A 115,343-nucleotide genomic window follows, 5' to 3' on the forward strand; every position below is an offset into this window, starting at 1 on the left:
CTTTAAACCGATCAGCTAATTCCTTCTGAGTCGATTGTTGGTCTACAATCCATGCCATAAACGTTCCTCCCTCTCGTTAAATATAAACAGAAATTCACAGGATGTTTATCCCATCTTGCCTTATTCTTTTCCTTACGCATATTGTTTTAGGGGATTACAGCCCTTTATTGCGCAATAAATAACTCTACAAATTCATTGACATTCATTTTTGCTAGCTTGTTGTAGTCATAGCTAACTTCTTCAATTTTCTTACGCTGTTTTTCCGTGTAATGTGTAGCAAGGTTTGCTGCATACTTCTCAATGATTTTAGGTATTGCTTCATCTCTACGGAACCGATGTCCTAATGGATATTCTCGCTCTACATTTTCCGTCACTGTGCCATCCGTAAAATGTACCTGCACCGCATTTGCAATCGAGCGCTTGCTCGGATTAAGATAATCCTCTGTATAGGATTTATTTTCTACAACGACCATTTTATCGCGCAACCCGTCAATAATTGGATTTGCAGCAAAATCATCCTCATAGTGCTCAGCGCGAATATCTCCTTCTAAAAGTCCAATTGCTGTAATATACTGCAAGCAGTGATCACGATCGGCCGGGTTATTGAGCGGACCCTTTTTATCAATAATCCGAATCGCTGATTCATGCGTTGTAATTGTAATTTTATCAATCTCACCTATACGATTGACTACTTCAGGATGAAGCTTTACCGCTGCTTCGGCTGCTGTTTGTGCATGGAATTCAGCTGGGAAGGAAACTTTAAACAACACATTTTCCATTACGTAACTGTCGAGCGGCTGACTAAGAACTAATTCCTGCTTGTTAAATAGTACGTCTTGGAATCCCCAGCCAGGTGCGCTTAATGCTGTCGGATAGCCCATTTCTCCTTTCATTGCCATCAGAGCTAAGCGTACTGCCCTGCTTGTCGCGTCTCCAGCAGCCCAAGACTTCCGTGAACCAGTATTCGGAGCGTGACGATACGTACGTAAGCTTGAATTATCAATCCAGGCATTTGTCAATGCATTCGTGATTTCTTCACGTCCACCACCAAGCATTTTTGTTACAACAGCTGTTGTTGCTATTTTTACATATAGAACGTGATCAAGTCCTACACGATTCAAGCTATTTTCTAACGCAAGCACACCTTGAATTTCATGTGCCTTAATCATCATTTCCAGTACATCTTCCACCTTTAGCGGCTCTTTCCCCTTCTGAATTCTAACTTGACTGAGATAATCAGCAACTGCTAAAATTCCACCTAAGTTGTCTGAGGGGTGTCCCCACTCTGCAGCAAGCCACGTATCGTTATAGTCAAGCCAGCGAATCATTGTTCCAATATTAAATGCTCCCTGAATTGGATCAAGTACATGAGATGTCCCAGGCACGCGCACACCATTTGGAACAACTGTACCAGGAACAACTGGTCCGAGCAGCTTCGTACACTCTGGATAATCAAGTGCAAGAATTCCGCATCCTAATGTATCGATTAGTACATGGTGGGCTGTTGAATATGCTTCTTCACTCGTTATATCTTTATTCAAAACGTAATCTACAATTTCCTCTATTAATGCATCTGTCTTTTTATAAGTATCCGTTTGTAACATGATAAGCATCCTTTCCCTTACATTCTTTTTTTTGTTTATCAAACATGCCGTGCGCCAGTGTAATTAACTCGCGGCCGGAACAATCGATTATTTTCATGCTGTTCAATGACATGTGCTGCCAGTCCTGCTGTTCTCGCACTAAAAAAGATTGGCGTATATAGTGGGATTGGGATTCCCAGTTTCCAATAAACTGGTGCTGCATAGTAGTCAAGATTTGGATAAAGTCCTTTTTCTTTCTCCATAACCTTTTCGCCTGCCTCACACATTTCAAGCAACAGATAATCCCCGTCTTTTTCACATAGCTGCCTTAATGCTTCTTTCGTAATCAATGCTCTTGGATCCATTTTTTTCATATATACACGATGACCGAACCCCATAATCTTTTCTTTCTTTTGTAATTTCTTCAGTAGCAGTTCTTCAAATTCTGATACGGTTTTTACTTCATTTAACATATACATCACAGCTTCGTTTGCCCCGCCATGTAAATTTCCTTTTAAAGAAGCAATTGCCCCGGTTAACGCTCCATAGATATCCGAGTTCGTGGACGCAATCACACGTGCAGCAAATGTAGAATTCGGCATTTCGTGCTCACTATACAATAGAAGCAAACGGTCAAAAATTTCTACTTCTAACTCAGAAGGCTTTTCACCAGTAATCATGTACAAAAAATTTGCGCTGTAGGATAAATCCTGAAGTGGATAAACCGATTCTTGTCCATTTATTATCCGGTGACTATTCACCGTTATCGTCGGAAGCTGACCCAGCAATTGATAAGCTCGTTTTTTATTAGCTGGCAATGTTCGATCTTCAATCGCCTCATCGAATCCTGCTAAAACAGACAAACCAGTACGCATCCCATCCATTGGATGTGTTTGCTCCGGCAATAATCGAAGTACATCCATCACATTTGAAGGCACATCATAATAATCCTTCAATATCTCTTCTAACTTCGCTTTCTCAGCTGCTGTTGGCAGTTCCCCTTCTAATAAGAGATGCACGATTTCAGCATAATCTTTACGTTTCGATAGCTCAATCAGATCATAGCCTTGAATAATGATTTGTTCCTTCTCCACATCAAGAAACGAAATGGACGTCTCTGCTGCAATTACCCCTTCCAGACCTGGCACATATTTTGCTTTTGTTTCCATGAATATCCCCCTAGCTTTTTTAAAATCTCAGAAAATACTATGACGAACAATTCGGCTCACCAAACAGACAGCGCTTTCAAACCATTTCCAATTTCATTATAATATTGAATTGAAAATTATAAAAATATATAATATTAATAATTAGCCATTGATTTTTTCTATAGCTCATAAAAGTGAGGCGATTAAGGATGAACTATCAAGATTGGGAAATGCTGGCTGCACTATATTCTACTGAAAATATTACAAAAGCAGCAGAGCATCTTTTTTTATCACAGCCCACATTAACATCAAGGATTCAAAAATTAGAAGAGCACTACGGTGTACAGCTCATTCTCCGAAAGCGCAGAGGTGTTACATTCACACCTGAAGGAGAGCATTTAGCACAGCATGCACAAAATATGCTTCGGGAACAACGGAAGATTGAAGAGAAAATTAATAACATGAAAAATCAAGTAACAGGTACGTTACGAGTTGGTGTTTCGAATTTTTTTGCATTAAATAAGATGCCGAAATTATTACGTCTTTTTAAAAAAGAATATCCAAATGTTGAGTGTCAAATGGTAACCGGGTGGAGTAGTGAAATGCATCGACTAATTTTAAACAATGAGGTGCATATTAGCTTTATTAAAGGGGACTATCCATGGAAAGAAAACAAAGAGCTTTTATACGAAGAAGAAGTATGTATTGCATCTCCATGGGATTTCAAGTGGGAGGAACTGCCACGAATGCCACGGATTGATTACCGCACTGACGAGCATATGAAAAGCATGGTGGATGAATGGTGGTTCCATAACTATTCACAAAGGGCTAATATTACCATTCAAGTTAATCAAGTAGAAACCTGTAAAGAAATGATTGTAAACGGACTAGGCTATGCGATTATCGCAAATTTAGTTGTTCGTCCTTATACAGAACTTTTTATAAAACCAATTATGCTACCATCTGGAGAGCCAATGATAAGAAAAACATGGATGTATTATCATGAAGATGCATTACAAATGAACATTGTACGAGCTTTTATTCGATTTATTCAAACGTTGGATGTGAAATCTTTATAACTCTCTTAAAGCCGAAACAAGAAATAGCTTATATCCGTGCATAAATAATATTATTAGTCAGAAACTAACGGAAGAAAATGAGCGAACACTTTATGAGAGGAATAAATACGTATGGGAAATCATGATAACATTAAATTAACGGCTCCAGAGATTTCAACTTTATGGGCTGGCTATCAAAGTAATTCAATGGCCATATGTGGTTTAAAGTATTTTTTAATGCATGTCGATAATGAAGATATCCGCAGCATAATTGAAAATGCACTCACATTATCAGAACAGCAGCTTGAAAAAACAACCGACTTTTTCAGGAAAGAGGATTATCCAGTTCCACAGGGGTTTACAGAGAAAGACGTAAATTTAAATGCACCCCGTCTATTCTCTGATAAGCTTTATCTTGCTTTTGTATTCAATATGACCGTTGTCAATTTAGCTAGTCATGTCGCCTCTTTGACGACTGCTGTCAGAAGTGATTTACTGCAATTCTACGCTGATTGTTTATCAGACTCTGAAGAACTGCACATGAAAACAAAAGAATTTTCAAAAGAGATAGGTATCCATATCCGTGCGCCACACATACCGACTCCCAGTCAAATTGACTTTGTTAAAAAGGAAAGCTTCACTGCAGGATGGCTGACAGACAGACGCCCATTATTAGGGTCCGAAATAACAAATCTAGTGTTCAATGCACGAAGAAATTCACTGGGGCAAGCTGTTATGACCGGTTTTAGTCAAGTTGCCCAGTCAAAGGATGTACGAAAGTATTTTGAAAGAGGCCGTGAAATATCCAAAAAACATATAGAAGTTTTTAACTCTATTTTAAGCAATAGCTATTTATCAGACGGTACAATCTTGCTGACTCCAGAAGTAACTGAATCTACTGACCCTCCTTTTTCAGATAAGTTCATGATGGTTTTAACATCGTCGTTAATTGCATCTGGTATTGGCCAATATGGAATGTCTATGTCCTTAAGTCCCAGACACGATATAGCGGTTCAATACAGCCGTTTAATGGTAGAAATAGCTAATTATGCAAATGACGGTGCTTCTATTATGATTGAAAATGGCTGGATGGAGCAACCACCAATGGCAGCTGATCGAAAAGGGTTAGCTAAGTAGGTTAAAAATGGAAAAAAGGGCAGATTTAAAAAGTAAAAAACTTGAAGTACTTCTGTGGAGTATTGCTTTACCAGGATTCGGTCAACTTTTAAATCGTAAATATATGAAAGGTTTCGTACTAATTGGATTAGAGTTTTTAGTTAATGTAATGGGGAATTTTAACACCATTATTGTACTTAGCTTTAATATGAAAATCGAAGAGGCCATTGCACAGACAAATTATTTATGGCTGATGTTTTACCCCTGTTTATATTTCTTTGCTATCTGGGATGCTTATAAAGATGCCGGAGGTGGTGAAAAACCTTTCGCTTACCTCCCCCTTGTATTTTCAGCCTATTTTGTTACAGTAGGCTTAATTTTTTCTCCCACACTTACAATATTTGGTGTATACATTGGACCGATGTGGCTGCCTATATTATTTCTTCCAATTGGGTTAGGTGTTGGGGCACTGATTCGAAAGGTATTGTTTAAAATTTATGTTAAAAGCTCTGGATAAATTCTTTCTGCTGCCGGTTTTAAGTATTTTATACGAAACCGGCTAATGCAAAGAAATATCCACTTTTTATTTTGTGCTATACTTTCCAGAAGTTAAGCTCTTTTTACTCCTGTTCATAAATCCACAAAGCAACCTGTAATATTAATGCATCATTAAACTTCCTCGGATCATAACCTGTCTCATTAGCAATCTTATTTATCCGATAAATTAGCGTATTACGATGCAAAAATAACGCATCAGCCGTTTTTTGGATATTCAAATCATTTGCAAAAAACGCCTCTAACGTTCCTGCTTTTGTTTTGTCCACACATTGCAATATTCTGTTAGAGAACCTTTTTCCAACAGACTTATCAATTTGATACAATAATGCCCTCACTTCTAATTGAGCAAATGAAATAATCTCTGTTTTAGGATCGCCTATCCTTAAGGCAAGCTTACAATCAGAGTAGGCTTTGTTTAATTGTTGCAATTCGTGAAACATTAAGCTATAAGACATTCTAAATTTTATTTTTAGCTTCTTTAAAAGCCGTGCAAGTGATTGGATGTTAGTCAGCAGGTCCCTCTCTTCAAGTCCCGTTGTTGCAATAAAGATTTGATTAAGACTGATAAATCCTGTTATTACATACGTTTCACCAAATACCTTCTCCAAACTCTGAATAAAATCCTGCTTGGGAATCTTAAGTTCATCTATTCGAATGACAATAGCTGTGAAAGGTGGAATAAGTTCTAATTTCAGCATACTTAGTCCTCGATTCATTACATCATAGGAAGGAGAACGTTTTAGCAGTTGTTCAATTATCATTTCTTTTGTACGTTGTTTCCATTCAAGCTGTGAAGCAATAAACTCTTGGTTAATCATAAGCTCTGTCGCCATCTTTACTAATTCTGCAATATCTCCCATTTCATCTGGATTGCCTGTTATCCCAATCACTCCGATAATTCTCTCTTTGAAAACAATTGGTAAATTAATACCCGGTTGCGCTCCTTCCCATGCTTCATCCTGATGTGAATAGATTGTAAGGGATTTCCCGTTTTTTAATACCTCAACTGCTCCTTCATGAACCGTATGTAATCTTTTTTCATCCTTTGTGGCAATAATAGTTCCATCCATATCCATAATATTAACGTTACGACCTAAACGTAAAGAAGTTTCTCTAACGATTGTCTTTGCAATTTCTTTTGTTATCATTTCCATGATTCATCATCCCCTTTAGTCGATACGTACAAAAAATGTCGGATTCACTTCCTATTTTTCATATGGTATAACCATATACATTTTTAGTCAAGATTCGTATAATTTAATCTACAGATAATGAAAACGTTTACCAGGATGTGATTGTGTGAAAATTATTATAGCACCAGACTCATTTAAAGGGAGTTTACGTGCGGTTGATGCTGCTAATTCAATCGATAGAGGAATCAAAAAGGCTTTTCCAAAAGCGGAAACAGTGATGCTACCTGTTGCAGATGGTGGCGAGGGGACATTAGAAACACTTGTCACTGCGACAAAAGGCGAGATACGAAACGTCACAGTGATCGGACCTTTAGGGGATGAAGTGAAGTCATCCTATGGTGTTTTAGGAGATAAGAAAACCTGTGTCATTGAAATGGCAACAGCATCAGGACTTACACTTCTTACGGATGAACAGCTTTCTCCTTTAAAAGCAACAACATATGGAACTGGCCAGTTGATAAAACAAGCGTTGGATGATGGATTTACTTCGTTTATCATTGCCATCGGTGGATCAGCAACCAATGATGGCGGGGCTGGAATGCTCCAAGCACTTGGATTAAAGTTATGCACTAAAGATGGTAATGAAATCGGATATGGTGGTGGTGAATTAAATAAGATCGCTTTAATAGAGGATGATTCTTTCGATTCGCGTATTAAAGCTTGCAACTTTTTAATTGCTTCTGATGTAGAAAATCCGCTTATCGGTCCAAACGGTGCCTCCTTTGTTTTTGGTCCACAAAAAGGGGCAACTCCAGAAATGGTTGAAACGCTTGACCAACATCTTACCCATTGGGCCGATCATGTTGCCAAGCTTACAGGAATCCACTTACACAACCTGCCTGGTGCAGGGGCAGCAGGAGGAATTGGAGGAGCCTTTCAAGCTTTCTTCCCATGTAAGGTTAAACGAGGAATCGATGTTGTGTTAGAGTACAGTAAATTCAGCGAATTCTTGCCAAATACAGATTTAGTTATTACCGGAGAAGGTAAAGTAGATGGACAAACCGCATCAGGCAAAACTCCGCTCGGCGTTGCGCAAGCCGCAAAAAGCCAGGATGTTCCGACAATTATTATAGCTGGTTCAATCGGAAATGGCATTGAAGCACTGCATGAATTTGGTATTGTGAGCATTCATAGCATAATCAATCAGCCAATGACCTTAAAGGAATCAATTACAAATGCAGCTGGATTATTAGAACAAAGTACCGAACAGGTTGTTCGAGCTTACTTTTATTCTAACAACCATAACAATAAAGCAAATAGCGACACTACTGCGAATGGACTTCCTGTAACATAACGATAATGGTCCAGTCTGTTAATTGATTCATTGAAGCTAATATTATAATCCTATTTTTAAAAATATCAAAAGGAGGAACGATTTGATGAACATAAAAGATACGATAGAAAAAGTACCCGGAGGACTTATGGTCGTTCCGCTTTTATTAGGAGCTTTTTTAAATACAATTGACCAAATGCATATACCTGCAGTAATGAACGTTTTAAAATTCCTCGGTGCACCCCAAACGGAGGAAGGCTATTACGAGTTTTTACAAATCGGTGGTTTCTCTCAGGAGCTGTTTAAGGATAGCGCACTTGTATTAATTGCTTTATTTCTATTTTGTGTTGGAAGCCAAATGAATTTAAAAGTTGGTGGAAAGGCATTAAAAAAAGGTGTCCTCCTAACTGGGTCGAAATATTTTGCTGGAGTTGCAGTCGGGATGACTTTGGGTTACTTTTTTGACCCGATGAGTGGTTTGTTCGGACTTTCGACGCTTGCAATTATTGCTGGAATGACAAATAGTAATAGTGGAATGTATGCAGCATTAACAGGTAAATTTGGAAACAGGTCTGATGTCGGCGGGCTTTCTATCCTTGCAATCAATGATGGACCGTTCTTCACGTTAGTTGCACTTGGTGTATTAGGTACAGCTTTCCCAATGATATCATTTATAGCTGTTTTATTACCTATCGGGATTGGTATGCTTTTAGGAAACTGGGATCCGAAAATACGAGAGTTTTTAAAACCAGGGGAATCGATTACAATCCCATTTTTTGCATTTGCACTAGGAGCAGGTATGGATTTGGCAAACTTCTTTAATCCAACAGTTCTTGCAGGTGGTTTGATACTTGCGATACTTACTTTCGTTTGCTCAGCTGGGATGGGAATTCTTATGTTTAAATTATTTAAAGAAAAAAGCTTTATTGCACCCATTTCAGAAGCTTCTACAGCAGGAAATGCGGCTGCAACACCGGCCGCCATTGCAGCCGCAGCAGCTGTAGCTGTTGGCGCAGGAGCAATGACACAAGCAGAGCTAGAAGCAATCCAAAACATTGTCCCTATTGCTACTGCTCAGATTTCGATATCCACAATCACTACTTCCTTACTCTGTCCAATAGGTGTTATATTAATGGATAAATATCAACGAAAAAGAGGAATTGATGGTACACGGGAAGATCTTGGTCTGAATAATGCTGAAAGAACTTCGGGCACCCAAGAGAGGCATGCAGTCAACGATTAACATCAAAGAAAGCGCTATCCTATATGATATTTAGTCGTATACGATTTAATACGAGTAGATCCTGTTGCCCGTCAGCACAAATAAGAAAAAAATTATTAATGAAATGAGGTATGCATCATGAAGACAGAACTGTTATATGGAAAGCATGGTATTTCATTAGAATTGCCGGACAACGCTTTCCTTATTGAGCCAACAAATTTGCCAAAACTTGAGAATGAAAAAGAAGCAATCCGACAAGCATTGCGACATCCAATTGGTTCTGGATCTTTAAAAGAGTCCGTTAAATCAACGGATACGGTATCCATTGTAATAAGTGATATTACAAGACCAACACCAAATCATATACTCGTCCCCCTGCTGATTGAGGAATTAAATCATGTCCCATTAGAAAACTTTGTCATTATTAATGGAACCGGAACCCATCGTGACCAAACAAGAGAAGAGTTTGTTCAGATGCTGGGAGATTGGGTAGTAGACAATATTCGAATCATAAATAATCAATGTCATGATAAGGATACACTTGTTAACCTTGGAAGAAGCAAATTTGGTTGTGATGTCTACCTTAATAAAGAATATGTTGAATCAGATTTTCGAATTGTAACAGGTTTTATTGAACCACATTTCTTTGCTGGGTTTTCTGGAGGTCCAAAAGGTATCATGCCAGGGATCGCGGGTATTGAAACAATTTTGACATTTCATAATGCCCGAATGATTGGTGACCCTCTTTCTACGTGGGGCAACATGGAGAATAATCCAGTCCAAGATATGACTCGTGAAATTAATAGTCTATGTAAACCAGATTTCATGTTAAACGTTACATTGAACCGAGAAAAAGAGATTACAAATGTGTTTGCAGGGGAATTGTACGAATCACATGATCTCGGGTGTGCATTTGCAAAAGAGCATGCAATGTTCCGTTGTGATGAACGCTTTGATGTTGTCATAACATCCAATTCTGGCTACCCGCTTGATCAGAATTTATATCAAGCTGTAAAAGGAATGAGTGCTGCACATAAAATTGTGAAGGAAGGCGGCTCTATTATTGTCGCATCCGAATGTTCGGATGGTTTGCCTGATCACGGCAACTATGCAAAAATATTTGACATGGCTGAAAGTCCACAAAAATTGCTGGATATGATTAATGATCCAGAATTTAAAATGTTTGATCAGTGGCAGGTTCAGAAGCAAGCCGTTATCCAAGTTTGGGCTGATGTTTACGTTTATTCTAAACTATCCGATCAACAAGTAATAAATGCAATGCTAAAGCCTACGAATAACATTGAACAAACTATAGAAGATTTGAAGAAAAAGCATGGTGACACGATGACAATTGCTGTTCTTCCACTTGGTCCACTAACAATTCCATACGTTGAAGAAAAAGTAAGTATAAAATAAGAAGGCCATCATTTCTGGTCTTCTTATTTAGTACGTCATCAATTATTGTAAAGTAATTATACCCCCTTCCCTTACTACAAATGCCTCTTTTATTCCATATCTGAATATGGTAATCTATAGTGAGGCAATTTTATAATTTTCCTACAATAAGCTAAATGAATATGGAGAAGGTGAGCTGAATTTGAAAAGGTCTTACATTTACATAGCATTTTTTGTCTTACTGATCTTTCTTGCAGGCTGCAAAGATACTACAAATGAGGAACCGAATTCATCCAAAGCAAAAGAGAATGGTTCTGGTGAGGAACAAAGCAAATCCAAAGAAACGGAAGGTCAGAAAGAACCTAAAGAAAGTCCAATAGATTATAAAGAAGATATTGGCAACCTAAAGGTTTGGATCGGGGGCGAAATGATAGTAGAGGATGATCAAATCATTGTAGAAGGTCAAAGCAACCTATTGCCAGGCTCGATTATTAGCTCTTCCGGAAATAGTACATTACCGATTGCAGCTTTTATGAAGAATGCTGAGGTACAAAAGGATGGCTCTTTCCGTTTTGAATATCCCGGCTATGAAGGAAATGCGATAATCGATTTCCGATTATCTTCTCTGGGTGAGGATACGACAAAACATTATGGTGTATACTTCAACCAAGTTACAGGACCCCAACGTTATAAAACATCACAAAGCGATCAATATGAGGTTAGGGCTAGCGTTTTATTAGATGCAAACAAGGACATCCCGTACACACTCCCAATCGAAACGCCCAAATGGAATGAACTCCCTGCGGATTATGGAGAATCGAATATATGGATGAATGTTGATGTAACTACTGATCATAAATTCATCTATATACACGGAAAAAGTAATCTACTTGAAGGAACATGGTTGGGTGGCGATTTAATGAACGCGAACGATGTTATTGTTCCATTTTCTTATGATTATACCAATGTAAATCCAGATGGTTCCTTCGCACTTAAAATACCTTATCTATCATTGCGCCCAGGCATGTATATCCCAATTCAAGTCCATGCCGATCAAAATTCTTGGGATGATGTTCTAGCAGCCTATGGTGAAGACTTTGGGAAGTTGGAAGGAGACCTTTTGCAAACCACTGATGATGGAAAACGTTATCTTGAAAAGACTATTGAATTAGATATACCAGACATGGAACCACCAGAAAAAGTGGATTTAACTGTCGCAGATGAAGAAATTAAGATGCAAGTTCCTGATGATCTGTTGTTTGATTTTGATGAAAGTACATTAAAAGATAGTTCGCAAGAGACATTAGATGGGATTCTTGCTGAATTAGAAGAATTAGAGCCTGAGACAACTGTTCATATCAATGGCCATACGGATAATCAAGGTGAGACATCGTATAATCTGAATTTATCTTTAGAACGCGCTGAATCCGTCTTTCATTATTTGGAGGAGCATGGTGATATTAGCCATTTAACAATTCATACAGAAGGATATGGCGAGACAGCTCCAATTGAATCAAATGAAGATGAAGATGGCAGAAGTAAAAATCGCCGCGTAGAGATGGTCATCAATCCAGAAGGTTAAGTATAAAGGGATTTTCCACGAACTTTTTTAGTGGGAAATCCCTTTTTCCTATCCGTTTATACATAGTAGGTATGCTTCACACTATCCCAACTATCCGTAATATTTGCGATTAAAATTGAAGAGATTTATTTATTCTATTAACGTGGATTTTCATCCATATGAGCAAATCCAGAGCTAGTATCTATCTCCCCAAAGATTTTACTCCGTTCTAGATTTTTGCCACTCAACCAGGATTCAAAATCAATTTTTACTGGCTCCTGATCTCCTCCAAGTGCAATCCATGCCTGTTTTTCTTTTGGAAAATATGCCGATGTATGTAATGTACCTGACCAGCTTTTGTAGTTGCTTACAAACACCCCTTTATCCGTATCATTCAACAGTCGAAATGCTTTATATGCATCTGTTGCTTGCGCTTTCTGGTTGTTGATTGCATTGAGTCGTTCTTGTGACTCTGCAATAAAACGACGATTTTCATGCTGGAGCACCTCAAAGTGATTCGTACAGACATTCGATTGATGTACTTGAACAGACCTTGGCGTTGCTTCAATTACATAGGTTTCTTCCTTTTCATCTAACACAATGTAACTAAACGAAGTCCGGTGTGGTATCTCCTTCACAAGCTCAATTGCTTCTTCTGTAGTCGCACACATCTCTAAAATAATTCTACCAATCATATGACAAATAAATCCATCGCCTGGATCTTTACGATGCATGAAGTTGTACCCCATTACGAGTCCTTTTTCATTCATGCCATCCATCCGACCAGTAACACGTTGAGAAGGTCCGATGACAGCATATCCACCATCGGTCGGCTGGAATAGGTTGTAGCGCCCTTCATAGGTTTTCGGATGATAATCATAATTTCGGATCATATAGTCCTTCCCTGTCAAAATCGAACAGCCACTATAGTCTGGTTGAACACGATAATTGCCGAAATCGCGAAGAATCATCGACATCGGCTGTTGAAGAGCATCTCGTAGACCAAGCAGTTCTTCCCATATTCCTGGTGCAAACCGCATAAATGCTTGTTTGGCTTCAGCTTCGTCAATCGTAAACCGTGGTCTTCTCAATCTCCAATCGCGATGTCTGTTTTTAATAATTAGAGAATTCTTCAGATGCTCACCTTGCATATAGCCATAATCGTAATGACTCCCGCGAAATTGAATAATATCACTATGAACGCTTCTCACCTGTAACCACCCTTTGTTTTTCAATTTGATAACATGAATTTCATAATTACTGACGTTTACTATATAGCTTACCATCTTTCAATGAATAAAAGTGCAGTAAAGATTCAGCTATACAATTGTCTCGTTACAAACTGCATATTACAAGCAAAGCCGTTTTATAGTATGTATTCGTACAAAGGAAATCACTTTTCACTAGCTTCAACATTCACGCGGTTGATTACTATTTAATTCCTCAATAACTTCTATTACACATTTAAATGATTAAAAGTTCTGAAATTTATTGATTAATAAAACACAACATGCTTTAATTTATATAACTTAATTGATAACGCTTACAATTAGAGGGGAGAATGAAATATGGAAGAACGTCAGCAATTAAACAAAACTTTGAAGCCACATTGGGTTTGGGCAATTGCATTTGGGTCTGCCATTGGTTGGGGAGCTTTTGTGCTTCCAGTAGACTGGCTATCCATGGCTGGGCCACTTGGGGTAATTATTGGATTTTCAATTGGTGCGATTCTTATGATTATTATCGGGGTGAGCTTTAGTTCTCTTATCGAAAAGCTGCCAGTAACTGGAGGAGGGTTCGCATACGCTTATTATGGTTTAGGTAGATATCATGCTTTTATTTGTGGATGGTTTCTAACGTTAGGATATGTTGCAATTGTTGCGCTTAATGCTTCTGCTCTAGCACTTCTAGGAAAATTCGTTTTCCCAAGGGTTGTAGAACAAGGTTACATGTATACAATTGCCGGATGGGAGGTTTACACCGGAGAAGTTATTGTAGCCTGTGCTGCATTAGCTATTTTCGCCCTTGTCAATATCCGGGGTGCAAGTTCTTCTGCATTTAGTCAGTTTGTGTTTTGCGTCTGCTTATTTGGCGGAGTTTTGTTATTAACCATCGCTATGATTATTCATCCTACAAGTTCCTTTTCCAATTTACAACCTCTCTTTCAGCCCGGAGTCGGTTCTATTGCATCGATAGCAGCAATAATTGCAATTGCACCATGGGCTTATATTGGTTTTGACAACATACCACAGGCTGCAGAAGAGTTTAACTTTTCCCCCAAAAAAGCTTTTCGTATTATCGTTATTGCCTTAGTTTTTGCAGCTCTTACTTACTCAATGACTGTCATTGCAACTGGAATTGGTCAACCATGGATGGAGGCTGTTCAAGCAGGATCGGTCTGGGGAACCGCTATGATTGTTGAAAATGCCTATGGAACAATTGGTGTTATTTTATTATCGTTTGCATTAATTATGGGTATTATGACAGGTTTGAATGGATTCTACATGTCAGCCAGCCGTTTATTGTTTGCCATGGGGAGAGCAAAAGTTATCCCTGCAGCTTTTGGAAAATTGCACCGCTCCCATAAAACCCCTCATGCTGGTATTTTATTCACACTAGCATTCACGCTTTTTGCACCTTTCTTTGGGCGAGAAGCATTATTATGGGTAGTTGATATGTCTGCACTTGGAGTCACCATCGCATACTTCTATACTTGCTTTATTGCATACCGATTATTCAAATGGTCAGATCGAAATCCAGCCGGGAACAAGCGCGCTACTGTCTCCCCCGGAAGAAAGTTTCTATGTCTATTAGGTATCCTAAGCAGTGCCGGATTCCTACTATTGTTAATCGTACCAGGTTCACCTGGATTTTTGAGCACCCCTTCATGGATTGCTTTATTTGTTTGGCTAATTCTAGGAGCCCTCTTTTTCCTAGTTAAATTTAAACATATTCGAGCAATCCCTAAGGCAGAGCTAGATCATTTGATTTTAGGAGACTTTAAGGATAAAGAAGAAGCAGCTGATATGGAAGACGATTTGGAAAATGTATCATCATAGTTCTTTCAAACCAAGCCATCCTTAAATCTAATAGCTTTAATACTTAGACCTAAAATATTCCTAACCTATAAAAACCACCGCATCAGAGAAATCTGTTACGGTGGTTTACAATTTTATTGTAATAATAAAAAGCTCGATAATGCGTTTTATCCCAACAAAGCGCCCTGTTTTTCGTATACTTTTTTTCCGTCAATTAGTGTTGCTTCCACTGAGATATCTTTGATTTCAAGTGGATCCACGATTGTTGGATCTTTATCTAATACAGCAAAGTCTGCACGTTTTCCTATTTCAATACTTCCCACAGTATCTTCACTAAAATTCATATATGCCCCATAAATGGTCATTGATTTTAATGCCGTTACGACATCGATTTTTTGTTCAGGTCCCAGCACTTCCCCTTCTTTCGTTAGGCGGTTTACAGCTGCCCAAACAGAAAATAGTGGTGAAATCGGAGTGACTGGACAATCGGAATGTAATGCAAATAAAATATCTCGTTTTACAATATCCGCTAACGGACTAATTCTTCTAGAACGTTCTGGACCAAGGAAAAGCCTCTTATGACGGTCCCCCCAGTAATAGACATGATTAATAAAAACCGAACCAGCTACACGGAGTTTCTGCATATTGTCAAGATCATCAATTGTTGCCGTTTGCACATGCTCTATCCGGTGACGATGGTCATCTCTTGGTGACTTTTCTTGAGCGAAAGCATACCCTTCTAAAATGGATCCTATTGCTCGATCTCCATTGCCATGAATGGTCACACGGAATCCTCGCTTGTGTAAGTCTAATATTTCTTCGTTAAACGCTTCCTGAAAATGAAGTAATTCTCCAACAACATCTGCATTATTATAATAAGGTTCTCTTAGAGCACCAGTTAAGCCTTGGATGGATCCATCCTGAAACATTTTTGCACTGTCCAGGCATGCTTTACCGTTAGATGCATTCATTATTTCTTCATTTAATTGTTCTGCTGTGTAATTACCAAACTTTTCTCCCTCTCGTAGAAGTGTGTGTATAATCATTAATTGTGAATGCATTGGATTAATACCTTGTCGGGCTGCTATCAGATGTGCTTCTAATTCTGATTCACCAAGGAACAAACCTACTCCGGCATCCGCATTTGTTGTAATCCCTTGGGCTAAATAATCCTTTGAGCCTTCTCCCAGTGCCGCTACCATCTCATCTACCGTGGGAACTGGAATTACTTTTTGAACATATTCCAACGCAGGTATTTCATGAAGCACACCATCTAAACGTCCGTTTTTATCACGCCCAAAAAAGCCTCCCTGGGGGTTCTTTATTTGTTCGTCAACACCAGCTAGTTCCAAAGCCTTTGAATTGACAGCTGCGAAATGACTCGAAATATGCGTAATAAATACTGGGTGATCAGGTGCAATCTGGTCTAGCTCTTCCCTTGTTGGATGTCTCTGTTCTTTTAAAAGTGTATCATCATAACCGTATCCTTCCAACCATTGTCCTTGTGGAGTAGAATTCGCTTTCACTTTAATTCGTCGTAATATATCATCAATACTTTCATTCGGTGGTGTACTGCAATTAACCTTATTTTTATTAAGTGAGTACATTAGAATGTGGTTATGTGTGTCGATGAAACCAGGAATTAATGTTTTTCCTTTTAAGTTAAGAACTTCAGTATTTGACGTTATTCGGACTGAAGCTGGTGGTTCTGATTCTTGCCATATTTCAATAATTCGACCATCAGTAATAGCTAATGAATGAGCAATACTATTTTGCTCATCAAGTGTTAGTATATTGGCATTTGTAATTAAGGTATCTATCTTATCCATTGTTTTTTTCTCCTTTTTAGAAATTTTTGCAACACAGTCAAATTTACCTTACGAACTTATGATTTTATCAACTGGTTCTTGTTCTGTAGGATCCTTCACTGCTTTTAATGAGAAGAAATAGGCAGTCACGTCTTCGTCAGCTGAATGTTTTGTTTTAAGACTAACAATGATTAATAATAGAAAAGACATGATTAAGCCTGGCAGAATTTCATGCACTCCATAAGGTGTTCCAGCCAGCTTCCATAAAGAACAAACAATAATACTGCCAACCATACTTACAATTACTCCTGTTTTTGTAGCACGTTTCCAGAACATTGCAGCCATTACAGGTGCAACAAGCGTTACAGCTGTATAGGAAAGGGCAAATTGATAGATGGTTATAATATCTGTAATATATAATGCAATAACAAGTCCCAATACAGCCATACCTAATACAGAAATCCGGGATGTTTTTAACAACTGAGCATCTTCTGCACCAGGTGAAATCCACTCTTGGTAAATATCTTTGGCAATATTAATTGCTCCACTGAGCAAGAAAGATGTTGCACCGGTTAACAGTGCTGCTAATAGTGACACCATAAATAACCCACCTAATGGTGCTGGAAATATGTCTACTAAAAATTGGGTGTACACCTGATCAGGAGGTGTACTTGTATTTAGTATTTGTACGGCCATAATTCCAATTAATATTGCTAGTAAACCAATAAAACCAGAAATGATAAAACCAGTTGTAACAGACCATTTTGCAATTTTAGTAGATTTAGCTGCTGATAAGCGTTGCCATGTTGTTTGCCAAACCATATAGAATGGTCCGAACACAAGGAACCAGTTTAATAATTCTTTACCGCCAATACTGAAAAAGTTAAACAGATGCTTCGGGGTTTCATTTGCCAATACCTCGACCCCACCTATATGGTTAAGCCCAAGGAAAAACAATAAAATAACCCCAGCTAGAATTACGATGGTTTGCACTGTATCTGTCCAAGCAACACTAAACATTCCTCCCATAAGTGTAAAAATGAGACTGATTATAAAACCGATAACAATTCCCCATGTTACGGTAAGTGCTGTAGTAGAGGCTAATATAGAACCCATTCCTACTAACTGCATCGCAAATGTAGGGGTCATATAAAGTAATCCAATAATTAATGCTGGAAGTAATGCAGACGCTTTTCCAAAACGTTTTATAAATAAATCTGGTATTGTATATAATTTAAGTTTACGTATAGTTGGAGTTAGAATAGCGACAAATAGAATAGTAAAAGAAACGAAACTAATAGAAGTAATAAAATAGGAAATACCGATTTCAAAACCTTTTCCAGCTCCACCGATAAGTGCTGCAGATCCAGTAACGGTTGCTATAACTGTTCCTGTGATAGGAAAGAACCCAAGACTAAAGTTGGCCATTAAAAAGTCATCTGAGGTTTTAATTTTTCGTGAGGAAATAATACTTATACCAAAAATTACAATTAAAAAAACTACAATCCAAACTAACCACCAATTCATACGATCTCCCCTTAGTAATTCAATTGATTGCTATTTACTGAAAATAAACTTAATATTCACACATATATAGAGGCATCAAGGGTGACATTACATAAATATCAGATAACAACTCGGTAGTATATGTAACTATTTAAAATAGATTATTTATACTTTATCATTAGGTATAAACGGAGTCAATGTATTCTAAAGAAATGAAATTATCGGATTTCACAATATAATTTATAGATGTTCTTTATAAAACTTAAAGTCTAACACCTTCTCCCAATATTGACATTCCTCATATTGAAAGTTACGTTTAAAATGATAGAAAAACAACCATCAACAAACTGAAAGATTACTAGAAGGAGCTTATGGAGATGAAGAAAAAAATTATTGTTTATGAGCGGCTTGAAAAACCCGTACTTAAAAGTCTACAAGAAAAGTACGATGTGAAGTTTTTTAAAAATATTGATACCCAAACTAACGAAGAATTTATGAACCATCTGAAAGAGGCAGAAGGTATTATTGGACTAGCTTTAGAGGTGAATAAAACATTATTAGACAATGCCCCTAATTTAAAAATCGTGAGTAATGTCTCTGTTGGTTATAATAATTTGGATATCGAAGAATTAACAAAGCGGCACATTATGGCAACAAATACACCGGACGTATTAACAGATACCGTTGCTGATACCGTGTTTGGTATTTTACTCGCAGCTGCCAGACGCATTCCAGAGCTAGACAATTTGGTTAAGTCTAAACAATGGGTAGAAGCATTAGGGCCAGACTATTATGGAGTCGATGTTCATCATAAAACGATAGGTATTATTGGAATGGGAAGAATTGGGCAAGCAATTGCACAGCGTGCTAAGTTTGGATTTGATATGAATATTTTGTATCATAGCCGGACAAGGAAACAAGACGCAGAAACAAAGTTTGATGCTACATATTGCAGTTTAGATGATTTGTTATCCAAATCTGATTTTCCTGTTTTAATTACCCCGCTTACCCCAGAAACAAAAGGTCTTATTAGTAAAAGAGAATTTCAGCTTATGAAGCCTTCAGCAATTTTTATTAATGCTTCACGTGGAAAAACAGTTGTAGAAAAGGATTTAATCGCAGCATTACAAACTGGGGAAATTGCAGCTGCAGGACTGGATGTATTTGAACAAGAACCTGTTGATCCTAACAATCCATTATTAAAAATGAAAAACGTTGTTACCCTGCCACATGTTGGATCTTCCACGTATGAAACCGAGTTAAAAATGTCGGAGTTAGCGGCCAGGAACCTTGAAGCTGGTCTAAATGGAGAAAAACCACCTACTTTAATCAATCCGAATGTTTGGAACAGTTTAACTAAATAGAGCCAATAAACTATAGAAACCTCTATACCACATATCGAGCGGTACAGAGGTTTCTTTTTAATTACATTAGTTATTATCAGAACCCCATGTCTCATAATCCAAGTGTTTATATTTATCTAGCAATCTTGTCGGCAACTGCAATGCATCTCTTCTAAATGGAGGAGCAAGTTGTGTCCCATCCACATAAATGTTTAAAACTGCTGGCTTACGCTTCTCTAATACTTCTTTCACAATAGGTCCTATGTCTTCTGGCTTTTCAATCGTATAACCTAAAGCACCCATTGATTCAGCAACCTCGGCAAACTCTGGCGCTTGGATGTTCGAACCGATAAATCGGTTATCATAATAATCTACTTGGTTTTTCTTTTCAGCGGCCCATGATTTATTATTGAATACGCAGGCGATAACCGGAATATCTTGCTCTACAGCTGTACTTACCTCATGTAAACTCATTCCCCAAGCTCCATCCCCAATAATTGCAACGACTGGTGAATCTGGCTCTGCAAGCTGAGCTCCGAGTGCTGCTGGGTATGCAAAACCAGTATTTCCAAAAGTTAATGCAGCTATATGACGTCTCGTTTGATTAAATCTTAAATAAGCATTTGCAGTAGATGAGACATTCCCAATATCAGTTGAAATGATTGTATTGTCCGGCAACACTTTTGTTAGTTCTAAGAGTGCTCGTCTCGGATTAATTGGAGATCCATCCTCCATCGCAAGGTCTACTAACTCTTTTTCCCATGCTGTTTTTTCTTTGCTTACTGCCTCTAATCGATATTGTTTTTTGTCTGGACTAGGAACTGCCTCTTTCAGTAATCTATAAATTTCGTCACTTGTTGCTTTGGCATCCCCAATAATTCCTACTTCAACCGGGTGTGTTCTAGCTATATTTCTTGGGTTAATATCCACTTGAATAATTTTTGCAGCTTTCGGGAAATAATCGATATCGTAACAAGGCAATGTGCCAAAGACTGACAGCCTCGTTCCAATCGCTAGTACTACGTCAGCATTCTTTAACGTATTCATTGCAGATTTAGCTCCCATATAACCAATTGGGCCGACTGCTAGTGGGTGATCAGCTGGAAATGCGTCATTATGCATATAAGACACTGCTACCGGAATTGTCAGGTGTTCTGCAATTTTAACAACGGTGTCCACCCCATCTGCATCAACTGCACCACGTCCTGAAATAATTACTGGATTTTTTGCGTGCTTTAAAAGCTCTACTGCTTGTTTTGTTAAGGCAGGATCTCCACTTCCTCTAGAATCTGCACGATATTGATGTGGCTGAAGGATCTGATCCTCAAGCTCCCCATAAAATAAATCTCTCGGAATATCGTAAAGGACCGGGCCACGCTCAGCATAAGCGATCCGGAAAGCTGTTCTTAAACAATCAGCTACACGACTCTTATGCGTGACGCGCACTGTTTCTTTTGTAATTGCACTGAAAATCGAAACCTGATCAGCTTCTTGGAATCCGTCCCACCCGATTGTCGGCGTGCCTGCAGAAGGCGATATAACTACCATTGGCGTATGTGCTTGGTTTGCAGCTGCTACAGACGTCACCATATTTGTAATCCCAGGACCATTTTGACCAATAACAACTCCCGCAACACCGGATACTCGTGTATAAGCATCAGCCATATGTGCTGCACTTTGTTCATGTCTTACCGGTAAGAAGCGAATACCGGCAGTTGGGAATAAATCAAGCATATCCATAAATGCGGAACCAACAATTCCATATACTTCTTTTACCCCTTCTGCGACGAGCGTTTCAACAATTGCTTCACTTGGTGTCATTTTTACTTTTTTAACGACACCCTTTTTCATTTCTGCTTGCTGTTTCACCATTAGAAATTCCTCCTTTTTTTATAACCTTTAAAATCGAGTAAGTGGATTAAATGACTTGTATGGTTTGGTCAGTTGCATTTTTTTCAATTCATTCAAAAACAAATCTGCAGTTGATTTTAAAACCTGATCTTTACGCATTGCAATATAGAAGTAACGATAGAATGCTATATTTTTAATCGGATATGATGTCAGCAACCCTAGCTTTTTCTCTTTTGAAATCGTTGCTCTAGAAATAATAGACACACCTAATCCGGCTTCAACTGCTGCTTTAACAGACTCTGTACTCCCTAATTCCATCACGATGTTTAATTCACTTTCTACTATACCAACCATCTGTAGATAGTGATTCACTACTGCCCTTGTGCCAGATCCTTTCTCTCTCATGATGAGCGGGATCGTCTTCAAGCTTTCAGCGGAAATTTTACCATCATTTTCTTTTAAAAAATCAGGAGCTGCTATCAGCAACAGTTCATCTGTTAAAAATGGCTCCAATATAATTTGTGGATCATCAATTGGGGTTTCAATTAACCCGACATCTATAGCGTGATTTTTTATACTGGAAATAATTGTATCCGAATTAGAAATATCTGCACGAATCTGCACCATTGGAAAATTGTCTTTGAAACGCTTCAAAAATATTGGAAGAATGTATTCACCAATTGTAAAACTACACCCTATCTCTAAATCCCCATGTATGTTACTGCCAATTTCCTGTATTTTCTCCTGTGCGGCATCACTCAGCTGGATAATCTCCCTAGCGTATTTTATTAAAATCAACGCAGCCTCTGTCATTTCAACCCTTTTTGTTGTTCGCTCAAATAGTTTGGTATGAAGCTCCTCTTCCAATGCTTTGATCTGCGAGGTAATGGTTGGCTGGGAAACAAATAATACTTTAGCCGCCTCGGAAAAGCTCTTCTTTTCGGCAACAGCTACAAATGTTTTCAGTCTTTCATAATTCACGTAAACTCCATCCCCTCGGATTCCCTTTCTCTCTTATAGGAACAGACTTATTTAAAGACTTCGAATTGCTGACGTTAAAGTATCAATTAAAAAATCTAAATCTTCTACAGTACTTGTTAATGGCGGCGCAACAATAATGACATTGTTTTGTTCTGGAACGGTATCTCCATTTTTACCAATGATTAATCCTTTTTCTTTACACAAACCTATTATTTTTGCCAGTTTTTCATCAGACATCGGCAGCTTAGACTGTTTATCTTCTACCATCTCAATCCCTAAAAGAAAACCAATTTGCCGAACCTCTCCCACGTTTTTGTGATCTATTAAATGATGCAGCTCCGATAATTTAGTCCCGGCAAGTGTGCGAACTCGTTCAACAATGTTCTCACGCTCTATGATATCAATATTTTTTAATGCAACTGCACATGCGGCTGGATGTCCTCCATAGGTAGATACATGACGAAAATGTGAATCCTTGCCAGCCTCTCGAAATACATCATATATTTCAGATTTAACAGCAGTAGCTCCTAATGGTAAGTACCCACTTGTCAGCCCTTTTGCCATTGTCACAATATCAGGCTGTACCCCTGCCGCATGCTTAAATCCAAACATTTTTCCGGTACGTCCATAACCGGATACTACTTCATCCATAATCAGAAGCACATTGTATTTCTTACAAATTTCCGCAACTCGTTGAATATATTTCATTGATGGAACAATAACACCGCCCCCAGAAATAAATGGCTCCATGATAAATGCTGCAACTGTTTCTTCTCCTTCCCAGTTAATCATTTCTTCCAACAGCTGTGCAGCCTTCAGATCTGACTCTTCTGGACTTCCATCAAAAATAGAACGGTAGCTGTATGGCGGATAAACATGTAGAAATCCTGGGACACCCGGATCATATTTTACTCGCCTATTTGCTTGTGCTGTTGCACTTAATGCACCTAATGTTGAACCATGATATCCACGATAACGAGAAATTACTTTATACTTCTGCGGATTACCAGTTTGATTATGGTATTGTCTCGCAATTTTAAATGCAGTTTCATTAGCTTCAGAACCACTATTAGAAAAAAATGTCTGGTATTTCCCACCGAGCAATTCACTAATCTTTTCAGCAAGTTTAATTGCAGGCTGATGGTTCATTGTTAATGGAAAATAGGAAAGGTTTTTCATTTGCTCAGCAGCGGCTTCGACTATTTCTTCCCGGCCATGACCTAGATTTAAGCACCATAATCCAGAAACCCCGTCCAAATAACGTTTACCAGATTCATCCGTAAACCAGGATCCTTCCCCTTTAACAGCGACTACTTGTTCCGCTTCTGGATTGTAACGATGCATGGCATTCCATAATAACGATGCTTCTTTCTCAACCACCTGATTCATTTCGCTTTCCGTCTTCATTCAACCTACCTCCATTCATTTAGTTAGATTCTTTATGAAGCAATACATAATCAATCGAAACCTGATTTTGAAAGATTGATTTAGATGGTATTTCATGCACATTAACACCCTGGATGGTTATCCATTAATTTCGTTTCCTACATTGGAAACCGCTTACATTTATTAGATAATATTTTTAAAAAACTTCCTAGGATCGAGAAAATATCACAATACTAAACTCATTCGTTTTAACTCATTTGAAATCTAAACAATCGTCATTCAATCCTCCTTACATGAATTTGCAAAACGATAAGTCTGACCTATCATGATGATACTGACGTCCGAACCAGTTGTGATGTGATGGTCTGCTATCAGTATAAAACAGTCCGATTTTAAATTCAATATATTATATAAATTCAGTTATTTAAAATGATAATAAGTCTTATTATGCCTGCTAATAATTTTATTCCAAATACGTGATACAACTTTTAATGAACCCTGTTAGCCAAACTTACGAGACAAGTTTATTTTAAATGTATATAGGTCATTCCGATAAAAGGCTTTTTCGAATTCAATGATTTCACGATTTCGATCTCTAATAATTCGTTCGGCAATTAACGCGTTCGTTCCATTCGGCATTTTCATAAATTCCCTATCTTCATCTAAAAAAATTCCACCGCTAATTGTCTGCTCGGCTTCTGCTAGTCTAATTCCTAAATGATTTTCCAGCAAATCATATAATGTTGCATCATTGAGGTCGTATTTAATTAATTTTACTCCTATTTCGATTGGATAATAATGTCGCTCCACACCAATTGGCATATCGTCAGCAAAGCGAATTCGTTTTATAAAGTAAGCATCTTTGAGACCAGTTTTTTCTTGAATATATGGTGTGGTTTCCGTCAAATAATGCGTAACTAACTGTGCTCCTGGCTTCTTCCCCATTTGCATAATCGTATCTGTTGTACTGCTTAGATTACCGAGCCAATCTTGAATTGGTTTTAAGGAAACAAATGTACCTTTTCCATGCTTTTTCTCTAATACTCCTTCACGAACTAAAAGGTTAATAGCTTCCCTAACCGTACTTCTACTAACATGATATTCCTCCATAAATTGCCTTTCACTTGGTATTTGCCCGGTAAATATTCCTTCTTCAATTTTCTTTTCAATAATATTCTTCAATTGAATATGCAACGCTATCGAATTATTATAATCAAGCATGTTAAAGGCTCCTTTTTGTTTTACATAAATCATAGCAGAGATTAGATTATTCGGAAAGATATAGATAAAGATGTACTCAATAATAATTTGATAACCATTTTCCAAGTTTAAAAACTTACCAAATATACTGTCTATTGGTACGCTTTACTATATAGCGGGTCTGGTACCTTATCTCAAAAATTCTCTTTGAAGAATGTATTAAAGAGTCTTTGTTTAATTGGTCATGTCCAGTGTTGGTAGATTTTGAGGAATCTTCTTTAATTAGTAGCGGAATGGTTGCCATGCTATCGTGTCTTAGAGAGTTTTGAGTAGATATTCTTGAGGTGAAAAATCTGATTAGAATATAGCATAATTTTATTCAGCGAGGCAAAAGGTTTAAATATTATATATGAGTTAAAGGGCTGACCCTTTTTTCCGTCTATTTTTTCATTTGGAGCATACAATGTTTTCGAGGTGGAAAAATTGAGAGAAGCAACCGCAGATAAATTACACATTTTTGTCATTATGTTTTTAATCAGCCTGATCATGAGTATTCAAGCACCGATTTTCACTCCTTATGCTGCAATGATTGGAGCATCCAGTGTATTGGTTGGAATTATGCTTAGTGCCGCTCAGTTCGCTAATCTAGTAGGAAATTTAATTGCAGGTCCACTTGTTGACAGGTTTGGGAAGCGAATATTTATTACGCTTCCATTGCTTGTATCGGGTAGTTTGTTTATTTTTCATGGCTTAGTGGCTAATACTGCAGAATTATTACTACTGCGGGCATTAAATGGATTTTCATTAGCCTTTTTGATTCCAGCAGCAATGGCACTACTTTCAGGATATGCAGAAAATAGCCGACAGCAAGGGAAAAACATGGCTGTGAATGGGATTCTCGGTACAATTGCAAGTATTATTGCCCCACTGATTGGTGGAAAGCTTGGAGTTATGTTCGGATACGCCAATTCTTATTTTGTTATTGGGTCAGCACTGATTATAACGGCAGTTTATACGACGTTTTTTCTAAAAGATAGACAAGCAGTCACAGTGAATAAAAGAAATCAGTCATTGAGTCTTATTCAGGTTTTGGCAAATCCTGGTTTGCATGTTGTTTTTCTGACAGGCTTTGCTGTGATGTACATTCATGGTGTGATCATCTATGAAATTCCTTATTTATCGGTGGAAAAAGGACTATCTACCGTCACAACAGGGAAAATGTTCAGTTTTATGGGTATTGGAACATTTTTTTCCTTATCTCTGTTTTTTATTAATCGATTTGCTCCTGTGAAAAGGCTGATTTTCGGTTTATTTGGGATGTGTATGACTCTGTTTGCACTTTTAAATGAGTGGACTACAGCCTTAACGCTTTTGTTATTTTTAATGGGATTCTTTTTTGGGGTGATAATGCCGGCAATGGCTACAGCAGTAACAGATGCTGTCGCAAGGGAAGGACATGGCCGTGCTTTTGGGGTGATGTCGGCGGTCTATTCATTGGGAATGATTTTCAGTTCATTTGTAACCGGGCTTATTCGTGAAGTGATTTCTCCATATTTTATTGCGTTTTTAATAGGTATGCTGGTTTTGTCTTTTGTCGGCTATATGAAACTACGGCTACCGCGATCTGCACATACAAAAGCTACTCCTTTACGGTAAGAAGGAAGGGATGACGATACCATGATTTCTGCGACTACAATCCAGAACTGATTTCCGTCCAGGGTGTAAAGAAATCCCGTGGAAAATCATTGGATAAACAGTTTGAACCGGAATACGGAAAAGATGCAGTTGCTCAAGCCATGCTCTATTTTTCACTAAAATATACGGATGAAATTGAAGCTTCGCATAAAAAAGAAATAGATGTATCCCTGCTTCTAAAATGGCATGAAGATTTTATTTTCCACCCGACATTTATAAAAGTCATCACAACCTTGCTATCTATGAAATTCAAGGCAGTCGCAATCCATGGATCGATTATCCAGTTAATCTGATGTGTATTTCTCAATAAAATGAAGAAGAGGGCTGGGAGTAAAGCGTCTAGAAAAATCCGAACATAATTCAAAAATTTTCCTATTAGATTTTGAATTCGCTCGGATTTTTCTTTTTATAACTTTTTTAATCATTCGTCGGTTCGCTCCAAATAATTACTTGCCAATTGAAATAGTGCTGCAATTCCATAAACAAAAGCCTGTTCATCCACATCGAAGCGTGAATTATGATTGGAATATGCTGTTTCAGGATTACCCCCGTTTGTCCCTAAGTTAAAGAAGACAGCTGGAATCTCATGTGAATAATAAGCGAAGTCTTCTCCACCCATGGATGGATTTTTGTATACGATAGCATCGCTTGTAAATAGCTCCGTAATCGTTTCTTCAAATAATCCACGTAAATCCTTATCAATTTTAATCGATGGCGTTACAAAACGGTAATTCACATCACATTCGCCGCCAAGCCCCTCCGTAATACTCGTTGCAATTGAACGGACTTGTTTAGCAACCGCTTCTCTTGTTACAGGGTTCAATGTCCGGACAGTTCCACTAAGTGTTACTGAATCTGGTATGATGGTTGATTTCGTCCCGCCATGGATTTGGCCAATACTAACAACTACAGAATCAAGTGGATCCGTATTTCGGCTGACGATTTGCTGAAGTGCTGTAATAACTTGCGCCGCAATTGCAACAGGATCGATTGTGCGGTGCGGATGTGCTGCATGTCCTCCCTTTCCCTTTATTTCCAGTTCAAATAGGTCCATTGCTGCACAGCTGAATTCCGTTTCTGTGATTCCAAATTGTCCTGTTTCTATGGTTGGATGTACATGCAGACCAGCCATCATATCCACTTTTGGATTTTCCAGTACACCATCTGCAATCATTGCAGCTGCACCTTCACCAATTTCCTCAGCTGGTTGAAAAACTAATTTTAACGTCCCTTTTTTCAAGCCTCGTTCCGCAAAAATCTTTGCAACGCCTAATAGAATCGATGTATGAGCATCATGCCCACATGTATGTGCAACATGATCTGTTAAACTTCGGTAATCAGCTGTAATTTCATCCATCATTGGAAGTGCATCCATATCCGCACGGAGTCCCACAACAGGTCCTTCTTTTTCACCTTTAAGGATGCCAACCACACCAGTCTTTCCAACACCTTCCGTTACCTGATAGCCCCAATCACGCAGTTTTGTTGCCACAATCTGAGCTGTACGGGTTTCTTCAAAGGCAAGCTCTGGATGCTTTCGCAAGTCTCTTCTTAATGCAATAACTTCTTTTATAATAGAATTAATCTGATTATATAAATCTGGATAAGACGTTTTTAAATTTTCAAAGGATGACAATGCTTCATATGTTTCCATGCTGAATGCTCCCTCCTAACTTATTCTTCAATATAAACATCTTTGAGCAGCAAGGTTTTACCTGGTGTCATCGATAAACCTTTAACTTCTTTACGTACACCTAATAAATATTCTGGGTGTACTAAGTAAACCATTGGTGTCTTTTCAGTTAAAAACTCCTGTGCTTCTGTATACAGAGAAAGGCGCTCTTCTTCTACTACCCTTTGTCTTGCTTTTTCTAGAGTTTCATCCAATTCATCATATCGAGTAAACATCTTGTTTCCACCTGTACCCGCATTACTGGAATGAAATAATGGGAATAAACCATTATCCGCATCTGCTGTTCCGTTATTCCATGACATCACATACATTTCATGCCCGCCATCGCTTGTTTCAGCTAAATAAGCACCCCATTCAAATACCTCTATTTCCAAATTAACTCCAATTTCAGCGAGCTGTGATTGAATGTTGGTTACAATATCAATGCGTTCACGGCTATCATTTGTCCAAACTGTGGCTGATAAACCATCTCCGAATCCGGCATCTGCCAACAATTCTTTGGCACCTTCAGGATCGTAATCAGTCGTTGAAATGGAATCATCATAGCCAAACACATTTGGTGATAACGGACTTATTGCCGGCGTCCCAATATTGTCATAAATTCCTTCTAAGATTTGTTCCTTATCAATCCCCATTGCAATCGCACGTCGAACACGTTCATCATCGAACGGCGCTTTCTCAACATTGAATCCGAGAAACTCAATTCCTAAGCTGTCCTGCCGTACGACAGTTAATTCTTCATTCCCCTCTACCTGGGCAATATCAGAAGGACTCAACGGATTTGTAACATGCGAATCCCCTGTCTCTAACTCTGCAAGTCTCGTTAAATCTTCAGGCACAACTTTAAATGTGACGGAATCAAGTTTAGCCGCTTCCTCTTCCCAATAATCTTCATTATTAACAAGGACAACATGCTGACCTGGTGCCCAATCATCAAATTTAAAATATCCCGTTCCAATTGGGTGCTGATTCACAACACTTCCGGGATCTTCTCCTGCTTCCATTGCTTCGTAGTCTTCTTTAATTTGTTCTAACGAGACGATTCCAGCACTGCCATGAGCTAAATTTGACGGCAATGGTGAGAACGGATACTCCGTTATAATTCGTATAGTGTAATCATCGACCACCTCTACTTCGGATATCATTTCAAATCTACTATAGGAAGATGAACCAACTTCCGGATCTAGCAAACGATCAATATTTGCTTTTACCACTTCTGCATTAAAAGCTGAACCATCATGGAATGTTACATTTTCACGTAATTGAAACTCCCATGTTGTCTCTTCAATCGCTTCCCAGCTGACTGCAAGCCCTGGCTCCAATTCCATTTGTTCATTCTGATTAATCAGTCGCTCAAAAATATTAAATTGTATATCACGTGATGGAACATCATTCGAACCTGCTGGATCCAGTGTTACTGCATCAGATATAGTGGCAATAACAAGATCTCCTCCAGCACCTGCCCGCTCATCTCCTGATGTCCCATTTGCGTCACCTGGTTCATCCGCACAAGCAACTAGCACGCCCATCATACAAATTACGATGAAAAGTAAAAATCCTTTTTTATAATTTCTCATTATTTCTAATTCCCCCCCAGTTACAAGTCGACAATTTTTACACTATTTCAAAGAAATGCTAATTTAAAATATAACTGATTTTCATTTCAATCACAAGTATTTTGGTTGGAATTATATAATTAATTTCGAGCATCTTAAAAAGAACCCGTAATCAATTAGACTGATTACGGGTTAAAGTTTATAAAAACCAAGCTCCCCAAAATCCGAAGAGTAGAATTCCAGGAAGAATAAGGTCATGCTTTGTTACAAAAAACTGACGGTAAAAGGTTCGATTTCGATCACCTGTAAATCCTTTTGATTCCATGGCAACAGCTGTTCTTTCCGCTTTCCGAATCGCACTCGCCAGCAACGGAATTGCAAAGCGTTTATATTTTGAAAATTTATCTTTTAATGATTTGCCTTGGCTAACACCACGAACTTGATGGGCAGCATGGATTATTTTAATTTCATCCTTCATCATTGGTAAAAATCGATATCCCGCTAAAACTCCATAAGCAATTTTAGGTGGAAGTTTTAACTGCTGGATCAAGCTTAAAATAAAATCAACCATATTGGTTGTAAAAATAAACATTAAGGATAATGCCGCAACATTTAATATTCGCAGCGAAAGAGCCAAAGCAACGAGAAATGAATCAAGTGGCAACGTTAGTCCGAGCATGTTGATAACCTTATTTGTATGCTCCGATGTATCTGCAAACGCAATTGTTGTCCAGAGCATTCCGATTGCAAAAATAAAAAAGGGAAGAAAATAGAGAACATATTTTTTCCAATTTACCTTACCGAAAATAAAGGTTGCCGCAATTGTCCAAATCAAAAATAGAAACACGGTCATCGGCTCAAATACAAATGCCAAATGTACAATTAATATACAAACTGTTAGTGCTTTTATGCTTGGATTAAGATGATTGAGCAGCATAATCACCTTCCTTTTTTAAGCAGTTCTGAATCTGAACTTGAATTGGTAATGCAAGCTGCCAATCATGCAATTTTTCTATTGGCTGCGCCCATAGTTCCGCTGGTGCGAGATCTGCAACAAGTCTGCCTTTGTGGAGAACTAGAACCCTTGTTGCATAATCATGAATCAATTCCATATCATGTGTAACCATCGCAATTGTTGCTCCCGATTTATATCTTCCTTGTAATAGTCCCATCAGCTGAGCATTGGAAGATGCATCTTGTCCGAAAGTTGGTTCATCCAGCAATAGAAATGGCTGATCATCAACAATCATTGTTGCTACACTCAAACGTCTCTTTTGTCCTTGGCTCAATGTATAGGGATGCTCATGTTGTAAGTGCAATAATCCACATGTTTCTAATACCGCCTGTACTTTCTCTTTAACTGTTGCTTCCGTTTCCATTTTTAAGCGAAGACTAAATGCAATTTCCTCAAAAACCGTGTTTGCAATAAATTGATGCTCAGGATTCTGGAAAACATAGCCGATTTCTTCCCGTAACTGCGACTCCTTCCAACTTCCAATCTTTCTATCTTTTATAGAAACGCTTCCTTTTGTAGGCCGCTGAATACCTGCTAGAATTCTAGAAAAGGAGGTTTTTCCACTGCCATTCGCCCCAACAATTGCAATAAATTCACCATGGTAAAGCGTTAGCGATATATCGTGAATAATTGGTTGCTGTTCTACCTTCCATGATATATGAGAAGCTTTTACATAGGGCAAACCTGCTTCAGAGGGAATACTTGCTGTATTCACGCTTTTACTCTCGAATAATGAAAAAGGGTTTATCTCTCCTACGGTAAGTGGTAATTCCCGCTCTGTTTGCGGTCTGTTTTTCAAGAAATATTGCGTTACTTTCGGTAGCCAAATACCTTGTTCTTCCAACTCTTCTAGCCTGCACGCAATGGCATTTCTTAAATCACCATCATAAAATATCTCACCGTTCCGATTCAATAAAAGACAGCGATTTGTTAGCTCTGTCCAGCCATCCAGCTGGTGTTCAATAATAATAAGAGAGCAATTTGTTTTTTCTTGTATCGATTGGATGGTCTGAATCACATCCTTTGTTGCAATCGGGTCTAGATTAGCTGTTGGTTCATCTAAAATTAATAAAGAAGGCTCTAATGCAAGAATACATGCAAGTGCTAATCTTTGCTTCTGCCCTCCTGAAAGTGAGCTTATTGCAGACTTTTTAAACGCAAGCAACTGTACTAATTCTAGAACATGGTTAATTTTTTCTTCCATATATTCATGCGGAATGCCGATATTCTCTAATCCAAAGGCAACTTCATCTTCAACAGTCAGCATACAAAATTGTGTCTCTGGATCCTGAAAAACAACTCCGACTTGCTGACTAATTTCGCCCGGACGATATGCTGTCGCTGTTTTTCCATTAATGACAATTTCTCCATGTACTTCTCCATCTAATTCGCGAGGATATAGTCCGTTCAGACAATACGTTAATGTGCTTTTTCCGCAGCCACTAGGACCTAATAGCAATAAGCTTTCACCATGATTTAGACGAAAATTCAAATTGGACAGGGTGTCCCCCTTTGGATTCGATTCAAATTTTAAAGTGAATTGCTTTACTTCTACCATTAAACTCATGCCGCATTTTTCCTCCGATATTCTTTTCCTAAAGCAAAGCTTGATAACACACCTGTTTTAGCTAGTCCATCACTCAATGCCTTTCCTAATAATCCAGCAATCAATGCTCCGCTAATTAGTCGAATAATGAACATTGCTAGAACATAGCCTGTAGCTAAAGCAGCATAGCCACTCATGAAATAACCATAAATAAAACTGGTGATAGCTGATCCCATTCCCGCTGCCATTAATACCCAAGTCGAATAATTCTTCCATTTAGTTGCTGCAAATACAGCTTCCGCACCGATACCTTGAATCATTCCAGTAACAATGAGCATTGGTCCAACAGCATTTCCGATTAACACTTCGACCATAGCTGCTATCGTTTCAGATAAAAATGCGGCCCCAGGCTTCCGTATAATGTAGGCTGCAATAATCGAAACAATAAACCAAATACCAAAAATAAAGTCATAGCCAATTGGTCCAAAGAAACCAACTAAGACTGCTCCAACTGGCAAAAAAGCTAAATAGACGACTGCGAACACAACGGACAAGGCTGCTAATACAACTATTTCTTTAAAGCGCCAATTATTCATTTTGATTCGTTCCTGTATGGGATGGACTGTTCGCTGACATCGAAACGGTCATTACCGTATGACTTGAGCCGCCTTCAACGGTTGCTTTAAACACTTTTTCCAATCCATCAAATATTGCAATCGCTTCACCATCTAATCGTGTAGCATAATGGGCGTGACTAACATCTACGTATTGCTTCATTGCCTCAATTTGACTGTAAATTACATCCATATAATTACCGCCGCCCAATGGATACAAGGAAAATTTTGCTGCAACCCGCTGGTTTATATGTTTGACATGCTCTGCATTCAGCGGAATCTCATCTTCTGCCATATAAGCCTCCCCCATTGAATCCCCAGGACATCCTAATGAATACGTAGCTTCAAATGCAACATGTTTCCCACTTTTTGCTGCATGAGCAAATATCGCCTTTGTCACATCAAAAACATGTGTCAGCTTTCCTCTTACAGTTGTTGTTACATCATCTGTATCCATATGAACCTTCGATGTATCTGCCTCCTCTAAAGCACCTTTAATAATCTCGATAAACTGATCACTCATCGGATGAATTGAAAAACTAGCTCCTGCAATATCACTTTCCGTACAAGTTTGATGTACCATTGTAAATTCCTCCTTGTTATATATATTTCCAAACAAAAAAACTACATCCCTGGGGAATGCAGTCTACATGTATATATCGATATCAATAGAAAGATATACAGATTGACTACACTTCCCCACGCTAGTATTATCTAGTTCGGGTGCAAAGGGTCAGAACAATCCAGTTCTTCTCAGCCGCTTTCACAGCTCCCCTAGCGTAAAAATAATGATGAAGTTTTCTGTCTTCAAGATACCACAGGCTTGATTTATTGTAAAGCACTTATTATTTTTAAAATTTAGTAATTGAATACGTTACCCATTAGACTATATATCCTTTTACTAATATCTAGCCACTCCACATTTTAACTTTCTCCTAGCCTCTTTTCCCCAGCTTTTTACAGCCTCCATCGAAACACCTTCTTGTTCAGCAATTTCTTTAACAGACATGTTCTCGATAATAAAATAGGTTACCCATTTCCATTGATTTCCGGTAAGTTGTTTTTTCACATGTTCCCAAAAAATCTCATCAGTTATCGGCTTTTCAGCTATCATCATTGGATAGGAAATAACATGACTACGATAACAATTTCCATTATGGAGAAGTCTTTTCTGTTCAATATTCAAAAGTATCTGCTTTTCCTTCTCTCTATTTGTCTTACGTATTAAATCTATCAAACGGTTGCGAATTATATAGTTGAAGTATGTTGCGAATGGGCCTTTATCTGGTTGATGCTTCTCGTATGCATTCCACATCGCCACTAAACCCTCTTGAAAAAACTCCTGTTCGGTGTCTCTAATATTTAATCGATGGATATGATAGTGAATTCTTCGCTCATTTTGTTCAACAATCTCTTCAAATGTTACGTTGTTATTGGTCATTCAATCCCTCCTCGTCTAAAATACACATTGGCTTTTAGACTTTTTCGTTCGATTTACAACCCTGTTCACTTTGATGGTACAAAGATAAAACGATTAACGAATGCTAGTCCGTTATTTCTTCTTTTTCTAATCACCTTCATTATAGAACAAATGTTCCTATTAATAAAGTGTTTTCCTTTAAGTAATTAATAGAAATGTGGGAGAGTTATTATTGAAAACATGTGATTTATGCGATTCTCATTGGAGCGCTCACTGACTGGATTTTTGCAGATTAACATGTCATGCCGGCTCTTTCCTTTTCGAAAAATTTCTTAACTCGATTGTTTTTGTTTCTAAGTATCCGCGCCTCGGCTGTTTCTTCTCATCATTTCATCCAAAACGACCGTGACTGCTTTCTTATCGATAGATTCTTTTTTGCTCTTTCAACCAAATTAACCGACACACATGTCTGCTGGGAAGCTTTCCAGAGGAGGCTGAGACCGTATTCTCAAAATGCTTCCGCCCGCAGTATTTCGTGGGGGAGTTAGCTCATACCATGGAGCTTAGAACCAGGTTATTTTTATAATGACTAAAATATCTGCAAGTCGAAACTAAGCTATAAAAAAGAACCAGCTCATGATCAGAACTGGCCCTTTGATTAAAATACAATTGTTTTATTTTTATAGACAAGGATGCGGTCTTCGAGATGCCATTTTACTGCTCGAGCTAGTACACTTCGCTCAATCGATTGGCCAATTTTTTTCATATCATCTCCATTATCACGGTGATCGACTCTGCCAATATTCTGTTCGATAATTGGCCCCTCATCCAAATCATTCGTTACATAATGTGATGTCGCACCAATCATTTTCACTCCACGCTGATAAGCACGCTCATATGGTTTCGCCCCAATAAAAGCTGGTAAAAATGAATGATGGATATTAATAATACGGTTTTCATAATGCCCTACAAAATCTGGTGTCAGAATCTGCATATAACGTGCAAGCACAATTAAATCGACTTCATATTGTTCAAGCAATTGCTTCTGTTTTTCTTCCACCTGATGACGTATTTCCTTATTCGCTGGTATATAATAAAATGGAATGCCCAGCGATTCGACCATCTCACGAGCAGTCTCATGATTACTTATCACAAGTGCAATGTTTGCCATTAGATCGCCACTTTGCCATTCCCAAAGGAGCTCTAATAAGCAGTGCGGTTCATTCGAGACAAATATAGCCATGTTTTTAATATCACGAACATACATGATTTTCCATTCCATATTGAATTTCTCTGCAATTGGAAGAAACGTTGTCTCCAGTTTACTCATTTGCCCTTTTAAATCAGGACATTCGAACTCGATCCGAATAAAAAATTCCCCACCTTCAGGGTTCATCGTAAACTGATCAGATGCGACAATATTGGCATTGTGCTCATAAAGGAACTTTGAAACTGCCGCCACAATACCAGGTTGATCTGGACATTTAATTAAAAACCGAGCACGATTGTCATTTTGTTTTTGAAACGCTTGTATTTTACCTTCCGAATAACTGTTCATTCCTATTCCCCTCATTTTTCGAATATCATTTTACTTTAGGCAATTGATTGGAAACAGTCAAGTATTATCTATATTTTGCAATTCAACAAAGACATCCTACGCTTTTTAACGTAAATCTGCATCAAATACAATTTCTGCGTCTTTTCTCGCTGCCTCCAGCACTTCAACAACTGACTTTGTATAATCGAGCAACGCATAGCATTTTTCAAAATCCTTTGCAGCAAAAATTTGCTGCATCTCAGCTACCTCATAATAAAGGCGATTTTCATTTGTTTGTGTATTGAGCTTTATTTCGCGATTTTCCTTCTTAATCATAACCTCTTGACAACCATTCGCACCGTTTACTACGTTCAAATATCCTTTTTCGCCTTGAATCATTGCAAAATTCATACTCTGTGTATCTTTCGCACCGACGCACTCTGCGATAAAGTTCGGATAGGACAGTACCGCAACACCAGATGTATCAATTCCATTTCCATGTTTATTTGCTGTGTAGCTAACTTTTTCCGGTTTTCCAAACAGATTCATTACAAAGTGCAGATTATATACATTGATATCTACCAAAGCACCTCCGGAAAATTTCGGACTAAAAATGTTTGGTGTTTCTCCACTTAATAATACTTCATATCTGCTTGAGAACTGACTGTAGTTACATTGAATGAACTTAATTGCACCAAGACTAGCGATATGCTCTTTCACTAATTTATAATTTGGCATATGGATCGTGGAAATTGCTTCAAAAAGCATCCGTTGTTTTTGTTTTGCCAGTTCAATTAATTGTTCGGTTTCACGTATGGTCGATGTAAAAGGTTTTTCACAGATTACGTGCTTACCGTGTTGTAATGCAAGATATGCCTGTTCAAAATGCAGGCTATTTGGTGATGCAATATAAACAAAATCAATAGCAGAATCATGCATCATTTCATTTAAATCAGTATAAATAGCAGAAACATCAAATTTATCTGCCAGAGCTTGTGCTGATTCTTCTTTCCTTGAATACACAGCAACACATCTAGCTCCATCAACTTCACGAACAGCGGATAGAAATAATTCCACGATCCTTCCAGTTCCGATTGTAGCAATGTTCATATGTAACACTCCCTCAAAATTCTATAGTCCAACCTATTTTAGCATGGAATGTTCGATACTTGCAGTTTCTCTCGCTAAATGCAATTTTTATCCTAAAAGATATTGTTCAAAAAGTTCAGCAAGATCACATATTAAAAAGACTGCTCCTGAATTTAATCAGGAACAGTCTTTTCTTTTTACAAATATTTATTTAAGCTAAAATACTCTTTTACCGCTTGAACCGTTTCTATACCCTGGTAGAAAAACACAGACAAAGCAGTTAGAGAAAAGAACCCTAATATGACAAATCGTATCCACATCATGAACATAGCCTCCTTTTAATTAAAATCATTCATTTAATTAAAAGAAGTCTGATCACATAATTAGATTGGTAAAATACTGGAGTTAGCACTATGAGTCTTCTCATGAGCTTTATACAAAAGTAAGACAGGTATGGTAAACATACAAACAGAAATAATAAAAATTCAAACTTAACAATTGAAATCTTTTGCTTTCCATCATCTGTAGGGTGAAACCCTGTTGAAGTATTGTTACTTAAGTTCTCACCTTGCTCCATAACAAAATGATTATGCAGCTGTCCATCTATGGCAAAATAGGAATACCCAAATATCGTCGTGAGATAAATGAAAAGGACGACGTATTTTTTCATAAATACACACCCTTTAGAATTGTTTATACAATTATACACTATTAATGTCTATGTTGAAAGTAAAAATTTGTGATGCACTATTTTAACATACTACGAGATTACAGTAAAGCTCACGCCATGATGGATGGAGTATATTTAATTTCCCGCTAAGTAAAGACCTAGACTAGCAATCAACGTACTTCCTAAATATGTTCCAGTAAAAACAAACATACCTACTATCGCAATTTTCCAAGATGTTTTTCTCAGATCAACAAGCCGATTTGCTACAGAAATTCCCGCAAATGTTAAAATAGGCGTGGTTATTGAAAGAAAATCAACAGCTTGAATCGCTGTAATAAAAAAGTCAAATAAAAGGCAAAGCACTAAAGAAGTAATCGAAACCCAACCTAATACAGGGAATTCCCTCATAAATTTGACTGGTGTCTTCTGCATTAGATCTGAAATACCAATTCCAATCATAGAAAAGAGCCATAACGTACTAAGACCAAGAAAAGTCATTGATGTGACTGGCATTGAATCTGGATTTTTTAAATGTTTAATTTCTTGTGTAAAGACAATCAGGCTAACACTAAGAAGCAATATCAGGCCGTACTTTATATATTTATTCGTTAACATGTTAGCCATTATTCTTCACCTCTAACCAATAGTTTGTACATAAATTTCTGTAATGGCGCAGCTAAAAATACCATTGTAAATGTTCCAAGAAAGCTTGTTAATAATTGACTTGCAGAAGCATAGGCTAAAATCGTGCTTTCCATGTCAGGAACCTGTGCAACTAAACTTGCAGAAGATGCACTCATCATACTTCCAGATCCCACTCCTGATGCCATCGCCAGTGCTTCAACCGGAAAACCGAAACCGAGCAATACAGGTGCTAAAATACTGAAGAAAATCGTTCCGAATAATGTACCAATAATATACAAGGAAAGTACTCCTCTTCCCTCACTGGAATTAAGGGTATATTTTTCTGATATATACGCAAGCTCCCCTTCACGCCCAATTCCTAACGTTGCACCAATCGCTTCACGTCTTAATCCAAGCAGAATTGCTATTGGCAGTCCAAATACAACTGTACCAAGGTTTCCAATTTCTTGGAATAAAAATACCCATCCAACCTGAAGTATTTCTCTTATTTGCGGGGCTACATCTGCTCCGTATCGAGCCATTAATGGCAACATAATAAAAATTAAATACTTCCCGGCAAAATCAATGTTTGCTTTACTATAAACATGCCTCCAGAAACCTTTTCGAAACAGTTGCAACCCTAAAATCATCGTAATCACAATAGCAAATACTAAAGGTAATAATCCAATCGAGATACTTCCTATTGGTATACTCTGAAAACCAATCATTTCAGCTACTGTAATAATAATAAGCACAAAGATAATAAGAAATATAAAGTTTTTGTTCTTCATGTGATTGTCCTCTTCCCCAGATAGTTACTTAACAATTCCTTCAATTAATTCTATATACGATTCATAACTTCTTTTGTATAACTTAGCTTTATCAATTCGTCCGTTCATTTTTTTCAAAACGTCAGCTAAAAACCTTGGAAAAATTTCATAAATGTACTCAGGATCGATATCGATAAAGTCATCACCATGAATCGTGCCAGTAAAGCCACTATAACCAATTTGGATACATGGCATCATATAGGATAAATCACCAATGTCTCCAGCAGCACTAATAAAGTTATTATTCTTTATCGCTTCAATTTCCTCGTTTTCCTCGAATGCCTCCAGCACAAATTCTGACAGGTAACGATCTTGAACAAAAGGAAGATATCCCATTTGGGTAGTCCCTTCAACTTCTCCCTGTAAGGCATAAGCACTGCCTTTAGCAGCAGCATCTAATTTCATTGCCGCTTCTTTCATATAGTCCACCGATTTTGTACGCAAATCTGTACCTACCATAATGCGGTTTGGCACGACATTTGTAGACATGTCAGATTCCATTACAATCGGATTTATTCTGACTTGTTCTGAATCTTTTAATTGCTGACGACTTAAGCCAACAGCAACATTAAATAATGTCGACATATTGTATGCGTTTTTTGACGAAAACGGATCAAATCCAGCATGTGTTGCTTTTCCTTTGAATGTATATTTTTTATACAGAAAACCAGCTAGATCAGCATTTATTTCTGTAGACCGCTTATCAAATTCTCCACCCATTGCATGAACGCAAATGGCGAGATCAATATCATCAAATACCCCTAATCTCATTGCCTCAGGTTTACCACCATAATGTTCAATCGTTTTTTCTTTCATTAGCCCTTCGCGATAAGCTAAATCCAAGTACTCTTCTGCAGGAACAAAAACAAATGTAATTTGATAGTCTAAGTCTCTGTATGCTTCTGTCTTGAACAAATAATGATATAAGCTAAGTGCTATTGCTACCTGTGTATAGTGCCCACAGTTATGCGCTGCACCTGTCTCTTCATTTGCATGCATATGTGTAGGCGCATATACAGCATCCAATTCAGCAATAAAAGCAAGGTGCAAGTCTTTCTTTTCATTTCCTAGTGTAACTCGGAACCCTGTTGTACTAAATTCATCAATTTGGATGGTTTGATTAACTTTTTTTAAATAATCAATTATTGTTTGCTTCGTCTGATGCTCTTTATATCCTAACTCTGGATGATAATATATTTGTTCAGCAATTTTTTTGATCTCTTCATAATGTTTTTTGAAATGCACAGCCAGATCTCCTTTTGCTTAAAGTATGATAATTAATATAAAAACAGTACTGAATAATACTATCACGATTGAATTATATCGTCAATACCAAACATTTTATTATATATTTTTAATAAATGTTCGGTTTTAGCTGTTAATGGATTATTCAACAATATCCATATTGGAAAACGTCTATTTACTGCTATCACACACTTTCTATAGCCTTTTTTCTATTTTGAAATTATACTATTCTAGAAAGAATAGATAATTTTCTTTTAAGGATAAGAAATGAGACAGTTATTGGCATCATTAGTATTAGCAATTATTATTGCTTTTCACCTCAAACAGCTTTGGCAATTGAAACTGATGAGCCCGAACTCGGGGCATTTTTAGAAGATATCAGTTGGGAAGCAAAGGATTATATTGATTACCAGGAAAGTTTTCAGTAATGATTTTCCAATAATCAAAATGGAATATTTTAATAAGAAATAGGAGTAATCTAACGTTGAAATAATGGCTTCATCTTTTTGGGTAGGTTCCGTCTCGTATAACTCTTGAATGCTAGGTAAGCCACACTAACCAATTCAGAAGGGGGAATATGAAATTGGATTCAAACATGATTAAATTTCGAAGACTTATATTAGAGGATTTACCACTTTTGTATAACTGGATTAGAAATGACCACTTTGTTAACCGTTTTTGGGCTTACAACAAAAAGGAACCTTATGAGAAGGTAGCTAAGGAATTTTCTGATTATATCAAACGGGTTGAGCCAACTGATCCGTATCTAATTCTTTATGATGATACACCTATTGGTTATATACAAACATTTAATTGGAGTGATTATCCAATATTTGAAAAGTACGTTGATCTAACTAACTCAGCCAGCTTAGACCTATTTATAGGAGAAGAGGAGTATAGAAATAAAGGACTTGGCACTAAAGTTCTGTCACTTTTCCTAAGTCAGTTTGTTTTTTCAGATGAAAGTGTAGACAGGTGTATTATTAATCCAGAGGTTAACAATCGTATAGCTATCCAAGCTTATGAAAAAGTTGGATTTCAGATTATCAAAATGGTCCCAGATATCCCAGAAGAGCCTGGACCTGTTTTTTTCATGAGCTTAGATCGTCATGAGTTCCAAGGATAAATACCATACCGGAAAGAGTGAGCAGCCAAACGGAGTCCATTTTTAAAATACGATTAATCAAAATGGACTCTACTTCAAGGAACTAAATTTCAACTAATTTTATAAGGAAGCTGTATCTGACCGTGTTTCGCATTAATCACCGTAATAGACGTCAAAAAAGTCAAAATCGAGGCCACACTAAAAGATATATTTTTACTCGTTCATTATTTCGCTGGTACTATTCCTAATTCGAAGAAAAACAGTAAATATTTCCTGGGAAATATTTATCGAAATTAATGTGCTGTTGTCATCCAGGCTCGATTTTTCTGCCATTCAACATTAACAGAGGTATTAAAGAAACGAGACAGGTTTCGATCTGTTAATACATTTACACTTTTACCTTTATCAAATATTGTGCCTTGACGAAGCAACAGTGTGTTTGAGAAAATCGGCAATATCTCTTCAATATGATGTGTTACAAAAATAATGGTTGGAGCCTCTTCTTCTAATGACAATTGATTGACTGCAGCTAATAATCCTTCTCTTGAAATAAAATCTAGTCCATTTGTTGGCTCATCTAAAATAAGCAATTCCGGTGATGCCATTAATCCCCTTGCAATTAATATTTTTTGCTTTTCTCCCTGTGAACAGGTTTGATAGGTACGACCTTGTAAATAATCGCAGCCTAATTGTTCCATGATTCGATTCGCTTTTTTATAGTCTCCCGTGGTAGGGTTATCGTACAGTCCGATTGAGGCAAAACTCCCGCTTACAACGATATCTTCTGTATAATTGCTTCCTTTTATTTTTTCCTGTAGAGATGAACTGACCCAGCCAATTGATTTCCGTAATTCTCTAATATCCGTCTTTCCAAAGACTTGATTTAATACACTGACTTGTCCAGTGGTTGGCCAAATATAGCCATTAATCATGTTTAATAGTGTCGTTTTTCCTGAACCATTTAATCCTAAAATTGCCCAATGCTCACCTTTTGAAACCTGCCAATTGATATTAGAGAGAATGTGCTCTCCCTCTCTTCTCCACGTTACATCCTGCATGTGAATTACATTTCCCAACATTGCCCACCTCTTTGTACCCTATTAATTTCCGTTTTGTATTTAATAGTAATATTAATTCGATTATTATTATATTCTAACAGTTTATATTGAATTAAGGAATCATTAACATTTTTCGACAAAGATGCTTGAGGTTTCGATAATAGATCTAGATCTACTAGGTTGTCCAACGATCCACAATTATACCAACCAAGTACCAATCATCGTTCACTTCCTCAAAGGCAAGAATAAGATTTGCCCAATCCATTTCCTCATCGGTTCCAGGTACATAATAGCTTACAAACCTTGCTTCTGGATAAACTTCTCCCACATTCATCCTCATATTGCCACGCGGATCAATGTCATTTACTAGTATTTCGGTTGATTCCGTAAAATCACGAATATAGAGATAGTCATGATAATACGCATTAGGAGTTAACCGGATTGCATCTCCTGTCCCATCCTCTGTTCCCCATTCATATACTTCACTATCATTAGGGAATCCACGCACTTGTTCAGCCTCAAAAATAGGCTGCTCTTCTTCCTCTATAAATGCATATGGAGTAAATCGAATCCCTTTTTCCGGATGAACAAAAGTGGATAATTGTTCAAAATCTTTATTATCTAATGCGTCTACAATCAAATCTGCGTGTGCTCGTAATTGCTCTTTATCTGCAGCTGTTTCTTGAGCTTCTTTATTCGCATCTTGTGCATTACTCTCCTCAGTGGTCGTCTCAGAGCTGCTGCAAGAGATTAGAAACATAACACTACTAATACCCAAAATTATAATGAAACTTTTCATTGTTAGAACCGCCTTATTAGAGATTTTACAAATTAAGTTTCCCGTACCGAAGCTTTATAAACTTTTAACATCCTCTCGTACTTTCTATAGTCAATGAAGAAAAAATTCAAAATTCCATTCGATTTATTGAGGAACAAAATGATAGACTATATAGGAGTAATAAATTTCGAAGATTAAGCCAGAATTTGTCAGTAAATTATATGGAAAGGATTGATGTTATGGTAAGTAAACTAATTGCAGATAAAACAATGGAACAATGGGTGAAGCAACATCCAATTCTTGAAGAAATAGTCTATGCAGATGAAGTTTTCTGGCCAAACCCTGCATATCGAATGGAGAACTCCAAAAACACACTAACAAATGCGGATATAGATGATGCAGCAGAACGACTAAAACGTTTTGCACCCTATATAGCTAAAGTTTTCCCTGAAACTATGGAGACAGAAGGTATTATTGAGTCACCTATAAAACCAATACGTAGCATGCAGAGAGTAATGGAGCAAAAATATGATGGTGCATTTCAAAAAGACCTCCTATTAAAATGCGATAGTCATTTACCAATATCTGGATCCATTAAGGCTAGGGGTGGGATTTATGAAGTATTAAAGCATGCTGAAGAGGTTGCCTCAAAGCATCATTATATTTCTGTTGATCAAAACTATACCCAATTTGACAGCGATACATTTAGAACGTTGTTTTCAAACTATGAAATCTCAGTTGGTTCTACGGGTAATCTCGGCTTGAGCATTGGCATTATGAGCGCCCAACTTGGATTTAAAGTAACCGTACATATGTCTGCAGATGCAAAGCAATGGAAAAAAGACCTTCTGCGCAGCAAAGGTGTTCAGGTTATAGAATACGAATCTGATTATAGTAAAGCAGTGATTGAAGGGAGAAAGCAAGCCGAAAATAATCCTAGGTGTCATTTTATTGATGATGAAAACTCAAGAAATCTCTTTTTAGGCTATGCAGTTGCCGCCTCACGATTAAAAGAACAATTACATGTGATGGACATTGAAGTTAATGCAGATCAACCATTATTTGTATATCTTCCGTGTGGCGTTGGAGGCGGACCAGGCGGGGTTACTTTTGGTCTTCATGCTGAGTTTGGAGAACATGTCCATTGTTTTTTCGCAGAGCCTACAAATTCCCCATGCTTTTTACTGGGTCAGTTGACAGGGCTTCAAGACAAGATCTCTGTTCAGGACTTCGGCTTGAGTAACCAGACTGATGCAGATGGGCTTGCTGTAGGAAGGACTTCCAGTTTTGTAGGTGAAACGATTAGACATTTGCTAAGTGGCTGCTATACGATCCAAGATGCGAGACTGTATGCTTTGCTTCGTGATTTGGCTGATACAGAAGACATCTTCTTAGAACCATCTGCACTAGCTGGGTTTTATGGTCCTGTTCAGCTTATGTCACAGCAAAGTGGTCGAAACTATATCAAAAAACATAATCTGACAGATAAGATGAAACAGGCTCACCATCTAATATGGGCAACTGGTGGGAACATGGTACCGCAAGAAGTGATGCAAGGGTATTATAAAAAAGGTAAAAATATAAACATTTAGTTTTTAATATACACGCAACAGAAAACGCCTGCGGATTATTTATTGTCTCCACAGGCGTTCCTTTAATCATTTATTTATTTTCGTAAATTGTATCCTTTTTAAACCTTGAACCCTTAAATGCGTATTTCGAAATAATAATATAAGAAATACCTGCAACAATAAAGCCGATTATCCATGCTAGATCAACAAATGAGAAGGCTGCAGCTGCACCGATTAACATCGCAGTAAATGCTGCTGGGTTCGAGCCTGCAAATTGTCCACCTTTTTCATATAATTTCTTTATATCCACTTTTTGTTTTCTTAATAGGTAGTATTCAACTAATAGAATAGCAACTAAAGGTCCTAAAAATGCTGAATAAATAAGTACAAACATGTCGAGACCTTTTGCGGAAGAGTCTTGTACTAATAACCAAGGGAATGAAACCATTCCTAAAAGTCCAGTTATAATTACAGCAATTTTATAATCTAATTTTGTAAACAATTGAATTACATAGGTTGGTGATACAATATTCGCAACCATATTAACAGCAACCGATCCAAATACGATAAAAGCAGATATAAAGATCGTAATAAACGTATTATCAATTAATGCTGGTAATGCTCTTGCCGGGTTTGTGAATCCAGTTGCAGTCGCAAGCATTGCACCAACTACAATTACCGAACCATATGAAATAGCAATTGGCAAGAAGTAAAATAGCCCACGTTTTTTATCACTAATCCCTGATTTAAGTTCTCTTGAATAATCAGCAGCGCTTAAGAAAATCGCAGCATAGTTACCCATAAATACCATAATAAATCCAAAGAATGGAAGTCCCCATGATCCTTCTGCACGTACCCAGCTATCTGCGATAACAGCACTATGATCTTTCAGAAGTACTACAGCTACAAACGCTATAATTAGCATAAGCACCACAGATGCCACCGTTTCAACCCATTTAATTGCATGGAATCCAAACATAGAAAGCACAATTTGTAAAGATTGTAATATGATAAAACAAATTGCAACGTTATCGATCGAACCGCCTGAGGCAATCTTAACAATTTCATTTAAAGCCGTTGCCCCGATCCAGCTTTGAATACCATACCAGATAACTGCCGGTACTCCTCGTAGTAGTGAGGATATTATTGTACCTTTTTCACCGAAAGACATTCTAAGTTGTACAACGTAAGGTATTCCTGTTCGATAACCAAGTCTGTCATTTAATGCAAATATTATTGAAATAATTCCAATCGCTACCAAAGCTGCAGCAAAAGTTTGAACAGCATTTAATGTTGCCACACCAAGTACGATGATACTAGCACCTAGTGTCATATTACCCATGTTAACCCCGTCACCGACCCACATCGACATATAGCCAAATGGACCTAACGTCCTATCTTTTTCAGTATTCGGCTTTAATGAATCGTTTTCGTGACTCTGTAAATTCTTTTTATCATCAACAGTCAGTGTATCATTTTTTGTAGACATACTGGCTTTCAACCCCTTTTCATCAATCTATCTATTTTATAATTGTTAAGTCATCAAGTAGTTTATGATAACTCTTAAGCCCTTTTGATTATAAGCGCTTCCAGGTATAATGTCATTGTTCATAACGTACAAACTAAATCGTTTTTTATTATATAAAACCGACATAAAATATTGTGATTATGCTATTTTTGCTAATTTGTCTCTTCTTTTTATCACATTTGCACAAAATAACGACTTATTACATAAGAACCAGTTGGGTAAATAGCACTGAAAATTCGCTCTGCTAACTAATGCTTGCGTAAAAATTGATGGGTTATTCTGTATTTATTTCCCTTCATTCGGGTGCTCATCGCCCCTATGAGTTACCGTTTCCCTTTTGTTTCTCTTCATTTGGGTGCTCATCGCCCCTATGAGTTACCGTTTCTCTTTTGTTTCTCTTCATTCGGGTGCTCATCGCCACTATGAGTTACCGTTTCTCTTTTATTTCTCTTCATTTGGGTGCTCATCGCCCCTATAAGTTACCGTTTCTCTTTTATTTCTCTTCATTCGGGGGCTCATCGCCACTATGAGTTACCGTTTCTCTTTTATTTCTCTTCATTTGGGTGCTCATCGCTCCCATGAGTTACCGTTTCTCTTTTATTTCTCTTCATTCGGGTGCTCATAACCCCCATGAGTTACCGTTTCTCTTTTATTTCTCTTCATTCGGGTGCTCATCGCCCCTATGAGTTACCGTTTCTCTTTTATTTCTCTTCATTCGGGTGCTCATCATCTATATTTTGCGTATTAAACAAAAATATATTATAGGATCGATAAATTTGGTCATATTTTCGCGGAAACATTGTATTTTTAAGTAAATAAAAAAACGGAATCAGATGAGTAACCTCTGATTCCGTACAATATCTATTAATTTCATCCATGTTAGTCGACTTTATCCCATGATATTAGATTTTCTAAAATTAATGCAAGTGTAATACCAACGATTAAGCCATTACTTAATAATGGACGAATGATTTCCGGTAATGAATTAAAATAATATGCCGGCATTGTCATAATGATGATACCTACAAGTAATGGAATCGCAGAACGATAAACATTTCTTGTATTCCATTTAACAAGCCTAAAGAAGTTCCTAGATGAAATAACAATCTGCAAATAAGATACAAATAAAACCGCACTACCAATACTTAATGGAAGCGTCGAGAAAAATGCTCCAACTGCAGGAATAATACCCATCATGAAGAACAGAAATCCACCAATAAGAAATGGTATCCTTTTAATGATTCCAGTTTGGTTTAGAAAACCAATCGATGACACATACGGTGAATATGGAACAAGCCCAAACATACCAGCAAAACCTGTCACAAATCCTGTGATTGTAAACGAATTACGGTATTGTTTGTTCGTTGCTTCTTTTCCATACATACTGTCAGTTCCTTTAAGTGCACCAAATGTATTAGCCGTATTTAACAAGCCGGTTAAAACAACCGTTAAAATAATACCAATATCCCATGCTGGTGCTCCAAACGGAAATAATTCAAAACTGAATGCCTTTGCTTGGGCACCTGCTACAGATTCTGTTTTGAAAATAATTGCATATGCAATCCAACCAATAATTATTCCAATTAATAAACCATACTTTCGAATTTCTAATGAACCCTTAATACTAATAATAATAACGATAAGTGCAATTACAATTGATAGTATGGAAATAGCTGGATCAATATAAACCTCGCCCTCAACATTCCCAAAAGGAATACCTAACATTCCTTTCAGAAAGATTCCAACCAATTGACATGCAAATAAAAACATAAAAACACCCATTACACCTGGGTTAAAAAGCTTGGCAAGTATTGGCCCAACTCCAGTTATACCAATCAAAATTGTTAGAACACCGGAAATGATAATACCAACCGTTAAACTACCACCTAGTACATCTAATGGCATTCCTTGTGCTACAGCAGTATTAACAAGTGTAAGGATAACTCCCCACCATAGCCCTGACTGCCCTTCCATAATTGCACGATGGTGACCAAGCAATGCTTGAATGATACATGCGAGCCCTGTCACAATGAAGGATAATTGAAGCATTGAAACAATTGTTTCTTGCGATAATTCAAATGCAGCTCCAACTGTTATCGGTATGACAACAATATTTGTAAAAATAAAAAAGAGCCATTGTAAGCCCGATACCCAGTTACTAGATTTTAGCAACTCTTTCATATTAACACCAACCTATAATAATATATTAACGTAATATTTCCATATGGATATTCCATATGTTCGTTCTTTCAAGCCAGTTACCCGACTTCAAAACAGAAGGCAAAAACGAAAAAGCATGTTAGTCAACGAGTCCAATTTTCATCCCCAATAACACACCAATTATTGTGTCTGTTCCAGATGTATGTCCTATAGCCCTCATTTCCTCTAAAACAGCTGATAAACTTGACTCCTGTTCTGTAAGCAAAGCCGAACAAAACTGAATTAAATGGGAATGATATTTATGCTGCGCTGCATAATAGAGGTATTCATAACCTACTTGTGTTGTACGTTGCAAACCATATTGTGTCACGTACCCTTTAAGCTGTAAATGGAAGCGATTCGATGTTCCCTGCAAAACAGAAAGACTTGCACATATCCCAGTAAGAAGATCGTCACCACTTGGTGTAAGACCTAATCCTCTACCAATCCAATAATCAAAGACATTTTGAACATCCGGACCGTAACAATTCTTCACAACACAATCCAACTCATCAAACTTGCGAAACAGCGATTGATTTTCATCTGTAATTTTCCTCGATAAAAGATAATCGATAATATATTCCTTTTCTTCAACTGTCTGAGCTAATCCTGTTTGCCAAGATTCATGACGTAGTTTGGAAATTATCCAATCTAGATTGCGCTGAATACTTGTAGTATTAAACGATTGTTCAGACAGCAGATGATTTGTTCGGACCACCTGATTTAATGAAAGGAGATGTTTGTTTCCAATAATTAACTGCTTGTTAAAAGCATCCCATTGAACCGGTAGATTTCCTTTGATTTGTCTCGTTAGCAGTTGTGCATTCATGTGCTCCACCCCAATACCAAATGGGGCTACACCATTCTCTACGGAACCAATATGAATCATTCTTTCACCAAAAATCAAATTAAAGCTATTATTAAAAACGCTGTGAACGGTGCCATTTGAATGGTCATTAAGAATCTGGAAAACGATTTTACTTGTAGCGTTTGCTTCCCAGCTAGTTAACGAATTTCCACCTCGGATGGCCTTCTTATTAAAATCGTTCATGAATTAGTACCTCAAATCCTTCATTAAATTATCCGTAATTAACCGCTACCTATCTATTTTACACAAATCAATTAAAAATATCATTGTTTAAAATGACTAAAAGCCCTTTGCTTTTTTATTTACTTTAACCTTAAATAAGTATATAATTACAATGTATTTCACTTCATGGAAACAGCACGAAATAGAACAAATGCACAAGGGATGGTATTAAAGTGAAAACGTTAAATAATTTATTTATTTTAGAAGCAATGAAGGACTGTACCGTTATCGCTGGTCATCGCGGATTAACAAAAAACGTACAATCTGTCAATATTTCCGATACACCTGATGTTATTCAGTTTTTAGATAATAACCATTTATTACTTACTTCAGGATATGCCTTTAAAGACGATGCACAAGAACTCTGTAAACTAATTAGACAAATGCATGACTTAAATTGTACTGGCATCGTCATCAAGATCAATCGTTTTCTAAAGGAACTACCGGAAGAGGTTAAACTCCTAGCCAATGAATTAGCATTTCCTATCATCGACCTTCCAACAGACCTAACTTTAGGTGAATTATCCCGTCACATATTGAATTACTTAAATGATGATAAAGCAGAACAGCTTTATTATGCACTACATGTCCAAAAACAGTTTTCCGATATGATGTTTAAGGAGTATAGTTTAAATTCTCTTGTCGAGCAACTGGGGCATTTTCTAGATCGTCCTGTCATGCTATTGAATCATAGAGGAGAAAAAATCGCCCATAGTCATGATTTCCGAAAAGAATCCATGCAGACTGTGGAGGAAGAAATCGTTCATGCAATAAAAAGTGATTTACCGCGTGGACGGCAGGGGGGCACATTTAAAATCTCCACTGGTGAAGGGATATCGATTGCTACCTTTCCAGTACAGACAAAGAGGCAGCATAACAGTATGCTCGTCATGCTCGATGCATCTACTTTACCATATCCTTCATCACAAATGGCAATTGAACAAGCTGGTAATGTTATCTCATTTACGATTATAAAAGAACAAGCAATTGAGGAAAATACTCGATTATTGAAAAACAACTTTTTTGCAGACCTAATTGAAAGACGAATACACTCCAATGAGGAAATTTTAAGCCGCACACATTACTATGGCCTCGATGATAAACTGGATACGATTAGTATTATTTGTACAATTGATCCAGATGGTGATAACTATGAGGCATTGCAATTATATGAAAAAAAAATAGCTGAGCTTCATAATAGCATCTATGACCAGCTGGAAGACGAAATTGTAAATAATGATATGGATGCCATTTTATTTACAAAGGAAAAATATTTCGTCATGCTCTTACAATTTTCCAATTATAATGAAACAGAAATCAATCGCGTAACTGAATTTGTTGAAAATGTGCAAAGGAATTTACAAGATGGAAATCTCACAATTTCATTTGGCATTAGTAATTTAGTTCAATCACCCATTGATATTCCAAACGCATACTACGAAGCAGTGGATGCAATTATGAATGGCTATGATTTAAATAAGTCTGGCTTTATTAATTTTTACCGAACAAGAGAAATTGACGAATTGTTAACAACCTTGCCTCGAAAGGATTTAAAGGCTTTATACGAAAACACATTAAAAACACTCGCTTACCCAAATACGAAAGAGGAAATTGATTTAGTAAAAACCATGGAGACGTATTTGGACTGCCAATGTGAAATATCTGAAACATCCAGAAGATTATACGTTCATCGAAATACAGTGAAGTATCGGATTGAAAAGATGGAAGAGTTGCTTGGCTGTTCCTTCCGAGATCCAACAGATTCACTTCGAATTCGAGTTGCTTTACTAATCGGAACAATTTTGGAAAGCGAAGAATAGGTTAGAAAACTAGGCATTCACCAACCTTTCGGTGAATGCCTTCGTTGCATTTATGCCACATTTATGCAAATAGCTAGGTTTTTTACTTTCTTATTTTCCTAAAACAAAAGCAAGAAGGAAAGTATTCCTTCTTGCTTTTGTTTTACTTCAAAAAACTATAAAATTTGTTGTTACTTAGTTGCCAAAATAGCCTTAAAATCGAACTTACTCTTTATAAGCCAATTCGTACAGTGCACCCATTAATGCTTTTACACCCTCAGCTAAGTCTGCTGGCTCTGTATATTCAGCAGGGTTGTGACTTATTCCATCACGACTTGGAACGAAAATCATTGCAGTCGGAATCTTAGGAGCAAAGATTTGGGAATCATGACCCGCACCGCTGTGCATTAATTTATAATTTAAGCCATTTTCTTCGCATTGCTTAATCATTAGATCAACGATATTCTTATCCATTGGCACTGGATCTTCATCCATCCACATGTCAATATTTAAGCCTACTTGGTGCTCTTGTGCTAAACGATTTAGTATTTCATATACTTCTTCTGTAAACTGAACTAAAGCGTCTTTCTCCGTATGTCTGATATCTAGTGTAAACAATGTATTTCCTGGAACAACATTGACAACATTAGGTGTTACTTCAATTTTACCAACAGTTGCTACTAATGGATCCCCATGCTTTCTTGCAGTAGTAATTATTTCGGATACCATTTGACTCGTAGCGAAAACTGTATCTTTACGGTAGCCCATTGGTGTTGTACCTGCATGGTTTGCTTGGCCGCTGATTTCAATATTGAATCGACGTTGACCAACGATACTGTGAACGACACCAACTGATTTTTCTTCCGTTTCTAATACATTTCCTTGCTCATTATGAATCTCAACAAATGCTTTAAAATCTTCACGCATTCCTTTTGTATCATCTCTGAAGTCAAATCCAGCCTTATGCATCGCTTCTACAAATGGAACACCATCAAAATCCGTAATGTTTCTTACATCATCGTTTTTGGCGATTCCGACAATGTTTTTTGAACCCCAGAATGAGTAAGGGAAACGGCTTCCTTCTTCTTCAGCCATTGAGACGACCTCAATATTACGTAAAGGCTGTCCATATTTTGCTTTTAGATGTTTGATCGCTATGAAAGCTGCTACGATACCAAATTGTCCATCATAATATCCGCCGTTTCCAACAGTGTCTACGTGAGAACCTGATAGGATAGTTTCATTTGGATATTTAGACCCTTTCAATGTACCAAATAAGTTTCCGATTTCGTCAAAATGTACATCTAAGCCTTCATCCAGCATTTCTTTCTCTAAATACTTTTGTGCAGCAACCCATTCCTCTGTGTAAAGAAAGCGTGATACTCCGCCTGCAGGATCCTTGCCATGTGATCCTAGCGTTTCTAGCATATCTGTTAACTCTTTACTTAACTCAGTCATATTACATTTCCTTTCTATCACACACTATCTTTGTAAAAGATAGCGTTAAAATATAATTTCTATTAGCTCTATAACTTATTATACCTATCTCTAGCTACTGTTTCTATGCCATTTATGATAAAAAAATAAATCATTTTTATCCATATTAAACAATAACAAAATACAAATACAAAGCTTCAAAAGAAAGAAGCTGGAACGAAGTGTTTTTATCACCTTAAATTCAGACGTGATTGATGCAAACACTTCGATTTGAAAAATACCTTACGCATATTTCCTACACAAAGTTTATGCATTGTTCACAAATTAAACACCCTGGTTATGTTCCAATCTCTTTCCTTTATATGGTAGCTCGTTCAGCCTGTGTATTGAATCGATTGGGCAATGACTAATGCAATAATCGCGATTCCTGAAAAGATGAAAAACAGCGGCAAGAAGAATTTTACCCATTTTTGCCAAGCAACACCCGCAATTGCTAAAGCAGCCATAAAGTATCCTGATGTTGGATAAAGAATATGTGCAAATCCATCTCCGAGCTGGAAGGCAAGTACTGCCGTTTGTCTCGTCACACCGATAAGATCAGCTAAAGGTCCCATGATCGGCATTGTTACTAGTGCTTGTCCACTGCCAGACGGAATGATAAAGTTTATGGTTAATTGAACGAGGTACATTCCAACTGCACCGAAAACAGCAGGAAAATCGCCAACTACCGATCCTAAGCTATAGACAATTGTATCCATAATATGACCATCTTCTAGCGCGACCGAAACCCCACGAGCTAAGCCCATGATAATAGCTCCCATTAATACATCCCGGAAACCTTCTGTAAATCCTTCTGATATTTCTGTTGAGTTTAGTCCTGAAATTAAACCTACAATAATACCCATGAAGACAAATAGTCCAGCCATCTCGACCATGAACCAGCCATGATTAAGTACGCCATAGACTAAGATTCCCATAAATAGGAGCGCTGCAAAAGATGCATACTTTTGTCTCGCTGTCATTGTCCTAACTTCTAATTTATCCTGGTGTTGATATTGCTTTCTTTTCTCTACATCATCTTCATAGACAAAACTATTTAACGGATTGTTTTTAACTTTTTTAGCGTAGCGCATGATGTAAAGTGAGGCAACTGCTACCGTTAGAACAAAAATAATGATGCGAAAGCTCATCCCTGAAAACAGCGGAACACCGACAATTTGCTGTGATAATCCTACATTCACTGGATTAAGTACTCCCGCAGTAAAACCAACTACTGACCCAATTAAAGCAATAGCTGCCGCAACAATAGAGTCATATCCCAACGCAATCATCAGTGGCATGATGACAGGAATATACACAAGTGTTAATTCTGGTGTACCAATTAATGTAGCAACGATTGCAAAAACAGTTGTAAGTACAGGAATGATCAAAATACTTTTATTAGCAAAACGATTTGCTAAGCGATCAACTACTATTTCAATGATGCCTGTTTTTTTCAGCACCATGAACATTCCACCAATCATAAATGTGAAAAATATAATTTCTCCAGCTTCAATTAAGCCTCTTGGGATGATTGTCAAGAAGTCAACAATCCCTACAGGTGATGATTCAATTTGTGTAAAAGACTCTGGATTCACTGTTTCCCTTCCGTCCGGTCCTGGCACCCGCTCAAATTCACCTGCCGGTACGAAATAGGTAGCGATTGCAGCAAGTGCACTAAAAATGAATAAGATTACATAAATATGAGGCAATTGAAATTTTTTCTTTTTCTCTGTTTTCTCCATTCTTGTCCCATCCTTTATTATTAACTTGTACAGAAAACAAGTGAAACTACTGACATGCATTTATGTAAAATACCCCTTATTGCTCACACTGCCATGTGAACAATTTAGAAATCCTCTAACTATATGCTATGTTGTATCCGCTCCCAACTCTGTACTGCATTTCATTGTAAAATTAATTGAATTACATGTAAATGTCGATTACAACTAAATTTATTAAGTATATTGTTCATACTAACCAACTTATATTCATCTTTTATGTACTCTAAATAGCCAATTGTTCAATTTGTACTGCAGCTGAGAAGAATTTAATAGTGTGATTTGCGATTTGTCCAATAAGATAAGGGATCAAGCTCTTATTAAACTCAACTATTTTCTATGCAAAGATAACAATTGCCTTTTTTAATCTCTATCTATTAGGGTGATTTATTCCTCATTATTTTAAACATAATGTGCTGTCAGGATGAAGTAACTTTCAAAATATGCAATTTATACAAAAGGTGTCCTTCCTAAGAAGGACACCTTTTGTAATGCAAATCATATTAGTTATTCACAGTCATCAGCTTACCAATTGGTTCGCCTACAATGCCTTGTTCTAAATCATAAACAACATTTCCGCGTACAATCGTTTTCGTTACACGACAGTCAATGTTTCTTCCTTCATAAGCACTATGCTTATTTTTATAATAAAGGTCTTCTCTGTTTAGCGTGTAAGAGCTGTTTGGATCAACTAGAATGATATCTGCATCCTTGGAAACTGCAATTTCACCTTTATTTGGTAAATTAAAACGCTCCGCTGGAGTTGTTGCGATTAAATCCACAAATTTTTGCACGGGTAACCCGCGTTTTTTAACAGCTAGATCAAACATAATATCTACATTATTTTGTGCACCACTGATTCCGCCCCATGCATCGAAAATATTTCCTTGTTTAAGGTCTTCTGTACATGGAGAATGATCGGAGGTTAACCAATCGATATTGCCTGCCATCAGCTCATCCCATAATCTTGCTTGGTCTTTTGCTTTTCTCAATGGCGGTTGGCATTTAGCTCTTGGTCCAATTTCTTCTACATCTTCTGCAGTAAGTGCAAAATAATGTGTACATGATTCAACTGTTACATCGACACCATCTCTGCGTGCTTCACGGATTTTCTGAATTGCTTCAGAAGTACTAATGTGCACAAAATGCAGTTTGCATCCAGTTTCTTTCGCAAACAATAATGCACGCTGAACTGCTTCAACTTCCGTAAAAATTGGACGTGAATCAACATAATCCATTGCTGTTGTTCTGCCTTCACGCACCATTTCATCTGCCAGTTTCGCAGTAATCGTTGGGTTTTCAGCATGAATACATAGAATTTGATCCAATTCAGCTAATTTTTGCATGCCTTTATACAATGCATAGTCATCAACATTAACAAAGTCGCCAGGAACTTCTGCAGTTATTGCAGACATAAAGCATTTGAATGCTGGAACGCCTGCATCTACTAATTCTTCCAGCTGATCGATGTTTTCTGGAACAAGTCCACCATAGAATGCATAATCGACATAGTTCTGACTTTTAGCAGCTTCTAGCTTCAAGTCTAATGTTTCTTTATTGATGGTTGCTGGAATAGCATTAAGCGGCATTTCAACATAGCTTGTTGTTCCACCTGCTGCAAGTGCTTTAGAACCTGTTTCAAAGCCTTCCCACTCTGTACGGCCAGGTTCACTAATATGCACATGTGTATCAATCATTCCCGGCATAACATATTGACCTTTTGCATCAATTACTTCATTTGCTTGCTCTGTAATTTCCTCTGCAATGCTAGCAATTTTTCCATTTTTAATTCCGATATCCACATTATAGACACCATCACGAAGTACAACATTTCCATTTTTAATTACTGCATCAAATCCCATTTGAATACCCCTTTTCTAATTGAATGTTTATATAGTGAAGCTTCATTAAGTGGAGATTTCCTTACCTCTCCCACTTAAATTAGTTGAACAGAATCCGGAATTTACGGGCTGTTCCCTTACACTCAGAGGTGAAGGATTACAGCCAGTTAATGCTGGATAAAGATTTATTTCTCTACTATCTCTCCATTTGTAAATACAACTTCTCCATTTACTATTGTTGTTTTTACATTTCCTTTAAATGTTTTACCAACATATGGAGAATGCTTGTGACGATATTTTAAATCTTCTGCTTTCAGTACAAACTCTTCATTAAGATCAACAAGTGTTATATCCGCATCGAAACCAGCAGCAATTGTACCTTTTGTTTCTAATCCGAATAGTTCTGCTGGGTTTGTTGATGTTAATGCAACAATTTTTTCTAATGGAAGGTTACGTTTGAAATAACCTTCTGTTAGCATAATATTCAACGTAGATTGAGCTCCGGAGATTCCGCCCCATCCTTCAAAATAGTTATCCGTAATTGTTTTCATGGATGCTGGTGCTGGAGAATGGTCAGAAGCAATGACATTGATTTCTCCTGCTGCTACTGAAGCCCATAGATCTTCTACTTCATCCTCATCTCGAAGTGGTGGAGCACATTTTGCTATTGCTCCTTTTTCTTCTAAGTCTTTTACAGTTAAGGATAAATAATGTGGACATGTTTCAACTGTAATATCAACGCCTCTTTGTTTCGCATCATTGATTACTGCTACAACTTTACGGCTGCTTGCATGCACAATATGAAGCTTACATCCAGTTGCTTCTGCATAAGAAATAATTCTTCTAACCGCTTCGATTTCTGAAATAATTGGTCTTGATTCAACAAAGTCTCTGGCAGTTGTTTTTCCTTGCTCTTGTTTTTCTGCTGCTAATTGGTCACATATTACCATGCTTTCCGCGTGAACAGCTAGCAGAGAACCTAGTGATGCAATTTCTTTCATCCCTTTAAAAATGGATTCATCATCTACATTATTAAAGTCAGCAATTCCACTTGGTGACATAAACGCCTTGAATCCAATAACACCGTTTTCATGAAGATCTTTTAAATCAGCGATGTTTTCAGGAACTAATCCACCCCAGTAGTATGGATTGACAATTGATTTCTCTTCAGCTCGTTCTTTTTTCAAATCTAGGTTTGCTTTGTTAATAGTAGGCGGTGTACTGTTTAATGGCATATCAAAGAATGATGTTGCGCCTCCAGCAGCTAGGCTTCGACTTCCTGTTTCTAGTCCTTCCCACTCTGTTCTTCCGGGTTCGTTAAAATGTACATGTGAGTCAATTAAGCCAGGTAAGATATGTAATCCTTCTGCATTGATTTCTTTCACAGCAGTTCCTTCGATAGCCTTATCATTGGAAACCTCAACTATTTTTCCTTCTTTAACTGCTATATCTCCTGAAACAATTGAATCTGCCGTTACAATCTTTCCATTTCTAATAATGAGATCAAATGTTGTCATCTGATAATTCCCCTTTCCTGTTTCACTTGCTTCATGAAGTTAAACCTTTATCTAATACCAATTCTATTGGTTAGATACAATTTGTTTTAGCAGTAAAGAAATAGTTGCCTACATCTTTACTGCTTTTATATGGTAGGCCTTCCTTTATTAAATGGACGTACCAAATTGAACAACTTATTACAGTTATGCGCCTTTTTTATTTAACTCTTGAAACTGCTCTTTTTTTTTAGAAAGCTCCAATAGTATATAAATTACAATAGCAGATACAATTCCCACAAACCACGAGATATCATAAAGGGCTTTAAAGAACGGTACAAACTGACCAATCAAACTCAGAACAGCACCGATAATCGTAGCTACAATCGCATTCACATTATACCCGTTTTTATAATTATACTTACCATTTTTAGAGTATAACTCGTTTATATCAATCTTCTTCTTTGAAACAATGAAGTAGTGTGCAAGCATTACCCCAGTAATTGGTGCTAATAAACCAGCAACAATGTTTAAAAATGTAAAAATACTTGTAGAATTTTCCATTAGCTTCCACGGCATAATAAGAATTCCGAGGATTGCAGCTAACGTTGCAGCTGATTTAAAGGTAAAGAGCTTCGGAAAAAGTGATGCAATTTGGTAGCCTGCAGGAACAATATTTCCGGTTACGTTAACAGACAAAGTTGTTAAACATAGTGTTAATACAGAAATAGCAATAGCAAATGTTCCATCAAAACGAGCAACCACATCAAGTACATTCCAAATTGGTGTTCCAAATGCAATTTCTGAACCAACAATAATCGAAATACTTGCAACTGCAAAAAGCAGGTAAGTTACAACTAATCCTAAAGTTTGACCGACTGCTTGATGTTTAGGCGTTTTGGCTAATCTTGTAAAGTCAGATACACTAACCATCGGTGCAGCCCAGGCTGCAATTATTGCAGTAACAGCAGCTAAAAAGACAATAATACTATTCCCTTCAAATCCAGCATTTGTATAGGAAAGAATTGGTCCGATTCCACCAGCCAAGTTAATTGCCCAAATCGCCATTCCACCAAATACAATATAAATTAATGGGGAAAGAATATTTGTAAACTTCCCTAAGATATCCATTCCACCATAAATTAATGCTACATTAAACGCCCAAAAAATAAGGAATGAAATAAGAGCTGGCAATGTCAGTCCGAAGAAACTCCAGTCTCCGCCTAGTGTTAAATAGCCTGGCCACAGCTTGCCTATTAGTATGGATAGTGCCTGGCTTCCTGCAAATGTTTGAAAACCAAACCACATAATTGCTGCGATAACCCCCCTGATTACACCGGGAAATAGGGCTCCTTTATTTCCATATGATGAACGAATCAACATAGCAAATGGTAAACCATATTTTGAACCAGCATGGCCATTAAATACGAGCACAGCTGCTATAATAAGTGCTGCCACCATAATTGCCGAAAAAACCTGCCCAACAGATAATCCAATAGCAAAAAGACCACCTATTGCAATATAGTTTGGAATATTATGCACACTACCCATCCAAACAGTAAAGAAATTTCCTGTATTCCATGTTCTATCCTTATCTTGTGACGGTAGAACATCATCACTGAAACCAGCTGCTTTAAGCTGGTCTCGTTTCAAGCTTTCCAAAAAAAAATCTCCTTTCACGATCAACAACGAATCCACACTACTTGTCCAAGCATAGGTCTTATTGTAATCATTTTACTCGAAAATAATTACGCCAATAGTAAAAGGAGAAATAGTGCAAATTAGTAGGATGTTTCACAAATAAAGCTGAAGGTATATGTTATGTAACCTCATGTTTTGTATCTTCACATATATTACTAAGATGGAAGACGTCCACCTGATTCGCTTGAATTAAGTATATAACAGATGATTATTCAGGTCTTTATATTGAGTAAACAAAATAGTTAACTATTGTTGTATAACTTGATTCCTGAATTGTTCAAAGTAAACAACGAGTTGTTATTAATTAACATAAATACGTCAGCATAGTTTTGAAAACGGTATAGATAAAACCCTTATAAAGAACAAAAGCGCAAGCGCCCGTTTAGCGACGTACGGACTGGACTGAGCCGCAGGAGATAAAGGAAACACGGCGACCGTAGGAAGCCGATGTTGACTTATCGTACGGAGGTGAGGGAAGTCTCGCTAGTCGTTGGGCGCTGGAGCTGGACGTCGCTGTTCCGGTAACTAAGTTATCCACAGCATTCAAATTTTATAGTTTCCTGGTGTATGAAATAATGTATTCAAACACAAAAAGTCCCATTGACTATGCTACGATTGAAATACTTAACCAAGTTTACTCAATCACCCACCCGACAAGGAGGACATAGTCAATGAGACAATTTAATGGTAAACAAGGATTAAGGAGAAGTCAATTCGCAAAAGAAATTCGTGGTAGTAATTTAGAAAAAGTTTTGATTGTTCCTATCGATGTTTCAAAAGTTCTTCAGAAAGCAATGATTTTAAATTATTTTGGTGAATCAATAGAGTCCGCATTCTCTTTTATGGTCAGCCAAACAGGTATGAAAGTTCTTATTGATAATATTGAGAAAGCTAAGAGTTCTCTTCAAACAGATAAGGTATTCATCGGTATTGAAGCAACTGGCCATTACTATGAAGATATTGTACGTATTCTGATGGATCAAGGGTATTCTGTTCACATTATTAACCCAGCCTCAACCCATGAAGAAAGAAAGCAACATCTAACGTACACAAAAACAGATGATATTGACTTGTATTTAATTGCCGAAGCTTTAATTGGTAATAAAGCTACAAATTCCAAATTAAATACAGGTATTTACAAGGAACTTCAGCTAATCACAAGGGCAAGGAGAAGCGAAATAGAAAAACGTTCTCGTATTAAAGTCGAGATTCGCAGCTACCATGATCAGATTTGGAGAGAATTTCAGGGTTACAGCACACTAGTTGACGGCAAGCTGAAAACAAAAAAGATTTTTAGTGATTTTTGGGGCAAAGGAAGTGTTCATATCCTAACACATTACCCCCATGCTTCTCAGATACTAGATCTAGGAGAAATTGGTTTACGCCAATTGTCTAAAAAACATAATTTAAAGATTAGAAAGGCAACAATTGAAGCATTATTATTAGCCGCAAAAGAAAGTGTGTCAAAACCATTAGACGAACTCTCAACCGAAGTATTTCTCTTAAGACAAAAATTAAAAGATTATCAATATCACACAAGAAACATCGAAAGTTATGAAAAAGAAATAGAACGATTATTTATTCAAACCAATGGAATATTACTTCTAACTATTCCAGGGATTGGCCTAGTTACAGCTGCCGAACTCTTTTGTGAGATGGGTGACCTCTCTTACTTCACTAGTGCTAGCCAACTTATTAAAAAGGCAGGAACGAATCCTGTTATCAAACAATCTGGACCCGGAAAGGGATACGCAGGCCGCATTTCTAAGCAGGGGAATGCAAATCTAAGAAGAGCTGTTTACAATGTCGGAAAAAGTCTAACGGTTCATAATGAGGTTCTAAAGCCCTTCGCAACCAGGTTAAAAGAGAAAGGCAAAAAAGCTGGAGCCATATACATCGCCATGGGTAATAAGCTCTTAAAAATTGCGTTTCCAATGCTTACTAAAGGTGAACCTTTTAAATGGGACAACCCAGAATATAATTACAAACAAGAGGTATTTAAGAAGCTGACAATGCCGTTAGCATCATAAACAGAACAACATAAATAGGCTTCACTTTCTTGGTTCGAGTGGAGATCGGATCTAGTTTCCTGAGGCACTTTTGACCTCGATGCATAGCCTTATCCCGCTCGACCTGTAAATGCGAATTAGTACGTTATTTATCTATTTTGTACTCAATGCCAGATTGCATCAATGCAGATTGAAAAATCGAGTGATAACCCATTTCAGAATCAAGAAAATGAAGCCTGTTTCATAATAAACTTGGTTAAATGCTACTTGTAAAAAATTCAAATTACGGTAGGTGTATTAGAGTAACCCTAAAACTCGAAAAAAGTATTTGACATTGTACGCTAAGCAATAAAGAAAAAGTCACGCATTGCCTATCATTCCGATAGATGCAGTGACTTTTAAATCTATCTTTTACTTTGCAAATGGATCCTTGTTTCCATAGGAATCATTATGAACAACGTCAGACTCAAGATATTCATAAATATCATCAACAATTTCAATGCCTTTTTCCATATATGCAGCTTCTCGCTGTGCACTTCGTTGACCAGGATAAGACACCTGTTCAAACCCTGGAGCTGGTTTAATATTGTTTAAATCAGTCATTGTTGTCGTAATATGTTGCTTAAATGTTTCTAGATTTGTAAAGTATTCTGGGTTAATTACGATGTGTAATTGCCCTAGATTTCTTCCCTCACTTAAATCATGGTACATGGATGATACTTTGTTTCCAAAAGGAAGACCTAATAATATTCCAGAAAGTACATCGACCATCATCATCAAACCATACCCTTTTGGTCCTGCAATAGGCAGCAATGCGTTGACACTAAATGGATCTGTTGTTGCTTCTCCGTTTTTATCTACTGCCCATGTATCTGGAATGCTTTCATTTTTAGAACGAGCATGCAATATCTTGCCCCATGCTTGTACTGTTGTTGCCATATCAAATGTGATGATGTCGTCTTCACCTGGTGCAGCAAAAGCAATTGGGTTTGTACCATAGTAAGGTTCTGCTCCCCCAAAAGGCACTACCATTGGATCTGATTGGCAGACAGAAATTCCGATAAGGTTTTCCTTAGCTGCTTGCTGTACAAAGTAAGATAATGCGCCACTATGGCTTATTTTTCTTACTCCTACAACAGCTACCCCATTTTCTTTTGCCATTGCAATCGCTTCATCCATTGCTATTTTTGCTGCAACATGCCCTGCCCCGTTGTCGCCATCAAACAAAGCTGTAGTTGGCCCTGTCTTTTCAAACTTGAAATCAGGGTTTGTATTAATTCCACCTTTGGCAATGCGCTCTGCGTAATATTCAACACGCATCGCACCATGTGAATGAACACCTCTTGCATCCGCGTGAACTAAAACGTCAGCAACACCGTCAGCATGTTCTGCTGTTAAACCAGCCTTGTTAAGCTTGTTTTTTATTAGATTCTTCAATTCATCTCTCGTTACTCGCAAAATATCACCCCTAATGATTTATTGTAAATATAGCAACTTTTAAATGAACCACACATGTAAGGAAATAAAAACTATTCCACAGGTAATTTGTCTCATAAAATCGAGTAGGGTAAGTTTTCCCTACTGAAAACTCACCCAATCGTATGAAATAGTATAGCTATAAACTAGTATGAATCGAAACAGCAGCCTATTTATTCTGCAAATGGGTCTTGATTATCATATGCATTGTTGTGAATAACATCAGAAGCTAAATATTCATAGATATCATCGACAATTTCAATACCTTTTTCTTCGTATTCCTTTTGAATGAATTCAAGGTTTTGTCCTGGATAGAATACTTGGTCAAATCCTGGAGCAGGTTTAATCCCGTTCAAATCAGTCATTGTTTGTGCAATATTTTCTTTAAATGAATCTAAGCCAGTAAATACCGCTGGATTAATCACGATATGTAACTGCCCTAAATCTCTGCCTTCACTTAAATCATGATACATAGAAGACACTTTATTACCGAATGGCAAACCTAATAACACGCCTGAAAGTACATCTACCATCATCATGAGGCCATAGCCTTTTGGTCCGGCAACCGGCAATAACGCTCGTACCTTGTGTGGGTCTGTTGTTGGCTCACCATTTTCATCAACTGCCCATGTATCAGGAATGCTTTCATTTTTAGAACGAGCATGCAGAATTTTACCCCATGCTTGTACAGTCGTTGCCATATCAAAGCTAATTAACTTACCATCTTTTCCTGGAACTGCGAATGCAATTGGGTTTGTACCATAATAAGCTTCAGCTCCACCAAATGGTACAACCATTGGATCTGATTGACATACAGAAAGAGCGATAAGATCTTGTTTTGCAGCATACTCTGTGAAATAAGATAATGCTCCACTATGTCCCATTTTCTTAACACCTACGACAGCAACACCGCTCTCTTTCGCAATGCTGATTGCTTCATCCATTGCAAGCTTTGCTGCAACATGTCCAGCTCCATTATCGCCATGGAAAATAGCTGAACTCGGTCCGGTTTTTTCGACTTTAAAGTCTGGATTAGCAGTAATTCCGCCTTTAGCAATTCGCTCTGCATAATATTCTACACGCATTGCACCGTGAGAATGGATACCTTTTGCGTCTGCAAATACAAGTACATCTGCCACTTGTTCCGCATGTTCTTCTGATAATCCTGCTTTGTGAATTTTATTTTTAATTAAATCCGTTAATTCCTGTTTTGTTAGTCTCACTTTATACACCTCTTGGCTTTCCTATGGAATTTCCTTCACGAAAAATTGTTGCACATATACAGGCAAAGGTAAAAGGCAAAATGCCTTTTACCTTTTCAGTAATGCTTTTGAACTTATAAATCGTGTTCCGTTCTTACAGTTCTTCGTCACGATTACAATCTTTAGAATACAAGTAAACAAGTGGTTCTCTGCCTACTGCGTATGTTGCTTGCAAGCAGTATGGAGCCATGTAAATGTAATCTTCTTTTTTAACTGTTTGCCATTTATTATCCAAGTTGTATACACCTTCACCAGATAATAAATATGCACCATGCTGTTGTACATGTGTTTCAATAAATGGATGGCTACCAGCCGGATCAAATGTTAGAATATGGAAGTTCATATCAAATGCAATATCCGTTGGAAGTAAGTCTTTAAGACGCATATTGTGCATGCCATCATAATCGATCTCTTCTAAATCATTTGTGTTTCCAGAAACAACCCAAGGTTTCTTACCTTCTAAAGGTTTATGTTTTTGTTTGTAAAGAAATAGTTTAGAATCTCCGTCTTGTAAGTTCTCCAAGTACATGGTTACAGATGGAGGACAGTATAAGTAGCCACCTGATTCAAGAATAAATTCTTCATCATCGGCTTTAGCTTTTACTTTACCATCTAAAACACATACAAATGTTTCAATGTTATCTTGTCCACCGAAACCTGCTGTATTTTTACCACCTTCATGGAAAGTTAAAATATAATCAACAAAAGTTGCACCTAATTTAGGTGATCCTAAAATAGTCATGGTGCAATTTTCAAATCCAGGTACTACGTTGTTTACTCTTCCTTCTGGAGGAATTACCGCGTATTTCCCTGGTTCAATAACTGCTCTGCTTGATAAAAGATCTGTTGGATATCCCATTTAAAATCGCTCCTTTAATGAATTGATTCTTCAAGGTTGGTAAAAAGTCCGGTAAAAATGACACATCGAATTTCTTCGTTGGCTTGCTTTTCCGTTCCTTAGAAAAGGGAACCACTTTTCCTGCGTGCAAGAACGTCTGCTCACGTATTAAACCCATACGTTCCGCTACTCAAAGCCACGCCTCCTCGAACTTCGACGCACAGGACGTGCTAGTGTCGGCGTTGCAACAGGACGTTGCGAATTTAGCCGACCTCGGTCCTTTTTATCCTCCTTTTTAACCTCTTTTTTGAATAGACATTTCATTAGAATTCATATGAAATGCTTATTCCCTACTTATTTAGAAATAATCGTTCCACTTTCACCACGGATTGCTTTATCAACTTGTTCTAATGAACAGATGATAGCTGTGCCAGTAGTTTTAGCAAATTGTAATGCAGATTCAACTTTAGGTCCCATGCTTCCTGCACTGAATTGACCTTCAGCAACATAGCCATCCATCTCGTCTACTTTGATTTGACCTAATGCTTTTTGTTCCGGTGTTCCATAATTAACGTAAACATTTTCAACATCTGTTAAAATCATGAAAACATCTGCTTCCATTTCTTGAGCAAGTTTAAAGCCACTGCGATCTTTATCGATTACTGCTTCAACACCCTCAACCGTTCCGTTTTCTGCTGTTACAACCGGAATTCCACCGCCGCCACAAGCTACAACTACATTACCTGCTTCTGCAAGTGTTTTAATTGTTTGTGCTTCATGGATTTTAAGTGGTTCTGGTGAAGGTACAACACGGCGATAGCCACGGCCTGAATCTTCTACCATTTTCCAGCCTTTTTCAGCTGCAAGCTGTTTTGATTCTTCTTCTGAATAGAAGGCACCAATTGGTTTAGAAGGATTTTGGAAATCCGCATCATCACGTGAAACTTCAACACGTGTTAACAAGTTAGTTACTGGGGCATCAATACCTAGTGCTTGGAATTCATTTACTAAACATTGAACCATCATATAACCGATAAAACCTTGGGATTGACCACTTAATGCGTCTAATGGAAGTTGAGGAACGACATCTGCAGCTACTTCATTTTGACGAAGGATATTTCCAACTTGTGGACCATTACCATGTGTAATAACTAGCTTATAGCCATCTTTAATTAATTTCGCTAAAAATTTAGCACTTGTACGAACATTGTTCATCTGGTTCTCAAACGTACCTTCTTGACCAGCTTGTAAAATTGCATTCCCACCTATTGCAGCAACTATTGTTTTACTCATCTATAAACCCTCCAACTAAAAATCATAACGGCATCGTTCATTAATGGCAGGATAGGATGGTATGCCTGCATACAACAGTACATACCATCCATCCACACATCTATCCTGTTGCCATTTTATATTATTTATAAGAAATTAAACTTCTACGCCGTATTTTTCAGCAAGTGCTTCTAAAGCTTTTTCGAAACATCCAAGTGGTACACGTACTGTACCAGCACCAATTTGTCCGTTTCCTGCTACTTTATGAGCAATACCAGTGTTGATTACTGGAGTAATTCCAGTTTCAACTACTTTACGGATATCGATACCTAAACAAGCACCTTGGAAATCCCAAGTAGGGATTTGCAAGTTATTGTTGTTAGCGATACAGATTTCACGCATTTCATCACTTGTGTTAACAGCATCGTTGAATCCGCCAGTACCTACGAAGCGAACAACACCTGGTGCAGCAACCATTGCCATACCACCAACACCGTAAGCTTCGGTGATTGCACTATCTCCCATATCCGGAGTTGCATCTTCAGAGCTGTAGCCACTGAAATACAAACCATCTGGAGTATTAACTGGTGCAGTAAACCATTGATCACCTAGTCCACTAACTTTGATTCCGAACTGGTCACCATTACGAGCAAGTGCAGTAACGATACTTCCTTCTGTTTCTGTAGCAGCAGTATCCATTACAGATTTAGCAGTTGCCATCATAATGTTCAAGAAGAACTGGTCATTATCTGCTAGGAATTTTGTAACTTCCTGTAATTCTTTTTCTGAGATACCAGAAGTGATTAAGTATGGAACGATTTGTCTTAAGAATAATGCAGATGCCGCAATATTTCTTTGGTGGAATTCGTCACCCATTGTAATAGCTTTTGCAACAAGTACGTTAACGTTCATTCCGCCATCGATTTGTTTTAATGATTTAGAAAGAGCAGGTCCTAATACATCTTTCATCCAGTTTAAGCGATTGATTACTTCTTCGTTGTACGCACCGAAACGCAGTACCGCACCAATACCTTCGTTTAGGTTACAGTAAGCACGTTTTTCACTTGCTTTGTTTTCTACAACAACAACTGGCATATTTGCAGAAGTGATTCCGCCCATTGGTCCTACAGCACTTACAGAGTGAGCAGAAATAAATGTAACTTCTCCGTTTTCAAGCATTTTTTGAGCTTCTTCTTCTGTTGCAGCCCATCCTTCAAATAATGCTGCACCGATACAAGAACCTTGCATTGGATGAGGCATTTTTTCCCAAACTGTTGGAGGTCCTGAGTGTAAAAGAGCCTTTCCGTTTAATTCAGAGATAACACTTTTTGCCGGAACGACATCAAGTAAGAATGGTTCTGATGCTGTAATATGTTGAATAACCGCCTGATTTGCTTCATCAATTGTTTTATATTGCATGATAATCCTCCTAATCTTATAACTTGCTTAGTTTGTCTAAAATTGCAGCTAAACGCTTATCTCCACCTGCGATAGGTGCCCATTGGTATTGAACCACTTGACCGCCATTTTCTTGAACGGTATCAGCGAATCCAGTCAGACCAACGTTGATTACTCTTGGTTTATCTGAAATCAGCTCAGAAGCTTTTGTAAGATCTGCAACTGCTGTTTTTTCTGCTTTTGTTTCTGCTGCCTCTTCTCCTTCAAGAGAATCAATAATTGCAGCAGCAAGTTTTGTTGCTTGTGCATTGCTTTCTGTAACGATAACACCAGCAGCTTCTAATTTATCTACTTGATCCTGGTATACTTGAGGATCTTGTGCAGTACCTGTTACAGATGCAATTGCGATAACTGCTCTACCTTGTTCAGCAGCTTCTTTCTTACCTTTTTCGACAACTGGTGCGAATACGCCAGCCATATCATCATGCGCTCCATATCCAATAACGTTATCTAATAAAAGTACTGCAGTTTTAGGGTTTGCAATAGCTTCTTTAACCTTTTCCACACGGAAAGTAGGGTCGATCATTGGATGCGCGCGACCTTGCGTATAAGCGTCATCACCTAAGTCAATCACTTCATGCTCGCCATGTTGTAGCATCATTCCTTCAGGATGTGCCGCATCTGGATCAAGATTGAATGCATCTTCAAGGATCATTGCTGCTTCAAGTGCTAATGTACCACCACAATAGTATCCTTTAATGAAGCGTTGATCTTTGTTTTCTTTGATTTTCTTCAAGTCTTCGTTATCTGCTAGGATACTATCTGCAGAAGTGTTGCTTGTTTGAGCTAATTCTAAAGCTTTTAGCGCTGTATCTTCTAAAGTCCATGCATAATGTACATTATCATGTTGCTCTTTTGGCTTATCACCCATAAAGATAGAAACAACAGGCTTGCTTAAAGTCTTGAATACTTCAACAACCTTTTCACGCACTTCTGGTGCAGGTGGCTTCGAAATATAAACAATTACATCTGTTTCAGGATCTGCATCCAACACACGTAATCCTTGAATTGTTGTTAATGCGCCGATCTCTAATGCTAAGTCACGTCCACCAGTACCGATAGCATGTGACACACCGCCGCCGTTTCTTCCAATGATTGTTGTAACTTCTTGAATACCAGTACCTGAAGCACCTACAACACCAATATTTCCTTTTTCAATTACGTTTGCAAAAGCAATCGGCACACCGTTGAGGATACCTGTACCACAGTCAGGACCCATTACCATTAATCCTTTTTCCGCAGCTCTTTGTTTTAGTTGTAATTCATCTTCGATACTAACGTTATCACTAAACAGGAAAACGTTCAGATCACGGTCAAGGGCTTTATTCGCTTCAGCTGCAGCGTGTTCACCTGCAATTGAAATAAGAGCTAAATCAGCATTCGGCAGTTTGTTTCCAGCCATTTCCCATGTACGAACTGTAGAATATGCAGTTGCTTCAGATGCTGCAGATTGGTTATTTAAGAAATCCTCTAACTCCTCAATAACACGATCAACATTTTCTGTTTCAGCAACAACACAAAGATCGTTCGGGCTTGCAGCTTCTAGCTCGTCAGTGTATAAACCTGACCCCTTCATAATATCTTTGTTTGATGGTGTACCCATCATAACTGAAATTCGCTCAACACCATCCATAGCGGATAAGTGATTCGTTAATAACATCAGGCTAACGGAGTCCTGATATAAGTTCTTCTTAATCACAGTATGAAGCATGTTTCTCACTCCCAGACCAATATTTATTGTTACATCTTCGAAGCCGTTTCACTTCTCTATCCTTAGGCAAATGAAAAGTCTTCTTTATATTAATTCCATACAGAGCGTGTAAAGGGCTTGTGCGCGCTTTCACGAGTCGGCGCATTCTTAACACCTTCAAGTGATATCAGGTACCTTTCCAACATCATATTGGTTCTAATCAAAAATTCAAATGGTTTATATTTAGACATAAACACCTTTGTCTTTTAAAACATTTTATAAACCCATTTCAGTTGAAATGATTCTCTGTATGTCTTGCATTAAATCGTAAGTGGATTATTATATTGGCAAACTTTTAAATCCCATGTTCCTTTATTAAAAAAACTGAAAACTTATTCTTGTTCACACCAAATCACCAATTACGCAATATTAATATCTTTTCCTAACAGCGCAATTAGTAAATACCTCATGGTACCTATCAGATATACCACTTACCAACAATTATTATAGCCGAGTACCCTTGAAATGTAATTAGTTACTTTTGATAAAATATAGTTCAGCTTTTGTATATAGTTAACAAGAGTAAAGATCCATAATAGTATACTCCTATTGTGTACAAAAACACTAATAGGATACATTGCTTCTCACTAGACGAACAGTAAAATTATCGTTAAACTAATGAAGGCTTTTGCTAAATCGCAGGAGCTGCAACTTATAAAAAAGTGAGTGATTCATAAGATGGGTTCAACATTTGTATACAAAAATGTCGGAAATTGTGCAATCAAAGGTGACTTTTACTCAACGGAAGCATCAAACGCACCTTTGCTTGTTTATATCCATGGTGGTGGGCTAATTTGGGGAAGCCGTGATGAACTTTCCGAAGAACAAATTAATCTTTATAACAATGCTGGCTTCAACATTTGTTCCATTGACTACCGCCTAGCTCCGGAATCAAAGTTACCAGATATCATTAGCGATATTCAAGATGCGCTCAGGTGGTTAAAAGACGAAGGGGTAAACACGTATAACTTTGACCCAGAGAAAATTGGTGTAATCGGCAGCTCTGGTGGAGGATATCTTGCCTTACTTACAGGTATATTTGAAGTAAAACCAAAAGCAATTGTATCCTTCTACGGTTACGGAAATATTACGGGTGACTGGTACACAAAACCAAGTCCCTATTTTACAAAAATGGCAAAAGTGCCAGAGGCATTACCAAAAATGCTCATTCAGCCAAGCATATTGTCAGAGGCTCCAATTGAAAAACGTTATGGCATATACTTATACTGTAGACAGCAAGGTGTATGGAATGATTACGTTATCGGCAGAAATCAAACCAAAGCTGAGCTGACAAAGTATTGCCCAATTGATAATATTCATTCCGATTATCCGGCAACATTGTTATTACATGGTGATAAAGACGACGATGTTCCACACGAGGAATCCGTTAATATGAGCAGAGCTCTAGAAGATGCTGGTATTACAAATAAACTCATTACCATTCCTAATGGAAAGCATCAGTTTGACAAAGAAATGAATGATCCAAATGTAAAAGATGCATTTCACCAAGTCATTCAATTTTTGAAAGAAAACTTGGATGTTAATTAGCATGACCATATGTTAGAGGCATATAGCTGTGAGAACTTCAGCTTTTTATTTGTAAACATCAGTCAATTAACTGTGAAATTCAGCTTTTAGCATTAGAAATATTGATGCGTGCTTATAAATGAGAACAATCTTAGAAAACAAAGACATTCGCCAAGCTTATAGGCGAATGTCTTTGTTGCATTTAAGCAAGTTGGAAGGTTTTATACCTTCTTATTTGCCAAATTCATTGTTGGATTTTTTCATTACTTAGATCGCTTTGCTACCATTTCAATTTCCACCTCAGCTCCGAGTGGAAGTGCCAAGACCGCAACACAGGTCCTAGCCGGATATGGTGCTGCAAATTGTTTTTCGTACACAGCATTCATTTCCGCGAAGTTATTCATATCTGTCAAATACACATTTACTTTCACGACATCATCTGAAGTAAGACTTGCTTCCTTCATTACTTCAAATAAATTTTCAAAGCACTGCTGCGTTTGCGCAGCGATATCACCAGTCATATCCTTAGCTGTAGGTGAATTTTTTGCAGTCTGACCGGAGAAATAGATAAATTCCCCTGCATCAACCGCATGTGAATAAGGCCCTGAAGGCTCCGTGCCTTTTGCGTCATATACTTTTCTCGTCATATTAATTCTCCTTTTTCAAAATCTACTATCCAATATAGCATCTTTTTGAAAAAATACTATTCTATAATCCAAGCACCGTTGAAATAATCCAGGCTGATCCGTAGAAAATCATGAACTGAACACCAACTCCGACCCCAAGAAAACGATTCAGCATTCCGCCAACCATTGCCATCGCAAACGTAACAACAATTCCGACCAATCCACCTTCATAGAACGCCAGTAAACACACGATTCCAATAAACATCCCAATGATTGCTTCCTGATTAATTCGCTTTAAAACAAAAACAGTAGCTTTACGGGCAAAATTCATTGAAAACGGATAAGCAATCACTGATGCAATCACTAAGCCAATCAATCCATAAATCAAAAAGTCAATTGGATCCATCATCGAATGTAAATTATTTACTGGATCCGCAGTGAAAATTGGCGGTGCATTAAATAAGGCTTGTGCAGGACCGATAGCGACAGGACTTAGCGGGATTCCAAATGCAACTAATGGAATGATTGTCTCTGCAACGTATGTAGATTCTGTTACCCCATTCATCGTAGACAAGCTGGTTGTCGTTTTCTTATATTGTCCTTTGACACGAGAACCGACGATTTCCCCCATTAATGCTGTCATTCCAACAGGACTGAGCGCAAAGGTTAACGATGACAGAAAAGAAGTGCCACCAACAGCAGCAGTTTGTTTTTTCGTCAACACCTTAAATGGATTTGGAAAGTACCCAGACCATGATTTCTGTTCAGGGGCAAGCTTGTATTCATTTGGTTTCGTCCGCTGAATCATCGGGCGAGCACTATTTGATGTTGCAATAAGAATATCCGTCAACATCGGTCCAATTGCGATACCGAGAAAGAAGCTAATGGATAGACTACTCCCCAAAATCGATGTACTAACTAAATTTAACCCTTGAATAACTAAAGCTAAAGGCAAGATAAGTAAAATACTCACCCATCGTCCTTTGGAAAAATAACCTATTAATACAGCAGCACCTGTAAAAATAATCCCTGCATTTTCCTGGAAAAATGTTCCAAACTGACTTAAAAACATCGCAAATAAAAGTGAAACAGGAAGTGCAATAAAAGCACCAATAATTCCACCTGAAATCATTTTTCTGAGCGCGATGTGCGGCAGTCCAATTCTCCGCATAAAGTTAGCATGCTCCAGCATCGGAGCTGCTAGTGTGTCTCCTGGAACTCCCATTAAAGCAGTTGGGATAGCGTGTGTTAAATGCTTGGCCAAAATCGCTGACATAAAAAATGCGAAAACCGCTTCAGGTGGTGCACCTAGCAAGACAACAATTAATGTAGTTGGAACTAGAATTGCCGTTTCATCTGAACCCGAAATCAAACCAAGCAATGTAAATACTACCCCGGCCAAGATTGCTAAGAGAATAGCGATTACCAATACACTCATTTTCGCTTATCCTCCCCATCTTGTATAAACATATCGTAGATTCCCTGTTCCTTCATTTCTTTTGTCGTAACAGGATCATTCAATATAGATTCTCGTTCTTCTTCTATATCAAATTGTAGTTTTTTATAAACCTCCGCCAATTCGTCATTCGTGCTTGGCATCTCATTCAATGTCCGTTTTGGCTTAAATAATAACGTATTCGTCACTAAAGCTACCAAACTTCCTGCAATTCCAAGCAGCAATGAATAAGATTGCACCATTTCTTCTGGAGCAATCTTCGGAAAGATACTTTTTCCAATAAAAAAGCCTGCTAAGCTTAGCGTAATACTTATTGCAATAGTACTTATTAAATGTTTCCCATAAACAGTATCCCCAATTATTTCAACATAGCTGTCTGTTCTTTCATCCTTTTCATTACCCGCAGACATGTAACACTTACCTCCTCATGATTTCACTGAAACTAAAAATTACCTTCTTTCTTTACGAAACCAAGGCTTACAAATTTCAGTAATCATTATACTACAATAAACGCAAGGAGGCTTCTTTTATTTCCTCCATTCAACAAAGTTTCCTTAAGATAAACTTTGTTGAATGTTTATTCGTATCATAAACCACATGACATCTATTCTGTGAAATACAGCCACATATATTCTTTTAATGTAAAAACAATAAAAAACCATCCCATGTATGTAACGTACAAATGAGATGGTTTTAACAATAAACCCTATCCTATTGTTTTTTTATCGGCGTACAAACTGCGTATAGGCTTTCTGTTGAGTCAGATAAATTTACTTCAATGACTTTATATCCGCTATCAACTGAGTCCACATTTTTCAACTGCATGATTAAGCTTTTATCCATTGTTCCTCTTCCTTTCCTATAAATTTATCACACCGAAATCAATATATGCTGGGAGTTCGAAAGTGTGCATGCTTCATTAAAAATATTTGGCCCATTTACTTAAATTCAGGTACCACAGTAGGTTCGGTAAGGTGTTTCAGTTTTCACAGGCGGTCTTGTAAACTCAGATTGCTCGTCCGTATGTGCGTAAGGATCAGCTAGAACATGTAGTAACTTCTTCAACACATGATAATTTCCCTCTTCGACTGCGGCAGAAAGCGCTGCTTCCACTTGATGATTCCGTGGGATTACTGCAGGATTACTATCCCGCATTAATTGATGTGATGAAGCTTTTGAATCTTCCTGCCTATCTAATCTTTCCAGCCATGACTGATACCATTCCGTAAATCCCGGAGTATCAGCTAGTTCAAAATTCTTCTGCCAATTAAAAGTTAGTGCCAAAAATGTATTCGTATAATCCGCTCGGTGCTTCTGCATCATACGAAGAAGGTCTTCAACAAGAGCTACATCCTCTTGCTCTTCATTAAATATACCCAATTTTGCTCGCATTCCCTTCATCCAGTGAAAACGAAACAAATTCGAGAAACCAGATACAGCTTCCTGTGCAAGCTCCAATGCTTGTTCGTCTTCTTCATGCAGTAATGGCAGCAAACTTTCCGCAAATCGCGCGAGATTCCAGCCAGCTATTTGCGGCTGATTGCCATAAGCGTAACGCCCGTTAATATCAATAGAGCTAAAAACCGTTTTCTGATGGTACGTATCCATAAATGCACAAGGACCGTAATCAATCGTTTCACCGCTGATCGTCATATTGTCGGTGTTCATTACACCATGAATAAAACCTGCCAGTTGCCATTTGGCTACAAGAATAGCTTGACGCCTTATTACTTCCTGAAGCAGGTATAGATAACGATTCTCTCCAAAATCACCACCTGAGAAATGTCGCTCTAATGCATAATCAGCTAAAGCCCGCAGTTCCTCCGTCGATCCCCAATTTGCAGCATACTCAAAAGTTCCGACACGAAGGTGACTGTCAGCAACACGGGTTAAAATCGCACCAGGCAGTTCAGTTTCACGCATTATAAATTCCCCAGTGGTTACAACTGCCAAGCTACGAGATGTAGGGATGCCAAGTGCATGCATCGCCTCACTAATGATATATTCTCTTAACATCGGTCCAAGTGCAGCACGGCCATCACCGCCCCTAGAATACGGAGTCCTTCCCGCCCCCTTCAGCTGAATATCAAAACGTTCTTTATCAGGAGTTACCTGCTCTCCTAATAATATTGCTCTCCCATCTCCAAGCATGGTAAAATGCCCAAACTGATGTCCCGCATAGCTTTGCGCAAGCGGATTAGCTCCTTTTGGAATTCGATTACCAGCCAACAGTTCAACACCAGTTTCACTGATTAACTCCTCGATGTTTAGTCCAAGTGAAGTGCCTAACTTCTTATTAAAAATTACTAATCCTGGTAGCTGGACAGGAGTTGGATTTAGATTTGTATAAAATAAATTTGGTAAACGAGAATAGCTATTCTCTAAATTCCAGCCAGCATCATTTCCATTCTCTTTTCGCATGATAGCACCCTTCCCTTCGTAAGTTTTAAATTTGTTTATAGCGTTTTCGTTTTGCCATTTGATTATCCATTCAATTAGCAACCTAAATTTCTAACTCAACTCGAATTTCCTACAATTTATAATTCCAGGCCATACGAAATCTATCAAAATCAGCGTGCATTCGCTAAAACTTGTACATGTTTGCACTTATAATCCGACAGCTATCTAAACAGCAATGCGCTAGAATAGGATATAGCAATCTACAATTCAACTATTTTACACAACGTGATAATATTTTTTTTAAAAAAAATTGTCTCCCATTCATATTTCCCTGCAACATATACTAATAAAACAGTTTCAGCGATATTAGATTCTTGTAAAACAATGTATCCTTGGGGATTCTATATTTAAACTGGATTACATCTATTCTAAATGAAGTTATTGTTTAGCAGCAATTAATTGACAGTAGTTTCGTTTTCTCAATTAGTAAGTATAGCCAAACTAGATAAGCTGTTATTTAACGACTTCAATTATTGACCAAAATACAAAAGGGAGAGTGCAATATGGCTACTGAAAACTTCCAACACAGCTACAGTTTAACTGAGATTGCAAAACAACTCGGCCGTCCACGGACAACCGTACAAGAATGGCGAAATCAATTTAAACCATACCTTCCGACTGTTCAGGGTACTCAAGGAAGAACTACAAGATATGAAGCTAGCGCATTAGCACTTTTTCAATTAATCGCCCATCTGAAAGAAGCAAACGAACCAATTAGCATTATCGAACAAGCATTAATAGAAAACAGTGCAACCACTTCGGACAATACAACTGCAAACATTCCATCTTTTCAGCCACAAGTTTACGAAGGGTTAAAACAATTAGCTGTTGCACTGGATGAACAGCGACAGCTTAACAAAGCAATCATGAAAGAACTGCAGGAGTTACGACAGCAGCAGACCACATACTATCACGAACTAATGGAGCTGCTAGATCGACAAAACAATGTAGAGGAAAATATTCGAACCCGAGACTTTCGCTTGCTAGAAACGATGCGTGATATGCAAGATAAGAAGAAAAAAGAGAAACAGCGTGGAGGTTTTTTTTCCATTGTATTTAATAGGTGAATTAACCACTAATTGGACTAGCCAGCTCTAATCAATCTGTTGCATTCATCTTCTCTTACAACCTTTGAACCTATCTTCCGCTAACTTTTACATAAACCATCCAAGGAAGCACCACATGGATGGTTTTTTATTCTTCTCTTTTACAGGCATCAAAATATATCTTTCCCTTAATCAAATAATAGAAGTTGTTCGTTTTGCACAAAATTAAACATAATAAATAGTGCAGAATGCTTAATGATATATCATCAAATTTTTAGTACAATATTAGAATCGTTAATTAATTTAAACAATAGCTTAACATTTCATATTTTACATCCTCCATTCCACACTAGTTAGTCTAGTTAATATATCCAGTAAATTTATAAAAACTGAATCTTTTATAAATTAATCGATAAAAAGGAGAAATTCAACTATGTACACAGAACTAAACACACCAGCTAGAACGATTATGACTCCAGGACCGGTAGAAGCTGAGCCACGTGTGCTTCGGGCAATGGCTACTCCTATACTAGGTCAGTTTGATCCAGCTTTTACTGAAATCATGGATCGTGTAATGAACATGCTTCGAGAACTTTTTCAGACAAAAAATAAATGGGCTTTCCCGATTGATGGAACGTCAAGATCAGGTGCTGAAGCGCTGCTTTGCAGTATTATTGAACCAGGAGATAAAGTTTTCATTCCGATATATGGAAGATTTGGTTATTTATTAAATGAGATTTGCGAACGATACGGTGCAGAGGTTCACACGATGGAATGTGAATGGGGAGAAGTTTTTGACCCAGAAGCAGTAATCAAAGAAATGAAAAAAGTAAACCCGAAAATTACAGCAATCGTGCATGGTGAAACATCAACAGGTCAAATGCAGCCTTTAGAAGAAATTGGGAAAGCTTGCAGAGAACAAGATATACTGTTTGTTGTTGATGCTGTTGCATCCATCGGGGGTACTCCTGTAAAAGTAGATGAATGGTTTATTGATGGTATCGTTGGCGGTACACAAAAATGCTTATCTGTTCCGTCTGGGATGGCACCAATTACGTATAATGATAGAATTGAAAAAGTAATTCAAGCCAGAAAGAAAGTTGAAAAAGGGATTGAAACAGAAGATGACAGACAAAATCTTGGAAGCAATCCTTTTATAAAAAGCAATTACTTTGACGTCAGTATGCTTCAAGATTACTGGGGTCCGAGACGCTTAAATCACCATACAGAAGCAACTTCTATGATTTATGCTCTTCATGAAGGACTTCGGATTGTACTTGAAGAAGGATTAGAAGAACGTTTTGCTCGTCACAAGCATCACGAACAGGCTCTAATAGCTGGTATTGAAGCAATGGGATTAGATATATATGGGAATATTGACTCCAAACTCCCCGTAGTTACCTGTGTCACAATACCAGAAGGAATTGATGGTGAATCCGTACGGAAAATGCTGCTTGAAGAATTTACAATTGAAATTGCAAGTTCATTTGGTCCTCTACAAGGGAAAATCTGGCGAATTGGCACAATGGGTTATAGCTGCCGGAAAGAAAATGTTCTGTTTGCATTAGCAGGATTAGAAGCAGTATTGATCCGTCACGATGCTCCTATTCAGGTTGGTAAAGCGTTGCAGGCAGCATTGGATGTTTACAATAACAACTAAAAATAAGCGGAAGATGAAATAGTATAATTTTCTGCATAAAACAAAAGCATCGCTACAAAGGGCGATGCTTTTCAATATTCATTAATAGTGAAGCGGTCCACCAGGTCCAAGCGGAATTCCGAACAGGAACCATATAATTAGCATGATTGTCCAGCCAATTAAGAAGAACATAGAGTATGGTACCATAACCGATACTAATGTCCCAATCCCCATTTTCTTATCATACTTCTGGGCAAATGCAATAATTATTGCAAAGTACGTCATTAACGGTGAAATAATGTTTGTTGACGAATCTGCAATCCGGTATGCCATTTGTGTCAGTTCCGGGGAATAGCCCATCTGCATCATAATTGGCACAAAGATTGGAGCCATCATTGCCCATTTTGCAGTGGCACTTCCAATAAATATGTTTATGACCGCTGTGATGAGAATAAATGTAACAATTAATGGTATTCCAGTTAGGTTAACACTATCCAAAAATTCTGCGCCGTATACTCCGAGAACTAGTCCCATATTCGACTCGTTAAAGAATGCAACAAATTGACCTGCAGTAAAGGCCAGTACAATAAACATTCCCATGGAAGCCATCGTATCGGACATTTGCGCTGCAACATCTTTATCGTTTCGAATTGATTTCGTAACAATACCATAAACAAGTCCAGGAACAAAAAATAGAATCGCGATAATTGGAACTAATGAACTCATAAATGGTGATTGGATAATTTGTGCCATCAAATCTCCTTCTGTGCCACGCAATGGCGCATTTGGCGGCAACACAAGCAGTAATGCCAGTACTAAAGCGACAAACACCGCAACACCAGACCAGATAAGTCCTTTCTTCTCAATCGATTGAAGCCCGTCCAGTTTTTCCTTCTGATCCCCATTATATGCTCCAAGTCGAGGTTCAACAATTCGCTCGGTTACCCAAGCTCCGATAAACGTCAACACAAATACAGATGCTGCGATGAAAAACCAATTCATTGCAATATTCATGGTTTCTGCATACGCCGGGTCAATTATTGCTGCTCCAGCAATCGTCAACTCTCCAAGCAGTACGTCCGTACCTGATAATAATAGATTCGCACTAAATCCACCTGAAACACCAGCAAATGCTGCTGCAAGTCCAGCTAGCGGATGTCTGCCAAGTGCCGCAAAAATCATTGCACCAAGTGGTGGCAGTACAACATAGCCAGCATCAGAGGCTACACTTGACATGATACCGGCAAAAACTAACCCCAGTGTAATAAACCGCTTTGGTACGGATAATACAAATCCACGTAATAATGCACTTATCAAGCCTGTCCGTTCGGCAACACCGATACCAAGCATCGTTACGAGAACAACACCTAGTGGAGCGAAACCAATAAAGTTATCTGTCAAACTTGAAAATATATACTGGATGCCTTCCGCACTTAGTAAATTCTTGATTTCAACAGTTGATCCTTCTTCTCCAGGATGTTCTACACTTATTCCCAACGGTTGGAAGGCTGCTGATAACAGTAATACAATCAGAGCTAAAATAGCAAATAATGTTACTGGATGCGGAAGTTTATTTCCAGATGCTTCAACAAAATCCAAGAAACGCTGAAAAAATCCCTTCTTTCCTTTTGCCATAAAGTAATCCTCCTATTAAATTTAAATGAATAATTTTCTGAAAAATACAACCAAATTTAGTCACGACATCCATTATACATACTTATAGACTTAATTTAAACCGCTCTAAAAATAGTAATAATAATAGATCATTTCCCAATTTATATGTTATTTAAAATCTTAGATCAACTATAATATCAATTACAATTAGCCCCATGTGTTCTTTGAACACATGGGGCTAATTGTAATAATAGCAGTATTTTATTATTATACATGCAAAATAGGTTATATGGAGTGCTGATTCACAATCTCTTTTCATGGTGCCTTCATTGCTGTATTGATTATCCGTTCTGGATGTGTATATACATTCATTTTATTCCCTCTGGCAAAGCCAATCGTCGTAATGCCTAGATCAGCTGCTAGCTGCAATCCCAAATCTGTCGGTGCAGATTTAGAAAGGAGAATGCCAACACCTATTTTAGATATTTTCAGCAATACTTCCGATGAAATCCGACCACTAAAAACGATAAGTTTATCTGCCACTCTTATTTTTTCATGAATAATATGCCCATATATTTTATCCAATGCATTATGGCGTCCGATATCGGTTCTTATCGTAAGTATTCCTTCGCAAGTAGCAAGTGCTGCATTATGGACACCGCCTGTACGAATAAATTGCTCCGAATTCGTTTGCAGTTCTTTCATTAACTGAAAGCATTGATCGACTGTTATTGATAGCTTGCTCGTTATCGTTTTGGCCGTTTTTACATCACTTTTAAAATAAAACTGTCGGCTTTTCCCGCAGCAAGAACCGATAAAGCGTTTCGAGTGGTCAATTTGAGAAGGATCGATCTGTTTATACAGATCCACATAAGCAAAGCCGAGTTTCTCGTCTATTGAGATTCGCCTTATTTCATCCTTAAACCGAATTACCCCTTCTGAGGCAAGAAAGCCGATGACTAGATCACTTTGATTGGACGGTGAACATACAATCGTTGCAAATTCACTTCCATTAATCCTAATCGTGAGCGGTGCTTCGATTGCAACCTCTTCATGTAAAATGGACTGGGAATACCCATTAAATCGGATTATTTCCCAGCCATCCTCTTTCACATCAGTCATCTTAGCCCCCCTAGCTAATATCTACTTCAAGCTCTTCTACTCTTTTTTCCACATATTTTGTATCTTTTTGAGCAAAATATGTTTCCGCCTTTTCAACGATTGCGGCTGCATTATATTCTGGAATTCCCGCAAATTCTTCATAAACACCCTTTGGAATAAGCATGTTTCCTTCTGGCCAATGTGCTTCAATATTTCCTCGTTTGACCGCTACAAATTTTGCACGGCCATGGAATGTTCCATGCTGATTGTATACAACAATTGCATCGCCTTCTTTTATGCCGAGTTCCGCTCCATCTGCTTCATTCATTAAGACATCATATCGATCTGCATCATTAAACGGATCTTTTTCTCCATAGATCATCGAATTAAACTGTTTCCCACGACGAGTCGTGACATAAAAATGGCCTTCAGGCTTGCGAAGCTCTGGTAATTCTACTGTTATCAAATTTCCATTTCCATCTGGCGTCGGACATAACCCATCTTCACAAAGCCATGCCCCGCCCCATTGAAATACATCACCACGATTTTCTAAATGCTGAATCCCGTCATAGTTTGGTGCTGCCTTGGCAATTTCTGCACGTATTTCATCCGCTGTATTAAAATCAATTAAATGCTGCTGATCTGGTTTTACCCGTCTAGCAAGGTCAACATATATTTCCCATTCCATCCGCGCTTCCTCAATACGTGGTCCCTTAATTTCCGGTGAAAAATATACCATTCGTTCTGTAGAGGTAGAAGTACCACCACCAGGCTGCTCATACCTTGTCATCGCAGGCAAAACAATCACCGCTTCTCTCGCATCAGCAAATGTTGACGTATTAAAAATAATATCCTGGTGCACACGAATATCTATATTTTCCAAGCATTGCTTGACAAAATCAGGATCTGGCATTGTTTCTAAGAAATTACCACCAGATAAATAGTAAAGATCTAATTTGCGTTCATGTTCCTCAGGTAAGAGCGCATTTTCTAACGATACCCCAACGATATCCCCTTGCCACGCTGGAATATCAAAGCCCCAAACCTTTTCTACTCGTTCTCTATTTCCTTCATCCATTCCGCCACCAGGGAGAACGAACGGATCTGCCCCCATTTCTCCAGAACCTTGTACACCAGAATGACCACGGATTGGCATTAACCCGCAATGTTCTCTTCCTAAAAAGCCTCGTAGTAATGCAAGATTGGCAACTTGGGAAATGTTATCTGTGCCAAATCGATGCTGTGTTAAACCCATTGACCATACAAAGACAGCAGATTTCGATTTCGCTAGTAGTTCAGCTAATTCAATCATCTGATGCTTCTGGATACCTGATGATGTAACAAGCTGATCCCAATCATAAGCAGTCACCTTTTCTCGTAATTCTTCAAGCCCATTTACATGCTGTGAAACGAAATCATGATCGATTGCTGATCCATGCGCCATCTCTTCCATTTCAAACCAATGCTTCATGATGCCATGCATAAAGGCAATGTCACCACCAATATTCACTTGGTACACATCATCCGCTATTTTTGTCCCAAATAATGCGGACTCTGCAATCGATGGCACCCAATAATTATCCATCGCTGGCTCATGGTATGGATTAATAATAATGATTTTCGTGCCTTTGCGTTTTGCTGCATACATATACTTCGTTGAAACTGGTTGATTGTTTGCGGCAACAGATCCCCAGAAAATCAGGACATCCGTTCCAATCCAATCCTTATAATTACAAGTAGATGCGCCGACTCCGATCGAGCGATTTAGTGCCGTTTTCGAAGGAGAATGACAGATTCTCGATGCATTGTCGATATTATTTGTACCTAAGAAACGTGCAACCTTGCCAACCGTATAGTAAACTTCATTCGTAATCCCTCGTGAAGTTGTATAAAATGCATAACGTTTCGGGTCAAGCTCTTTCATTTTGGCCGCGATTTTACCCAGCGCATCATTCCAAGAAATACGACTAAACTTTCTCTCTCCTGCCTTACGAATAAGTGGATAAGGAATTCTACCGAGCTTCCGCAACTCCGTACTGCTCATTTTTCGTAAATCTTCTATATCCATATTTAATACACGCTCTTCAATCGCAGACATCGTATTTAAACGAAGGACATTTAATCGTGTTGTACATACATGCGGACCTGTTAATGTTTGATCATAAAGTCCAGAGACACCCAATGCGCAACCGTCACATACACCTTGTGTAAGAATTCTCGTAGCGTATGGTAAATTATCTTTATTCTCCCAAACAACCTTCATCGTATCACGGATATGATGTGGCTTAATTTTTCCTAAACCGAACGGAACCTTACTTGCCCATAGTGCTGGATCAGGCTTTTTCGGTAGCTTGATAGGCCCTGTGTGCTTTGTTTCTCCCAACATTTATCCCTCCAGTTTCCTTTTATTAATGTACATTCAGCTTACTTTGTTACAGCTACACCAAGCTTTTGATTTGTAGCTTGTTGTGCATTTCGTAAACGATTAATATCTGCCCGGATCCAGATAGAAATAGCAAATGCGATGATAAATAAGATACCAAAAATCATCATCGTTAAATTATAACTATTCGTAGAGTCGTAGATTAAGGATAGTAGAATTGGACCAACTACCCCAGCAACCGCCCATGCAGTTAAAATATATCCATGAATCGCTCCAAGCTGTTTGGTTCCAAAGAGATCACCAATATAAGCTGGTATTGATGCAAACCCTCCACCATAACAAGTTAATATCGTAAAAATAAGGATTTGAAAAACAATTCCATTCGACGCGAAGGGCAGCATGAAAAACGCGATAATTTGGAGGACAAAAAAAGCCGTATATACATTCGGCCTTCCAATATAATCGGATAATGATGCCCAGCCCAGTCTTCCACCACCATTAAATAACCCCATTATTCCTACCATTGCAGCTGCAGCTATCGGTGTCATCCCAGCTATATCCTGTGCCATCGGCGAAGCTACAGCAATCACCGCAATTCCACAAGTAACATTTAAGAAAAGCATGCACCAAAGCATCCAGAAACGACGTGTTTTAATTGCCTCATTTGCTGTCAGCTGTGATAGATCCGCTTTAATTTTACGCGCACCATTTTGCCCGCTTTCTTTAAATCCCTTTGGTGCCCACCCCTCTGGTGGTGGAGATAAATATTGTGCTGCAAGTATCATCACAATAAAATAAACTGCACCAAGCACATAGAAAGTATTGGAAATACCGACCATATCAATCAGAGCTGCAGCTGCTGGTCCACTTAAAAGTGCTGCAAAACCAAATCCCATAATTGCTAATCCAGTAGCGAGGCCTCGGCGATCAGGAAACCATTTTACTAATGTTGATACAGGAGCAATATAACCAATCCCTAAACCGATTCCACCAATTACACCATAAAATACATACAATAAAAATAAGGACTCAAAAGCTGTTGCTAATCCAGATCCAGCTACACCAACACTAAAAAATATCGCAGCAAGCATGGCAGACTTCTTTGGTCCTTGCTTTTCCACAAACCTTCCCATAAAGGCAGCAGAAAAACCAAGCATAAAAATAGCAATACTAAAAGCAAGCGATATTTCCGTTGTTTCCCATCCATATTGAGCCACCATAGGGTTAGTAAAAACACTCCAAGCATAGGCAGAGCCAATTGAGATGTGAACCCCTACTGCAGATGCAGCAATTAACCAGCGATTTTTAACTTTTCCCATACACATCCTCCTAAATATGATTATGATATAAGGTTGCCAATACTATAAAACAACTGCATGGAAAGGCTTACATAATATACCTTATTAGCCTGGCTAACTAAATAGAAAGCCATGATTAATTTTTAATATATTTTATTTTTTGAAATTTTAACCCAAATTTATCATGTAAGTAAATTTTAGTCAATTACTTGCCCTTGAAAATATATATGGTACGAAACTTCTTATTTAATTTACCCAATAACTTGAAAATTCTACTCTTCAACATTAATAAGTCTTTTGTTCTAAAACTATTAGTCTGTGTGATTGTATCGAACAATAGTTTAAGACTATGTAAAATAATTAAAATATTTCAATTATTATTGAAACCAATACGATTTGATGTTATATTGAACATTAGAATCAAGCGCTTTCATAGACAAGCATCTCTAATATCATTTTATAAGGAGTGGTAGTATGAGTAACAAAGCAGTTGTATATGTTAAAGCTGGAGAAGTAGAAGTGCGGGATATTGGGTATCCTGATCTAATACTTCGTGATGGCCCAGGAGTTAATCCTTTAAACGTAGGAAGAAAATGTAATCATGGGGTCATTTTAAAGGTAATTTCCACTAATATCTGCGGTAGTGACCAACATATGGTAAGAGGTCGTACTACGGCTCCAAGCGGTTTAGTTCTTGGGCATGAAATTACAGGTGAAGTTATCGAGGTTGGAAGTGATGTGGAATTTATCCAAAAAGGAGACATCGTATCTGTTCCATTTAACATTGCCTGTGGACGCTGTCAAAATTGTAAGCAGCAGGATACACATATTTGTACGAATGTTAACCCTGATCGTCCTGGTTCGGCTTATGGCTATGTTGATATGGGCGGCTGGGTCGGCGGTCAATCAGAATATGTTATGGTCCCTTATGCGGATTTCCAATTATTAAAATTCCCTGACCGCGATCAAGCATTAGAGAAGATTCTTGATTTAACGATGCTATCCGATATTTTCCCTACCGGATATCATGGTGCAGTTAGTGCAGGTGTCAAAACCGGATCAACGGTATATGTTGCCGGTGCAGGCCCTGTAGGCTTAGCCGCTGCACACTCCGCACAATTATTAGGCGCTTCGGCTGTTATCGTTGGCGATTTAAATGAAGAACGACTCGAACAAGCAAGAAGCTTCGGCTGTGAAACCGTAAACTTACGTGAGCATGATGATCTCGGTGAGCAAATCGAGCAAATTCTTGGTACGCCTGAAGTAGACTGTGCAGTTGATGCGGTAGGCTTTGAAGCGAGTGGTCACGGAAAAGACGCCGGCGAAGCTCCTGCTACTGTATTAAACTCAATTATGGGTGTAACTAGAGCTGGAGGGCGCTTAGGAATTCCAGGACTATATGTAACTGGGGATCCAGGGGCAGCTGATAACGATGCAAAAGAAGGAACATTAAAGATCCGCTTCGGACTTGGATTTGCAAAGGCACATACATTTGTAACTGGACAAACTCCAGTTATGCGATATAATCGTGATTTAATGAAAGCTATTTTAAGTGGCAGAGCACAAATTGCCAAAGCGGTTAATGCAACGGTTATTTCCATCGGTGAAGCTCCAGATGGTTATAGAGCATTTGACGGTGGTGTATCTCGTAAATTCGTTATCGACCCACATGGTATGATTAAGCAGAAATCTTATGGAGTTGCTGAGCAACAGGTTAATGGTTGATTGAGTGGTTGAGAGGAAAGTGAAAGACCTAATCTAGCATACTTTAGCCCGAAGTTGAATCTAGTTATCCAACTTCGGGCTTTTTTTCTCCATTTATTTAATAGATTTATGATCTCTTTTTCATTCACTCATGTAGAGTGCGATCTCTATTAGCAAGGAGGAAATCATACAGTTACTTATTTCAATCCACGCACTTATGTAGAGTGCGATTTCTTACAAGAGATACCTGGTGTGATTCCCATAAATTTCAATCCACGAACTCATGTAGAGTGCGATAATTTCAAAGCTTGCATTACTGAAATTCTTCAAAATTTCAATCCACGCACTCATGTAGAGTGCGATTATCCGAAGTTTATCAGTTTTCAGCTAAAGAAATATTTCAATCCACGCACTCATGTAGAGTGCGATCTTCCTGTGTCAATACAATTAAGGAGATCCAGCAGTGATTTCAATCCACGCACTCATGTAGAGTGCGATTATAAAAACGGACATTTAGCACTCCTTGATAAGATTTCAATCCACGCACTCATGTAGAGTGCGATACCACCTGCCATATTACTAAAAACTGTTCCAAATATTTCAATCCACGCACTCATGTAGAGTGCGATTGGGAAACCAGCAACAATTAACAGCAAACAAGATATTTCAATCCACGCACTCATGTAGAGTGCGATAGTAGTATCCGAAAGATTAGGTCATGGATCTATCATTTCAATCCACGCACTCATGTAGAGTGCGATCTTCGACCATTCCGAGTAATCCGTCGAGCATGTCGATTTCAATCCACGCACTCATGTAGAGTGCGATTTTCCGATAAAGGTTCCGTGCCACCGTAAGTTTGAATTTCAATCCACGCACTCATGTAGAGTGCGATTTAGCTCGCCTTCTCCGCCACTCTGCGAAGTTATCATTTCAATCCACGCACTCATGTAGAGTGCGATATAAAATACTGCATAAGATTCCGGATAACTACGATTTCAATCCACGCACTCATGTAGAGTGCGATCCATGTCTCCCCTTGGTTCCAAACTAAGTTCCACAATTTCAATCCACGCACTCATGTAGAGTGCGATAAGAAATGGCGATCTTATCTGGCATATTGTGATATTTCAATCCACGCACTCATGTAGAGTGCGATAAAAGAGTTGGGCTTGATAACTATGATTTTGAAATTTCAATCCACGCACTCATGTAGAGTGCGATGAATTGCAGTATGTGGATATTATGCGATATTTTTAATTTCAATCCACGCACTCATGTAGAGTGCGATAGGAGTGGTCATAGGTGGACTCAACACTTTATTGATTTCAATCCACGCACTCATGTAGAGTGCGATAACAGCCAGAGACGTTACACAAAAGTTTAAGCGTATTTCAATCCACGCACTCATGTAGAGTGCGATAAGTGATCCATTTGCAATGTTTGCCATGAGTGGTATTTCAATCCACGCACTCATGTAGAGTGCGATTGTGTATGAATTTAACATCTTCGTTCCCTAAATCATTTCAATCCACGCACTCATGTAGAGTGCGATCTTCTAACGTAAAATAGTTTCCATGCGCTTTCTGTATTTCAATCCACGCACTCATGTAGAGTGCGATCTTACCTCTTTCTGTATCACTGAATACTTGAGCGTTATTTCAATCCACGCACTCATGTAGAGTGCGATTTAAATCGAAAAAAGATAAATCAAGATGTTGATATTTCAATCCACGCACTCATGTAGAGTGCGATGAGACTTGATCTACAAAACTATAAGAGCCACCAAATTTCAATCCACGCACTCATGTAGAGTGCGATGGATTTATAGCAGCATAAGGGAGGTTTTTAAATTATTTCAATCCACGCACTCATGTAGAGTGCGATTGGAAATGAGTTAAAAGTTAACTCTGAAATTAGTATTTCAATCCACGCACTCATGTAGAGTGCGATAACGAATATGGTTGATGTTGTGAAAACAACAGGTATTTCAATCCACGCACTCATGTAGAGTGCGATTAGAACAATATGATAAACACAGACAAACAACAAAATTTCAATCCACGCACTCATGTAGAGTGCGATGGTTATCGACAAATATTGTCGCGGACACATCGCTAATTTCAATCCACGCACTCATGTAGAGTGCGATACAAAAGGGAAGTAAACAACATTACATGCAAAATATTTCAATCCACGCACTCATGTAGAGTGCGATATATAAACACAGCCATGACCAAAAAACCTCGTCAATTTCAATCCACGCACTCATGTAGAGTGCGATCTATTGCATATTCCGTTTGTTGATGTGTAAGGGGTATTTCAATCCACGCACTCATGTAGAGTGCGATAGCGAATTTTGCTAATAAAGAGAACCTACATTCCATAAAACGGGAAATTTTGACTAAAATCCACTATTTAATCCTATTTGAAAGTTTTATATTCCAATTCCCCTCTAATTATAGATCTAATTTTAGTGCTAACCCCACAGAGATTTCATGTGCGCTTGGGGTTAGCACCTTCAACTAAAACAATAAGGGCGCTTCTAAATCTATAGATTCTTTCACACCAATATGTTCTATCTTTGTTTTATGATTATTACCTAAGTTATAAAATCGTAAACTATCTTTTTCTGGATCAATAATTTGCTCTAATTCAATTTTTAGTAAAGTATATTGCGCTGCATCAACTATACATTCAAAGACGGAGTTCTGTACCCTTTGGCCATAATTTTGACATGCTTTAGAAACTTTTCTAAGTCTTTTTGTTCCACCATCACTCGATGTACTAACATCATACGTGATTAAAACAAGCATCAAAATTCACCTACTTCCATAAGAATGGTGGATATTCATCAAGATCACCGCGTAAATAACGGGCTAAAAGCAATGCTTGTGCATATGGAACAAGCCCCCATGCTATTTTTTCTCCTAAGAAAGGATGTGTAATTTTTTCTTGTTTTTTCACTTGCCATGCTTTCAAAAATGTCTTTCTCGCTTCATCTGTCATTAATACAGCGTCATTTTCTTTTCTATAAAAATCGTCTTTTGTAAGTTCTTTACGGTTTATTAAAGATAATACAAATTTATCCGCAAAAACCCCTCTTAATTCTTCCATCAAATCTAGAGCAAGAGATACGCGTCCCGGTCTATCTCGATGCATAAAACCAACATAAGCATCAAGTCCGACCGTTTCTAGAGCTGCAGCTGTATCATTTGCAAGAAGCGTATAGGCAAAAGAAAGCATTGCATTTACATTATCCTTTGGCGGTCTTCTCGATCGCAGGTGAAAATAGAAATCCTCTTTTTGTTGTAGAATCATAGAATCAAAGACTCTATTATAACTAATAGCCGCTTGGCCTTCCCAACCACGTAGACTATCTAATTCTTCACAGTTCTTTACTTCCTGAAGAATCGAGGTCAAGTGTTTAGATATGCCCTTAAACTTTTCTACATCAATCCGCAAAGGGTAATTTCTTGTCATTCTCTCTAGTATCCATTTATTGTTATAGATCTTACCAATAATGAAATTTCGTGCAATTTTCGCTGATACATGCTCATCATCAGATAGTCGATATTGTTTCTTCCTTAATGTGACATTTCCACGACTTTGCCCAATTACTCGAGCTAAAAATCGCCCATTCTTTGTCAAAAATGCAATTGAAATATTGCGTTCGGCACAGTATCCCATTAATGCTGGGCTTGCCCCTGTATATCCAAAACTTACAATACTTTCTAAGTTATGTAAAGGAAGCCTTCCGAGTTGTTCCTGTTCTTTTAGCAACACGATGTTATCGCCATCTAATGATAAATAAACATCTGTTTGGGTAACAAATAACGTGTTAAGCAGTTTTTTCACTCATTCAACTTCCCTTCAATATAACTCTTTACTGTACGTTTGTTCATAAGCTTAGGTAAACAAATATTCTGTAATGAACAACTTTTACAATGTGGTCCAGTTTTAACTTTAGGAGTGTATCGATTCTCGTAGTAATGATGCATTTCTTTTGCCATTTCGATTACTTTATTTTTTAATGTTTTAGTTATAGGAATTTCCACACGATGTTTAATTTCATTGTAAAAAATAAATCCTTTATCCACATCACAAAGGAGCATTTCTTCCAAACACATTGCTTGAGCAGCTAGTTGAATAACATCTTCGTCACCCTTCTTCGGCTTTCCTCGTTTATATTCAACAGGAAAAGCTAAATAAGAACCGTCTATTCCAGCTAATTCTACACCATCAGGATTTTTAATAAATTCGACAACATCACAAATTCCATTCAGTTGTAGACGTTGGGATTGTATCGGCATCGCTCTTACAATCAGCCTTTCACCACGCTTTTCACGGATGAATGGCTGATCGGCTTTCTGATGTAGAAGTTGTCCTTCAATCGTTTTCACATTCTCTTCCCATTGTTGTTCAATGTGAATCAATGCCCACTGACGACGGCAAAACTGGAAATGCTGAAGACCTGACAGCATTAAATATTGGTCTTCACTACTGCCCATCGAATACTTCCAATGCTAGTCCATCTAATTCGTGTAATTCAACGGTATAATTTTCTTCATTAAATACTTCTGGAGTATCTGTTTTTGCCTCAATTTTTAAAGAACGATGTACTTTTGCAGATGAATATTGTCCAAGCTTTGAAGAATGCTCCCACCAGTATACTTTATGAACTTCCATACTCCCATCAGGTCGTGCAGATGAACTATCATTCTCAAAAAGTGTAATTAAAGCTTGCTTCATTTTCTCTGCATCTTCGTTGGTAAAACCTGTTTTTTCTGCAAGTTGTGTATTAATACTTCCTTTGAACACATAAACTCCAAAATCTACACGGTGTTTCATTCCCATAGTATCAGAGCTTCTAGAATCACTAGTAACAGAGTTTACGCTTTTAGTAATCTGTAAACTGGTAATATCAATTGGATCGACACTTGTTGCTGTCTGAATAGATACAGGTCCACGGACACCTACAGAAAGATTAGATCCTTTGAATGCAAATACCTGTCCAAACCCTCGAACATCGATCCATTTTTCACAAGCTATTGATGCGAAATCATCACCTGAAGCTTTCTTATCTTTTAACATTTTTGCCAGAGTTTCATCAGATTCTGCTCTTTCTTTCAAACTCTTATATCCATCGTTCTTGCGATCATCCGATTGAACAAAGATTGATTCTCCCATGTCTTGTAATCTATTACGAATTTTTCGTTTAATAGCAACATCTGAGATTTCTCCATGCCCATCATAATTTTGACGTGGGCGGTTTCCATTTAATGGGTCCCCGTTTGGATTGGCTTTAGAAACAGATAAAACTACTGCAAAATCTATTTTGTGGTCAAGTGTCTTCATTCGTTTGTCTCCTCGCTTTCATTTGTTGTTTCTTTCTTCTTATAAAGTTCTCGACGTTGACTGTAAAAACCTAATAAATATTTTTCTGATAAAGGTTTATTATTAAAGTCCTCAATGTTAAATTGATCACTTATTTCATCAATCATTCTTGATAGATATGTCGCTTTTGTTCCTAGTTTTGCTTGATAAGGCTGCAAACTTTCTTGTAGTGTCTTCCATGTCCTACTTGGATTCTTTGAAAAAGAATTCATATAGCGAATTGCATTTGTTGCTCTTGTTTCTTCTTTACCAAGTGCTCCTCTTTCCAACACATCAGCTACTGCTAATAATCGACCAAACAAATAACTACGATCATTTGAAATTTTGTCTAGCGGCACATTCCATACCTCCTTTTTCTCAATTAATACTTTTCGTATAAGTGCACAAGTAATGCTTAGAGTTTTCTCCCACTCCCACCGTTCCATTGCAACCGGATTGGAGGCACGTTGAAAAGCACTTTTTACAATATCTTTTGGAACAATACGGCCATCTATGATACATGGCAGCATTCGTTCCATTAATCCTTTTACAAGTTTTTCGCTTGCTCTAGATCCATAAGCTGCAAAGGCAATGTCTTTTGTAGCAGGAGCGCCATAAAATTTAACAAATTGTTCTTCACTTCTGCGATATCGATGTTCCCAAGCGCACTGTGTATGCCAATCTTCCAAGCGATTTAGATATAGATTTTTATTCATGTTTCGATAGTAAAGAACAGCCATTCTCCCTGTTGTTGCTGAATCAAGCACAAGTATGTTAACTTCCACTTCCAACTTAAGATCATTACGATATCCAGCAATAGCCTTCTTCACTTCTTCCGCATATAGTTTGTCTGTATCAATCTCATCTTCTACCGTTTTATCCGCATGCTGCATAATATCCCATGCATCTTCAGCAAAATCAGGAACATCTTCATTGTCATTTCCCCAAATAAGGAAAACACGATTATCAATCGTCTTTCCTTGACGATGAATCAGCCATTTTAATGCATTATGGGCCTTTTGCGATACTTCGTAGCTAATGCCAGCAGCTTCTTTACTCGTCTTAAATTTTCCACGAAAAGTAAAACCGGAAGTATCATTAGCAGAAATCAACTTTGCCTTATCTGCTGCATGACGAATTTTATTGGCATGTCGCTCCGTACTTGGAACTGTTTCTCCTGTTACAAAGTCAACATCCTCATCACCTAATCTTTCATTATAGAAATCGATAAAGGATTGGTACATATCTTTATCTTTCCACACTTCAACGGTAGATGATGGTGAATAAACGTTAAATCTAATAAAAGCACTTGCCTGGTCTGTAGCACCACTCGAAAAAATTTTTGGTTTTTCTCCAATCGTTTTTTCATAATTCTTATTCCATTTATCAATTAATTGATCATTTTCATCCAAAACGAGAACATCTTTTTTTACTAGATCTTCAATTAAGGTACCTTTACTTAAATACGCATATATACTTTTTACTTTTGATGTAGCATAAGGTGAGTCAGTCCATTCCTTCAAATTTTGAATATATGCATCAAAAGGAAGATCATCTTGGTTTTTTATTTTGCCACCATATTTCACAAAATCACCGGCAACATAACTTAACTTATCATGCAATGGATATGGAGCAACCTTTGATCCTGCACGACTAGCTGATTCTTCAGTACAGGGAATAATCGTATTCTCTTTTTCAAGTTCAATTGCTTCTAAAAAATCTCCATCTTCATCCACTGTAACTTCAATATGTGCGTTCTGTGTTGTATGAGAAATTGGTAATAGTGTATACTCCCGATCATTTCGTTTTTTCACTATTTTTCCAACTTGACCTTCATTTGCATCATAGGTTTTATATAAATTAAGTAACCAACTCAACTTATTCACCTCCTAAATAACGAGATAACGTTTCCACCGATTCAACATTGTCTTCGTTAAAGAATTTTGCTTCCATCTCTTTAATTGGTCTCGTAATCTTACAATCTTCTGGTTTTAAAAATTTAATATATCCATTTTCCATTTCTGGGCGCCATAACCTAACCTCTAATTGATTCCTTCCTGTCTCATCTGGATAATTAAAACCATGTACCATTGTTCCAAGTGGATAGTTTGCATCAACCTTGTCATAGTATCCTTCTCCACTTCCAAACTCACAAGGCTCCACATAACCCTGGCATTCTCTTGTACCAAGGAATATATCCCTACGGCCACCTGCTTTTAGTGATCGTTGAAGAATGCTGAAGTGCTTTCCTTCATTACGATCGAAAGCCATATCCGGTCGGTTAAAATTAAACTCAAAGTGCGCCTTCACCTGGTAGTGTACATCCTTCAAATACGTATAATTTGCAAGTGTATTCCCACCACCATATTCAATGGGACGAATACCTTTTGATTCCATTTGAATTGGCTTCATAACACGAAGTTCATCAATAATAAACATGATCGTTGGCTTCCAGTAAATCGACTCTACTATTCCTTTAAGAGCTTGGTATGTTGGGATACTGTAAGATAGCTTCTCACCACCAATTTTGGTAAGTGGATCTGTGAAAAGCGCATAGTCGCCAAATAGCTCGAATTGGATTTCGTTTTTCATGATTTCACCTCCTTAAAAACCTTTGTAGGAATGCTCCTTGAGGAGTTTTTTAGCCAAGGAGCATTTTCCAACTATTTAGTTGTATTTATCTTTTTTAAAGTCTCAGCCATATCCTTCAAAATCTCTAAGTACAACAGTTCAATACTTTTTTTAGATAGGCTTTCTTCTAAATTAGATTTTTGAACTTTCATCTATTCCACCTCCATAATTCATAATATGAAGGTGAGTATTTATCTTGCTACATTTATTATTATTTTTGAGTTAAACTTAAGAAAAGACAGGTTCTAAAGATTGCATTTATGGCATATAATTTTTACTAATCGCATATAGCGTGGATTGAAATAAAAATAATAATAAATGAAGACCTATCTGCAACAGATAGGTTTTTATTCTAAAATGACATAAACCCCATATCACTCTCTCCCTTTAAATCAACACCATAATCCTCACTGTACCAATTCTCTCTTAGCTCATAAATAGCACCTTCCATATGAGGAACAATTGCATTTTCCTGCTTCAATTGTTTTAATGCTTGTGAGTATAAATTCACTGTATACTGTTGCGCTTGTTTAAACAGCTTTGATAAATCTTCAACTCTTTCAACGCTATTTAACTGTGTGATGATCTCCTTCCCTTCTCCATAAGGCACGATTACAGAAGTCGTTAATTGATCTATAACTTGGAAATGATCTGCTGCAGTTTTGTAGCTTCCAGTTAAAAATAAAGGCAATCCAGTTTTATATTTCTTTTTATAAGCATGAACGTAATCGCTTTCTTTTCGAGTTGCCATCAACAGCTTTGTCATTTCTTTGTCTACCTGTGGAATATAATAATTTAAATCTGCTTCCATTCTTTGAAAGTAATGTCGAAAGTACTCATCCATCGCTATTTGCGATAATAAACTTCTATCATATTCATCTGCTTTCTTACTATAGCGAGAAAGCACATTACCTGTTATTTCTTTACCAGTTTTTATTTCCTTCAATTTCGAAATATTCTCATCAGTATGATCAATCACATACACATCCCTCACAGCGTCTTCCCCATGTCTGTTGCATCTTCCCGCAGCCTGAGCAATTGAATCCAATCCAGCTGACGAACGAATTACACATTTGAAGCTTACGTCTACACCAGCTTCAATCAACTGGGTTGTTACACATATAAAAGGAACCTTATCTTTTAGTAGCTTCCTAACTTCACTTAAAATTTCTTTCCGATGTGCAGCACACATGGATGTGCTCAAATGATAAACCGGCAATGGGCCATTCTTTAATTTCTCATATAGTTCTTTGACTACAGATTTTGTGTTTAAAATGACAAGCGTACTTCCCCATGATTCTGCATTTGATTCAATCCATTCTGTTAACTGGTTGTTATTCATTGATTTGTCAGTTCGATCAATGATATCAACCCTTTTAAAAGCTTTGGAAACCTCAGATAGGTTTTGCACAATTTCTCCATCTCTGTTTTTCAAAAGAAAATGATTTACATTTTCCAATGTTGGTTGTGTTGCAGTACAAAGCAAGATGCTGGAATGAGCATCTTTTTTCAAGAAATTTACCGCTTCATTGAAAAGGGATACACATTTGGTTGGTACCTTTTGTACTTCATCAAAGACAAGTACCGAATGGCTTAAATTATGTAAACGCCGTGTATTTCTATTTCCTTTGGCATAAAATACATTCAAAAATTGAACCATTGTGGTGAAAATTATTGGGCTATCCCAATTATCACGAGCAAGCTTCAGCTTCTCTCTCATAGTAATTACACCGTCAGATAGCTCATCATTTTCCTCAATTTCATCGATAACATTAGAATGATGCTCTAATATATGGGATCCATCTTCTAAAATGGTTCGAACTTCTTGGGCGTTCTGCTCTATTATTGTGGTAAAGGGAACAACATAAATGATTCGTTGCTTATTAAATTTCTGAGCATGCTTTAATGCATAGCGAAGACTCGCAAGCGTTTTCCCACCTCCAGTAGGTATTGACAACGTGTAGATTCCAGATGGCTTCTCAGCAAACAAATCACATTGTTCCGACATTTTTTGACGTAGTCTATTTATTTGATTATTACCTTTATTATGCTTTTTAAAAGAATCAAGCTTGTTCATTAATTTTTGATAGTAGGAGGCGAATAATTCTTCATGATGCAATTCCTGTACGTTTTCCGATTGTTCTTCAAATTGTCTTGTATCCGTTCGGTCAGCATCAATTAAACAACTGAATATATACTTCGTTAGGAAAAAACTTTGTGTGGGACTCATATCCATAAATTGCTTAAGTTCATTTACTGCAATGGAAACATATTGTTTAAACTCTTCCTCTTTCATTACCCTTTGAAAGAAACGCTCAACCGCTAGTGAATATTCTTCTCCTAAGTCTTTATCTTTCACACGCCTTAAATAGTCAGATTGTATTTCAGGAGAAATATAGTCATGTAGATTACTGTGATGCGAAATAATTGTATTTCCAACTATTTCAGCTAAAAGTTTTTCATGAGCTGAACTTTCCTGGTTATGAAACATGGAAAACAATAACTTGCCTCCCGCAGTAGAATGATCAACGTCTCCACGCTTCATTTCATTACTTTCAGGATGGAAAGCTACTTGATTAATATATTTTTGAAATGTATCCGTGTACTTTCCCAGGTCATGAAGTAATCCGGCTAGTCCAGACACATGTTTTAGACCTAACTTTTCGCCAAATGTTTCAGCTAATCTTTTTACACCAAGTAAGTGCTCTTGCACTGTTTGAATTTTATTATCACTTTCTCGAACATGAGCAATATATTTCATTATTCACCCTCCTCAAACAATATATTACTATAGTACCAATTATCAGTGTATAATTCATCGTAATTTACTATTTTTTTGTATTATTTTAACATTTGGAGGATTAATTTTGAGATTATTGTTGGTATTTATTATCTTTGTTATAATAAATCATATACATTTATTAATTCTCCAATTTGTGAAAAGGTGATAAATTTCCTATTAATGTAATTACAAAACGTAATAGGAACTATCTATTACTTCAAATCATTATTCAGACTATTCAACAATAAATATTTGAAAGTATTATTACGATTTTATCAGTGCTAACCCCAAGTGCACATAAAATCATTAGGAGGTTAGCACCTCCAAATATATTAGATTTTTGTGTTTCCTATCAATTTAAGATCGTTTTTTTACATAATTTAAGAAAAATAGTGATTTACAGGCTAAATTTTAGATATTTTTTAGTTTTTTTGCCCGAAATCGCTATCGCACTCTACTTGGGTGCGTGGATTGAAATCTTGATATATGTTTGCTGCTCCTCCAACTCTTGCAATCGCACTCTACTTGGGTGCGTGGATTGAAATTGTAAATGCCCAAACCGTATTGACCAAAAGGCAATATCGCACTCTACTTGGGTGCGTGGATTGAAATCAGTATTCAAGGATTGGATTCATCGTTTATTCAATCGCACTCTACTTGGGTGCGTGGATTGAAATAAGAATTAACGCACGCCGTAACGGTAACAAACGATATCGCACTCTACTTGGGTGCGTGGATTGAAATACCATATGGTAACATTTTATTATACATCATTGCAGATCGCACTCTACTTGGGTGCGTGGATTGAAATTAATCTGTTTTGCGGTGTGGTAGAAGATATTTTGATCGCACTCTACTTGGGTGCGTGGATTGAAATACCTTTTTCACCTTGCACACCTTGCAAACCCTGTATCGCACTCTACTTGGGTGCGTGGATTGAAATTCCAACAAATGAAGTTGATGAAGGAATTCCGATCAATCGCACTCTACTTGGGTGCGTGGATTGAAATCCTCATTTTAACCCTCACATTTAATTCGGGGTACATCGCACTCTACTTGGGTGCGTGGATTGAAATACCAAACCAACTTGAGTTATTAATTGCGATTGCATCGCACTCTACTTGGGTGCGTGGATTGAAATTTCAACTAACTTTCCTTAAGATTAAATATCTCAATCGCACTCTACTTGGGTGCGTGGATTGAAATTCCAATATCCACTCAACTTAGCATCAAATTTATTATCGCACTCTACTTGGGTGCGTGGATTGAAATTGTTGCGGATTAAATACGTTGTTGCACTCTTGGAATCGCACTCTACTTGGGTGCGTGGATTGAAATGCCGCAAGAAGGACAGCTAGAGAAAATTTCATCTATCGCACTCTACTTGGGTGCGTGGATTGAAATTCGCTAGGCGGACCCATTTCCCAACCGAATGATGGATCGCACTCTACTTGGGTGCGTGGATTGAAATCGGTATATCTTTGCCTTATCAAAATATTTCGGTGATCGCACTCTACTTGGGTGCGTGGATTGAAATCCTATTTTGGTACTACGTCAGAAACGAATTATTTAATCGCACTCTACTTGGGTGCGTGGATTGAAATCGTTTGCTTTGCTAGTTCCTGCAGTTGCTTGATGATCGCACTCTACTTGGGTGCGTGGTTTGAAATCATGTTGGAACATGTTCAAGGGTTGAACAGTATATCGCACTCTACTTGGGTGCGTGGATTGAAATTCAGATGCAACACATCGAACAGTAAGTGCAATATCGCACTCTACTTGGGTGCGTGGATTGAAATGCTTTAGCAGCATCTATTCGGTTTTGCTGATCTTATCGCACTCTACTTGGGTGCGTGGATTGAAATTATGAGGCTAGGTAGTTGCTTGGCTATCCTAATTGATCGCACTCTACTTGGGTGCGTGGATTGAAATAGATGTAAAACAAGTAATCGAGGAAATGCAAAGCAATCGCACTCTACTTGGGTGCGTGGATTGAAATATCCATAAAACACCCTCCAAATAAAAAAACCGGGTATCGCACTCTACTTGGGTGCGTGGATTGAAATTAAACAATGTAACTTTATTTGTGACGTCATAAAAATCGCACTCTACTTGGGTGCGTGGATTGAAATCGGACTAACCGCGAAACTTTTTCCGAATTCCAAACATCGCACTCTACTTGGGTGCGTGGATTGAAATCGAACAGTACCGAAATATCGCTGCGGAGTTATGGATCGCACTCTACTTGGGTGCGTGGATTGAAATACGTTTATTACCGGTCCAGCAGGTGGCGGGAAAACATCGCACTCTACTTGGGTGCGTGGATTGAAATCTTTGCTTTCCAATTACGGTGCCAAATCTTTTGAATCGCACTCTACTTGGGTGCGTGGATTGAAATTCCACGGAAGAGAGGAGAGGACACTGATGTTTTTATCGCACTCTACTTGGGTGCGTGGATTGAAATCAGTAGATGAGAACGGAGATCCAACTATATGGGTATCGCACTCTACTTGGGTGCGTGGATTGAAATATCTGGTGTATTTGTTGGGTCATCCGGAAAATCGTCATCGCACTCTACTTGGGTGCGTGGATTGAAATGATAAAGACAATACGATAATGCCAGAAGAACATGGATCACACTCTACTTGGGTGCGTGGATTGAAATGATAAAGACAATACGATAATGCCAGAAGAACATGGATCACACTCTACTTGGGTGCGTGGATTGAAATTCAAACTCTGTTACTGAAACGGTAAGTTCCTTCATCGCACTCTACTTGGGTGCGTGGATTGAAATTCTACAGCCATTTACAATGGATCCCGTAATCCAGCACTCAATATGAGTACTAGATTAAAACACCAACCTATGAAAATTGGATTTCTCCACACAAAATACCTTCGATATAGTATCCATATCAATACTATGTCGAAGGTAATTTTACTGAGCTCATATTATTGTGTCTTTTCTAAAAACCCTACTCAAACCGTCCAAACAAATAAATGCACAATCGTAATAATAATCGCCCCAACAATATAAGATAACACTATAACAGGCCAAACCCATTTAATCCACTTTATCCATGGTATTTTTGCCAATGCGAGCGATGCCATTAGAACACCAGATGTAGGAGTAATTGCATTCGAAATCCCGTCACCTAATTGAAATGCCAGTACAGCAGTTTGCCTGCTTACACCTGTTAAATCAGATAATGGAGTCATAATAGGCATTGTCAATGCAGCTTGCCCGCTACCTGATGGCACAAGGAAGTTTAAAAAGCTTTGCGTTGCATACATTCCCATCGCAGAAAATGTTGTTGGCAATTGACCAATTGCACCCGATAGACTATATAAAATCGTATCAATTGTATTACTTTCCTCTAGTACGACCAGGATACCGTAAGCCATTCCGACTACTAGTGCACCTACAACAAGTTCTCGGCAGCCGTCTACAAAGGATTCAGCAATCTGGTTCACCCTTAGCTTAGCAACAAAACCTGCGATAACGCCCATCAGCAGGAACAAGGAAGCGATTTCCATGATATACCAATCAAAATAAGTTACCCCAATCGCAAGTCCAATAATCGTTAAAAATAACAGACCAATAATAATCGCATGTCTAGGAGTTAACTGCATTATTATAGGGTCATGTTCAGCATCATCCATAGTCCTTCGCTTGTCAATCTCATACATCAAACTGGTTTCCGGGTTTTTCTTAACTTTTTTGGCATAAATCATGACAAATGCAATACTAAATGCGACAAAAATAAGCCAGATAATAAAACGAATTCCCATCCCGGAAAACAGCGGTATTTCTGCAATTCCCTGAGCCACACCAACCGTAAAAGGATTCATAAATGATGCTGTAAAGCCTGCACAGGATCCTACTATAACCATTCCCGCTCCGACAAGCGAATCGAATCCCATCTTGATTGCTAATGGAACTAATATTAAGATAAATGGAATTGTTTCTTCCGACATCCCAAATGTTCCACCGCCCAGTGCGAATAATAACATAACAACCGGTATGAGATAAATTTCCTTTCCGGCCATTTTTGCTGAAACATTCGCGAGTCCGGTTTCAATTGCTTTTGTAGCATTCAGAATCCCAAAAGCTCCACCAACAATAAAAATGAAAAAGATGATTTCAGCTCCATTAACCATCCCCTTATGCACAGCTTCTAAAATCCCAAAAGGGCTAGTCGGATTTGACTCAACCTGCTGATACGTTCCGTCCACTACAACTGTTCTTCCTGCATCATTTACCTCTCGTTCGTATTCACCAGCTGGAACGATATATGTAAATAAAGCGGTAATAATGATTAAGCCAAATAACAATGCGAATACATGGGGGAATTCAAATTTCCTTTTCTTTCTTTTCAGATTTCCTTCATTAGAAATCGTATCGTCATGCATTAAAAATCTCTCCTTCTGTATATGCTCACGTGTTGTATATAAAAAAATAACAGGCAGTGAATCGCTACAAACAGCTAAGAAGCGGCAATTCACTACCTGTAACCATGTAAAAACTGAACTTATCGTTTTTCAAATTCGGTTTTTATGGCGGATAGTAAATCTTGATCCGTCATAATGTCATAACCAGTTTGTGCTAAGGAAAGCACTGCATCAGCAATTGCTGTCTCGCCATCTTTCGTAATCGTTTGATCTGCAAACTCTTTCGTATGGAATACAAGTCCAGGCTTATTCATTCCAACAAATGGATGGATCGCTGGTACCACTTGACTTACATTTCCCATATCGGCCGAACCAGTTGCAGCTACAGCTGGATAGACAGGGTGCGGACTGTGCGCTTTTAAATTTTTAGTAAATACGTCCGATAATACATTATTTGTGACCATATTGTCATAGCTCAATTCATAATTTGATATTGCAACAGATGCACCTGTCATTAATGCTGCACCATCTGCAATATTTCTTACCTTTTGTACTACCTCATCTACAACCTTGCGCTCATTTGCGCGAATATAAAATTGAGCGACAGCTTTCTCCGGCACTACGTTTGCGGCCTGTCCCCCTTCCGTAATGATGCCATGCATTCGTACATCTGACGGAACATGCTCTCGTAATGCGTTGATTCCATTAAATAATTGAATAACAGCATCCAGCGCATTAATCCCTTCTTCAGGTGAAGCAGCTGCATGGGATGCTTTTCCAGTATAATCAAATTGCAGAGCATCCATTGCCAGCATCGGTCCACTTTCAGAAGAAACATCAGCTGGATGCACCATCATCGCCACATCAATATCATCAAAAGTTCCTTGCTCAGCCATTGGTACTTTCGCTCCATTTGTTTCCTCGGCAGGAGTTCCAAGAACAACGACCTTCCCGCCTATTTCTTGTACATGCTTACTAAGAACAACTCCAGCACCAACTGCCATCGTTGCGATTAAATTATGACCACAGCCATGGCCAATTCCAGGCAGCGCGTCATATTCTGCTAGAAACGCAACTGTTGGTCCTGGCTTTTTGCTGGAAAACTCTGCCCGAAAAGCTGTCGGACGATCTACAATGCCTGTTTCCACTTCGAAATTGTGGGAACGTAAATATTCAACCAGTAGCTTCATAGATTCAAATTCTTGATCTCCAAGCTCTGGATTTTCATACAATTGATTAGTAATTTTAATAAGTTTATCTTTTATATTTTCAAAATCTTTCACGAGTGACACACTATTGCCTCCAATTCAAAATACTTCCGTTTATGGATTATACCATAATATCTTAAAAAATGTTGCATAGCAAATGAATAATTATACTCATTTCTATTTATATAAGATGTTACTCCTTAACAATCAAACTAATTTTAGTAGATTTGGATTGAGCTACTTTGTATATTCGATTAAAATAATTGTATAAAAATTAAAGGAGCGCAAATCATGATCTACGATGTTGCAATAATCGGTGCTGGTTCTATGGGGATGGCAGCCGGATATTATCTTGCCAAGAATGGCAAAACAGTAGCTTTAATTGATTCCAATAATCCGCCTCATTCTAATGGGTCTCACCATGGCGAAACTCGAATTATTCGGCATGCTTATGGGGAAGGTGATAGCTATGTTCCTTTGGCATTACGTTCACAAGAATTATGGTATGAGCTTGAACAAGCTTCAAATCGAAAACTTTTTCATCAAACAGGGGTATTAAATATTGGTTCTAAGGAATCTATTTTTTTACAAAATGTCATGCAATCTGTTGAAAAATATAAGTTATCTGCTGAGATATTAACCGCCCAAGAGATAAATAAAAGATGGCCCGGTTATCATCTGCCAGATTCTCTAATTGGTTGCTTCGAAACGAATTCAGGAGTTTTAATGAGTGAAGAAGCTATTATTGCCTACCGTGACCTTGCAATAAAACACGGTGCGAATCTATACACAAATAGTCAGGTACAGCATTTGAATGTAACGAACGATCTTACAACAATTGAGCTAGCTGATCAGCATATTGAAGCAAAACAGCTCATTATAACAGCTGGAAAGGGAACAAACCAGATTTTATCCTTACTCGGTTACGAGTTGCCATTGCAACCGGTGCGAAAAACATTCTCCTGGTTTGAGGCAAAGGAAGAAATATACCATTCGCATACATTCCCAGCTTGGTCCTATGATAATGCAAATGAAATCTACTACGGCTTTCCAAGTATTGACGGGGCTGGCATTAAAATTGGAAGACATGATGGAGGATACCCTGTCCAAACAAAAGAGACATTAAAAGCATTTGGTACATATCCGGAAGACAAGCAAGATGTCACACAATTTATCCACCAATATATGTCTGCTGACTTAAAGCACAAACAAGGAAAAGTATGCACCTATACAAACACACCAGATGGAAACTTCATAATCGATCGACTTCCAAACTATCAAAATGTCATAACTGCTTGCGGATTTTCAGGACATGGATTTAAGTTTAGCAGTGGAGTGGGAGAACTGTTAAGCCAGATGGTTATTCATGGGAAGAGCTCATTGGATATAGGTTATTTTTCGTTGGATAGGTTTTAATACTTCAATTAGATTCCAGCCGATTATTAGCTAAACAAGAATTCCCAGCAATAGAATGCTGGGAATCCTTGTTTCTTCAAAGTGCCTCATATCTATTAATTTTCTTTATGAGTCGCCCCCACGGGCTCAAGCACATAACTCGCTGCAGACTCTCCCGCTAACTTGCCAAATACAGCACCAGACATTAATCCAGATCCTCCTGGATAGTTATGATAAAATAAGCCCCCTACCATCTCACCTGCTGCAAATAACCCTGGAATTGGTGATTGATTTTTATCTAGTGCTTCTCCTTTTTCATTAACATGAATTCCCCCGAATGTGAAGGTAATTCCACATGTTACCGGATAGGCATAAAATGGTGCCTGATTAAACGGAAGCGCCCAATTACTCTTTGATGGCGTAATGCCTTTCGTTCCCTTTCCATCTTTGATGGCTGGGTTATACTCCCCTTGTTGAACCGCTTGATTATATTCCACTATCGTTTCTATGAATCTAGCTTTATCAATATTCATTTTATCAGCAAGTTCTTCAATTGTGTTCGCCTTGATACACGTTGCTTCTTCTAAATTATATTCTGCTCGCAGCAAAGGACGAACCTGCGCATCAAACAATTGAAATGCTTTTTGTTCTGGCTGGCGCAGCGTCTCTTTTCCATACTTTGCGTACGTATAATTCCGAAAATCTGCTCCCTCATCCACGAAGCGTTCTCCTTTGATATTGACAATTAGTCCGAGTGGATAAGAAGATTTTTTATAAATATCTCCTGGTTTACCATAATCCCCGACTTGTGGAGCTTGAAAATCGGTCGTATGCGCATGGCAGCCTGACCAGTCTCCATATGGCTGCGCTCCAGCTTCTATCGCCATATCTAAACCATCACCTGTATTGTATTCGCTCCCTCTTACCTTAGCCTTCTCCCATTCTCCCCCTAAATATTTGGCCCGTTTTTCTTTGTTTGCTTCAAAGCCTCCACATGCCAGCACAACTGATTTTGCAGGAATTTGCTTTTCCTCACCATTTTCCACCACGGTGATACCGCTTACCTTTTGGTTAGTTGTCTGTAACCCGATAGCTCTCGTATTATAGCGAATTTCTATACTTAAATCTTCAGCCTTATTAATAAGTGCTTCAATAAGCCCGATACCTTTGCGATTTGTTTTTACTGGGAGACCTCCCCAAAATTGCTGCACTCCATTATTGTTAAAGGATTGATTCTCGTTTAACTCAAATTGCACACCTTGGCTCTTCATCCACTGAATCGTATCGTACGACTTGTCAACAAGCTGTCGCGCTAAGTTAGGGTCGCTCTTTCCTTCCGTCACATTCATAATATCATTATAGTAATCTTCCGTATCATAATCTGGCATAACCGTATTTTGAAAGTCTTTGGGGGATAGTTGATTCAATATGGGCTCTAGTTCACCTTTGTTTTGATAGGCAAAACGAATAGCCCCATCTGTGAAAAAGGAATTTCCACCACGTTTTTCTTTTGGTCCACGTTCTAAAATAAGTACATTGGCACCATTCTCTTTTGCTGCGATTGCTGAGCAAAGTGCTGCATTTCCTGTTCCCACAACAATTACATCGTAAGCTTTTTTTTGGTTACTCATGCTTAATCCTCCCTAGTAAAATTTATCTTCTACGCTCAGTATAGGGCTGCTTTTAACATAAATAAAATACTGTTTTTTTAGCGTATTCAATAAATTTATTTTATAACTAGAGAATTCTATTTAAAACCTCAGCAGTGAACCCTTGGGTACCTTTATCTCCACCTAAATCTTTCGTTTTAATTCCATCCAATAGTGTTCGGTGCAAGCTTTCTTCAATTTTATTACCTACTATCTCTAACCTGCTGTCCCCAAACCTTTCACTCATCCATTCGAATAATAGAGCCGTAGATAGCATCATCCCAATTGGATTAGCAAGGTCTTTTCCAGCAATATCTGGTGCTGATCCGTGAGCTGCTTGTGCCATAGCGATCTCTTGATTTGTATTTATCGAAGGTGCAAGTCCCAAACTGCCAATCAACTCTCCCGTTAAATCGGACAGTATATCTCCGAACATATTCTCTGTAACGATAACATCAAAATCCTGAATTCGCCGAACCACATGTGCACACATTGCATCCACATGGTAATCGTCAACCTCGACCTCTGGATACTCCCTTGAGATTTCTTTACAAATATCTAAAAACATGCCCGACCCTATCCGAATGACATTTGCTTTATGCACGATTGTTACTTTCTTCTTACGCTGCATAGCTTTTTGAAAGGCTGCATGGGCTATCCGTTCAATGGCCTGTCTTGTAAAAACACCTGTTGTAATTGCAACATCCTTTGTAATCTGAAATTCTCCGACACCACGGTACATATTGCGATCAACATAGAATCCTTCTGTATTTTCCCGATAGATTACGAGATCTGCTCCCTCTACAACACCCTTGATACTTGGAATGCTTTTAGCCGGACGAATATTCGCATATAAATCAAAGTGATGGCGCAGCTCACCACTCGGATTACGGATCGATTTAAATTCTTCAGGATAAGAAGCTGAATCATGCGGTCCAAGCAGCCAAGCATGACAATTCTCCAACGCTTTTTTCGTTTCCTCTGGCAATGGATGGTTGGTTTCTGCTATGCCTTTCCAGCCAACTAAAAGTGGAACCCACTCTACTTTTACATCATGCTTTTCCATAATTGCTTCGACAAGCTTAATTGTTGCTTGGACAATCTCCGGCCCAATTCCGTCTCCTTCTAGTACCCCAAGCTTATATAATGCCATACTTTCTTCTCCCCTTTTATATCAGCAGTTGCCTATACATTAATCAAAAATTACATTCGTGTCTAATACTTTTTTTCTCATTATTCCGATAAGAAAATCTAATCTTTCCCATTCCATTCTCTCAAATGATTGACAAACCGGTCCACTACGGTTAGATTTTCAAAGGATTGATTATACATCAGCCACGTTTCCCTTGTCACAGGGCTTCCATCTTTGAAACATATTTCCTGCTGGTACAAACCATCATCCTTCTTCAGGCAAATACCCGGTACAACTGCAAATCCGAAGTCATTTTTAACCATTTCCTTACACGTCTCCAGCCGATCAACCTCCATTTCTATATTTGCTGGTTCCGAAAATTGATCTGCCCACCAAGCGGTTATGCTATCCTTCAATGAACTGTCCGTACTGTAATTAATCAATCGATACTCCGGCAACAGGTCCATATTCAATTTCTTTTTGGATATGAGATAGAGCGGTTCTTTTCTTAACAACATCTTTTCCCCTTGCCATCCGCGATCGCTTCTTAAAATCCCTACATGCACACTTGAATTATTCAGAAGATCAATCACCTGTGTACTCCATCCGGTTTTTACATTGAATCGTACATTCGGGTAATTTTTAGAGAAGTTTTTTAGAACTTTCGGAAGTAAGTATTGTGCAAAATTACTAGATACTCCTATGCGTAAGATACCTGATACCTCTTCCTCCATATTGCTCATTGTATCCTTCATCAATTGAAGCTGTTTTAACATTTCTTTGGAATACTGGACTAAATATTCACCTTCTGAAGTAAAGCCTATTCCTTGTTTCGTTTTAAAAAATAACGGCACCCCAAATTCCTCTTCTAAGTTTTTCAACCGATAGCTCAGAGAAGGCTGTGATACATATAATTTGGCAGCGGTACGTGTCATATTCCTTTGTTCGTAAAGCGTTTTCATTAAAATCCAATCTTTTTGATCCATGCTCTCCCTCCATTTACTTTATGTTAATTCCATTATGGAAGAAGTCCCCTTTCGTTATCAAGTTTTTTTATGAAGATAAATAAAATATCATTATTTTACTTATACACTGAAAGCGTTTACTATATTGACTAAGATAATTCGGAAGGAGATGAATATTTTGAAGATACGTTCTATTCCTGTACTAACGCTCATCATATGTTTTTTTCTTATGGGCTGCAATACACTGCAGGCAACAGGAAGTAATCAGGAAAATGGGGGTAACAATTCTTACCATGGACAGACCATTTCCTTTGTTGTACCTTTTCAAGCTGGTGGCGGTACCGATGTTTTCGCCAGGTTTATGACACCTTACTTTGCAAAGCACCTTGAAGGTAAACCTAGAGTTCAAGTTGAAAATATCCCTGGGGGAGCAAGCATTACCGGAACAAATGAATATGCTAATTCACGTATGCCAAATGGCTTAAACATTCTTACTTCAAGCGCTTCTTCCCATGTTCCATTTATGTTAGAGCAGTCTTCTGTAGACTATGATTTGAGTAATTTCACACCGTTAATCGGGGCACCATCTGGTGGTGTTGTTTACACAAAACCAGAACTGGCCAAGGGTGGAATGGAAGATTTAATGTCATTAGAAGACGAATTGTTTTATGCCGGTATTTCCCCAACAGGCTTAGATTTAGTAACACTGCTATCATTCGAAGTTCTAAAGATGGATGTAAAAGCTGTTCTTGGGTATGAAGGGCGTGGACCTTCCCGCGTTGCATTTGAGCAAGGAGAAAGTAACATCGATTACCAAACAACAACTGCCTATAAGAACAGTGTTGAAGCACTTGTAGAAGAAGACAGAGCAGTACCTTTGTATAGCTTAGGACAGATTGATGCTAATGGGGATCTCATCCGGGATCCACAATTCCCTGATCTTCCAACCATTGAAGAAATCTACGTAGACATCTATGGAGAGGAGCCAAGTGGAGATGTATGGGATGCGTACAAACAAACGGTAGGTGCTTCTTATACATTGAATAAAGTAATTTGGGTGCACAATGACGCGCCAGGTAACTACCAGGACTTACTGAAAAAAGGGATGGAAGCTCTAATTAATGACGAAGAATTTGCGACCCATTCTGAAGAAATCTTAGAGGGATATAACACGTATGTAGGTGAGGAATTGAACGCGCAGATTAAACAATCCTTCTCTATATCGCAAGAAACCAAGCAATGGATTATCGAGTATTTACGAACTAATTTTGACATTGATATTAAAAAGCTTTAGAGGGGAGGTAGTTTCATGATCGAAAGTGCAATTGAAGCGCTATTTATTGTATTAGATCCCTCAAGACTTGTCTATATGTTTATAGGTATCGGTATTGGGGTTGTTGTTGGATTACTGCCTGGTTTAAGCGGCACAGTAGGCATGTCTTTAATGCTTCCATTTGTTTTTGGTCTTGATCCATATGTAGGAATGGCTCTTTTAATTGGAATGATTGCTGTTATTCATACTGGTGACACCTTTCCATCAATTCTTTTAGGGATACCTGGAACATCTGGCTCACAGGCAACCATCATGGATGGATTTCCTTTAGCCAAAAGAGGAGAAGCTTCCAGGGCAATGGGGGCCGCCTTCTTTTGTTCCATGATAGGAGGAGTCATTGGTGGGATTGCGCTTTATTTAACAATCCCTTTTGCCAGACCATTAATTACGTCTTTTAGTTCACCTGAATTATTTATGCTAACCATGCTGGGGCTTAGCATGGCTGGTTTACTAGCTGGTAAATCGCCTTTGAAGGGTATCATTTCTGGAATCCTTGGCTTACTAATCGGCTCTGTCGGCAGTGCACCAGCTGTTCCTGAATATCGGTACACATTCGACACGTTATATTTGACGCAAGGCGTTTCTTTACCAGTAGTCGCAATGGCTATATTCGCCTTTCCTATCATCATCACCATGCTGACAAATAAAGGCAGTGTAGCAAATCATGCAACACTACAAAGCGGCATTTTAAAAGGCGTTATGGATGCATTAAAAAATAAATTCCTTGTTTTCCGAAGTGCTGTAATCGGAGTTTTAATTGGATTCATCCCTGGATTAGGCGGCAGTGTTGTTGATTGGATTGCCTATGGGGCTGGCCAAAAGACAGTGAAAAATAACCATTTTGGAAAAGGAGATATTCGTGGAGTTATCGCTCCAGAAAGTGCAAACAATGCAAAAGAAGGGGGTTCCTTAGTACCGACATTGCTTTTCGGGATACCTGGCAGTGGTACAACGGCGATTTTACTGGGTGGGCTAACGCTCATGGGATTAGAAGCTGGTCCGAAAATGCTCACTACTGATTTATCCATAACTTTATCGATTGTGTGGACATTGGTTTTTGCTAATGTTTTTGGAGCACTGCTATGTATGATTTTAGTTCGGCCGATTTCGAAGATCAGTTTTGTACCTGGAGAAAAAATCGTTCCTTTCCTTCTCGTTTTACTTGTAATCGGTGCCTATCAAAGTACGATGTCTTGGGGAGATCTGATTATCTTTGTCATGATTGGTTTGCTTGGCTATGTTATGACCATCTTGGACTGGCCAAGGCCACCACTGCTGATCGGTTTTGTCCTTGCCCTGCCTGCTGAACGGTATTATTGGATTTCTATTGAAAGATATGGCTGGGAATGGATTACAAATCCAATCGTTATTTTCCTTGCTGTTATTATCGTCGTACTTCTTTCAGGAGGAGCAATAATGAAACGATTCAGTAAGGATTACGAACAAGGAGGAATCAATTAAGATGAACAAAGATTACCTTAATCTTATATTCAGTGGTTTTCTTTTTATCCTGTTTACGCTAGCAATTATAGAAGCCTTAACGTTTAGTAAATTAGCGCAGTTTTTCCCTTTATATATATCCATTGCAGGTTCTGTGTTGACATTAATCTATTTAATTACAGAGGTTTACAAGCTCTATAAACAAAAGGTTAAGGAAGGAGAACAAATTAAAATCTCTTTACTTGCACCACTTCGATATATAGGCTGGATTCTCGGCTATTTAGTACTCATTTATATTGGAGGATTAATGCTTGCAACTGCAATCTTCTTAATTCTGTTTTTAATACTTGAATCCAGGATGAATTTTATACACACCGGTATATCTATTATTGCTGTACTTATTGGTATTTCATTATTGAGCTCGGCCCTCGATATATACTGGCCAACAAATTTACTTGGTCTTTAAGACAAGGAGGATGAAACATGCGAGATTATGAAAAAATCCGCTCTGCCATCATACGTGGCGGAACAAGCAAAGGAGTTTTCATATTAAAGAATGACTTGCCGTCAAATCCCATGACTAGGGACAAGGTAATTTTATCGATATATGGCGGGACAGATGAAAGACAGATTGACGGTCTCGGGGGAGCCGATTCCCTTACGAGCAAATTAGCGATTGTCAGCGTTTCCCCTCGACCTGACGCTGATATCGATTATACGTTTGGACAGGTTGGAGTAGGCACAGGAAAAGTAGATTATAACTCCAATTGCGGAAATATTTTAAGCGGTGTGGGCCCTTTTGCAATCGATGAAGGTTTAGTTGCTGCCCAGGAACCTTACACCACCGTTAGGATTTTTAATACGAACACGAATGGAATTATCGAAGCTAAAGTTCCTGTGGAGTCTGGCAAAGCTCGTTCAACTGGTGATTACACGATTGACGGTGTACCAGGAGTAGGGGCAAAAATCATGTTAAACTTCTTAAATGCATCTGGGGCTAAAACGGGCGAGCTTTTCCCTACAGGAAAGCGAAAAGAAATACTTTTAACAGAAGCAGGAGAAGTTGAAGTCAGCGTTGTTGACGTAACCGCACCTGTTGTATTCGTTCATGCAAATCAGTTAGGTTTAACTGGTACAGAACAGCCGACAGACCTTACGAAAGAACATTTAAGCATGCTGGAAAAAATACGCTCAACAGCTGCTGAAAAACTTGGTTTCGTAAGCGATGCGCATGACGCAACAAAAGAAACGCCATCCAGTCCTAAAGTAATCATGGTTTCTCCTAGTCAAACCTATTCAACGGTACACGGCGAGTTCGTTAAACGAGATCATATTCATTTAACCGCTCGAGCAATGTCCATGCAAAAAATGCACAAAACATTTCCCGTTACTGGCGGACTATGTACTGCGGCAGCTGCTAAACTGAAGGGAACAGTCGTTTATGAGTGCTGCAATAATCCTGATGCTGATGAGATCATCATCGGTCACCCGTCTGGTTCCATGGATTTCCTTATTACATTTATAGATAATGGTCAATATGTTCAATTCGAAAAAACCGCTGTTGCAAGAACCTCTCGACGTTTAATGGAAGGATACGCATATGTTCCTAAGGAATTATTTTGGAATGAAACGGAGTCGATTCGTAAATAAGATACTTTACATGATAAAAAGCTTCTCCTATCCGAGAAGCTTTTCTCATCCTGGAATTATTTATTGTTACTTGAGCATGTAACAGACAAAACCTGAACTTTAACGAACTTGAAATACCTCTCTCCAGCAATTCATTCTATCTATCCCCTATTATCCAAGGAATGCTGACATTCTTTTTCACTATACTTCGTTTCTCCCTCAAAACTTTCGGTCACGCCATCAGCTGAAAGGATATCTTTATCACAAAATTGCTGAACCTGTTTTCCTTTTTTCGTTACTCCATAATAATACGTTATATTCGGTTCATCTTTAAATACAACCATGTAATGTCCTTGATAATAATCCGTATTCGTTAAGTGCTTCGGTTCTACATAATGTGCCTCCTCCATTTGATCCTCTGTATACCCCATCTCCTCCAGACGTAGTGGAACATGCTTATTCACAAGGTATTTCGTATATGGATTTCCATTGTTTAGCACATAAAGAAAGCCAGCTGGAACAGCAATGAAAAGAACAATAAAAAAGATGCCAACTATAATCAGTAGCTTTTTGGTACTCATCTGGCGTCGCTCCAATACATCGTAATTGTAATTAATCTATTTAACAGGCATATTCAGGACATTTACCATTTTCCGTTTTGCTTCGATTATAGCTTTATTAGAGCTTAGCAGCAATTAGTTATTCTAAAACTTCCTAAAATTTCAATCATAAAATCAAGTTTGCGTTTGGTGTCATAGTGAGGTCGGGTGGTGCTATATGGTTTGTTTTTAGTGTCATAGCGAGGTTGAGTGGTGCTATAACAATTGGATAATTTATTTTAAACGTGAAAAACCCCCTATTATTACCCTCTGATTTTTCATTTTCATCAATATCGGTTATAATAAAGTAAGAAATCTGCATACACTATAAAAAGGTCGCTAGTGCTGCTACACTAACGACCATACAATAGCCCTTCAAGGGGGCGACTCACATTAGAGCTATACCAATAACCACCCTAATTGCTCGTCAGGCTTATGGGGTGGCTATTTTTTTTGGTTTGACAGCACAGCCACAATTAAAGCTCCAAATGAAATCATTAGAACCAACGCCTCATATACCGTCATCATCCATCACCCCCTTTCGATTAAAAGGGGTGAGCCACCACCCATGAAAACCTTCTTGTACAAGTTCTATTGTAGCAATAATACATCATTTTTAACAGAACATATTTTCCCATTTTTCCATTTTCGTTTATAATGCTGCTATCGATTGCGAGACTTCACTTCGTTGCAAATGAGAAAACTAAACGACCAAAACATCCATAATATCACTAAATTTCACTCTCGTCCGTTCCTCATTATCAAATACAATGCAGTCATTTAAAGCAACGCTCAACAGCTTACCCTTTACTTTATGATAATCATGCATTTTATAATATTTAACCTCTATTGTCAGGTTATCATGGATTGCCAGCTGCAATTTTATCGCGTTTTCTTCCACCTGTTGTTCGTCTAATATCGGTTTTTCTTTATAATTATATTCAATCTGTAAAGCTTTTAACATTTCGATATGCTCTGGCAGCATGAGTGCTGTCCATTTCTTCGATCCGCGATCATGTATCATGCACTTGCCGCCTTCCTGTTTGCTTTCTGTACCGACAAAATATTTTCTATTTTGAACGTACGGACCCGCTTGCGATAAAAACAATATGCTAAAATATGATCTTCACGTATCTCTAATACACGCACAAATCGTTGCGAAACCTTACCATTACGTGCCATATAAATCATTTCCAGCTTTATCTTCTCATGAACAGCATGATTTAATAATTTCATCTTATCGCACTCCTTAAATAGAAACGTTTGTTCTATTATACCACAAAAACCGAACATATATACTGTTATTTATTAACATTGATAATTTACATTTTCTTGCATATACTAGGAACAAACGTTCTAAAGGAGTGAGTCAATTGGACTATTCTTCTTACCCCCGTCATGATGTGCTTTGTATTGATATGCGTTCTTTTTACGCAAGCGTCGAGGCAATGAAACTAAATGAGGATCCGATGAAGGTTATGCTTGCCGTCGTTGGAGATCCAAACAGATCCGGGAGTATTATACTAGCAGCATCCCCTGCCTTAAAGCAAAGATATGGGGTAAGTAATGTAAGTCGTTATTTCGAATTACCAGACGACCCGAACATTATCGTTGTGCCAGCCCATATGGCTGATTATTTAAACGTATCCGTTGAAATAACAAAATTACTGCATGATTACGCACCACCAGAAGCAATCCATCAATATTCGGTTGACGAAG

At 38.0% G+C, this 115,343-nt stretch carries 89 protein-coding genes, 2 CRISPR repeat arrays and 1 riboswitch (2 of these 92 running past the window's edge); of the genes, 25 read left to right on the forward strand and 64 right to left on the reverse strand.

Translation table 11 applies throughout. The features are described 5' to 3' along the window. The 3 genes from prpB to mmgD form a co-directional block, all read right to left on the reverse strand. On the reverse strand, nt 1-58 hold the beginning of the coding sequence (gene prpB, locus MHH64_RS18395; protein ID WP_118889799.1) for a methylisocitrate lyase. 845 nt of this gene lie to the left of the window's left edge; 58 of the gene's 903 nt are visible here — the first part of the coding sequence; it begins with the start codon at nt 56-58; its stop codon lies beyond the left edge, outside the window. Between the two features lie 106 nt (nt 59-164). Further along, nucleotides 165-1,604, reverse strand: coding sequence for a bifunctional 2-methylcitrate dehydratase/aconitate hydratase (locus tag MHH64_RS18400; protein WP_340002154.1), 1,440 nt, complete (start codon nt 1,602-1,604; stop codon nt 165-167). Between the two features lie 38 nt (nt 1,605-1,642). Further along, nucleotides 1,643-2,752 (reverse strand): citrate synthase, encoded by a 1,110-nt coding sequence (gene mmgD / locus MHH64_RS18405; protein ID WP_340002155.1) that lies wholly within the window; start codon nt 2,750-2,752, stop codon nt 1,643-1,645. 188 nt (nt 2,753-2,940) lie between these two features. Between mmgD and MHH64_RS18410 the strand changes: the two genes are divergently transcribed. The 3 genes from MHH64_RS18410 to MHH64_RS18420 all read left to right on the forward strand — a co-directional run bounded on the left by MHH64_RS18410 (nt 2,941) and on the right by MHH64_RS18420 (nt 5,422). Next, nucleotides 2,941-3,810, forward strand: a complete 870-nt coding sequence (locus MHH64_RS18410) for a LysR family transcriptional regulator (protein ID WP_095311006.1) — start codon at nt 2,941-2,943, stop codon at nt 3,808-3,810. A 111-nt stretch (nt 3,811-3,921) separates the two neighbouring features. Beyond that, nucleotides 3,922-4,926 carry a DUF3231 family protein gene (locus MHH64_RS18415; RefSeq protein WP_303447526.1) on the forward strand — a complete coding sequence of 335 codons (1,005 nt, stop codon included), beginning with the start codon at nt 3,922-3,924 and terminating at the stop codon, nt 4,924-4,926. 7 nt (nt 4,927-4,933) lie between these two features. Continuing rightward, complete coding sequence (locus MHH64_RS18420) at nt 4,934-5,422, forward strand: hypothetical protein (RefSeq protein WP_095311010.1); 489 nt, start codon at nt 4,934-4,936, stop codon at nt 5,420-5,422. 103 nt (nt 5,423-5,525) lie between these two features. On the opposite strand, the gene MHH64_RS18425 is transcribed toward MHH64_RS18420, so the two are convergent. After that, nucleotides 5,526-6,617: a sugar diacid recognition domain-containing protein gene (locus tag MHH64_RS18425; protein WP_251659327.1), complete on the reverse strand. Its 1,092-nt coding sequence runs from the start codon at nt 6,615-6,617 to the stop codon at nt 5,526-5,528. 145 nt (nt 6,618-6,762) lie between these two features. Between MHH64_RS18425 and MHH64_RS18430 the strand changes: the two genes are divergently transcribed. From MHH64_RS18430 to MHH64_RS18445, 4 genes are all read left to right on the forward strand, one after another. After that, complete coding sequence (locus MHH64_RS18430) at nt 6,763-7,950, forward strand: glycerate kinase (RefSeq protein ID WP_095311014.1); 1,188 nt, start codon at nt 6,763-6,765, stop codon at nt 7,948-7,950. Nucleotides 7,951-8,035: 85 nt separating this feature from the next. Then, entirely contained in the window at nt 8,036-9,172 is a 1,137-nt protein-coding gene (locus tag MHH64_RS18435) for a 2-keto-3-deoxygluconate permease (RefSeq protein WP_340002156.1), read from the forward strand. 117 nt (nt 9,173-9,289) lie between these two features. Further along, complete coding sequence (gene larA, locus MHH64_RS18440; protein ID WP_340002157.1) at nt 9,290-10,567, forward strand: nickel-dependent lactate racemase; 1,278 nt, start codon at nt 9,290-9,292, stop codon at nt 10,565-10,567. A 181-nt stretch (nt 10,568-10,748) separates the two neighbouring features. Then, the gene (locus MHH64_RS18445) at nt 10,749-12,128 is read left to right on the forward strand and encodes an OmpA family protein (protein WP_340002158.1); all 1,380 of its coding nucleotides are present in this window, start codon (nt 10,749-10,751) and stop codon (nt 12,126-12,128) included. Nucleotides 12,129-12,265: 137 nt separating this feature from the next. Here MHH64_RS18445 and MHH64_RS18450 read toward each other — a convergent pair whose 3' ends face one another. Then, nucleotides 12,266-13,318: a C45 family peptidase gene (locus tag MHH64_RS18450; protein WP_340002159.1), complete on the reverse strand. Its 1,053-nt coding sequence runs from the start codon at nt 13,316-13,318 to the stop codon at nt 12,266-12,268. A gap of 357 nt (nt 13,319-13,675) precedes the next feature. On the opposite strand from MHH64_RS18450, the gene MHH64_RS18455 reads away from it, so the two are divergent. Then, entirely contained in the window at nt 13,676-15,166 is a 1,491-nt protein-coding gene (locus tag MHH64_RS18455; protein ID WP_340002160.1) for an APC family permease, read from the forward strand. Between the two features lie 146 nt (nt 15,167-15,312). Here MHH64_RS18455 and MHH64_RS18460 read toward each other — a convergent pair whose 3' ends face one another. Together MHH64_RS18460 and MHH64_RS18465 are read right to left on the reverse strand one after the other, a co-directional pair. After that, nucleotides 15,313-16,974 (reverse strand): amidohydrolase, encoded by a 1,662-nt coding sequence (locus MHH64_RS18460; RefSeq protein ID WP_340002161.1) that lies wholly within the window; start codon nt 16,972-16,974, stop codon nt 15,313-15,315. Between the two features lie 48 nt (nt 16,975-17,022). Next, nucleotides 17,023-18,480 carry a sodium:solute symporter family protein gene (locus MHH64_RS18465; RefSeq protein WP_095311024.1) on the reverse strand — a complete coding sequence of 486 codons (1,458 nt, stop codon included), beginning with the start codon at nt 18,478-18,480 and terminating at the stop codon, nt 17,023-17,025. 356 nt (nt 18,481-18,836) lie between these two features. Here MHH64_RS18465 and MHH64_RS18470 point away from each other — a divergent pair, with 356 nt between their 5' ends. Further along, nucleotides 18,837-19,823 carry a D-glycerate dehydrogenase gene (locus MHH64_RS18470; RefSeq protein ID WP_340002162.1) on the forward strand — a complete coding sequence of 329 codons (987 nt, stop codon included), beginning with the start codon at nt 18,837-18,839 and terminating at the stop codon, nt 19,821-19,823. 66 nt (nt 19,824-19,889) lie between these two features. On the opposite strand, the gene xsc is transcribed toward MHH64_RS18470, so the two are convergent. The 4 genes from xsc to MHH64_RS18490 form a co-directional block, all read right to left on the reverse strand. Next, entirely contained in the window at nt 19,890-21,674 is a 1,785-nt protein-coding gene (gene xsc / locus MHH64_RS18475) for a sulfoacetaldehyde acetyltransferase (protein ID WP_340002163.1), read from the reverse strand. 27 nt (nt 21,675-21,701) lie between these two features. Next, nucleotides 21,702-22,634, reverse strand: coding sequence for a selenium metabolism-associated LysR family transcriptional regulator (locus MHH64_RS18480; RefSeq protein WP_340002165.1), 933 nt, complete (start codon nt 22,632-22,634; stop codon nt 21,702-21,704). A gap of 51 nt (nt 22,635-22,685) precedes the next feature. After that, a complete protein-coding gene (locus MHH64_RS18485; protein WP_340002166.1) occupies nt 22,686-24,041 on the reverse strand; it encodes an aminotransferase in 1,356 nt (451 codons plus the stop codon). 480 nt (nt 24,042-24,521) lie between these two features. Beyond that, complete coding sequence (locus MHH64_RS18490) at nt 24,522-25,241, reverse strand: GntR family transcriptional regulator (RefSeq protein WP_095311033.1); 720 nt, start codon at nt 25,239-25,241, stop codon at nt 24,522-24,524. Nucleotides 25,242-25,703: 462 nt separating this feature from the next. Here MHH64_RS18490 and MHH64_RS18495 point away from each other — a divergent pair, with 462 nt between their 5' ends. Next, complete coding sequence (locus MHH64_RS18495; RefSeq protein ID WP_340002167.1) at nt 25,704-26,876, forward strand: MFS transporter; 1,173 nt, start codon at nt 25,704-25,706, stop codon at nt 26,874-26,876. A gap of 89 nt (nt 26,877-26,965) precedes the next feature. Then, a complete protein-coding gene (locus MHH64_RS18500) occupies nt 26,966-27,208 on the forward strand; it encodes a hypothetical protein (protein ID WP_340002168.1) in 243 nt (80 codons plus the stop codon). Nucleotides 27,209-27,336: 128 nt separating this feature from the next. Here the strand turns inward: MHH64_RS18500 and MHH64_RS18505 are convergent, their stop codons facing one another. From MHH64_RS18505 to MHH64_RS18565, 13 genes are all read right to left on the reverse strand, one after another. Continuing rightward, a complete protein-coding gene (locus MHH64_RS18505) occupies nt 27,337-28,569 on the reverse strand; it encodes a M20 family metallopeptidase (protein ID WP_340002169.1) in 1,233 nt (410 codons plus the stop codon). Nucleotides 28,570-28,589: 20 nt separating this feature from the next. Continuing rightward, nucleotides 28,590-30,185, reverse strand: a complete 1,596-nt coding sequence (locus MHH64_RS18510) for a glutathione ABC transporter substrate-binding protein (RefSeq protein ID WP_340002170.1) — start codon at nt 30,183-30,185, stop codon at nt 28,590-28,592. Between the two features lie 178 nt (nt 30,186-30,363). After that, a complete protein-coding gene (locus MHH64_RS18515; RefSeq protein ID WP_340002171.1) occupies nt 30,364-31,101 on the reverse strand; it encodes an energy-coupling factor transporter transmembrane component T in 738 nt (245 codons plus the stop codon). Beyond that, the gene (locus tag MHH64_RS18520) at nt 31,082-32,746 is read right to left on the reverse strand and encodes an ABC transporter ATP-binding protein (protein WP_095311043.1); all 1,665 of its coding nucleotides are present in this window, start codon (nt 32,744-32,746) and stop codon (nt 31,082-31,084) included. The genes MHH64_RS18515 and MHH64_RS18520 overlap by 20 nt, the downstream gene beginning before the upstream one ends. After that, nucleotides 32,743-33,321 (reverse strand): ECF transporter S component, encoded by a 579-nt coding sequence (locus MHH64_RS18525; RefSeq protein WP_095311044.1) that lies wholly within the window; start codon nt 33,319-33,321, stop codon nt 32,743-32,745. Before MHH64_RS18525 ends, MHH64_RS18520 begins: the two co-directional genes overlap by 4 nt. Beyond that, entirely contained in the window at nt 33,314-33,922 is a 609-nt protein-coding gene (locus tag MHH64_RS18530) for a YkoF family thiamine/hydroxymethylpyrimidine-binding protein (protein WP_340002174.1), read from the reverse strand. The genes MHH64_RS18525 and MHH64_RS18530 overlap by 8 nt, the downstream gene beginning before the upstream one ends. A 96-nt stretch (nt 33,923-34,018) precedes the next feature. After that, nucleotides 34,019-34,125: riboswitch (TPP riboswitch) on the reverse strand. Between the two features lie 115 nt (nt 34,126-34,240). After that, on the reverse strand, nt 34,241-34,780 hold the full coding sequence (locus MHH64_RS18535; RefSeq protein WP_340002175.1) for a sigma-70 family RNA polymerase sigma factor: 540 nt from the start codon (nt 34,778-34,780) through the stop codon (nt 34,241-34,243). Nucleotides 34,781-35,417: 637 nt separating this feature from the next. Then, entirely contained in the window at nt 35,418-36,317 is a 900-nt protein-coding gene (purU, locus tag MHH64_RS18540; protein ID WP_340002176.1) for a formyltetrahydrofolate deformylase, read from the reverse strand. 105 nt (nt 36,318-36,422) lie between these two features. Further along, on the reverse strand, nt 36,423-37,406 hold the full coding sequence (locus tag MHH64_RS18545; protein WP_303447517.1) for a Gfo/Idh/MocA family oxidoreductase: 984 nt from the start codon (nt 37,404-37,406) through the stop codon (nt 36,423-36,425). 176 nt (nt 37,407-37,582) lie between these two features. Further along, entirely contained in the window at nt 37,583-37,708 is a 126-nt protein-coding gene (locus MHH64_RS18550; protein WP_262366399.1) for a hypothetical protein, read from the reverse strand. Between the two features lie 482 nt (nt 37,709-38,190). Beyond that, nucleotides 38,191-38,679, reverse strand: coding sequence for a hypothetical protein (locus tag MHH64_RS18555; protein WP_095313164.1), 489 nt, complete (start codon nt 38,677-38,679; stop codon nt 38,191-38,193). Then, complete coding sequence (locus MHH64_RS18560) at nt 38,679-39,470, reverse strand: DUF3100 domain-containing protein (protein WP_095313166.1); 792 nt, start codon at nt 39,468-39,470, stop codon at nt 38,679-38,681. The genes MHH64_RS18555 and MHH64_RS18560 overlap by 1 nt, the downstream gene beginning before the upstream one ends. A 24-nt stretch (nt 39,471-39,494) precedes the next feature. Further along, on the reverse strand, nt 39,495-40,754 hold the full coding sequence (locus MHH64_RS18565; RefSeq protein WP_340002177.1) for a M20/M25/M40 family metallo-hydrolase: 1,260 nt from the start codon (nt 40,752-40,754) through the stop codon (nt 39,495-39,497). A 583-nt stretch (nt 40,755-41,337) separates the two neighbouring features. Between MHH64_RS18565 and MHH64_RS18570 the strand changes: the two genes are divergently transcribed. After that, a complete protein-coding gene (locus tag MHH64_RS18570; protein ID WP_339316364.1) occupies nt 41,338-41,880 on the forward strand; it encodes a GNAT family N-acetyltransferase in 543 nt (180 codons plus the stop codon). 272 nt (nt 41,881-42,152) lie between these two features. Here MHH64_RS18570 and MHH64_RS18575 read toward each other — a convergent pair whose 3' ends face one another. Both MHH64_RS18575 and MHH64_RS18580 read right to left on the reverse strand, forming a co-directional pair. Beyond that, nucleotides 42,153-42,935, reverse strand: a complete 783-nt coding sequence (locus MHH64_RS18575; RefSeq protein ID WP_118889853.1) for an ABC transporter ATP-binding protein — start codon at nt 42,933-42,935, stop codon at nt 42,153-42,155. Between the two features lie 157 nt (nt 42,936-43,092). Next, nucleotides 43,093-43,716 carry a hypothetical protein gene (locus MHH64_RS18580; protein WP_118889823.1) on the reverse strand — a complete coding sequence of 208 codons (624 nt, stop codon included), beginning with the start codon at nt 43,714-43,716 and terminating at the stop codon, nt 43,093-43,095. Between the two features lie 218 nt (nt 43,717-43,934). Here MHH64_RS18580 and MHH64_RS18585 point away from each other — a divergent pair, with 218 nt between their 5' ends. Next, on the forward strand, nt 43,935-45,287 hold the full coding sequence (locus tag MHH64_RS18585) for a D-serine ammonia-lyase (protein ID WP_340002178.1): 1,353 nt from the start codon (nt 43,935-43,937) through the stop codon (nt 45,285-45,287). 70 nt (nt 45,288-45,357) lie between these two features. Here the strand turns inward: MHH64_RS18585 and MHH64_RS18590 are convergent, their stop codons facing one another. From MHH64_RS18590 to MHH64_RS18600, 3 genes are all read right to left on the reverse strand, one after another. Then, on the reverse strand, nt 45,358-46,755 hold the full coding sequence (locus tag MHH64_RS18590; RefSeq protein ID WP_340002179.1) for an NCS1 family transporter: 1,398 nt from the start codon (nt 46,753-46,755) through the stop codon (nt 45,358-45,360). Nucleotides 46,756-47,673: 918 nt separating this feature from the next. After that, nucleotides 47,674-48,975: a uracil/xanthine transporter gene (locus MHH64_RS18595; RefSeq protein ID WP_340002180.1), complete on the reverse strand. Its 1,302-nt coding sequence runs from the start codon at nt 48,973-48,975 to the stop codon at nt 47,674-47,676. 118 nt (nt 48,976-49,093) lie between these two features. Next, on the reverse strand, nt 49,094-50,044 hold the full coding sequence (locus MHH64_RS18600) for a DUF2877 domain-containing protein (protein WP_340002181.1): 951 nt from the start codon (nt 50,042-50,044) through the stop codon (nt 49,094-49,096). A gap of 212 nt (nt 50,045-50,256) precedes the next feature. On the opposite strand from MHH64_RS18600, the gene MHH64_RS18605 reads away from it, so the two are divergent. After that, nucleotides 50,257-51,903, forward strand: coding sequence for a PucR family transcriptional regulator (locus tag MHH64_RS18605; protein ID WP_095313185.1), 1,647 nt, complete (start codon nt 50,257-50,259; stop codon nt 51,901-51,903). 204 nt (nt 51,904-52,107) lie between these two features. Here the strand turns inward: MHH64_RS18605 and allC are convergent, their stop codons facing one another. From allC to ncs1, 5 genes are all read right to left on the reverse strand, one after another. After that, nucleotides 52,108-53,340, reverse strand: a complete 1,233-nt coding sequence (allC, locus tag MHH64_RS18610) for an allantoate deiminase (RefSeq protein WP_340002182.1) — start codon at nt 53,338-53,340, stop codon at nt 52,108-52,110. A 353-nt stretch (nt 53,341-53,693) separates the two neighbouring features. Continuing rightward, nucleotides 53,694-55,103, reverse strand: coding sequence for a TIGR00366 family protein (locus MHH64_RS18615; RefSeq protein WP_095313189.1), 1,410 nt, complete (start codon nt 55,101-55,103; stop codon nt 53,694-53,696). Between the two features lie 539 nt (nt 55,104-55,642). Next, nucleotides 55,643-57,001 carry an allantoinase AllB gene (gene allB / locus MHH64_RS18620; protein ID WP_340002183.1) on the reverse strand — a complete coding sequence of 453 codons (1,359 nt, stop codon included), beginning with the start codon at nt 56,999-57,001 and terminating at the stop codon, nt 55,643-55,645. Between the two features lie 164 nt (nt 57,002-57,165). Beyond that, a complete protein-coding gene (locus tag MHH64_RS18625) occupies nt 57,166-58,497 on the reverse strand; it encodes an allantoinase (RefSeq protein ID WP_340002184.1) in 1,332 nt (443 codons plus the stop codon). A gap of 183 nt (nt 58,498-58,680) precedes the next feature. Further along, nucleotides 58,681-60,135 (reverse strand): NCS1 family nucleobase:cation symporter, encoded by a 1,455-nt coding sequence (gene ncs1, locus MHH64_RS18630; protein ID WP_340002185.1) that lies wholly within the window; start codon nt 60,133-60,135, stop codon nt 58,681-58,683. 710 nt (nt 60,136-60,845) lie between these two features. On the opposite strand from ncs1, the gene MHH64_RS18635 reads away from it, so the two are divergent. After that, nucleotides 60,846-62,204, forward strand: a complete 1,359-nt coding sequence (locus MHH64_RS18635; protein WP_095314505.1) for an IS110 family transposase — start codon at nt 60,846-60,848, stop codon at nt 62,202-62,204. A gap of 390 nt (nt 62,205-62,594) precedes the next feature. Here MHH64_RS18635 and allD (MHH64_RS18640) read toward each other — a convergent pair whose 3' ends face one another. The 6 genes from allD (MHH64_RS18640) to fdrA all read right to left on the reverse strand — a co-directional run bounded on the left by allD (MHH64_RS18640) (nt 62,595) and on the right by fdrA (nt 70,200). Beyond that, nucleotides 62,595-63,641 (reverse strand): ureidoglycolate dehydrogenase, encoded by a 1,047-nt coding sequence (allD, locus tag MHH64_RS18640; RefSeq protein ID WP_340002186.1) that lies wholly within the window; start codon nt 63,639-63,641, stop codon nt 62,595-62,597. 191 nt (nt 63,642-63,832) lie between these two features. Continuing rightward, nucleotides 63,833-64,882 carry an ureidoglycolate dehydrogenase gene (gene allD, locus MHH64_RS18645; RefSeq protein ID WP_095313199.1) on the reverse strand — a complete coding sequence of 350 codons (1,050 nt, stop codon included), beginning with the start codon at nt 64,880-64,882 and terminating at the stop codon, nt 63,833-63,835. A 133-nt stretch (nt 64,883-65,015) separates the two neighbouring features. Continuing rightward, on the reverse strand, nt 65,016-65,780 hold the full coding sequence (allE, locus tag MHH64_RS18650; RefSeq protein ID WP_118889833.1) for a (S)-ureidoglycine aminohydrolase: 765 nt from the start codon (nt 65,778-65,780) through the stop codon (nt 65,016-65,018). Between the two features lie 333 nt (nt 65,781-66,113). Then, nucleotides 66,114-67,052 carry a carbamate kinase gene (arcC, locus tag MHH64_RS18655; RefSeq protein ID WP_095313203.1) on the reverse strand — a complete coding sequence of 313 codons (939 nt, stop codon included), beginning with the start codon at nt 67,050-67,052 and terminating at the stop codon, nt 66,114-66,116. A 135-nt stretch (nt 67,053-67,187) separates the two neighbouring features. Beyond that, the gene (locus MHH64_RS18660; RefSeq protein ID WP_095313204.1) at nt 67,188-68,450 is read right to left on the reverse strand and encodes a DUF1116 domain-containing protein; all 1,263 of its coding nucleotides are present in this window, start codon (nt 68,448-68,450) and stop codon (nt 67,188-67,190) included. A gap of 16 nt (nt 68,451-68,466) precedes the next feature. Continuing rightward, a complete protein-coding gene (fdrA, locus tag MHH64_RS18665) occupies nt 68,467-70,200 on the reverse strand; it encodes an acyl-CoA synthetase FdrA (RefSeq protein ID WP_303447509.1) in 1,734 nt (577 codons plus the stop codon). A 717-nt stretch (nt 70,201-70,917) separates the two neighbouring features. On the opposite strand from fdrA, the gene MHH64_RS18670 reads away from it, so the two are divergent. Continuing rightward, entirely contained in the window at nt 70,918-71,787 is an 870-nt protein-coding gene (locus MHH64_RS18670; protein WP_340002187.1) for an alpha/beta hydrolase, read from the forward strand. Nucleotides 71,788-72,029: 242 nt separating this feature from the next. Here the strand turns inward: MHH64_RS18670 and MHH64_RS18675 are convergent, their stop codons facing one another. The 5 genes from MHH64_RS18675 to MHH64_RS18695 form a co-directional block, all read right to left on the reverse strand. Continuing rightward, the gene (locus MHH64_RS18675) at nt 72,030-72,413 is read right to left on the reverse strand and encodes a Rid family detoxifying hydrolase (RefSeq protein WP_095313210.1); all 384 of its coding nucleotides are present in this window, start codon (nt 72,411-72,413) and stop codon (nt 72,030-72,032) included. 61 nt (nt 72,414-72,474) lie between these two features. Then, nucleotides 72,475-73,830, reverse strand: a complete 1,356-nt coding sequence (locus MHH64_RS18680) for a tripartite tricarboxylate transporter permease (protein ID WP_118889838.1) — start codon at nt 73,828-73,830, stop codon at nt 72,475-72,477. After that, nucleotides 73,827-74,258, reverse strand: coding sequence for a hypothetical protein (locus tag MHH64_RS18685; RefSeq protein ID WP_095313214.1), 432 nt, complete (start codon nt 74,256-74,258; stop codon nt 73,827-73,829). Before MHH64_RS18685 ends, MHH64_RS18680 begins: the two co-directional genes overlap by 4 nt. Nucleotides 74,259-74,559: 301 nt before the next feature. Further along, nucleotides 74,560-74,691: a hypothetical protein gene (locus MHH64_RS18690; RefSeq protein WP_262366397.1), complete on the reverse strand. Its 132-nt coding sequence runs from the start codon at nt 74,689-74,691 to the stop codon at nt 74,560-74,562. Nucleotides 74,692-74,796: 105 nt separating this feature from the next. After that, nucleotides 74,797-76,269 (reverse strand): YdiU family protein, encoded by a 1,473-nt coding sequence (locus MHH64_RS18695; protein WP_340002188.1) that lies wholly within the window; start codon nt 76,267-76,269, stop codon nt 74,797-74,799. Nucleotides 76,270-76,811: 542 nt separating this feature from the next. Here MHH64_RS18695 and MHH64_RS18700 point away from each other — a divergent pair. Next, a complete protein-coding gene (locus MHH64_RS18700; protein ID WP_118889841.1) occupies nt 76,812-77,375 on the forward strand; it encodes a MerR family transcriptional regulator in 564 nt (187 codons plus the stop codon). Between the two features lie 412 nt (nt 77,376-77,787). Further along, nucleotides 77,788-79,014 carry an alanine--glyoxylate aminotransferase family protein gene (locus MHH64_RS18705; protein WP_340002189.1) on the forward strand — a complete coding sequence of 409 codons (1,227 nt, stop codon included), beginning with the start codon at nt 77,788-77,790 and terminating at the stop codon, nt 79,012-79,014. A gap of 81 nt (nt 79,015-79,095) precedes the next feature. Here MHH64_RS18705 and MHH64_RS18710 read toward each other — a convergent pair whose 3' ends face one another. The 4 genes from MHH64_RS18710 to MHH64_RS18725 all read right to left on the reverse strand — a co-directional run bounded on the left by MHH64_RS18710 (nt 79,096) and on the right by MHH64_RS18725 (nt 85,410). Then, a complete protein-coding gene (locus MHH64_RS18710) occupies nt 79,096-80,628 on the reverse strand; it encodes an AbgT family transporter (RefSeq protein ID WP_303447505.1) in 1,533 nt (510 codons plus the stop codon). 294 nt (nt 80,629-80,922) lie between these two features. Then, a complete protein-coding gene (gene fdhD, locus MHH64_RS18715; RefSeq protein ID WP_340002190.1) occupies nt 80,923-81,729 on the reverse strand; it encodes a formate dehydrogenase accessory sulfurtransferase FdhD in 807 nt (268 codons plus the stop codon). Between the two features lie 10 nt (nt 81,730-81,739). Beyond that, nucleotides 81,740-84,091, reverse strand: coding sequence for an FdhF/YdeP family oxidoreductase (locus MHH64_RS18720; protein ID WP_340002191.1), 2,352 nt, complete (start codon nt 84,089-84,091; stop codon nt 81,740-81,742). A gap of 41 nt (nt 84,092-84,132) precedes the next feature. Beyond that, on the reverse strand, nt 84,133-85,410 hold the full coding sequence (locus MHH64_RS18725; RefSeq protein WP_303447502.1) for an OFA family MFS transporter: 1,278 nt from the start codon (nt 85,408-85,410) through the stop codon (nt 84,133-84,135). 453 nt (nt 85,411-85,863) lie between these two features. On the opposite strand from MHH64_RS18725, the gene fdhA reads away from it, so the two are divergent. Then, nucleotides 85,864-87,114 (forward strand): formaldehyde dehydrogenase, glutathione-independent, encoded by a 1,251-nt coding sequence (gene fdhA, locus MHH64_RS18730; RefSeq protein ID WP_340002192.1) that lies wholly within the window; start codon nt 85,864-85,866, stop codon nt 87,112-87,114. Nucleotides 87,115-87,226: 112 nt separating this feature from the next. Continuing rightward, nucleotides 87,227-89,444: a CRISPR direct-repeat array (repeat unit 32 nt; unit sequence ATTTCAATCCACGCACTCATGTAGAGTGCGAT). A 174-nt stretch (nt 89,445-89,618) separates the two neighbouring features. Here fdhA and cas2 read toward each other — a convergent pair. From cas2 to MHH64_RS18775, 9 genes are all read right to left on the reverse strand, one after another. Then, nucleotides 89,619-89,909, reverse strand: a complete 291-nt coding sequence (gene cas2 / locus MHH64_RS18735) for a CRISPR-associated endonuclease Cas2 (protein ID WP_340002193.1) — start codon at nt 89,907-89,909, stop codon at nt 89,619-89,621. Nucleotides 89,910-89,919: 10 nt separating this feature from the next. Continuing rightward, on the reverse strand, nt 89,920-90,951 hold the full coding sequence (cas1c, locus tag MHH64_RS18740) for a type I-C CRISPR-associated endonuclease Cas1c (protein WP_340002194.1): 1,032 nt from the start codon (nt 90,949-90,951) through the stop codon (nt 89,920-89,922). Beyond that, nucleotides 90,948-91,604, reverse strand: coding sequence for a CRISPR-associated protein Cas4 (cas4, locus tag MHH64_RS18745; RefSeq protein WP_340002195.1), 657 nt, complete (start codon nt 91,602-91,604; stop codon nt 90,948-90,950). Before cas4 ends, cas1c begins: the two co-directional genes overlap by 4 nt. Then, nucleotides 91,594-92,451 carry a type I-C CRISPR-associated protein Cas7/Csd2 gene (gene cas7c, locus MHH64_RS18750; RefSeq protein ID WP_340002196.1) on the reverse strand — a complete coding sequence of 286 codons (858 nt, stop codon included), beginning with the start codon at nt 92,449-92,451 and terminating at the stop codon, nt 91,594-91,596. Before cas7c ends, cas4 begins: the two co-directional genes overlap by 11 nt. Then, a complete protein-coding gene (gene cas8c / locus MHH64_RS18755) occupies nt 92,448-94,346 on the reverse strand; it encodes a type I-C CRISPR-associated protein Cas8c/Csd1 (protein ID WP_340002197.1) in 1,899 nt (632 codons plus the stop codon). Before cas8c ends, cas7c begins: the two co-directional genes overlap by 4 nt. 1 nt (nt 94,347) lies before the next feature. Beyond that, a complete protein-coding gene (gene cas5c, locus MHH64_RS18760; RefSeq protein ID WP_340002198.1) occupies nt 94,348-95,061 on the reverse strand; it encodes a type I-C CRISPR-associated protein Cas5c in 714 nt (237 codons plus the stop codon). A gap of 391 nt (nt 95,062-95,452) precedes the next feature. Next, nucleotides 95,453-97,861, reverse strand: coding sequence for a CRISPR-associated helicase Cas3' (gene cas3 / locus MHH64_RS18765; RefSeq protein ID WP_340002199.1), 2,409 nt, complete (start codon nt 97,859-97,861; stop codon nt 95,453-95,455). A 467-nt stretch (nt 97,862-98,328) separates the two neighbouring features. Next, nucleotides 98,329-100,679: direct repeats of the CRISPR family, unit length 32 nt; unit sequence ATCGCACTCTACTTGGGTGCGTGGATTGAAAT. 182 nt (nt 100,680-100,861) lie between these two features. After that, nucleotides 100,862-102,295 carry a YfcC family protein gene (locus MHH64_RS18770; protein ID WP_340002200.1) on the reverse strand — a complete coding sequence of 478 codons (1,434 nt, stop codon included), beginning with the start codon at nt 102,293-102,295 and terminating at the stop codon, nt 100,862-100,864. Between the two features lie 119 nt (nt 102,296-102,414). After that, the gene (locus MHH64_RS18775; RefSeq protein ID WP_095313235.1) at nt 102,415-103,566 is read right to left on the reverse strand and encodes a M20 family metallopeptidase; all 1,152 of its coding nucleotides are present in this window, start codon (nt 103,564-103,566) and stop codon (nt 102,415-102,417) included. Nucleotides 103,567-103,773: 207 nt separating this feature from the next. On the opposite strand from MHH64_RS18775, the gene solA reads away from it, so the two are divergent. Beyond that, nucleotides 103,774-104,898, forward strand: coding sequence for an N-methyl-L-tryptophan oxidase (solA, locus tag MHH64_RS18780; protein ID WP_303447498.1), 1,125 nt, complete (start codon nt 103,774-103,776; stop codon nt 104,896-104,898). Between the two features lie 95 nt (nt 104,899-104,993). Here the strand turns inward: solA and tcuA are convergent, their stop codons facing one another. From tcuA to MHH64_RS18795, 3 genes are all read right to left on the reverse strand, one after another. Continuing rightward, nucleotides 104,994-106,508 carry an FAD-dependent tricarballylate dehydrogenase TcuA gene (gene tcuA / locus MHH64_RS18785; protein WP_340002201.1) on the reverse strand — a complete coding sequence of 505 codons (1,515 nt, stop codon included), beginning with the start codon at nt 106,506-106,508 and terminating at the stop codon, nt 104,994-104,996. A 106-nt stretch (nt 106,509-106,614) separates the two neighbouring features. Then, nucleotides 106,615-107,679: an isocitrate/isopropylmalate dehydrogenase family protein gene (locus MHH64_RS18790; protein WP_118890331.1), complete on the reverse strand. Its 1,065-nt coding sequence runs from the start codon at nt 107,677-107,679 to the stop codon at nt 106,615-106,617. 98 nt (nt 107,680-107,777) lie between these two features. Beyond that, nucleotides 107,778-108,644, reverse strand: coding sequence for a LysR family transcriptional regulator (locus MHH64_RS18795; protein WP_095313242.1), 867 nt, complete (start codon nt 108,642-108,644; stop codon nt 107,778-107,780). Nucleotides 108,645-108,801: 157 nt separating this feature from the next. Here MHH64_RS18795 and MHH64_RS18800 point away from each other — a divergent pair, with 157 nt between their 5' ends. Genes MHH64_RS18800 through MHH64_RS18815 form a run of 4 tightly spaced genes read left to right on the forward strand, consistent with a single transcriptional unit; the run spans nt 108,802 to nt 113,046 of the window. Further along, on the forward strand, nt 108,802-109,917 hold the full coding sequence (locus MHH64_RS18800; protein WP_340002202.1) for a hypothetical protein: 1,116 nt from the start codon (nt 108,802-108,804) through the stop codon (nt 109,915-109,917). 15 nt (nt 109,918-109,932) lie between these two features. Continuing rightward, complete coding sequence (locus tag MHH64_RS18805; RefSeq protein ID WP_340002203.1) at nt 109,933-111,417, forward strand: tripartite tricarboxylate transporter permease; 1,485 nt, start codon at nt 109,933-109,935, stop codon at nt 111,415-111,417. Nucleotide 111,418: 1 nt separating this feature from the next. Next, entirely contained in the window at nt 111,419-111,862 is a 444-nt protein-coding gene (locus MHH64_RS18810) for a hypothetical protein (RefSeq protein ID WP_095313246.1), read from the forward strand. 17 nt (nt 111,863-111,879) lie between these two features. Next, nucleotides 111,880-113,046 (forward strand): PrpF domain-containing protein, encoded by a 1,167-nt coding sequence (locus tag MHH64_RS18815; RefSeq protein ID WP_340002204.1) that lies wholly within the window; start codon nt 111,880-111,882, stop codon nt 113,044-113,046. A gap of 140 nt (nt 113,047-113,186) precedes the next feature. Here the strand turns inward: MHH64_RS18815 and MHH64_RS18820 are convergent, their stop codons facing one another. From MHH64_RS18820 to MHH64_RS18830, 3 genes are all read right to left on the reverse strand, one after another. After that, on the reverse strand, nt 113,187-113,606 hold the full coding sequence (locus MHH64_RS18820) for a DUF3139 domain-containing protein (RefSeq protein WP_340002205.1): 420 nt from the start codon (nt 113,604-113,606) through the stop codon (nt 113,187-113,189). Nucleotides 113,607-114,327: 721 nt separating this feature from the next. Then, complete coding sequence (locus tag MHH64_RS18825) at nt 114,328-114,648, reverse strand: YolD-like family protein (protein ID WP_095313252.1); 321 nt, start codon at nt 114,646-114,648, stop codon at nt 114,328-114,330. Further along, the gene (locus tag MHH64_RS18830; protein WP_095313253.1) at nt 114,645-114,860 is read right to left on the reverse strand and encodes a hypothetical protein; all 216 of its coding nucleotides are present in this window, start codon (nt 114,858-114,860) and stop codon (nt 114,645-114,647) included. The genes MHH64_RS18825 and MHH64_RS18830 overlap by 4 nt, the downstream gene beginning before the upstream one ends. A 137-nt stretch (nt 114,861-114,997) precedes the next feature. Between MHH64_RS18830 and MHH64_RS18835 the strand changes: the two genes are divergently transcribed. After that, a protein-coding gene (locus tag MHH64_RS18835; RefSeq protein WP_303447486.1) for a DNA polymerase IV crosses the window boundary here: on the forward strand, nt 114,998-115,343 show its start. 905 nt of this gene lie beyond the right edge of the window; 346 of the gene's 1,251 nt are visible here — the first part of the coding sequence; its start codon is at nt 114,998-115,000; the stop codon falls past the right edge of the window.

It is taken from the genome of Oceanobacillus sp. FSL K6-0127 (assembly GCF_037983385.1).
GTDB lineage: Bacteria > Bacillota > Bacilli > Bacillales > Amphibacillaceae > Oceanobacillus > Oceanobacillus profundus.

What these genes read in the sequence shown, in the direction of transcription:
- MHH64_RS18400 (WP_340002154.1), bottom strand. Translation starts at nt 1,604, where the DNA reads ATGTTACAAACGGATACTTATAAAAAGACAGATGCATTAATAGAGGAA.
- mmgD (WP_340002155.1), bottom strand. Translation starts at nt 2,752, where the DNA reads ATGGAAACAAAAGCAAAATATGTGCCAGGTCTGGAAGGGGTAATTGCA.
- MHH64_RS18410 (WP_095311006.1), top strand. Translation starts at nt 2,941, where the DNA reads ATGAACTATCAAGATTGGGAAATGCTGGCTGCACTATATTCTACTGAA.
- MHH64_RS18415 (WP_303447526.1), top strand. Translation starts at nt 3,922, where the DNA reads ATGGGAAATCATGATAACATTAAATTAACGGCTCCAGAGATTTCAACT.
- MHH64_RS18420 (WP_095311010.1), top strand. Translation starts at nt 4,934, where the DNA reads ATGGAAAAAAGGGCAGATTTAAAAAGTAAAAAACTTGAAGTACTTCTG.
- MHH64_RS18425 (WP_251659327.1), bottom strand. Translation starts at nt 6,617, where the DNA reads ATGGAAATGATAACAAAAGAAATTGCAAAGACAATCGTTAGAGAAACT.
- MHH64_RS18435 (WP_340002156.1), top strand. Translation starts at nt 8,036, where the DNA reads ATGAACATAAAAGATACGATAGAAAAAGTACCCGGAGGACTTATGGTC.
- larA (WP_340002157.1), top strand. Translation starts at nt 9,290, where the DNA reads ATGAAGACAGAACTGTTATATGGAAAGCATGGTATTTCATTAGAATTG.
- MHH64_RS18455 (WP_340002160.1), top strand. Translation starts at nt 13,676, where the DNA reads ATGGAAGAACGTCAGCAATTAAACAAAACTTTGAAGCCACATTGGGTT.
- MHH64_RS18460 (WP_340002161.1), bottom strand. Translation starts at nt 16,974, where the DNA reads ATGGATAAGATAGATACCTTAATTACAAATGCCAATATACTAACACTT.
- MHH64_RS18465 (WP_095311024.1), bottom strand. Translation starts at nt 18,480, where the DNA reads ATGAATTGGTGGTTAGTTTGGATTGTAGTTTTTTTAATTGTAATTTTT.
- MHH64_RS18470 (WP_340002162.1), top strand. Translation starts at nt 18,837, where the DNA reads ATGAAGAAAAAAATTATTGTTTATGAGCGGCTTGAAAAACCCGTACTT.
- xsc (WP_340002163.1), bottom strand. Translation starts at nt 21,674, where the DNA reads ATGGTGAAACAGCAAGCAGAAATGAAAAAGGGTGTCGTTAAAAAAGTA.
- MHH64_RS18485 (WP_340002166.1), bottom strand. Translation starts at nt 24,041, where the DNA reads ATGAAGACGGAAAGCGAAATGAATCAGGTGGTTGAGAAAGAAGCATCG.
- MHH64_RS18490 (WP_095311033.1), bottom strand. Translation starts at nt 25,241, where the DNA reads ATGCTTGATTATAATAATTCGATAGCGTTGCATATTCAATTGAAGAAT.
- MHH64_RS18505 (WP_340002169.1), bottom strand. Translation starts at nt 28,569, where the DNA reads ATGGAAACATATGAAGCATTGTCATCCTTTGAAAATTTAAAAACGTCT.
- MHH64_RS18510 (WP_340002170.1), bottom strand. Translation starts at nt 30,185, where the DNA reads ATGAGAAATTATAAAAAAGGATTTTTACTTTTCATCGTAATTTGTATG.
- MHH64_RS18515 (WP_340002171.1), bottom strand. Translation starts at nt 31,101, where the DNA reads ATGCTGCTCAATCATCTTAATCCAAGCATAAAAGCACTAACAGTTTGT.
- MHH64_RS18520 (WP_095311043.1), bottom strand. Translation starts at nt 32,746, where the DNA reads ATGAGTTTAATGGTAGAAGTAAAGCAATTCACTTTAAAATTTGAATCG.
- MHH64_RS18525 (WP_095311044.1), bottom strand. Translation starts at nt 33,321, where the DNA reads ATGAATAATTGGCGCTTTAAAGAAATAGTTGTATTAGCAGCCTTGTCC.
- MHH64_RS18530 (WP_340002174.1), bottom strand. Translation starts at nt 33,922, where the DNA reads ATGGTACATCAAACTTGTACGGAAAGTGATATTGCAGGAGCTAGTTTT.
- MHH64_RS18535 (WP_340002175.1), bottom strand. Translation starts at nt 34,780, where the DNA reads ATGACCAATAACAACGTAACATTTGAAGAGATTGTTGAACAAAATGAG.
- purU (WP_340002176.1), bottom strand. Translation starts at nt 36,317, where the DNA reads ATGAACAGTTATTCGGAAGGTAAAATACAAGCGTTTCAAAAACAAAAT.
- MHH64_RS18545 (WP_303447517.1), bottom strand. Translation starts at nt 37,406, where the DNA reads ATGAACATTGCTACAATCGGAACTGGAAGGATCGTGGAATTATTTCTA.
- MHH64_RS18550 (WP_262366399.1), bottom strand. Translation starts at nt 37,708, where the DNA reads ATGATGTGGATACGATTTGTCATATTAGGGTTCTTTTCTCTAACTGCT.
- MHH64_RS18555 (WP_095313164.1), bottom strand. Translation starts at nt 38,679, where the DNA reads ATGGCTAACATGTTAACGAATAAATATATAAAGTACGGCCTGATATTG.
- MHH64_RS18560 (WP_095313166.1), bottom strand. Translation starts at nt 39,470, where the DNA reads ATGAAGAACAAAAACTTTATATTTCTTATTATCTTTGTGCTTATTATT.
- MHH64_RS18580 (WP_118889823.1), bottom strand. Translation starts at nt 43,716, where the DNA reads ATGAAAAGTTTCATTATAATTTTGGGTATTAGTAGTGTTATGTTTCTA.
- MHH64_RS18585 (WP_340002178.1), top strand. Translation starts at nt 43,935, where the DNA reads ATGGTAAGTAAACTAATTGCAGATAAAACAATGGAACAATGGGTGAAG.
- MHH64_RS18590 (WP_340002179.1), bottom strand. Translation starts at nt 46,755, where the DNA reads ATGTCTACAAAAAATGATACACTGACTGTTGATGATAAAAAGAATTTA.
- MHH64_RS18595 (WP_340002180.1), bottom strand. Translation starts at nt 48,975, where the DNA reads ATGAAAGAGTTGCTAAAATCTAGTAACTGGGTATCGGGCTTACAATGG.
- MHH64_RS18600 (WP_340002181.1), bottom strand. Translation starts at nt 50,044, where the DNA reads ATGAACGATTTTAATAAGAAGGCCATCCGAGGTGGAAATTCGTTAACT.
- allC (WP_340002182.1), bottom strand. Translation starts at nt 53,340, where the DNA reads ATGACTGAGTTAAGTAAAGAGTTAACAGATATGCTAGAAACGCTAGGA.
- MHH64_RS18615 (WP_095313189.1), bottom strand. Translation starts at nt 55,103, where the DNA reads ATGGAGAAAACAGAGAAAAAGAAAAAATTTCAATTGCCTCATATTTAT.
- allB (WP_340002183.1), bottom strand. Translation starts at nt 57,001, where the DNA reads ATGGGATTTGATGCAGTAATTAAAAATGGAAATGTTGTACTTCGTGAT.
- MHH64_RS18625 (WP_340002184.1), bottom strand. Translation starts at nt 58,497, where the DNA reads ATGACAACATTTGATCTCATTATTAGAAATGGAAAGATTGTAACGGCA.
- MHH64_RS18635 (WP_095314505.1), top strand. Translation starts at nt 60,846, where the DNA reads ATGAGACAATTTAATGGTAAACAAGGATTAAGGAGAAGTCAATTCGCA.
- allE (WP_118889833.1), bottom strand. Translation starts at nt 65,780, where the DNA reads ATGGGATATCCAACAGATCTTTTATCAAGCAGAGCAGTTATTGAACCA.
- arcC (WP_095313203.1), bottom strand. Translation starts at nt 67,052, where the DNA reads ATGAGTAAAACAATAGTTGCTGCAATAGGTGGGAATGCAATTTTACAA.
- MHH64_RS18660 (WP_095313204.1), bottom strand. Translation starts at nt 68,450, where the DNA reads ATGCAATATAAAACAATTGATGAAGCAAATCAGGCGGTTATTCAACAT.
- fdrA (WP_303447509.1), bottom strand. Translation starts at nt 70,200, where the DNA reads ATGCTTCATACTGTGATTAAGAAGAACTTATATCAGGACTCCGTTAGC.
- MHH64_RS18670 (WP_340002187.1), top strand. Translation starts at nt 70,918, where the DNA reads ATGGGTTCAACATTTGTATACAAAAATGTCGGAAATTGTGCAATCAAA.
- MHH64_RS18675 (WP_095313210.1), bottom strand. Translation starts at nt 72,413, where the DNA reads ATGACGAGAAAAGTATATGACGCAAAAGGCACGGAGCCTTCAGGGCCT.
- MHH64_RS18680 (WP_118889838.1), bottom strand. Translation starts at nt 73,830, where the DNA reads ATGAGTGTATTGGTAATCGCTATTCTCTTAGCAATCTTGGCCGGGGTA.
- MHH64_RS18685 (WP_095313214.1), bottom strand. Translation starts at nt 74,258, where the DNA reads ATGTCTGCGGGTAATGAAAAGGATGAAAGAACAGACAGCTATGTTGAA.
- MHH64_RS18690 (WP_262366397.1), bottom strand. Translation starts at nt 74,691, where the DNA reads ATGGATAAAAGCTTAATCATGCAGTTGAAAAATGTGGACTCAGTTGAT.
- MHH64_RS18695 (WP_340002188.1), bottom strand. Translation starts at nt 76,269, where the DNA reads ATGCGAAAAGAGAATGGAAATGATGCTGGCTGGAATTTAGAGAATAGC.
- MHH64_RS18700 (WP_118889841.1), top strand. Translation starts at nt 76,812, where the DNA reads ATGGCTACTGAAAACTTCCAACACAGCTACAGTTTAACTGAGATTGCA.
- MHH64_RS18705 (WP_340002189.1), top strand. Translation starts at nt 77,788, where the DNA reads ATGTACACAGAACTAAACACACCAGCTAGAACGATTATGACTCCAGGA.
- MHH64_RS18710 (WP_303447505.1), bottom strand. Translation starts at nt 80,628, where the DNA reads ATGGCAAAAGGAAAGAAGGGATTTTTTCAGCGTTTCTTGGATTTTGTT.
- fdhD (WP_340002190.1), bottom strand. Translation starts at nt 81,729, where the DNA reads ATGACTGATGTGAAAGAGGATGGCTGGGAAATAATCCGATTTAATGGG.
- MHH64_RS18725 (WP_303447502.1), bottom strand. Translation starts at nt 85,410, where the DNA reads ATGGGAAAAGTTAAAAATCGCTGGTTAATTGCTGCATCTGCAGTAGGG.
- fdhA (WP_340002192.1), top strand. Translation starts at nt 85,864, where the DNA reads ATGAGTAACAAAGCAGTTGTATATGTTAAAGCTGGAGAAGTAGAAGTG.
- cas2 (WP_340002193.1), bottom strand. Translation starts at nt 89,909, where the DNA reads ATGCTTGTTTTAATCACGTATGATGTTAGTACATCGAGTGATGGTGGA.
- cas4 (WP_340002195.1), bottom strand. Translation starts at nt 91,604, where the DNA reads ATGGGCAGTAGTGAAGACCAATATTTAATGCTGTCAGGTCTTCAGCAT.
- cas7c (WP_340002196.1), bottom strand. Translation starts at nt 92,451, where the DNA reads ATGAAGACACTTGACCACAAAATAGATTTTGCAGTAGTTTTATCTGTT.
- cas5c (WP_340002198.1), bottom strand. Translation starts at nt 95,061, where the DNA reads ATGAAAAACGAAATCCAATTCGAGCTATTTGGCGACTATGCGCTTTTC.
- cas3 (WP_340002199.1), bottom strand. Translation starts at nt 97,861, where the DNA reads ATGAAATATATTGCTCATGTTCGAGAAAGTGATAATAAAATTCAAACA.
- MHH64_RS18770 (WP_340002200.1), bottom strand. Translation starts at nt 102,295, where the DNA reads ATGCATGACGATACGATTTCTAATGAAGGAAATCTGAAAAGAAAGAAA.
- solA (WP_303447498.1), top strand. Translation starts at nt 103,774, where the DNA reads ATGATCTACGATGTTGCAATAATCGGTGCTGGTTCTATGGGGATGGCA.
- tcuA (WP_340002201.1), bottom strand. Translation starts at nt 106,508, where the DNA reads ATGAGTAACCAAAAAAAAGCTTACGATGTAATTGTTGTGGGAACAGGA.
- MHH64_RS18790 (WP_118890331.1), bottom strand. Translation starts at nt 107,679, where the DNA reads ATGGCATTATATAAGCTTGGGGTACTAGAAGGAGACGGAATTGGGCCG.
- MHH64_RS18795 (WP_095313242.1), bottom strand. Translation starts at nt 108,644, where the DNA reads ATGGATCAAAAAGATTGGATTTTAATGAAAACGCTTTACGAACAAAGG.
- MHH64_RS18805 (WP_340002203.1), top strand. Translation starts at nt 109,933, where the DNA reads ATGATCGAAAGTGCAATTGAAGCGCTATTTATTGTATTAGATCCCTCA.
- MHH64_RS18810 (WP_095313246.1), top strand. Translation starts at nt 111,419, where the DNA reads ATGAACAAAGATTACCTTAATCTTATATTCAGTGGTTTTCTTTTTATC.
- MHH64_RS18815 (WP_340002204.1), top strand. Translation starts at nt 111,880, where the DNA reads ATGCGAGATTATGAAAAAATCCGCTCTGCCATCATACGTGGCGGAACA.
- MHH64_RS18820 (WP_340002205.1), bottom strand. Translation starts at nt 113,606, where the DNA reads ATGAGTACCAAAAAGCTACTGATTATAGTTGGCATCTTTTTTATTGTT.
- MHH64_RS18825 (WP_095313252.1), bottom strand. Translation starts at nt 114,648, where the DNA reads ATGATACATGATCGCGGATCGAAGAAATGGACAGCACTCATGCTGCCA.
- MHH64_RS18830 (WP_095313253.1), bottom strand. Translation starts at nt 114,860, where the DNA reads ATGAAATTATTAAATCATGCTGTTCATGAGAAGATAAAGCTGGAAATG.